The sequence below is a fragment of the Kribbella sindirgiensis genome, from assembly GCF_004331435.1.
In the GTDB taxonomy this organism is placed as follows: Bacteria; Actinomycetota; Actinomycetes; order Propionibacteriales; family Kribbellaceae; genus Kribbella; species Kribbella sindirgiensis.
Map to the genome: position 1 here is coordinate 1 of NZ_SJKA01000020.1, position 110,804 is coordinate 110,804.

Sequence of the window (110,804 nt, forward strand, 5' to 3'; positions counted from 1 at the left end):
GGGCTGTGGATCGTCCACACCGCCGACAAGATCCAGCAGATGTGGGTCACCATCCAAGCCATCGCCGCCCTCGCCAAACGCGGCACCAACCCCAACCCCACCACCAACCCCACCACCAACCCCACCACCAACCCCACCGCCGCAGGTCCCGGCGCGCACCACACCGACCCGCCCAGCCAAGACAACTCCGAGCACCACACACCCCCGGGACGGCAAGGCAGCTCCGCACCCCACGATGCTGCTGCCTCGCACGACCAGCCAACGTCCCACGACCAGGCTGTGCCCAACGACCAGCCAACGTCCCACGACCAGGCTGCGGCCAACGATCAGGCTGCGGCCCGCGACGAGTCTGCGGCCAACGATCAGGCTGCGGCCCGCGGCCAGGCTGCGGTCCGCGATGAGGCTGTGCCTCGCAATGATGGTGCGTCGCGCGGGACGGCCCAGCAAGACGGTGGTACCGGGCGCGGTGCAGCAGATGGTGTTGTGGTGACGGACTCCCTCACCACACAAGAGCCGAAGGACAATCGCACCGCCGAGCAGCGGCGCGCGGATGTGGCCGCGGACCTGTTCGAGCACATCCTGCGCAACGGGCTGGACTGGCTCGACCGCCGGCTACCCGACCAGCACCGCCGCCGCCCCCACATCGAGGTCCTCGTCCCCGCCTCGACCCTGCTCGGCCTCGACAACGACCCCGCCGAACTCACCGGCTACGGACCCATCCCCGCCGAGATGGCCCGCCGCATCGCCACCGACGGCACCTGGCGACGCCTCCTCACCGACCCCACCAACGGCACCGTCCTCGAAGCCTCCACCACCCGCCACGACCCAGGGATGCTGGTCACCGAGACCCTGCTCGCCCGCCACCCCGTCTGCGCCTGGCCCGGCTGCAATCGCACCTCCCGCGAATGCGACCGCGACCACCTCACCCCGTTCGCACATTCCGGGCGCACGAGTCTGTCCGGACTCGCGCCGTACTGCGAATACCACCACGTCATCAAAGACACCAAAACCTGGGGCTGGAAAACCACCGCTCACCCCAACGGCTCCATCACCCTCACCACCCCCACCGGCCACCGCTACACCACCGTCCCACCCGCCCGCGGACCGATCGCGCCATCAGCAACCCCACCGACGGACGACCAACCGCCTTTCTGAGCGGTCTCACGCTCCCTCGTCGACCGGCACAGCCCACGCCGAGTGCTGCGGTGAGCTCCGACACCGCAGACGGCGACGGTCCGGTCACCTGGGATCGTCACATCGAGCCGATGCGCGGACCAATGCGCGGACCAATGCGCGGACCAGTGCGCGGACCAGTGCGCGGAGGTGCAGATCACCGGCGATGCCGGCGTGCCGTCCACCCGCGGCGTGGCACGTTCACGCCGCGGGTGGCACCCGTACTAGTGCTTCACCTTGTAGATGGTGCCTGGGCCGAACAGCGGTGACGACACGTAGACGTCACCGGCCCGGCTCACCGCCGTACCACCGGGCAGGATCAGCTTGCCCGCCGCGAGCTCGCGCTTGACGCCCGCCTTGTGGTACTTGCCCGGGTACTGCAGGAACAGTGACCCGACGGTCGAACCGCCGGTCTCGGCCGCAAGCCAGCTGGCCTTGGACAGCTCCACCACGGCCAGCGTGCCCTTCGGTCCGCCTGCCAGATCCATGATCGACGTGTAGCCGTCGGCGTACCGCGTGCAGTTGCCCTTCCACGGCTTGACCGGGTCGCATACCGCGCCGACCGAGCCGGGCTTGATCCGCCAGATCTGCGACGTTCCGGGCGTGGCCGGGAAGCCACGGAGCTCACCGACGTACCAGTAGCCGTCGGAGCCGACCGTGACGGACGTCGTGACCGCCTCCGCCGGAATCCTGGAACCGGCCGGCGGTGACGGTGGCGCCTCCGGACCGGTCGGAAGGCCCGGCGGCACGGTCACCACGCGCGGCTTGAGCCGGGCAACCGTCTTGATCGTGCCGTTCGGCCAGACCCTGAGCAGGTCGTTGCCGCCGGCATCGGCGACCAGCACCGTGCCGTCCTTGAGTGCGGCCACCCCGAACGGGTTGGAGTCCGTCGGGACGTTCTCCAGGTCGTACGGATCCGGGTCCTTGACCTGGTACTTGCCGATCTCGGCGACCTTGACCGGCGACTTGCCCGGCCGCAGCCGGTAGAGCGTCGCGGCGCCCGGTGGCAGCGACTCGCCCGGACCGCCACCGCCGGTCAGCGCGTACGTCGTACCCCAGATGTTGGTATCGATCGCCGGAGCGAAGCCTTCGCCGACCTTGCCGAGAAGCCGGGTCCTGCTGCCGTACTTCGCGTACACCGAGCCGTCACCGACGCTGTAGATGATCGTCCCGCCGTGCAACGCGACGCCACGCGGCGAGTCCAGACCGGTGATCACCGGCGTCAGCGTGCCATGACTCCCACCGGCCTGTGCCTGCCCGGCGACCAGTGCCGAACCGGTCAGTGCGAGTGCCGCGATCGCGGCGATGCGTGTTCGTACGCCCATGAATCCCCCTGCTGCTACGCCTCCCCAGGCGTGGATCCCCCTCCACAGGCAGGAACCCATGGCAACATCAGATGACGATCAGGTCAACCGGGAAACTGCCGGCACGCGACCCGCGACGCTCAGTGCAGGAGCGGAGTCTCAGCGCAGGAGCGGAGTCTCAGCGCAGGAGCGGATCGATGGCCGCCGCGATGAACAGCAGCGCCAGGTAGATGTTCGAGAAGTGGAAGAGCCGCATCGGCCGCAGCGCCGCGCCGTCCGCACCGGTGTGGGCCCGGAGCAACAACCGGCGGGCCTCGCGGAGGAACACGAAACCGAGCACGACCGCGGCCAGCGGATATACGAAGCCGGTGTCGCCGATCGGCCAGAGCGCGAGCGACGTGATCACCATGACCACGGAGTACGCCATGATCTGCCGCGCGGTGGCGACGGGGGTGGCGACTACGGGGAGCATCGGCACGTCCACCGACGCGTAGTCCTCGCGGTACCGCATCGCGAGCGACCAGGTGTGCGGCGGCGTCCAGAAGAAGACCACCAGGAACAGCACGACCGGCGTCCAGGCCAGCTCGCCGGTGACCGCGGTCCAGCCGATCAGGGTCGGGAAGCAGCCCGCGATCCCGCCCCAGACGATGTTCTGCACGGTCCGGCGCTTGAGCACCATCGTGTAGCCGAAGACGTAGAACAGGTTCGCGGCCAGCGCGAGGCCGGACGACAGCCAGTTGACGTAGAAGCCGAGCTCGAGGGTGGCCAGCACGCCGAGGACGACACCGAAGATCGTCGCAGAGCGCGGGCTGACCGCGTGCCGCGGCAGCGGGCGGCGCCGGGTCCGGCGCATCTGCTCGTCGATGTCGCGGTCGAGGACGCAGTTGATCGTGTTGGCGCTGCCGGAGGCGAGGATGCCGCCGATCAGCGTGGCCACCACGACTTCCAGACCGGGCACGCCGCCGGCCGCCAGGAACATCACCGGGACGGTGGTGATCAGGAGCAGCTCGATGATGCGCGGCTTGGTCAGCCCGACGTACGCCTTCACCACGTCGCGCACCGACGGACTCACGGTTGCAGCTGATACAGCGGCAGCGTCCGGCAGCGGCGTCGGGTACGACGTCGTCGCGGCAGAACGCGGGTCGACGGCGGTCACGAACACCTCGAACAGAGTGGGTTGACGCCGGATGAGCGGCGCTGACGATTCAGCAGTCTACGACGCCCCGTAGGAGAGTTCTCGCACCCCCCTCCGATCCTTCGGGAACAGCCGGATCGGCTGAACGGTTGACAAACAGTCGAAGGGTGCACAAAGAGATGAGCGGGCCACAGTAGGCTCATCCTGAGCCAAGAGATCACCATCGAGAGGAGCGCCGCCGGCGTGACGGAGAAGACCAGCCCAAAGCTTGAATGGACCGAACTGGACCAGCGCGCGGTCGACACCGTCCGGGTGCTCGCGATGGACGCGGTCGAGAAGGTCGGCAACGGACATCCCGGGACGGCGATGAGCCTCGCACCGGCGGCGTACCTGCTGTTCCAGAAGGTGATGCGGCACAACCCGGCGGACCCGCACTGGGCCGGCCGCGACCGGTTCGTGCTGTCCGCGGGACACTCCAGCCTCACCCTCTACATCCAGCTCTACCTGGCCGGCTTCGGCCTCGAGCTGGACGACCTGAAGGCGCTGCGGACCTGGGGCAGCAAGACCCCGGGCCACCCCGAGTACCGGCACACCCCCGGCGTCGAGACCACCACCGGCCCGCTCGGCCAGGGTGTCGGCAACGCGGTCGGTATGGCGATGGCAGCCCGTCGTGAGCGCGGCCTGCTCGAGCCGGACGCGCCGAAGGGCGAGGGCCTGTTCGACCACCAGGTGTACGTGATCGCGTCCGACGGTGACATCGAGGAAGGCGTCGCGTCCGAGGCCTCGTCGCTGGCCGGCACGCAGAAGCTCGGGAACCTGACCGTCATCTACGACGCGAACAAGATCTCGATCGAGGACAACACCGACATCGCGCTGTCCGAGGACGTGGCGGCGCGCTACGCGGCGTACGGCTGGCACGTGCAGGACGTCGACTGGACCCAGGGCGGCACCGGTTACGAGGAGGACGTCCAGGCGCTGTACGACGCGCTGGAGGCGGCCCGCGCCGTAACGGACAAGCCGAGCTTCATCCGGCTGCACACGATCATCGGCTGGCCGGCCCCGAACAAGCAGAACACCGGCAAGATCCACGGTTCGGCGCTCGGCGCGGACGAGGTCGCCGCGACCAAGAAGGTCCTCGGCTGGGACCCGGAGCAGACGTTCCAGGTGGCCGACGACGTGATCGCGCACACCCGCGCGGCCCTCGACCGCGGCAAGGCGCTCGAGACCGAGTGGACCGCGAAGTTCGACGCGTGGAAGGCCGCGAACCCGGAGCGGGCCGCGCTGCTGGACCGGCTCTCGAAGCGTGAGCTTCCGGACGGCTGGAAGGACAAGCTGCCGAGCTGGGAGGCCGACGCCAAGGGTGTCGCGACCCGCGCGGCGTCCGGCGACGTGCTGACCAACCTCGCGCCGGAGCTGCCCGAGCTCTGGGGCGGTTCGGCCGACCTGGCCGGCTCCAACAACACCACTCCGAAGGGGCAGCCGTCGTTCATCCCGGCGGAGTACTCGACCAAGGAGTTCTCCGGCGACGAGTACGGCCGGGTCCTGCACTTCGGGATCCGCGAGCACGCCATGGGCTCGGTGCTGAACGGCATCGCGCTGCACGGCCTGACCCGCCCGTACGGCGGTACCTTCCTGGTCTTCTCCGACTACATGCGCCCGTCCGTGCGGCTGGCCGCACTGATGCAGCTGCCGGTGACGTACGTATGGACGCACGACTCGATCGGCCTCGGCGAGGACGGCCCGACGCACCAGCCGATCGAGCACCTCTCGGCGCTGCGGGCGATCCCGGGCCTGGACGTCGTACGGCCCGGTGACGCGAACGAGACGGCGGCCGCGTGGGCCGCCATTCTCGAGCACACCGACCGCCCGGCGGGCCTGGTGCTGACCCGGCAGAACGTGCCGACCTTCCCGCGCGGCACCGACGGGTACGCGACCACGGAGAACGTCTCGAAGGGCGCCTACGTGCTCCTCGACGCTGACGGCACGCCGGACGTGGTGCTGATCGGCACCGGCTCGGAGGTGCAGTTGGCCGTCGAGGCACGCGCCAAGCTGGCCGAGGAGGGCGTCAACGCCCGCGTCGTGTCGATGCCGTCGCGCGAGTGGTTCGACGAGCAGGACGACGCGTACCGCGAGTCGGTCATCCCGGCCGATGTCCGGGCCCGGGTCTCGGTCGAGGCCGGGATCGCCCAGAGCTGGCACGACATCGTCGGTGACTCCGGCCGCTCGGTGAGCCTGGAGCACTACGGGGCGTCCGCGGCGTACCAGACGCTGTACGACGAGTTCGGCATCACGACCGACGCGGTCGTGCAGGCCGCGAAGGACAGCATCGCCGCCGCCGCGCAGATCAGCGGTCCGGGTGTCCCGCCCGGTCGCGCCGCCGCCGGGCCGGTCGGACCGGCCGACGCCAACTGAATCAAACAACAGAAGATTCTTGGAAGAAGGCATCGGAGATATGAACGATCGCTTGAAAGCACTCGCCGACGCGGGTGTCTCCATCTGGCTGGACGACCTGTCCCGTGAGCGGCTGACCAGCGGCAGCCTGCAGGCGCTGATCGAGGACAAGCACGTCACCGGCGTGACCACCAACCCGACCATCTTCGCCAAGGCCATCTCGGACGCCGACGCGTACGCCGAGGTGATCGGCAAGCTGGCCGCGCAGGGCGTCTCCACCGACGAGGCGATCCGGGTGATCACCACCAGCGACGTCCGCGACGGCGCCGACGTGCTCAAGCCGGCGTACGACGACTCCGCGGGCCAGGACGGCCGGGTGTCGATCGAGGTCGAGCCGACGCTCGCGCACGACACCGCGAAGACGGTCGAGCAGGCCAAGCTGCTGTGGGACATCGTCGGCCGGGAGAACGTCTTCATCAAGATCCCGGCCACCAAGGCGGGGCTGCCGGCAATCACCAAAACGCTGGCCGCCGGGATCAGCGTGAACGTGACGCTGATCTTCTCGCTGGAGCGCTACAAGGCGGTCGCGGTCGCCTTCCTGGAGGGCCTCGAGCAGGCCGTCGAGAACGGCCACGACGTGACCAAGATGGCCAGCGTCGCGTCGTTCTTCGTCAGCCGCGTGGACAGCGAGATCGACAAGCGCCTCGAGGCGATCGGCACCGACGAGGCCAAGGCACTGAAGGGCAAAGCGGCGATCGCGAACGCGCGGCTCGCGTTCGAGGCGTACGAGGAGATCTTCGCCACCGACCGCTGGCGGGAGCTGGAGACCGCCGGGGCCAAGCCGCAGCGTCCGTTGTGGGCGTCCACCGGCACGAAGGACCCGTCGTACTCCCCCACGCTGTACGTCGACAACCTGGTCACCCGCGGTGTCGTCAACACGATGCCGGAGGCAACCATCAAGGCGGTCGAGGAGCACAGCGAGATCACCGGTGACACGGTCCGCGGCGACTACGCCGGCGACCGCAAGGTGATCGACGACCTGGAGCGGCTGGGCATCTCGTACGACGAGGTCGTGCAACTGCTCGAGGACGAGGGCGTCGCGAAATTCGAGGCATCCTGGTCGGAGCTGCAGGACACCGTCGCCGCGGCCCTGAAGGCGGCTGCCAAGTGACCAACGTAACCACGCAGAACGGCGACTGGACCGAGGTCGTCGAGAAGCTCGTCGCCGAGAAGATCGCCTCCCGGATCGCCGCGAAGGACGCGACGATCTGGGGCCCGGACGCCGAGGCCGAGGCCTCGATCCGGCTGGGCTGGGTCGACCTGCACGACACCTCGCGGCCGCTGCTGGCCGAGATCGAGGCACTGCAGGCCGACCTGCGGTCCGAGGGCCTGGACCGGATCGTGCTGTCCGGTATGGGCGGCTCGTCACTGGCGCCGGAGGTCATCACCCGGACGGCGGGCGTGGAGCTCGTCGTCCTCGACTCGACCGACCCGAGCGTCGTGAAGCGCGCGCTCGACGGTGACCTGTCGAAGACCGTCATCGTGGTGTCCAGCAAGTCGGGCGGCACGGTCGAGACCGACAGCCACCGCCGTACTTTCGCCAAGGCGTTCACCGACGCCGGGATCGACGCCGCCTCGCGGATCGTCGTCGTGACGGACCCGGGTTCGCCGTTCGAGAAGCTGTCGGCGGACGAGGGCTACCGCAAGACGTTCCTCGCGGACCCGAACGTCGGCGGGCGGTACAGCGCGCTGACGGCGTTCGGCCTGGTGCCGTCCGGTCTGGCCGGCGCCGACATCGCCGAGCTGCTCGACCAGGCGGCCGAGGCAGCGCCGGCACTGCAGGCCGACTCGACCGACAACCCGGCGCTCTGGCTGGGCGCGGTGCTCGCGGCGAGCGCGGGCCGGGACAAGGCGATCATCACCGCGGACGGTTCTGACATCGTCGGGTTCCCGGACTGGGCCGAGCAGCTGATCGCGGAGAGCACCGGCAAGAACGGCACCGGCGTACTGCCGGTCGCGGTCGAGGTCGGCGCACCGGAGCTGCGCAGCGAGGCCGCTGACCTCACCAACGCCCTGCTGGCGGAGAAGGCGACGAGCGGTGTGCCGACGGCGCTGACGTCCGGTTCGCTCGGCGGCCAGTTCCTCCTCTGGGAGGTTGCGACGGCGGTGGCGGGCTACCTGCTCGGCATCGACCCGTTCGACCAGCCGGACGTGGAGAGCGCGAAGAAGGCCGCGCGCGGTCTGCTCGACGCGCAGCCGGAGCCGGAGGCGGCCGCCTTCACCGACGGCGCCGTCGAGGTTCGCGGTTCCGAGGGCCTGCTCGACGGTGTGGACTCGCTGCAGGGCGCGGTCGACGCGCTGCTGGGCAAGCTCGAGCCGAAGGGGTACGTCGCGGTGATGGCGTATCTCGACTCGGAGCGCGATGCCGACCTGATCGCGATCCGCCCGGCGATCACGACCAGGACCGGCCGTCCGACGACGTTCGGGTGGGGGCCGCGCTTCCTGCACTCGACCGGTCAGTACCACAAGGGCGGCCACCCCGAGGGCGTGTACCTGCAGATCACCGGGGCGCACGCCACCGACGTGGAGATCCCCGACCGTCCGTTCACGTTCGGCACGCTGATCTCGGCGCAGGCCGCCGGTGACGCGAACGTGCTGGCGGAGCGCGGCCGTCCGGTGCTGCGGTTGCACCTCACGGACGTCGCGAACGGCGTACAGCAGCTCCTGTCCCTGTTGAAATAGGCCCTGTCCAAGTAGAGACGACACTCGGAGGGAAGCGGCTGATGACCGCTGAGCTCGGCGAAGAGCCGACAGGTCCGGTGAACCCGCTGCGCGATCCGCAGGATCGGCGGCTGCCGAGGATCGCTGGGCCGTGCGGCCTGGTGATCTTCGGGGTCACCGGCGACCTGGCCCGCAAGAAGCTGATGCCGGCGGTCTACGACCTGGCGAACCGGGGGCTGCTGCCCCCGGGTTTCGCCCTGGTCGGGTTCGCCCGCCGGGACTACACCAACCAGGACTTCGCCCAGATCGTGCACGACTCGGTGAAGGAGCACGCGCGGACGCCGTTCCGCGAGGAGGTCTGGCAGCAGCTCGCCGAGGGCTTCCGGTTCGTGCCGGGCGACCTGACCGACGACGAGGCGTTCAAACGGCTCCGGGAGACCGTCGACGAGCTCGACATCACCCGTGGTACCGGCGGCAACCACGCGTTCTACCTGTCGATCCCGCCGGGGCTGTTCCCGGAGGTCGTGCGGCAACTGTCGGAGCACGGGCTGACCGACGAGATCCCGGGCTCGTGGCGGCGGGTGGTGATCGAGAAGCCGTTCGGTCACGACCTCAAGAGCGCCCGTGAGCTGAACCAGGTGGTCGAGTCGGTGTTCCCGCCCGAGGCGGTCTTCCGGATCGACCACTACCTGGGCAAGGAGACGGTCCAGAACATCCTCGCGCTGCGGTTCGCGAACGCGATGTTCGAGCCGATCTGGAACAGCAACTACGTCGACCACGTACAGATCACGATGGCCGAGGACATCGGCATCGGCGGCCGCGCCGGGTACTACGACGGTATCGGCGCCGCCCGCGACGTGATCCAGAACCACCTGCTCCAGCTGCTCGCGCTGATCGCGATGGAGGAGCCGGTCAGCTTCGACGCCTGGTCACTGCGCCAGGAGAAGAAGAAGGTGCTGAACGCCGTCCAGCTGCCGGAGCGGCTCGACCTGCACAGCGCCCGCGGGCAGTACGCGGCGGGCTGGGCCGGCGGCACGAAGGTGAAGGGGTACCTGCAGGAGGACGGCATCCCGGCGTCGTCGGCGACGGAGACGTTCGCGGCGCTGCGGGTCGACGTCGACACCCGGCGCTGGGCGGGTGTCCCGTTCTACCTGCGCACCGGCAAGCGGCTCGGGCGGCGCGTCACCGAGGTCGCGGTGATGTTCAAGCGCGCGCCGCACCTGCCGTTCAACAAGACCGAGACCGAAGAGCTCGGCCAGAACGCCCTGGTGCTGCGGATCCAGCCGGACGAGGGCATCACGCTGCGCTTCGGCGCCAAGGTGCCCGGTACGTCGATGGAGATCCGCGACGTGAACATGGACTTCGCGTACGGCGGCTCGTTCACGGAGTCCTCCCCCGAGGCCTACGAGCGGCTGATCCTCGACGTACTGCTCGGTGATCCGCCGCTGTTCCCGCAGCACACCGAGGTCGAGCTGGGCTGGAAGATCCTCGACCCGGTGCTCGACTACTGGGCGCGGCACGGGAAGCCGGAGCAGTACGCGTCCGGCGACTGGGGCCCGGAGTCGGCGCACGAGATGCTCGCCCGCGACGGACGTGCCTGGAGGCGGCCATGATCATCGACCTGACCGACACCACGTCGAGCGAGATCGCGTCGGCGCTGCTGAAGGCCCGGCGGAACGCGGGCTCGCCGGCCATGGGCATGGTCGGCACGATCGTGGTGGTCGTCGACGAGGCGTCCCACCACGACGCGATGAAGGCCGCGAACGAGGCCGGCCGCGAACACCCGTCCCGGGTCCTGGTCGCGATCCTGCGGCCGGGGCGCGGCGCGTCCGGCCTGGACGCCGAAGTACGGGTCGGCGAGGGCATTCCCGGCGAAGCGGTGCTGCTGCGACTGCACGGTGAGCTGGCGAAGGTGCCGGAGTCCGTCGTCACGCCGCTGTTGCTGCCCGACTCCCCCGTCATCGTCTGGTGGCCGGGAGGCGGCCCGCGCGTTCCCGCCGAGGATCCGTTGGGCCGGCTGGGACGGCGCCGGGTGACCGACGCGGCTGCCACGCGGCGTGCTTCGGTGGACTACACGGCGCGGGCCGAGGGGTACGCGCCTGGTGACACCGACTTCGCGTGGACGCGGTTGACGCCGTGGCGTGCGCTGATGGCGGCCGCTCTGGATCAGTACCCGACGAAGGTGACCGGCGCCGAGGTCACGGCCGCTCGGGGCAACCCGAGTGCGGATCTGATGTCGGCGTGGTTGCAGTCGCGGCTCAAGGTGCCGGTGGAGCAGCGGAACTCTCGGGGTCCGGGCGTGACCGCCGTACGGTTGTTCACGCCGTCCGGTCCGATCGCGTTGACGCGGCCGGACGGTGCGGTGGCGACGTTCAGCGTGCCGGGGCAGCCGGATCGGCCAGTGGCGTTGAAGCGGCGTACGACGTCCGAGCTGTTGAGTGAGGAGCTGCGGCGGCTCGACCCGGACGACGTGTACGCGAAGACGCTCGCCTGCATGGTCGAGCGGGACGCGATGCCGGCGGACGCCAAGAAGGTCGCGGAAACGGCGCGGAAGTCCACCGCGGCCAAGGTGACCGCGGCCGGGAAGAAGGTCGTGGCCAAGAAGCCCGCGGCTGCCAAGAAGGCTGCTGCGAAGAAGGTTGCTGGGGGCAAGAAGGCGGCGAAGCGATGAACCAGGCCGAGCTGCTGATCCACGCCGATGCCGACGATCTGGCGTACGCCGTCGCGTCCCGGTTCATCACCCGGGTCGTCGATGCGCAGAGCACCGGTAGTGTCGCCCACGTGGTGCTGACCGGCGGCCGGGTCGCTGCCGTCGTCTACCGGGCTGTCGCGGAGTCGCCGGCCCGGAACCAGATCGATTGGCAGCGGGTCGAGTTCTGGTGGGGTGACGAGCGTTTCCTGCCCGACGGCGACCCGGACCGGAACGAGACGCAGGCCCGGGACGCCCTGCTGTCCCACCTGGACGTGGACCCGGCGCGGGTGCACCCGATGCCGGCCGACACCGGCCAGGGCGCCGAGGCCGCCGCTGCGGCGTACGCGGAGGAGCTGGCCGCCGCGGGCTCGCCGAAGTTCGACGTACTGATGCTCGGCGTCGGCCCTGACGGGCATGTGGCCTCGCTGTTCCCCGGTTATCCGCAGCTCGCGGTGACAGATGCCGCGGCGGTCGCCGTCCACGACTCCCCGAAGCCGCCCCCGATCCGGGTCTCCTTGACGTTCCCGCGGCTGGACCGGGCGCGGGAGGTCTGGTTCGTGGTGTCGGGCGAGGACAAGGCCGACGCGGTCTCCCAGGCCCTGACCGGTGGCGATGTCCCGGCGGCCCGCCCGCACGGACAGGACCGCACCCTCTGGCTGCTCGACCAGGCTGCCGCCTCGAAGCTGACCTGAGGTGGCCTGAACGCACCCTATGGTGGTCGCCGAGGGGGGCCTGCACGGCGACTGACCGGGAGCTAGGCATGCTGAAGAAGACCGTCGCGGTGGCGGCGAGCATCACGCTCGCCGCCACCGTTTTCGTTGCCACCTCAGACAATCCCGTCGAGGCGGCCGCGCCGGTGCTGATGGGCGTCCACGACGACGTCGCGCCGAAGGACCTGGGCAAGCGGTATCCCGGGGTGCGGGCGACCCGCGAGTTCGTCAACGGGGTCCAGCCGGTGAAGACCGACCTGCGGAAGAAGTACGCCGGGGTCGCGCAGGCGTCCTGGGACGCGGGGCTGATCCCGTTCGTCAGCATCAAGACCGCACCGGCGGCGACCGGCGCCGGGAAGTACGACGTACGGTTCCGGGAGCTCGCGGTGTGGTTGAAGGAGCGGCCGGACACGTACTTCATCTGGTATCACGAGCCCGAGAACGACATGGACGGGCCGGCGTTCGCGAAGGCGTTCAAGCGGGTCCGGGACGTGATGAAGGCGGCGAACCCGCAGGTGAAGGTCGGGTACTCGGCGATGGCGTTCCAGTGGGACGGCGAGCCGCGGACGAAGGACCCGAAGCCGTGGCGGGTCGAGGCGGACTTCTACGGCGCCGACACGTACAGCGGCGGCACGCAGCCCGCGACCGCGATCGTCAGCGAGCACGCGGGACACATGCGCTGGTACCGCGAGCTGGTGCAGAAGACACCTGGTGCGGCGGCGAAATGGGGACTGACCGAGCGCGGGTTCAAGCGGACGAAGAGCGATCAGGCGCGCGCGGACGAGATCGACCGCGAGACGGCGTACCTCGACCAACTGCCGGCGGGCGCGCGGCCGGCGTTCTACCTGTACTGGAACACGAAGGGCACCGAGGGTGATCCCGATCTGGTGAACGGCCCGAAGGCGCGGGCCGCGGTGGCCCGGATGGTCGGGAAGCTCGGCTGAGTTCGGTCAAGGCCGAAGCGTCGGGGTGACAGACTCGGGCGTATGACGACGTTCCGCGAGTTGCATGCCGATCGGTTCGTGATGCCGAATGCCTGGGACGCCGGGAGTGCGGTGATCCTGGCGGCGGCCGGGTTCCCGGCGATCGCGACGACCAGCGCGGGGATCGCGTTCTCGCTGGCGAAGGGCGATCACACGCTGCCCGACGGCGCGCCGGCGGTGTCGCGGGAGCAGATGTTCGACCGGGTACGCGAGATCACCGCGGCGAGCGCCGTACCGGTGAACGGGGACCTCGAGGACGGGTACGGTGCCGAGCCGGAGCGGGTCGCGGACACGATCAGGCTGGCCCGCGAGGCCGGGCTGGCCGGCGGCAACATCGAGGACTACGACGGACGGGAGCTGTACGACGTGGCGCTCGCGGTCGAGCGCATCGTGGCGGCGCGCGAGGCGGCCGGCGACGACTTCGTACTGACCGCGCGGACCGACGGGCAGCTGCTCCGTACGCCGACCTCGGTGCGCGACTCGATCGACCGGGCGAACCGTTTCCGCGCGGCGGGTGCGGACTGTCTCTACGTCCCCGGCGTCAACGACCTCGCCACGATCCGCACGCTGGTCGCCGAGATCGACGGGCCGCTGAACGTGGTCATCGGTCTGGGCACCTCCACGCTGACGGTCGCCGATCTGCAGGCGGCCGGCGTGGTCCGGATCAGCCTCGGCGGCAGTATCGCCCGCGCGGCGCTCGGCTTCGTCCGCCGCAGCGCGGAGGAGCTGGCGACGAAGGGCACCATCACCTTCGCTGCCGACCAGATCCCACAGGCTGACTTGAACGAGCTCTTTGCGCGATCATCCAAGGGTGAACACTGAGCCGAGTCTCGTGCGGCCGGTGGCCACTGTCCACGGCATCGTGGGCCTGGCCACTTGCCTGAGCCTGATCGTCTTCTACGCCGGCGCCGACTCGCTCGGTGCCGTCAACGACGTCGGGAACGCGGTGTTCGGCGTCCTGAGCTTCTGCCTGGCGTGGCTCACCCGCCCGCCGTGGCTACTGCTGTGGGTGGCCGGCGTCGGAACCATGCTCACGATCGTGGGCACCGTGCTCGTGATGAGCGAGACCACCGGCTTCTACCTAGCTGGCCTCTGGTCGGGCTTCGGGTTCGCGCTGATCGGGGGGTGGCTGGTCGGGGCCGGGAGCATCGGGCGGCTGCGGCGGGCGGGGCTGATCGCCGGCGCCGTGATGGTGCTCGGTCTGATCGGCGCGCCCGGGATCGCGATGGGCATCGACGTCATGGAAACCGCCCCGGCCTGGACCTTCGTCGCCGGATTCGGCTGGGCCGGGACGTACCTGCTGTTCCCCGCCTGGAGCCTACGGCTGGCCGGGCAGGACGTCACCGAACGCGGCAGCTAGCGGCGGGAACATCTCGCGCACGTCTCCCCCGCTGACCCAGATCCCGATCGCCAGCGCGGCGGTTGCCTCCAGCAACTTCGCGCGCCGCAGTCCGCCCGCGAGTACCGGCATACATCCCAGATCCCGCACCAGCTCCGCGACCTGGTTCACGCCGCTGTCGCCGCAGATCGGTACGCCGAGGCCGGCGGGTGGATTCCGCCACACCGCGTCGGCCGCCAGGTTGAACGCCTTCACAACGCGCACCTCCGGCACGGCCTGGCTGATCGCCTCGGCCGTGGCCGGATGCGCCAGCGTGAAGTCCCGGTGATCCAGCGCATTCGTGCAGTCGATCAACGTCGTACCGGCAGGCACCAGTCCCGCGACCTCCACCGCCACCTCGGCCGGTACTGCCAGCAGTACGACGTCGCCGTACGCCGCTGCCTCCTCCAGCGTCCCGGCCGTGGCACCGACCCGCTTGGCCACCTCGACGGCCTTGTCCGCGGAGCGCCCACCCACCATCACGTCGTGGCCCGCCTTGACCCATTGCGAGGCCAGCGCCTCGGCCATCAACCCGTTGCCCAGTGTTCCTATTCGCATGCGTCGACCGTAGACAGTTCGATGCGCACCTCCTGGTGTCCATCGGCCGACGCACAATGGACCGGTGAGATTCTTCGCCGACTGCCAAGCCCGTGTCGCGGCCGACCTGATCAGCGGGCGCTGGCCGATGGTCGTGCTGTACGCGCTCGCCGACGGGCCCGCGCGTCCCGGTGAGCTCCGCAAGCAGATCGGCGGTATCAGCCAGAAGGTCCTCACCGAGACGCTCCGCCGGCTCGAGCGCAACGGCCTCGTCGGACGCACCCGGTACGCCGAAGCGCCTCCCCGGGTCGAGTACTCGCTGACCGTCGCCGGCAAGGACCTCCTGGTCCCGATCCGCGCCCTCGGCGACTGGGCCGCCGTGTACGCCGACCGGCTCCCGACCGAAAACAAACCGTAAACGGTTCGCGGGACAGTGCTGGAGTCAGCTCGATCCCGACGGAGGTCCCCGCCATGTTCACCCTGCAGCAGATCGTCGACGCCCCACCCACCGAGGTCGTCCGGGCGTTCACCGAGCCTGAGCCGTTCGCCGCCTGGTTCGTCGCCGAAGGTTTCAGCACCCCGTCCGACCGGGTGACGATCGACGTCCGCCCCGGCGGCCTCATCTCGGCCGTGTTCGTCGCCGCGGACGGCACCGAGGTCCCGTTCACGCTCCGTTTCGGCGAGCTGGACCTCCCGCACCACCTGGCCCTGCGATTCGACCAGCCCGCCGAGGAGATCACCGTCGACCTGACCGCGCTCGCCGACGGCAGGACGCGGCTCGACTACCGCAGCGTCGGGCTGTCCGACGAGCAGCAGGTCCCGATCGAATCCGGTGTCGCCACGATGCTCGGCCACCTGGCGGCGTACTTCACCCAGTGACCTATCCGGAGGGTCCTCCGCAAAGCGATATAGGATTCCGGGTATGACAGCTTCCGATTCCACCGACCGTCCGTACGGCGCGTTCCCCGTCCGGATCGGTCTGCAGGTCCAGCCCCAGCACGCCCAGTACGCCGACATCCGGCGGACCGTGGCGGCGGCCGAAGAGATCGGCGTTGACGTTGTTTTCAACTGGGACCACTTCTACCCGCTCAGCGGTGAGCCCGAGGGTCTGCACTTCGAGTGCTGGACCATGCTGGCCGCCTGGGCCGAGGCGACCGAACGGGTCGAGTTCGGCGCCCTGGTCACCTGTAACTCCTACCGCAACCCCGACCTGCTCGCCGACATGGCGCGGACGGTCGACCACATCAGCGACGGCCGGCTGATCTTCGGCATCGGCTCCGGCTGGTTCGAGAAGGACTACGACGAGTACGGCTACGAGTTCGGTACGGCGGGCGGCCGGCTGGACGCGCTGGGCGAGGCGCTGCCGCGGATCGAGCAGCGCTGGACCAAGCTCAACCCGAAGCCGACCCGGGACATCCCGGTGCTGATCGGCGGCGGCGGCGAGAAGAAGACGCTCAAGCTCGTCGCCAAGCACGCGAACATCTGGCACGGGTTCGGCGACGCCGAGACGATCGCGCACAAGCACGCCGTACTCGACGAGCACTGCGCGACCATCGGCCGCGACCCCGGCGAGATCGAGCGTTCGGTCGCCGTCGGCGACAAGACGCCCGAGCAGGTCGGCAAGTCGCTCCTCGACGTCGGCGCCCGGCTGTTCACCGTGCACTCCTCCGGCCCCGACTACGACCTGGGCCTCCTCCGCGCCTGGGTCTCCTGGCGAGACGAGGTCAACGCCAAGTAGTCCCGGCCCCACTTTGAGCACCCACCAACCGTCCACGCGACCCAGAAACGGTTGGTGGGTGCTCAAAGACGCTGCGCGGGCGCCGGATAGGATTTCGGGCATGTCTACGTTGCCTTTGGGTGGTTCGGTGCGGCCTATTACGCGGTGGGGTACCGACGTGATGCATCGGGTCAATCAGCCTGTCACCGACTTCGGGGACGAACTGCAGACGCTCGTCGCCGACATGGTCGCGACGATGAACGCGGCCGAGGGCGTCGGCCTGGCCGCGAACCAGGTCGGCGTGGACCTGCAGCTGTTCGTGTTCGACTGCCCCGACAAGGAGGGCAAGCGCGTCCAGGGCGTCGTGTGCAATCCGACGCTCGAGCTCCCGGAGGGCAAGGACCGCAACCTGGACGAGGGTGACGAGGGCTGCCTGTCGCTGCCCGGCGCGTTCACGAAGTGCGCCCGCCCCGACTTCGCCAAGGTCACCGGCGTCGACCAGCACGGCAAGCCGGTCAGCTTCGAGGGCGACGGTCTGCTGGCCCGCTGTCTGCAGCACGAGACCGACCACACCCAGGGCATGGTCTTCGGCGACCGGCTCTCCCGCAAGTACAAGAAGCGCCTGTTCGCGGAGGCGGAGGAGTTCGCCCCCGACTACCCGACCGACTGGCCTGTCACCCCGATGGTCGAGCACGAGGACGAGCACGAGGACACCCCCGCCACGTGACCTACCAGCGAGCCTTCTCCAGGTCGATGCCGTCGACGGTTTCGGCCGCGGTCTGACCGGTCGTATCGAGCCAGAGGCCTCGGCGCGGGATCTCGTCGAGGCCGGCCTGGAGCGCCCGTACGCCGTCTTCTAGCGAGGGGCCCCAGTCGCGGTAGGAGTTCGCGCCGCCGCGGCCGATCTCCCGCTCGACGATCGACTCGACCGACGGGACGAGGACGATCAGGTACGGGTCGACGTCACGCAGCCGGGAGAACCAGCGCTCGACGTGCTCGCCCAGGACGATGTCGCTACAGACGAAGTCGAACCCGGCGTCGGCGTAGTGCTGCGCGACCAAGGCGCTGGCGTCGTACCGGAGTTCCAGCTGGCGCACGGCCTCGGCCGACGGGTCGGGCGTCATGACCTCGGCGCCCGCGACCACGCCGCGGTAGAACACGTCCCCGTCGAGCGTCGCGGCCGGCGGTCCCATCCGGGCAGCGAGGAGCGGTGCGATCGTGGACTTCCCCGCGGCCTGCATCCCGGTGACCAGGACTACTTTCGCCATTCCTCCGCCTTGAGTGAGTAGATCGTGGCGTCGAACGGTACGCCGTCGTCCTCCAGCACCGCCTCGTGGTCGAAGCTCATCCCGAGCCGGCGCATGACCGCGATGCTACGGACGTTCGGGGTGTCGGTCACCGCAATTACCCGTGACAGCCCGGCTTCACCGAACGCGTGGTCGAGCCACGACGCGGCCGCCTCGGTCGCGTACCCGTGGCCCCAGTACTCGCGCGCCAGCCGCCACCCGATCTCGAGGTCGTCCGGGTACCACTGCTCCTTGCTCAGTCCGCAAGCGCCGAGGAAGACCCCGTCGGAGCGTCGTTCGACTGCCAGGAAGCCGAATCCGTGTGCTTCGTAGAACGCGTTGATCGCCCGCGCGGTCCGGTCGGAGTCGACCCGGCTCAGCGGCGGGCCCAGGTACTGCGTGACATCGGGATCGGCATTCAGCGCGGCCCAAGGTTCCAGGTCGGACTCGCGGAACGGGCGCAGTACCAGGCGTTCCGTCGTACGCATGCTTCCCCCTCAGCGAGTGGCGTAGAACGCTACTGCTGCTGAGGATGCCACGTTGAGGGAGTCGACGCCGCCGGCCATCGGGATGCGTACGGTCAGGTCTGCCTGTTCGAGCACGTGCGGTTTGAGGCCGTGCCCTTCGGTGCCGAAGATCAGCGCGAGCTTGGGGTCCTTGCGATCCGCCAGTTCGTCGAGCGTGATCGAGTCGTCGGCGAGCGCCATCGCGGCGGCGACGTACCCGTTGTCCTGCAGGTGCCGGAGGTCGCCGGGCCAGTCCCGCAGGCGGGTCCAGGGGACCTGGAAGACGGTCCCCATCGATACCTTGATCGAGCGCCGGTACAGCGGGTCGGCGCACGTCGGCGTCACCAGGACCAGCCCGACCCCGAGCGCGGCCGCGGCGCGGAACCCGGCGCCGACGTTGGTGTGATCAACGATCTCGTCGAAGATCGCGATCCGCCGTACGTCGTCCGTGAGCAGCTCCGGCAGCGGTACGGCGGGTTGCCGCTTGTACGACGCCAGCGCGCCGCGGTGCACGTGGAACCCGGTGACCTGCTCGGCCAGCTCCTCCGAGACGACGTACACCGGCTTGTCCGGCCATTTCTCCAGCACGTCCTGCAGCGAGTCCAGCCACCGCGGAGCGAGCAGGAACGACCGCGGCTCGTACCCGGCGTCGGCCGCCCGCCGAATCACCTTGTCCCCCTCGGCGATGAACAGCCCGTGCTCTTCCTCGAGCAACCGCCGAAGACTGACCTCCCGCAACCGAACATAATCGGAAAGCCGCTCGTCCGCGGCGTCCTCGACCCGAACCAGACTCACGCCTCTCGCGCCTGCTCTGCCACGTCGACCACGTTGCCGATGACAACGATCGCCGGGGCGCCGACGCCCTCGTCCGCCATCGCCTGCGCGATCCCGGCCAGGTCCGACGTCACCATCCGCTGCCCCGGAAGGGTGCCGTCGGCAATCGCCGCCGCCGGGGTGTCAGCTGGCCGACCTGAGTCGATCAACCGCGACGCGATCGCCGGAAGGTTCTCCACCGCCATCAGCAACACCAGCGTCCCGCGCAACTGAGCCAATGCATCCCAGTTCACCAGCGAATCCGGATGCGACGGCGGAATATGTCCCGACACCACCGTGAACTCGTGCGTCACCCCACGATGCGTCACCGGGATCCCCGACACCGCCGGCACCGAGATCGAGCTCGTGATCCCCGGCACCACGGTCCACGGCACCCCGGCCGCCGCACAGGCCAGCGCTTCCTCGAACCCGCGCCCGAACACGTACGGATCCCCGCCCTTGAGCCGTACGACGACCTTCCCCTGCTGCCCGCGCTCCACCAGGATCCGGTTGATCTCCTCCTGCTGCGCGGCCCGCCCGCGCGGCAGCTTCGCCGCGTCGAACAGCTCGACATCAGGATGCAGCTCGTCCAGCAACTGCTGCGGCGCCAACCGGTCCGCGACCACCACATCCGCCTCGGCCAGCAACCGCCGCCCGCGCACGGTGATCAGGTCCGGATCGCCCGGTCCCCCACCGACCAGATACACCCCGGGCCGCCGATCCACGTCCCGCGCCGCCAGCTCCCCGGTGCGCAGCCCTTCGAGGATCGCGTCCCGTACGGCGGCCGACCGCCGGTGATCGCCGCCGCCGAGGACACCGATCGTCACGTTGTCGTGCTGCCCGGACGCCGGCGTCCACGCGGTCGCCCGGGACCGGTCGTCGGAGCGCACGCAGAAGATCCGCCGCTCCTCCGCCTCCGCCGACACCTGGTCGTTGACCGCGGCATCGTCCGTCGCGACCACGACGTACCAGGCGCCGTCGAGGTCGCCGGCGGCGTACCCGCGCTCGATCCAGGTCAGCGACGGGTTGCCGAGCAGCCCTTCGATGGTCGGCGTGATCGACGGCGAGACGAGGTCGATCCGCGCACCGGACTCGAGCAGTCGCGGCAGGCGCCGCTGGGCGACGCCGCCACCGCCGACGACGACCACGCGCCGCCCTTCGAGGACGAGACCGGACAGGTACTGGTTCGTCACGAAGTGATCCCCGCGTCCTCGAACGTGGCCATCTCGGCGAGCGCGCGGACCGCGCAGGTCAGGATCGGGTACGCGAGCACCGCGCCGGTCCCCTCACCGAGCCGCAGGTCCAGGTCGACCAGCGGCTGCAGGCCGAGCTGCTTGAGTGCGACCGCGTGCCCGGGCTCGGCGGACCGGTGACCGGCGACGCAGTAGTCGACGACGGCCGGGTGGAACGCCTGCGCCACCAGCGCGGCTGCCCCGGCGATCACGCCGTCCAGGATCACCGGTGTGCGGTTGGCCGCCGCCCCGAGGATGTACCCGGCCAGGGCGGCATGCTCCAGTCCGCCGTACGCCTGCAGAGCCTTGAGCGGCTCGGTCGCCGGTACGGCGTGCAGCGCGAGAGCATCCCGTACGACGGCGGTCTTGTGCGCCAGCGCGGCGTCGTCGATACCCGTCCCGCGACCGGTGACGGCGTCGGCGGTCGCGCCCGTGAAGGTCGCGATCAGCGCTGCCGAGGCGGTGGTGTTGGCGATCCCCATGTCGCCGGTGAGCAGGCAGCGGTACCCGTCCTTGACCAGCTGGTCGGCGAGGTCGAACCCGACCGCGATCGCCTTGTGCGCCTCGTCCTCGGTCAGCGCGTCGGTCCGCGACAGGTCGCGAGTGCCCGGGCGGACCTTCGCGTGCACGATGTCCAGCTGCTCGACCGGGGTGGCGACGCCGACGTCGACCACGCGGACGTCGACGCCGTTGTTCTTGGCGAACGCGTTCACGGCCGCGCCGCCGCCGGCGAAGTTCGCCAGCATCGCGGCGGTCACTTCCTGCGGCCACGGGGACACGTTCTGCGCGTGCACGCCGTGATCGGCCGCGAACACCGCCACCACGGCCGGGGCCGGCACGGCGTACGTTCCGGTCATGCCCGCCACCTTCACGGACAGCTCCTCGAGAACACCGAGCGACCCGGCCGGCTTCGTCAGTTGCGCGTGCCGCTCCGCCGCCGCCCGCATCGCTCCGGAATCCCCCGGGGCGATCCGCTCCAGGTACTCCTCCAGCGCGCCGTTCATCACGTCCTCCATCCGTTCCCGCCCGTTCCCGCCCGTTCCGGTCCGTTCCCGTCCTGCAGTCCGGCCGACGGTCCCGTCGTACCGCTCCGATCTTCGCATCCCCGAGTGTGTGCCCCGGGACGGACCGGCGGGATGTGGACAGTAGTGTCGGAATCACCACATCCCGCGATCTCCCGGAGGGCTCACAGATGTCGCTCGATCGTCCCGTCGCACCGGACCCGTACGAACTCCTCCCGGAGGTCGGTGCGTTCACCGTCACCAGCACCGACGTCGCCGACGGCGAGCCGCTGGCCGACGACCACGCGTTCGCGGGCGGCAACACGTCGCCGCAGCTCAGCTGGTCCGGGTTCCCGGCCGAGACCAAGGCCTTCGTCGTGACCTGCTACGACCCGGACGCCCCGATCGTCTCCGGCTTCTGGCACTGGGTCCTGGTGAACCTCCCGGCCACCGTCACCGAACTCCCCACCGGCGCCGGCACCACCGAACGCCTGGACAACGGCGCCTTCCACGTCCGCAACGACTTCGGCACCAAGTCCTTCGGCGGCGCCGCCCCGCCCGCAGGCGACCAGATCCACCGCTACTACTTCGTCGTCCACGCCATCGACGTCGAAGCCCTGGACGTCGACGCCGACGCGACCCCCGCCGTAGTCGGCTTCAACCTGGCCTTCCACACCCTCGCCCGAGCCATCCTCACCCCGACCTACCAAATCGCGGAGTAGTCCTCAGAGCGCGGTGAGGTACACCCATTCGCCGGCTTCGCGGGTGAAGGTGCTGTTTTCGGATTGGGTGCCGGGTACGCCGTTCTTGGTGTAGTGGGCGTGGAATTCGACGGTGCCTTCGGTGTGGAAGGGGCTGCCGCCGGTGGTGGCGACGATTTCCAGGCCGGTCCATTTCTGGCCTGGGGTGAAGTCGATGGTGGCGGGGCGAGTGGTGAGGGACCAGGTCCGGCGCAGGTACGCCGCGTCGCGCATCGCGAAGGCGGCGTACCTGGACCGCATCAGCTGCTCCGCCGTCGTGGCGGTCGCTTCGCCGCGGTGCAGGCGGCCGCAGCAGGCGGCGTACGGCAGGTCTTGTCCGCAGGGGCAGGTGGGAACTGACATGCCCCGATTGTTGCCCATCCGCCGTGATCTACTGCCGTGATGGTGACCGAAGCGGCGCGACGGCGGCGGGTCATGGTGCGGCCGGTGATGGACTGGTACGCCGCTGTTGACGGCGTCGACGCGGTGATGCTGGGTGGGTCGACCGCCCGCGGGGACGCCGATCGCTGGTCGGACGTCGAGGTCGGCGTGTTCTGGCAGCGACCGCCTACAGAGGCTGAGCGTCTCGCGGTGGCGGGCGCTGCTGACGTTCGGTTGGTGAACGTCGACGGGCCGCCGTGGGACGACCACCTGTACCTCGGCGAGCCGCGGCCGGACGGGCTGCTGGTCGAGGTCGCCCACACGTTGACGCAGACGGTCGAGAATGCCTTGGACGAGTTGCTCAGCGGCAAGCCCGACGGCCAGGTCATGCAGCTGGCGCAAGGGATCATCGACGGCCGCGAGGTGATCGGGCCGCGGGCGGATCTCGTCGCGCGCTGGCAGGAGCGCGTGGCGACGTACCCACGCGACCTGGCGCTCGCCGTCGTCCGGTACAACGGGAACATCGAGAAGTTCTGGCGCTGGCAGATGTTCCACGAGCGCGACAACCCGCTGCTCGTCGCGCGCGAGTTCGTGCGCATGACCAACCAGTTGCTCACCGTCCTCTACGCCCTCAACGGCAGGTACAGCGGTCACGTGCTGGCCTTCAAGCGCCTCGATGCACTCGACCTCCCGCTGGCACCACCGTCCCTCCCCACCCGCCTCCGTGCGGTCTTCGACCGGCCGGCGCCCGAAGGCGCCCAGACTCTGCACGACCTGGTCGAGGAAACCTTCGACCTCGTCGAACGGCACCTACCCGAGGTCGACGTCGCCGCCCTACGCGCCACCTTCCGCAGCGACCGCAAACCGCTGGACTGACAGCCGCGGATCGGACAACCACGCGAACACCTTCGGCGTCGTCGGCCCGAAGTGGTGAACATGCCGCCGGCACAGCTCCCGCCGCGCGTCGGCCACGTCGATGTCCGGTCGCCGCACCTCACGCGCCCACAGCGACGTCGTATCCCACCGCACCGCGATCCGCCCGCTCGCACACGCCTCACGCAGCCCGTGGATCCCGGCGCCGCGCCTCTCCTGCCCGTTGAGCGTCTCGCACACCTGCTCCGCGAGTTCGTCGACCCGCCGCGAGTCCAGCGGCATCCGGCCCAGCGTCATCACCCCGAAGTCCCGCACCGGCAACACGTACACAGCCGCCCGCGGACTGTACGTCTGGATCAGCGACGGATGCTCCCAGTCGCCCGGCGTACACCCCACCATCCGCGCGTGCAGTCCGAGCAACGCGTCCCGCGGCGCAGTGTCCTGCAACCCGACGTACGCCGCCTCCCCGTGCGACCCGACCGGTAGCCGCTCAACCAGGTGGTTCACGTGCAGGCGGTAGGCGATGGCCCGCTCCCGGGTCACAATCCGCATGACACCGACCGTAACCAGGAAACACGCCACAGACTGACCTATTTGTCAGGACACCCAGTTGGTTGCTGAGGGCACCGCTGGCGGGAAGGTCCACCGCTGGCGGGCTGCAGGGGACCAGCGGTGACATAACCCGCCAGTGGGATTACTCCTCGCGGAGCGGGAAGGCCCGGATGATCACTGCGGTGGGGGTGCCGTTCGTCGGTTCTGTGGTGGTGAAGTCGCGGAGGACTCGGTGGAGGCGGGCGCGGAGTTCGGCGAGATCGCCGTCCGTGAGGGTGACGACCTCGCTGAAGGCGAAGTCTTCGTCGTCGGAGGTCTTCGCGGCCAGCCAGCTCGCGTACGCGGTGTCCTCCAGTTCGCGGTTGAGCGTCGACTGGTCGGTCCGCACCCGGCGCCACGGCTTCACCCGGCCGGCCGCGCCCGGCTCCGGCTCGATCACGCCGAGCGCCTCCAGCCGGCGCAAATGGAACGAGCACGAGCCGGTGCTCTCCCCCAGCTCACGGGCGGCGATCGTCGAGGTCGTCGTACCGTCCCGGTCAATCAGCGTCAGCAGCGCCTCCCGCAGCGGGTGCGCGCGGACGACGTCACGTCGGTTCGGCGTACTGCTCTCCATGCCGCGCATCCTATCTCCACCTTTGCAAAGACCAGACTTTGCATAGTACGGTCTTTGTATGCTGACGGACGAGGTACGGCGGGGTACGCCGCGGCGCATCACGGAGTACGGCGAGGAGATCCTGCACCGCCCGTGCCGGCCCGTGACCGAGTACGGCGCCGCGCGCTGGGGCGAGCTGGTCGACGACCTGTTCGCGACGATGTGGATCGCCGAAGGGTGCGGGCTGGCCGCGAACCAGGTCGACGTCGACGCGCAGCTCTTCGTCTACGACCTCACCGACGAGTACGGCGACCGGCATGTCGGGCACGCGTTCAACCCGCGGATCGAGACCGCGCCCGCGCTGGTCGGCACCCAGCACGGCACCGAGGGCTGCCTGTCCGTACCCGGCGCCAACGCGCCGCTGGACCGGCCCGCCCGCGCGATCCTGCGCGCGTACGACATCGACGGCCGCCCGTTCACGGTCGAGTCCACTGGTTACTTCGCCCGCTGCCTGATCCACGAGACGCAGCACCTCGGTGGCACCGTCTACGTCGACCACCTCTCCCCCGCCGCCCGAGCGCAGGTCCTGGCCGAATCAGCCGACAGGCGTGCGGCCGTGCTGAACCATCGCAGCAACCGCCAACTGACGCTTATGGCTGGGCGGGCGCGGTGACGTCGCGGCGGAGGCCCTGGAGTACGTCGAGTTCGCGGTCGATCTCGCGGCGTTTGGCCTCGAGGCGCTGAACCTCCTGGGCGAGGAGCGTCTCCAGTACGCCGGTGCGTTCCTCGGGTGGGGCGTCGAGGCACGGTAACTGTTCGCCGATGACGGCGCTGCCCAGCCCGGCCGCGAACAGGTGCTGGATCATCACGACCCGTTCGACCATCGACTCGTCGAAGTCCCGCCAGCCGCCCGGGGTGCGGTTCGAGCGGATGAGGTCCTGTTCCTCGTAGTACCGCAATGAGCGTGTGCTCACGCCGGTGGCTTCGGCGAGTTCTCCGATCCGCATGGGTCCAGTGTTGCACCTGACACCAATGTGAAGTTCCACCCTAGGGAGGTCGCACCGTCCCTGGAAGGAACCTCATGCACTGGCTCTACCTCGCGATCGCCGTCGTGTTCGAGATCGCCGTGGCGATCTCGGCCGGCAAGGCGCAAGGCTTCAAACACCGCGGCTGGACCGCCGCAACCCTCGTCACCGGCGGGCTCGGCACGTACTTCCTGAGCCGCGCCCTTCTCACCTTCGACGTCGGCGTCGGGTACGCCCTGTGGACGTCACTCGCCGGAGTCGGCATCACGCTGCTCGGCGCACTGCTCTTCGGGCAGAAACTCACGGTGCACAAGGCCAGCGGCATCGCCCTGGTCATCGGTGGGGTCGTCGGTCTTCAGCTCTCGAGCGGGTCGTGATCGCATGAACACCAAGCCGCAGTCGTCCCGCACTGCCTGGCTCATGCTGCTGCTGGCCGGCGCCTTCGAGGTCGGCTACGCACTCTCGGTCGGAGGCAGCCACGCCTTCACCGTCTGGCAGTGGTCCGTAGCAGCCGCCGTCTTCTTCCTGCTAACCCTCTGGGCCCTGAGCCAAGCCCTACGCACCATCGAGGTAAGCATCGGCTACGCCACCTGGGCAGGCCTAGGCGCCGCCGGCGCCGCCCTACTAGGTCCGGTCTTCTTCGACGAGACCCTCACCCCCACCAAGACCTTCTGGTTGGCCGTCACCATCACCGGCGTCATCTACCTGAAACTCGCCGACCGCCAACGAAACCCACGTGACAGTTGAGATGGCGGGGAGCCTGGTGGACTCCCCGCCGGATTGGGGTCAGTCCTTGATGCCGGACTGGGTTACGCCCTGGATCAGGTAGCGCTGGAGGAAGGCGAAGATCAGGACGAGGGGCAGGATCGAGACGGCGACCGCCATGAACAACTCGTGGATGTTGATGGTTTGGGCGGTGATGAAGGTCGACATCGCCACCTGAATGGTCCACGAGGACGAGTCCTGGCCGATCACGAGTGGCCACAGGAACGAGTTCCAGTTGCCGATGAACGTGATCGCCGCGAGCGCCGCGAAGAACGGCAGCGAGTTCGGTACGACGATCCGCCAGAACACCCCGAAGTACCCGGCGCCGTCGACCCGTGCCGCCTCCTCCAGCTCCTTCGGAAATCCGAGGAAATACTGCCGGAAAAGGAATGCCGCGAACCCGCTGAACAAGGTCGGGATGATCAGGCCCCGCAGTGAGGACACCCACCCGAGCGACGACACCACGATGAACGACGGGATGAACGTCACCGCCCCCGGAATCATCAGCGTCGCCACGATCGCGTAGAAGACCTTGTCCGCGTGCCGATACGGGATACGGGCCAGCCCGTACCCCGCCATCGATGCCAGCAGCAACTGTCCCGCCGTGCCCAGGATCGCGACCACAGCGGAGTTGTACATCGCCCGGGCCATCGGCACCGTGGTGTCGTTGAACAGCTCACTGATGTTGCTCCACTGCAGATGCGAGGGGAACAACGTCCAGTCCGGCGCGGTGATGTCCTGTTCGGTGGACAACGCGTTGCGCAGGATCAGGTAGAACGGGATCAGGAACAGCACCACCGCGACGAACAGCGCGATCCAGCGCAGCACCAGGCCGACCCGGCCCCACGTGCTCCGGCTGAACCCGATCGGCTGCGGAGTTCCCGTCGTACGTTCGGAGACCGCCATCAGTCGCCCGCCTTTCCGAAGCCGAAGATCCGGTTCTGCAGCAGCGTCACGAGCATGATGATCACCGCGAGGATCAGCGCGCCGGCCGAGCCGTGACCGAGGTCCTGGATCGAGCCGAGCGAGATGCCGTACAGGTAGACCAGCGGCGGCCGCGCGTAGTTGACGTTGCCGACCAGGTTGTAGAACTCGTCGAACGCCTGGTACGCCGCGATCAGGTTCAGGATCAGTACGGCGACCGACGTCGCCCGCAACTGCGGCAACGTGATGTACCGGAACACCTGCCACCCGGGTTTGGCCCCGTCGACGTACGCCGCCTCGTACAGCGTCGGCGAGATCCGCTGCAGCCCCGCGATGAACAGGATCATGTAGAACCCGAGCTGCAGCCACAGCCGTACCGTCACCAGCGGGATCCAGTACCAGGGCGGGTCCACGGTCGACAGCCAGGCGATGTTCTCGATCCCGAACCAGCCGAGCACGGTGTTCGCGAGCCCGAACCGGACGCCGTTGAAGATCGACAGCTTCCAGATCAGCGACGCGACGACGTACGAGCACGCGGTCGGCAGGAAGAAGACCGACCGGAAGAACGCCCGCGCGATCTTCACCTGGTTGACCAGCAACGCCAGCGCGAGCGCGAGCACGAACGTCAGCGGCACGATGAACACCGCGAAGATCGTGAACGTGCCCAGGCTGGACAGGAAGTTGTGGTCGGTGAGCATGTCGACGTAGTTGTGCAACCCGACGAACTTCGACGGTGTCGCGGTGTTGTACGCCTCGAAGAAGCTGAGGACCAGGCTCCAGATGATCGGCAGGTAGGAGAAGATCAGCAGCCCGATCACGAACGGCCCGACGAAGATCCAGAACCACAGCGCGTTCCCGGCGATCCCCTTCCGACGCCGCGAACCCCGCCGCTCACCAGCTGTAGCGGGGACCGCGGACGTCTTGGCCGGAGCGCTCATCCGAACAACCGCGACAGCTCGGCGTTGACGGTCTTCTCGGCCTTGGCGATCTCGGCAGCTGGGTCTGCTCCCTTCTTGATGCAGTTGGTGAGCAGATCGGTGAACGCCGTACCCATCTTCGGCGTCCACGCCGGGTTGTCGGTGTGTCCGTAGTCCTCGTTCAGCTTGACCGTGTCGGCCGCGACGCCGCTCTGCAGCTTCGACGCCTTGGCTGCCAGGCTCTTGCGCGGCGGGATGTGGAAGCCGTAGTTGAGCGACCAGTCCTCCTGGTACTCCGACTTGTCGATCCACAGCCACTTGACGAACTTCTTCGCCGCGTCGACGTTGGCGCTCTTGGCGGACACGAACTGCGTCCACCCGCCGGAGTACACGGCCGGCTTGCCCTCCGCGTCGAGCTTCGGGAACGGGATCACGCCGATGTCGTCTCCCAGCACCTTCTGCATGCCCGGCACCGCCCACATGCCGATCCACTGCATCGCCACCAGGCCCTGGTTGATCGCGGTCGGATCCCACCAGTCCGTGGGCGCGCCGAGCAGGATGCTCTTGCTCGCGTAGAGCTCGTGCAGCTTGCCGAACGCCTTCGCCGCCCGGTCGCCGGTGAAGCCGGGCTTGTTGTCCTCGGTCAGGTAGCTCCCGCCGGACGACCAGAGCGCCGGTCCGCCCATGCCGTTGCCGCCGTCGTTGCCGACGAACATGCCCTTGACCTTGTTCGTGGTGAGTTCCTTGGACGCCGCGATCAGGTCGTCGACGGTCTCCGGCGGTTTGATGCCGGCCTTGTCGAGCATCGACTTGCGGTAGTAGATGACCTGCGGATCGATGATCATCCGGATGCCGTAGATCTTGCCGTCGATGGTGTTCGTGGCGAGGTCACCGGGCAGGAAGTCGTCCTTGACGTCGGCGATGATGTCGTCGAGCGCCACGACCTGGTTGCTCTTCACCATGCCGATGTTGAACTGGCTCTCGAACACGTCCGGGCCCTTGCTGGACAGCAGTCCGGAGGAGAGCTTGGCGCCGTAGTCGCCCGGAGTCCACTGCACGGCGACGTTCGCGTCGGTGTAGGCCTTGGCGTACTTCAGCGCCGCCTGCTGGGTCCCGGTCTCGCCGTACTGGTGGTACCACTGCGACAGGTTGACCTTCGTACCGCCGCCTCCGCCACCGGAGGACGGTCGGCCGGTATTGCCGCCACAGGCCGCGGTGAAGGCCGCGAGGGCGGCCAGTCCTCCGGTCCGCTTGAGCAGATCGCGCCGGGTCAGACCGGCGTTCGGAACATGAGCAGGCATGAATTCCACCTTCCCGCGAGAGGGAACGCCGCAGGGGTACGACGCACGGTTCCGAGTTACTTAACTGTGTTAAGCATCTCTGATGTTGGCACACGGTACTACAGGTCAATCGTTGTAGAAGTGCCTAGCACGATGACTCAAAAGTGCGCCGTGCGCAAGACCGGAATGCGACCTTCTTTGTTCGAAAGTGTGGAATGTTGTCAGGCCGTGATCACGTAAACATCTGACCAGCAGCCGACCTGCGAACCAGCGGTTCCGGCGGTTCGAAGCGTCCACCGTAGACAGCGGCCAACTCGCGCGACCGCGCGACGAAAGCCGGGAGTCCGTACGCGTTCACGTACTGCAACGCGCCACCGTGCAGCGGCGGGAAACCGATGCCGAAGATCGAGCCGATGTTGGCGTCCGGTACCGAGCGCAACACGCCCTCGTCCAGACACTTCACCGTCTCCAAAGACATCGCGAACAGCATCCGCTCCTGCAGGTCCCTCAGCGGAATCTCAGCGACAGCGGTGAAATGCTCCCGCAGCCCGGGCCACAACTTCTTCGGGCCGTCGGCCGGGTAGTCGTAGAACCCCGCACCGGCCGCCTTGCCGCGCCGGCCGAACTCGTTGACGAGCCGGTCGGTCACCGCCATCCCGGGGTGGTCGTCGAACGCTCCCGCACTGTCACCTGCCGCGCGCGCCGCGTCGCGGATCTTCTGCGGCAGCGTGAGCGTGACCTCGTCCAGCATCGCCAGCGGCGGCGCCGGGAACCCGGCCTGGGTCGCGGCGCGCTCGATCATCACCGGGTCGACACCCTCGGCGACCATCGCGGCGCCTTCCATCACGAGCGTGCCGAACACCCGCGAGGTGAAGAACCCGCGACTGTCGTTGACCACGATCGGCGTCTTCTTGATCTGCCGTACGACGTCGTACGCGCGAGCAATCGTCGCGTCGGACGTCTTCGAACCCACGATCAGCTCGACCAGCGGCATCCGGTCGACCGGCGAGAAGAAGTGCATCCCGATGAAGCGTTGGATTATGTTGGCGTCCGGCCGGTCGATGCCGTCGGCGAGCGTGGTGATCGGCAGCGTCGAGGTGTTCGAGCAGAGCAGCGCGTCCGGCTCGACCACGTCGGCGATCTCCGCGAACACCTTCTGCTTGAGGCCGCCGTCCTCGAAGACGGCCTCGATCACCAGGTCGCACCCAGCCAGGTCGTTCGGGTCCCCGGTCGGCGTGATCCGGCTCAGAAACTCCTCGACCTCGGGCGCGCCGAGACGTCCCTTGGCGACCTGTTTCGCCAGCAGCTTCTCGGAATATTCCTTTCCGCGCGCGGCCGCCTCCAACGAAACATCTTTGAGCACCACGGACATCCCGGCCTTCGCGCACACGTACGCGATCCCGGCGCCCATCATCCCGGCCCCGAGCACCCCGACCTTCCGGGCGGAGTACTTCGGTACGCCGGAGGGCCGCGACCCGCCGGCGTTGATCGATTGCAGGTCGAAGAAGAACGCCTGGATCATGTTCTTCGCGATCTGCCCGGTCGCCAGCGACACGAAGTACCGCGACTCGATCCGCGAGGCGGTCTCGAAGTCGACCTGACTGCCCTCGACCGCGGCGCTCATGATCGCCCGCGGTGCCGGGTACGGCGCGCCCTTGAGTTGCTTGCGCAGGTTCGCCGGGAACGCGGGCAGGAAGGCGGCCAGCTTCGGCGAGGACGGCGTACCGCTCGGGATCTTGTACCCGTCCCGGTCCCACGGCTGCTTGGCGTCACCGTCGTACGTCGAGATCCACCGGCGCGCCGCGTCGAGCAGGGAGTCCGCCGGTACGACGTCGTCGACGATCCCGACCGACAGCGCGTGCGCGGGCTTCATCCGCTGCCCCTGCAGCAGCACCTTCATCAGCGCGTCCTGGAGTCCGAGCATCCGGACCGTGCGGGTCACTCCCCCGCCGCCGGGGAGCAGACCGAGCGTCACCTCGGGGACGCCGAGCTCGATCCGGTTGTCGTCGGCAACGATCCGGTGGTGGCAGGCGAGCGCGATCTCCAGCCCGCCGCCGAGCGCCGATCCGTTGATCGCGGCAACGACCGGTACGCCCAGCGTCTCCACGACCCGGAGCTGCCGCTTCACCTCCTCGATCGTCGAGAACACCTGCGCGGCGTCCGACGGCTGGATCTGCGAGAGCATCTGCAGGTTGCCACCGGCGAAGAACGTGGACTTCGCGGAGGTGACGATCACGCCCTTGAGCAGCGCCTTTTCAGCCACCAGGCGGTCGACCGTGCGGCCCATCGACTCGACATAGACGTCGTTCATCGTGTTGGCGGACGCCGAAGGATCGTTGAGCGTCAGCGTCACAACCCCGGCGTCGTTCTTCCACTCGATCATGCGGCAAGCCTTTCGATGATCGTCGCGACGCCCATCCCGCCGCCGACGCACAGGGTGGCCAGTCCGTAGCGGAGCTCGCGTCGCTCCAGCTCGTCCAGCAGGGTTCCGATCAGCATCGCGCCGGTGGCGCCGAGCGGATGCCCGAGGGCGATCGCGCCGCCGTTCACGTTCACCTTCTCGTGCGGTACGCCGAGATCCTTCATGAAGTGCATCACCGCGGCCGCGAACGCCTCGTTCATCTCGAACAGATCGATGTCCGACGCGTCCAGACCGGCACGGGCCAGCGCCTTGCGGGCGGCCGGCGCCGGACCGGTCAGCATGATCGTCGGATCCGCGCCGCTGACGCCGACGGACACCACCCGCCCGCGCGGCGCCTGACCGAGCGCCTCGCCCGCCTTCTCGTTGCCGACAGCAACCAGAGCGGCGCCGTCGACGATGCCGGACGAGTTGCCCGCATGGTGCACGTGCGAGATCCGCTCGACGGTCAGGTACTTCTCCAGCGCGACCGAGTCGAACCCGCCGTGCTCCCCGATCGCCGTGAACGACAACGGCAGCCCGGCCAGCGTCTCGACCGACGTCCCGGGCCGGACGAGCTGGTCGTGGTCCAGGATCCGCAGCCCGTTCCGATCCACGACCGGTACGACGGACCGCGCGAAGTACCCGTTGGCCCAGGCTTTCGCGGCACGCGCGTGCGACTCGGCGGCGTACGCGTCGACGTCGGTGCGGGAGAAGCCGTCGAGCGTCGCGATCAGGTCAGCGCTGATGCCCTGCGGGATGAAGCCCGTCTCGAGAGCGGTTTCCGGGTCCATCGCCCAGGCGCCGCCGTCGGAGCCCATCTTCACCCGCGACATCGACTCGACACCGCCGGCCAGGATGAAGTCCTCCCACCCGGACCGCACCCGCTGCGCCGCCTGGTTGACGGCCTCGAGACCCGACGCGCAGAAGCGGTTCAGCTGCACCCCACCGGTCGTGTCGGGGTAACCGGCCATCAGTACGGCGGTCCGCGCGATGTCCATGCCCTGGTCGCCGATCGGCGTCACCACGCCGAGCACCACGTCGTCGATCGCGGCCGGATCCAGAGCGGGATGCCGGGTGCGCAGTTCCTGGAGCAGTCCGGTGATCAGCTGGATCGGCTTGACCTCGTGCAGTGCACCGGTGGGCTTGCCCTTGCCGCGCGGTGTCCGAATCGCGTCGTACAGAAAGGCTTCGCTGGTCATACGGCCGATTGTGACAGTAGTGCTGTCACGATGGCCAGGGTGACTCGTTATGATCTCCGCCATGTCGGAAGTGGCGGGGGCAGAATCACTGAGAGGCGTGACCCTGACAGTTGACGAACTGTCGACCCGGGTCGGGATGACGGTGCGCACGTTGCGGTTCTATGCGGGGCGAGGGCTGATTCCGCCGCCGATCCGGCGTGGCCGGGTCGGGTACTACGGGCCGGAGCACATCGCGCGCCTCGATCTGGTGCGGGAACTGCAGGCGCACGGGTTCACCCTGCAGGCGATCGAGGGGTACCTCGACCGGATCCCCACCGACGCGACACCGCAGGACATCGCGCTGCACCGGACCCTGCTGACGCCGTGGATGCGCGATCTCCCGGAAACACTCGATCGAGCAGCGCTGGTACGGCGTACCGGCCGGGAGCTGAGCGACGACGACATCGAGATGCTGGTGGCGCTCGGGGTGGTCGAGCCGACGCCGGACGAGGACGTGTTCCAGGTCGCGACCGCGCATCTGAGTCTCGGCGTCGAACTGCTCGACCTGGACCTCCCGGTCGAGGCGGTCCTGGACGCCGGCCGGATCTTCACCGAGCACGGCCGCGCGATCGCGGAGGAACTGACCGAGGTCTTCCGCACCAAGGTCTGGCCGCACTACCGCGACTCGGGCGGCCCTCCGGAACACATCCAGCAACTGGTCGAGCGCTTCAAGCCCGTCACCATCCAAGGTCTGGTGCTGGCGTACGAACGAGCCGTGGGCGAAACTCAGCGCGACACCATCCGCCGGACCCAGCACAAACCCCGCTAGCCCGGGGAGTTGGAGATGCGGAGGTAGGTGAGCCCGCGGAGGTCCAGGTACGTGTCATTCGTGGTGGTGACGACGCGCAGCAGCACGCCGTCGCACCCGGCGCAGCGGGCGACGAGACCGGGCGCGTCGACGTACAGACGGGCCTCCGCGAACACGCCGGTCCGGCCGCAGCCGTTGCACTGCCCGACCGCGGCGGTGATGTCGACGGCGAAGAACTCGCTCAACGCGCCTGCCGCCGCATTGCCGTCGAGGTAGTTGGCTTGAGTCATCCGAAACGCTCCGTTCTGACACGGGCCGGGTCGTGGCCGGCCGCGACCAGCAGGTCCGCCACCGTCTCCACGAACGGCGTCGGTCCGCACACGTACGTCGTCGCGCCGTCCTCGGGCTTGAACACGTACTGCTCGATCAGGTCCGCGTCGATCCGCCCGACCCGCGGCTCCCCGGCCGGGGCCTCCCGCGTGTACACGAGCCGTACGTCGACATCGTCCGACGCGGCCAGGTCCTTCAGATCGCTGACGTAGATCACCGACTCCGGCCGCCGCACGGAGTACAGCAGCCGAACCGGCGTCGTACCGGCATCGGCGTGCGCGCGCAGCATCGCCCGCAACGGCACGACCCCCGATCCCCCGCCGATCAGCTGCACCGGCCCTTCCTGCTCGGGCTTCCACACGAACCACCCGCCGACCGGCCCGCGGATCTCCAGCGGATCCCCGGCCTTCAGCACCTCGACGAGGTACGGCGACACCTCACCGCCCGGCACCTGCTCGACGGTGAGCTCGATCGTGTTCGAAGACGACACCGACCACGCGGACGCGATCGAGTAGGACCGCGACGCCCGGTACCCGTCCTCGGCGGTCAGCCGTACGTCGAGATGCTGCCCCGCGAGATGCCCCGGCCAGTCCGGTACGTCGAGCACGATCGTGCGAGCCGTCTCGGTCTCCCGCCGTACGTCGGCCACCGTGGCGACCTGCCACATCAGTCGCCGGCGTATCGCTGTTCTTTCCATGGGTCTCCGTACTCGTGATAGCCGGCGGTCTCCCAGAAGCCGAGGTCCTCGGTGTCGGACAGCACCAGGCCCCGGACCCATTTGGCGCTCTTCCAGAAGTACAGGTGCGGGACGAGCAGCCGGGCCGGTCCGCCGTGCTCCGGGTCGAGCGGCTCACCGTCGTACTCGTAGGCGATCCAGGACTGCCCGTCCAGGAGGTCGTCGAGCGGCACGTTCGTGGTGTAACCGCCGTAGCTGTGCGCCATCGCGAAGTCTGCCCCGGTCTCGACGTCCGCGAGCAGTGTGTCGAGCGAGACGCCCTTCCACGTCGTCTGCAGTTTGGACCACCGGGTCACACAATGGATGTCCTTGGTGATCTCCTCGGACGGCAACGCCATCAGCGCCGCCCAGTCCCACTTGTACTTCTCGCCGCTCTCCGTGGTGACCGTGAACTCCCAGTGGTCAGTCAGGATGTGCGGCGTCGGTCCGGCCGACAGCACCGGAAACTCGTGCGTCAGGTACTGCCCGGGCGGCAGATCCTTCCCACCCCCGCGCCGGCCCGTGAATCCTGACGACACGATCCCCATGACGACCTCCCTCGGCTCCTGGACGAAGTCAATCACGACGACTTGCCCACTGGGAGAGCCGCGCGGCACAACCAGGACTAGAATGGATCGCGAGAGCGCCGGCCCCGGACCACGGTTCGCGCACCGCGGTATGCCCGGGGAAGGACGGCGGAATGAGCATCGCGACATCGGGTACCGGTCGCTCCTAGGCGGCTGGACCGGTGGAGCTGGGGACCACATGGCGCGGCCGCGAAGAGTCTGTCGGTGACGCGCGCGCTATGAACAACATTTCGATGCTCCGGCCGCTAGGGTGGGCCATCCGCCCGATGGCGGTTCGAGTCTGGACGGATTGGGTGGATCACGACCGCAGCGCGAGGGTGTGGGGGGCAATCCGAGCCGTTTCGAACGGCGGGGCTCCTTCGTTGGCACACGCCGTGGCAGCCTGCGCACAGGCACTCTCCGCGGCAGGCGCCGGGCTCGCGATGACACGCGACGGCGGGCTGCTGGAGCCGGTGCTGGCCACCGCCTCGGAGATTGGTGAGCTGGACGAGTTGCAGTTCGAGCTCGGTGAGGGGCCGAGCGGTGACGCGGCCGCCATCAACGCGCCGGTGCTCGAGCCGGACCTTGCCGGGCTCGCAGCCGGCCGGCGGTGGCCGGCGTTCGCCGCGGGCGCCGGTGACCGGGGCATCCGCGGCGTCTTCGCGTTCCCGGTCTCCGCCGGAGCCGCGAAGGTCGGCGTGCTGACCGTTTACCGGCGGGAGCCGGGATCGCTGCAGGTCGAGCAACTGGAGGATGCGCTGACGTACGCCGATGCGCTCTTCGTGCTCGCCCTGGACGGTCGTCAGGGCATCAGCACGGATCTGGACGAGGTGATCGAGGCGGCCTTCACGGCTCGCCGGGCCGAGGTCCACCAGGCCGCGGGCAGACTCGCCTCCCAACAGCGCATCAGCGTCACCGACGCGCTGTTGCGGCTGCGCGCCCACGCGTACGGCAGTGGACTGTCGTTGTACAAGGTCGCCGTCGACGTGATGGCCGGTCGTCTGCACCTGGACGGTGACCTCGCCACCGGCGGTCATCCACCGCACCGGCCAGACCCGACAGACCCCGAACAGGACGAGAAGGAACAGGAGGAGGACTGATGAGTGCATCCGACCGTAGAGTGCGCGAGGTGTTCATCGAACTGTCGGACACGCTCGTCGACGACTTCGATGTCATCGAGTTCTTGGACCGGCTCGCCGCCCACTGCAGCGAGCTTCTGGGGGTATCGGCCTGCGGCATCCTGCTCGCCGATCATCACGGCGCGCTGAACCTGGTCGCGGCCTCCACCGAACAGGCGCGGCTGGTCGAGCTGACCCAGTTGCAGACCCGCCAGGGCCCGTGCTTCGAGGCGTTCACCACCGGCCACCCGGTGCAGCACGCGGACCTGCGGAATGCCCGCGCACGCTGGCCGCGCTTCGCCGCAGCCGCTGTCGGCGGCGGCTACCTTTCGGTGCAGGCGCTGCCGATGCGTTTGCGCGACACCGTCCTCGGGGCAGTGAATCTGTTCAGCGCGACCACCGGGGAACTTGATGCCGACACGATCACTCTGGGGCAGGCACTGGCAGACGCGGCCACGATCGGCATCGTGCACCAACGTGCGCTGGCCCGGCAGGAGGTCGTCACGGAGCAGCTCCAGAACGCACTGAACAGCCGGATCCTGATCGAGCAGGCGAAGGGATTCCTCAGCCACAGCCTCGACATCGATGTCGACGAGGCGTTCGCGTTGATGCGTTCGTACGCCCGGGCGAACAATCGCCGGCTGACCGACGTCGCCGACGACATCGTGCAGGCCAGACTCACGCTGACCCGGGCGCCAGACAGGGCCTAGTTGTCACGAGCCGTGGTGGCCTACCGCCTGACGAGTTACGCTGATCGTGCCTGTTCGGGCATGCCCAAGACCCCGGCGCCAGGTGTGTCGCGCCACGGGAGGGGTTGGGCACGACACACGGTGATACCCAGCAAAGGTCGCTCGCACCGCCTTGGCTGGTGATCAGGCGCAGGACCCGTCGCAACGGCGCCACCCGCGTGCGCACCGAGCGACGGTTCCCCTGCGTCTAGGTCCTGTCTGGTAATCCAGCGCCGTCGCGAGGAGGTGCTCGGTGCGGTGCATCGGCGCGCGGGGGCGAAGGTCTCGATGCGGAGCATCGTGGCCTTTGCACCCGTGCGGCGAGGTGCCGTGCCGAGTGCCCCGCAGTAGGCGATGGATTACCAGACAGGGCCTAGATGCCCATCGTTCTTCCGATGATTTCCTTCATGATCTCGGTGGTGCCGCCGTAGATGGTCTGGATGCGGGTGTCCAGGTAGGCCTTGGCGATCGGGTACTCGGTCATGAAGCCGTAGCCGCCGTGCAGCTGCAGGCACCGGTCGACGACCTTCTTCTGCAGCTCGGTGGTCCACCACTTCGCCATCGCGGCCTCCGCGACGGTCAGGGTGCCGGCGTTCAGCTCCTGGATGCAGCGGTCGACGAACACGCGGGCGATCTGGGTCTCGGTGGCGAGTTCCGCGAGGACGAAGCGGCTGTTCTGGAACGATCCGATCGGACGGCCGAACGCCTTGCGGTGCTGCACGTACCGCAGTGTGTCGTCGAGGATGTTCTCGCAGGCGGCGGCCGCGACCACCGCGATCGTCAACCGCTCCTGCGGCAGCTTCTCCATCAGGTAGACGAAGCCCTTGCCTTCTTCGCCGAGCAGGTTGTCCACCGGCACCCGGACGTCGTCGAAGAACAGCTCCGCGGTGTCCTGTGCCTTCAGGCCGATCTTGTCCAGGTTCCGGCCGCGTTCGAACCCGGGCATGCCGCGCTCGACCACGATCAGCGAGATCCCCTGCGCACCGGCGTCCGGGTTTGTCTTCGCCACGACGATCACCAGGTCGGCGAGAATCCCGTTCGAGATGAACGTCTTCTGCCCGTTCAGCACGTAGTGGTCGCCGTCGCGCCGCGCGGTGGTCTGGATCCCCTGCAGGTCGCTGCCGGCTCCGGGCTCGGTCATCGCGATCGCGGTGATCGTCTCCCCGGAACAGAACGCCGGCAGCCAGCGGGCCTTCTGCTCCTCGGTCGCGTAGTCCAGCAGGTACGCCGAATTGATATCGGTGTGGATGGTGAAGCCGACCCCGCTCGCGCGGACCCGGGTCAGCTCCTCGATCAGCACGGTGTTGAACCGGAAGTCGCGCGCGCCGCCCCCGCCGTACTGCTCCGGCATCATGAAGCCCAGCAGACCCGTCTGGCCGGCCGCGGTCCAGAGCTCGCGCGGGACAATCCCGGCGTCCTCCCAGCTGTCGTGGTGCGGGACGATCTCCTTGTCGCAGAACGACCGGACTGTCTCCCGGAAGGCGTCGTGATCGGCGTCGAACAATTGACGTTCCACAGGCGGGTTCCTCTCAGTTCTGCACGGCTGCGCCGGACTGCAGCAGGTCGTCGATATCGGTGATTCCCCAGTCGGTCAAGGCTTCCCGGGTGTGCTCCCCCGGCTTCGCGGGCGGCCGGTCCAGGCTGGTGGGCGTCCGGTCGAAGCGCGGTGCGGGAGCCGCCTGCCGGACGCCGTCCCGGTCCACAAAGATGCCTCGGGCAACAAGATGCGGATGGTCACCGGCGAGCGGAAGCACTGGCGCCACACACGCATCAGAGCCGTCGAAGAGTTCGGTCCACTCCTCCTGGGTCCGCTGTCGGAAGGTCTCGGCGAGCTGCTTGCGGAGGGCCGGCCAGTTCGCCGGGTCGTTCCGGTCCGGCGCGTCCAGGCCGAGTTTGCCGATCAGCTCGGCGTAGAACTGCGGCTCCAGCGCCCCGACCGCCACATGCTTCCCGTCCGCGGTCTCGTACACGTCGTAGAACGGCGCGCCGGTGTCGAGCAGGTTCGTCCCCCGCTCCTGCCGCCACGACCCGGCGGCGAGCGCACCGAGCAGCATCGTGGTCAGGTGCGCCGAGCCGTCCACGATCGCCGCGTCCACGACCTGTCCCTGCCCGCTGCGTTGCGCCTCGTGCAGCGCCGCGAGTACGCCGATCACGAGGTACAGCGATCCGCCCGCGAAGTCACCGAGCAGGTTCGCCGGCACCTGCGGCGGCCCGCCGGCGCGCCCGATGAGATGCAGCGCGCCGGACACCGCGAGGTAGTCGATGTCGTGCCCGGCCGCCTGCGCGAGCGGACCGTCCTGTCCCCACCCGGTCATCCGCCCGTACACCAGCCGCGGATTGATCCCATGACAGTCCGCGGGCCCCAGTCCGAGCCGCTCGGCCACCCCGGGCCGGAACCCTTCGACCAGTACGTCGGCCTGCGCGACCAGCCGCCGTACGACGTCGACCGCGGCCGGCTGCTTCAGGTCCAGGGCTGCACTCCGGCGCCCGCGGTTGACCAGATCGAGCTCAGGCGGGCCCATCGACATCCCGCCGCCGGGACGATCGATCCGCAGCACCTCGGCGCCGAGCTCGGCGAGCATCATGCACGCGAACGGCGCCGGACCGAGCCCGGCCAGCTCGACCACCTTCACGCCCTCCAGTGGACCCATGGGCGCTATTGTGACAGTTTTACTGTCACAGTCGTCAAGTCATCTTGCGAACTCCTAGTAGCGCACTGGCAGGCACCACGAACATCAGCGTCACGACCGTCCCGAGCACGATCGACCAGCCGACTTCGCCGTGCTGCAGATGGCTGAGGTGGAAGATCATGTGCGGCAGCGCGAACGCGACGTACGCGAGCAGGGCGACGCCCGCGAGGTAGCGTTCGGGCCGGATCGCCGCGGCGGCCAGCACGATGGCGAGACCGAGCGACGCGCTGCCGAAGTCGCGGAACGCGTGCTCGCTGAACGGCGGATCCCAGTCGACAGTCGGCACGTTGTCGTAGAAGGACTTCGGCAGGAACGTCAGCCAGGCGCCGAGGAACAGCTGGAGCGCGGCGAAGATCACGAGCACGGCGCGGACGTAGGTTCTCATCCGAGGTGCTCCGCGAACGTGATCCGCCCGTACGCCGGCCCGTCCACCATCGCCTCGCCGTTCGCGAACGCGCGGAACACCTTGCCGCCCAGACGCGCGCCGAGGATCGGGCGCCGAGAGCCCTTCGCCCGCTTCCAGAGGTGGGCCAGCTCCGGCACCGACAGGCGTTCCGGCCCGCCGATGTCCGGGGCCCGCCCCTTCACCGGGGGCTCGCCGACCAGTTCGGTCAGCCGGGCGGCAACGTCCTCGGCGGCGATCGGCTGCATCATCATCTTCGGCGCGATCACGACCGGGAGGTACCGCTGGGCGGCGAAGACGCGATCGACCAGGGCGTGGAACTGGGTGGCGCGTTGGATCGTGTACGGCACCCCCGACTCCTCGACCAGCCGCTCGACCTCGAGCTTGGCCCGGTAGTACCCGAGCGGGATCCGGTCGATCCCGGCGATCGACATCACCACGAGGTGCTTCACCCCCGCCGCGGCGGGGAGCAGGTTCCGGGTCTGCTGCGCGTCCTTGCCGCGGAGACTGGTGGCGAGATGCACGACCACGTCGGCACCTTCGAGCGCGGCTGCCAGCCCTTCGCCGGTCGTGAGGTCGGCGACCACACGGTCGGGTCCGGCCCGGCGGCTGAGCACCTTGACCTCGTGTCCAGCCGCACGTAACGCGATCACGGTGGGCCGGCCGAGGTGGCCGGTCCCACCGGTGACGAGAAGGGAAGTCATCCTGATGTCCTTTCGGTTCACCAGGAGAGATCGGACAGCCTCCCGATTTGTGACACCTGGGCGGCAGCGAAGGCGAGCTTTTCCGGATTCATCACGAACCGGAGAGCGCTGACGCCCTGCGGCCCGGCCTCCACGAAGCACACCGCCATCAGCCCGTCGGGACTCTCGGCGACCAGGACCGGCTCGCCGTTCGCCTCCGCGAACCGCAGGACGAAACCCACGCCGAACTTCTGCAGCGTCCCGATCAGGTACCGCGCCACCAGGGTCCGGCCGACGACCGGGTTCCGGGCCGCGATCACCTTGCCGCCGCCGTCCGCGGTGGAGACAACATCCTCGGCCAGCAGGCGTTCGAGCTGCTCGATCTCGCCCGACTGCGCCGCCGCCAGGAAGCGGCCGACGAACTCCCGCCAGCCGGCCCGGTCGACCGGCTGCCGGCGCGGTGAATCGGTAGTCACCCGCTTGCGTGCGCGGGACAGTAGTTGCCGGGCGTTGGCGTCCGTCGTCCCGATCAGCTCCGCCACCTCGCGATGGCTGTACCCGAACGCTTCGTGCAGGACGTACGCCGCCCGCTCCGCCGGAGTCAGCGCCTCCAGCAGCAGTAGCAGCGCGAACGACACCGAATCCCGCTGGGCGACGACCTCCAGCGGCTCGAGCGCGTCGAACTCGGACCGCCCTGTCAGCACCGGCTCCGGCAACCACTCGCCGACGTACAGCTCCCGCCGCGCTCGCGCCGACGTCAGCTGCTTGATCGACAAGTTGGTGACGACCTTCGCCAGGTAGGCATCAGGGTTCCGCACCGTCGCCCGGTCGGCATCCTGCCAACGCAGCCACGCGTCCTGCAGAATCTCTTCGGCATCGGTCGCCGTGCCGGTCATCCGGTACGCGATCCCGAACAACCGGCCCCGCAGACGTTCGAAGTCCTCCACGCGCTCAGTCTGTCAGCAGTCGCTCACGGACCTCGAGTTCGGTGAGCTCGATGAGCCGCCAGCCGCGGTGGCCCGCGTTCGCTTGACCTTGCGCAACCTTGGTCACGAGCCGGACGACGTGACCGGGGGCAGCGTCGGCGTACTCCGAGCCGAGCCGCACGGCGAGCTGCCGCAGAGCGGCCTCAGTGCGAACGATGTCCGCGAGGTTCATTGGTGCGCCACCAAGGCAAGCAGCTCCACGACCCCCGGGCCAGGTTCCCGTCCGGGAGCGGGAGCAGGCTCTGCTTCCCGCAGCCCGCTGGCGAGCAACTGGGCCGCGACCTCGGTCGGCAGACCAAGAAGGTCGGCGACGTCGTCACAGCTGTGATCTCCGAGCTGGACCAGCGCAAGCACGGCCCGCTGATGCTGCGCAAGCACTCGCAGCCCGACGATGACGATGCTCCCGACAGTGCTGTCGAAACGATCGCGCTGCGGCCTGCCGTCGATCCGGTCGCTGACGGCTCCGGCACGCAGGCAGTGCAAATAGGTCAGGCGTGCCAGCTCGTGGCGTGACGGGAGCAGCCCGCCGTCCGGCCGGGGTGGTCTCGCACAGTAGGCAGTGATCACGTCGACCACGACCGTTTGCGCAGCGGCTGCGTCGCGCAGAATCGTCGCAGCGATCCAGCGCAGTTGGTCACCGTGAGCCGACCAGATCCGCACGAAGGTATCGCCGGCATCGGACGCGCTGTTCATTTTCCCCCTGGACCACCCGCAGCGACCGATCGTCGCCAGGGGCAGGGGCGCGCTCGGTGTTCACCGTAGCACCGCCTGTGCGCAGTGACCAGGTAGTCACATCCGGCTTCAGGACTGGCGGAACGTCTCGGCCGCTCGCTGGATCTTGGCGTAGAAGTCGGACCACCCAGCCTCGTCGAGCATGTCCGCGTCCCGGCCGCCCTGGCCGTCGATCAGTTCGCGGACGATGTCCGCGTGACCGGCGTGGTGCGCGGTCTCGTCGACGACGCGGACCAGCAGCGCGCCGAACGTCGTACCGCGCTCGCCCTCGGCCCAGTGCGGCACCTCGGCCGGGTGGTCCAGGTCGAGTTCGGCGATCGAGCGGTCGCTGTGCGCGCAGGCCTCGCGGTAGAGCCCGGTGATGTACTCCGTCGACTCCTCCGGCTTCGCCCACATGTCGGCGCCCTGCCACACCGATCCGTCCGCCTCCCACGGCAGTACGTCGGCCGGCGGGCGGCCCACGCTCGTCCCGAGGTACACGTACTCGATGCCGACCAGATGCTTCACCAACCCGAGCAGGTTGGTCCCGGACGGTACGAGCGGACGCCGCCGGTCGTACTCACTGATCCCGTCGAGCTTGGCCAGCATCAACGCACGGGTGTCCTGGAGGTACTGCTGCAGGTGGGATTTCAAGGTGCTCCTGGTGGGATGAACGGGACCGGTGGTGGGCCGTGCTCGATCAGGTGCAGGAGCGCGGCGGTGTCGGCGTACTCGTCGATCATGTCGGCCAGGCGGTCCAGCCGTTCCTCGCGCAGGCCCGCGAACGAGACCGAGCCGTCGGGCGCAGGTTTGCCGGTGAGCGCGGCGACCTCGGTGAGGAACGCGTGCCGCGCGGTGTCGTCGTCGAGCAGCCCGTGCCAGATCGTGCCCCACGTGGTGCCGCTGCGGCAGCCACCCGGGAACTCCTCGGCGGCGCCGATCACGTCGACGACGCCGTGGTGAATCTCGTACGCCGTCGCCGCCGGCCGCGCCAGCGTCTTCTCCCGGGCGAAGGTGGTTGCTACCGGCAACAGCCCGAGACCGGTCGACGACCCGCCCGACTCGACGCCGTACGGGTCGGAGATCGTCGCGCCGAGCATCTGGTAGCCCCCGCAGACGCCGAGCACCGGACGCCCCGCCGCGACCCGTGCCGCGACCGCGTCGGCGAGACCGAGCGACCGCAACCACTCCAGGTCGGAGCTGGTCGCGCGCGAGCCCGGCAGGACGACCAGGTCGGCGTCGCGGACCTCCCCCGGGCTCGTGGTGAAGAACACGCTGTTCGTCGGCTCCACCGCGAGCGCGTCGAGGTCGGTGAAGTTGCTGATCCGCGGGAAGCGCACCACCGCGATCGTCAGCAGGTCGCCCGGTGCAGTACGACGTACCGGGATGTCCAGCGCGTCCTCGGAGTCCAGCCACAGCTCGGGAAGCCACGGCAGTACGCCGTACGTCGGGCGGCCGGTGACCGAGGCGAGCATGTCGATCCCGGGCTGCAGCAGCGAGACGTCGCCGCGGAACTTGTTCACCAGGAACCCGCTGATCAGGGCCTGGTCGGCGGCGCCGAGCAAGGCGACCGTCCCGAACATCGACGCGAACACTCCCCCGCGGTCGATGTCGCCGACCACGACAACCGGCGCTCGCGTGTGCTGCGCGAGTCCCATGTTCACGTAGTCCGACTGCCGCAGGTTGATCTCCGCCGGACTGCCCGCGCCCTCACTGATCACCACGTCGTAGCGAGACGCGAGATCGTCGTACGCCGCGAACGCCGCCTTCGCCAACTCCGTCCGCTCGGTCAGGAAACCGCGGGCGGACAGCTCACCCCACGGCTCGCCCATCAGGACGACGTGGCTGCGCCGGTCGCTGCCCGGTTTGAGCAGCACCGGGTTCATCGCGGCCTCGGGCTCGGCGCCGGCGGCAACGGCCTGGATCCATTGCGCGCGGCCGATCTCGGTGCCGTCCGCGCAGACCATCGAGTTGTTCGACATGTTCTGCGCCTTGTACGGCGCGACCCGCACGCCCTGCCGCGCCAGCCAGCGGCACAGCCCGGTGACGACGGTCGTCTTCCCGGCGTCGGACGTCGTCCCGGCGATCAGCAATGAACCCACGCCGTCATCTTAGGGTTCCTGGTCGCGCCGCTTCCGGTCGACGATCCGCTCGGCCTCCGCGACCCGCCCGTGCGTCATCAGCCAGCGCGGGCTCTCCGGGATGTGCCGACACGAGACTCGGTATCGCCTTGCCGTGCGCCAACGCGTGCTCGCTGCTCATCCTCGCTCCTCCCGGCCCGTGGTTGTCCTGTGGCTGCCGAAGCCTTGCGGCCGGTGCCCCCGGGGTGACGATCCGCGAACCCTGGGTGAGCGTGGCTAGAGTTGCGGACATGGAGAACGAGATCGAGGTCGTGGACGCGAAGGACCACAGCCGGTACGAGGCGCACGACGCCGACGGCACCCTGATGGGCTTCGTGGACTACCGCCTGCACGAGGGCGTCATCATCTTCCTGCACGCCGAGACGCTGCCGGACTTCCGCGGTCGCGGCGTGGCCGGGACGATCGCCGTCAAGTCCCTCGAGGACGCCCGCGACGCCGGGCTCAAGGTGCGCCCGGCCTGCCCGTTCTACCAGTCGTTCCTCGAGGAGCACACCGAATACGCCGACCTCGTCAAGGAGCCGCAGTCGTGACGGGGCCGGTGCTGGGCAAGCTCGAGTGGAAGCCCGCCGCCGAGGTGCCGGAGCTGCTCGCGGCGCCGGTACGGGACGCGCTCGGTGCGCTGCCGGCGTACGCGGCCGGGATCGACGCGGAGCTGGCCGACACCGCGGCCTTCTGCGCGCAGTACGACGTACCGATGGCCGCCTCGGCGAACTGTGTCGTCGTGCTCGGCAAGCGCGGCGGCGAAGCGTCGTACGCCGCGGTGCTGGTGCTGGCCACCGACCGGGCCGACGTGAACGGCGTGATCCGCAAGCACCTCGGCGTCCGGAAGATCTCGTTCGCCGCGCAGGACGACGCCGTCGGCTCGACCGGCATGGAGTACGGCGGGATCACGCCGATCGGACTGCCCGCGGACTGGCCGGTGCTGGTCGACGAGGCGGTCGTGCAGGCCGGGCCGGTGGTGATCGGCAGTGGGATCCGCGACTCGAAGATCCTGATCGACGGCTCCGAGCTGGCGAAGTTGCCGACCGCAACCGTGCTGGATCTCGCCCAGCCCTGAGCAGCCCTGAGCCCGGCTTCGGCCCTCTCCGGACGCTCGTTTCCTCGTCAGACATCTCGTGCGGCGGCGGACTCATCGGGCGATACCTGTGGACAGGCGGTAGCATCACCCGCTGGAATGGGTGCGTGGCTGGGCGTAGGTCGGAGTGAGTGAGCAGACGGTGAGCGGCGGCGACGGTGGGCCTACGGCGCTGCGCATCATGCTCGGTGGGCAGTTGCGGCGGATGCGTGAATCCGCCGGGATCAGTCGTGCCGACGCGGGCTGGCAGATCCGGGCGTCGGAGTCCAAGGTCAGCCGGATGGAGCTCGGCCGGGTCGGGTTCAAGGAACGCGACGTCAGCGACCTGCTCGAGCTGTACGGGATGGCCGACGAGGACGAGCGCTACCGGTTGATGGAGCTGTCCCGGGCGGCGAACAACCCGGGCTGGTGGTCCCGGTACGGCGACGTGATGCCGAGCTGGTTCGCGAACTACGTCGGGCTCGAGGTCGCCGCGACACTGATCCGGACGTACGAGGTGATGTTCGTCCCGGGCCTGCTGCAGACCGAGGAGTACGCGCGGGCCGTCGTACAGATGGGCAAGTCGTTCCTGCCGCATCAGGAGGTCGACCAGCGGGTCGAGCTGCGGGTGACCCGGCAGCAGATCCTCACCCGGCCGAACCCGGCCCGCCTGTGGGTCGTCATCGACGAGTCGGTGCTGCACCGGCCCGTCGGCGGCGAGGACGTGATGCGGGCGCAGATCGAGCACCTGCTGAAGTGGTCGGCGCAGCCGAACATCACGCTGCAGGTGATGCCGTTCAGCAGCGTCGGCTACCCGGGCGCCGGCGGCGCGTTCAGCCTGCTGCGGTTCCCGGACGGCGACCTGCCGGACATCGTGTACATCGAGCACGCGGCGAGCGCGGTCTACCTGGACAAGCTCGAGGAGGTCGACGAGTACGTCGCGATCATGGAAGGGCTGACGATCTCCGCGGCCCCGGTGTCCGCCACCGAGGGCCTCCTGGAAGAGGCCCTCGCGCGGATGTGAGCGTCAGGCGACCTTCAGGTCGACCTTGATGTTGCCGCGGGTGGCGTTGGAGTACGGGCAGACCTCGTGCGCCTTGGCGACGAGCTCCTCGGCGGCGGCGCGGTCCCCGACGCCCGGCAGGCTGACCACCAGGGCGACCTCGAGGCCGTAGCCGGCGCCGCCGTTGATCGGGCCGATGCCGACCTCGGCGGTGACGGTCGAGCCGCTCACGTCGGCGCGAGCCCGGCGGGCCACCACCTGGAGCGCGCTCTGGAAGCAGGCCGCGTAACCGGCCGCGAACAGCTGCTCGGGGTTGGTGCCGTTGCCGGTGCCACCCATCTCGGCCGGCGGCGCGACGACGACATCCAGCTTGCCGTCGTTGCTGGCGACCTTGCCGTCGCGGCCGCCGTGCGCGGTGGCGTGGGCGGTGTACAGAACCTTCTCTACTGCGACAGTCATCGTGACTTCTTCCTAGTGGGAGGGATCCAGGACGAGCTTGCCGACGGTGCGGCGGGCTCGCAGGTCTTCGTGGGCGGAGGCGACGTCGGACAGCGCGTACTCGCCGCCGACGACCGGTCGGAGCTTGCCGCTCGCGGTCAGGTCGAACAGCTCGGCCAGCGGACCGCCGAGCAGCTGCGGGTTCGCGAAGCAGTCGGCCAGCCAGAAGCCGGCGATCGTCTTCGAACCCTTCATCAACCGGCTCGAGTCGATCGGGGCGGCCGCCTGCCGGGACGCGGCACCGAACGTGACCAGGCGGCCGAAGCGGCCGAGCGCGGCGAACGACTCGTCGAACGTCTGACCGCCGACCATCTCGAGCACGATGTCGACGGGCTTGCCGCCGTTGGCTTCGAGGATGCGGTCCTTCAGGCCTTCCGGCGTACCGTCGATCGCGGCGTCGGCGCCCAGGTCGAGGACCTGCTTGCGCTTCTCCTCGGTGGAGGCGGTTGCGATCACGCGGCCGGCGCCCCAGAGCTTGGCGAGCTGAACCGCGAGCGAACCGACACCGCCGGCACCGGCGTGCACCAGGACGGACTCCCCCGGCTGCAGATGCGTCGACGTCTTGAGCAGGTGCCACGCGGTGGTGCCCTGCAGAACGAGAGCGAGCGCCTGGCCGTCGGTGACGCCTTCCGGAACATCCCAGGCGTACGGCGCGTGCGCGACGGTCTGCTCGGCGTACCCACCGGAACCCACCAGCGCGACCACGCGGCGGCCGTCCTCGGTGCGCCCGACGACCTCGCCGCCGGGGATCAGCGGGAGCTCGGTCTTGGACAGGTAACTGTTCTCGACCTGGTGGGTGTCGGCGTAGTTGATCCCCGCGCGGTCGACCGCGATCAGGACCTGCCCGTCGCCGGCGACCGGCTCCGGGACATCGCTGATCTTCAGGACCTCGGGTCCACCGAACTCGGTGATCTGAATGGCTCGCATACGCCGTACTATACACTGTACGTTAGGAGCATCGAAGGGAGCTGGGTCACATGGCCGGGTCTGATGGCTAGGACACCGCGGAACACGCTGAGCGCGGAACTGATCGTGCGCACCGCACTCGAGCTGATGGAGGCGAAGGGCACCGAGCAGTTCAGTCTGCGCGGCGTGGCCGCCGAGCTCGGCGTGGGTCCGATGGCGCTCTACACCTACTTCCGCAACAAGGACGAGCTGTACGACGCGGTCCGCGACCACCTGATGGGTCTGCTGCCGGACGTACCACGGGACGTGCCGTGGCCGGACCAGGTGCGCGCGGTGTGCGGTTCACTGCGGGTCCTGATGCTGCAACATCCTTGCCTCGCGCAACTACTGGCGAGCCGGCCGCTGGCCGGGCACGAGACCGCGCGGGTCGCCGAGGGCCTGCTCGGCGTCCTGCGTTCGGCCGGGTTCGACCCGGAGACGGCGGCGCGGACTCACACGACCCTGTTCACCTACGTGCTCGGGGCCGTGACGTGGGAGATCCAGATGGCGGCCGAGCGGCGTGACCCGGAGGCGTGGCGACGACTGCGGACGACGATGGAGTCGCTGTCGGCACGGGAGTTCCCGACCGTCGTCGAGCTCGCCCCCGAGCTCGCGCGAACGACCGGCGGCGACGAGCAGTTCGACTACGGCCTCGACCTGCTGCTCGCGGGCCTCAGAACACCATCGTGACGATGGCCAGCACGCCTATGCAGACGATGAGCGCACGGAGGGCGATCGGCGGGAGTTTGCGGCCGTAGCGGGCGCCGATGAAACCGCCGATGGTCGAGCCGACCGCGATCAGGCCGGCCGCGAGCCAGTCGATGTCGTGCACGATCACGAACAGGATCGCGGACGCGGTGTTCACCACCGTGGCGAGAACGTTCTTCAGACCGTTCATCCGCTGCAGGTTCGAGTCCAGGCCGAGGCCGAGGATCGCCATCAGCAGCACGCCTTGTGCCGCACCGAAGTACCCGCCGTACACACCGGTGGCGAAGACGGCCGGGATCACCCACCAGGCGCCGCGGTGCTGATGCGCCGGCACGCTGATCCACTTCGACAGCCACGGCTGGAAAGCGACCAGCACACAACCGAGCAGGATCAGGACCGGTACGACGGCGTGGAACGCGGAGTCGGGCAGCGTGAGCAGCAGCACTCCGCCGAGGATGCCGCCGGCCAGTGACGCCGGCACCAGACGGAACAGCCGGCCGCGCTGCCCTTCGAGCTCGCGGCGATACCCGATCGCGCCGGCCGCCGTGCCGGGGGCCAGACCGACCGTGTTGCTGACGTTCGCCAGCACCGGAGGGATGCCGACGGCAAGTAACGCGGGGAAGGTGAGCAGCGTGCCCGACCCCACCACGGCGTTGATCGTTCCCGCGCCCATCCCCGCCAGCAGGACGAACACCGCCTCGAACCATGTCATCGCTGCAGAACTCTACGCACCCGACCACACCCCCCGCCGACAAGTCCACCCGTTGAACCCCAGCCGACCCTTCGTTACGTCCGAATCGTTACGTCCGAAGAAGTGGCGGCACGTCCCTCGACATCTTCGGACGTAACGAAGCCTCCCCGAGGTTGTCGGGGAGGCTTCGGTGGGTCGGTCAGCGTTGCGGGGGTTCGGCGGCCGGCGGCTCCTGGGAAGGAGCCGGGGCCGGCGGCGGGATCGACGGCGAGCTCGGCGCGGCCTGGCTGCGGCTGCTCACGGCCGCGGACTCGGCGGCGGCGATCGCCTCGCGGACCGCGTTGTCGGCCTCGGCCACCGCGGCCGGTGCGGCGCTGTCGATCTCCGGCACCTGGCCGTTGTCGAGCTGCGGAGCCTCCCAGTTGCCCTCGGCCTGCTGGGCGATCCCGGCCACCTGGCCGACCGCGCTGCCGAGACCCTTGAGCGCGTCGCCGATCTCGCTGGGCACGATCCACAGCTTGTTCGCGTCGCCCTGGGCGATCGACGGCAGCATCTGCAGGTACTGGTACGCGAGCAGACCCTGGTCCGGCTTGCCGGCGTGGATCGCGTTGAAGACCGTGGTGATGGCCTGCGCCTCACCCTGCGCCTTCAGGATCCGGGCCTGCCGCTCGGCCTCGGCGCGGAGGATGCGGGACTGCTTGTCACCCTCGGCGGTGAGGATCGCGGACTGCTTCTGGCCCTCGGCGGACAGGACGGCCGACTGCCGCATACCTTCCGCGGTGAGGATCGCGGCGCGCTTGTCCCGGTCGGCGCGCATCTGCTTCTCCATCGAGTCCTGGATCGACGGCGGCGGGTCGATCGAGCGCAGCTCGACGCGGTTGACGCGGATCCCCCACTTGCCGGTCGCCTCGTCCAGCACGTACCGGAGCTTCTCGTTGATCTCCTCACGCGAGGTCAGCGTCTGCTCCAGGTCCATACCACCGATGATGTTTCGCAGCGTGGTCATGGTGAGCTGCTCGATGGCCTGGATGTAGTTGGAGATCTCGTACGTCGCCCGGACCGGGTCGTTGACCTGGAAGTAGATGACGGAGTCGATCGACACCATCAGGTTGTCCTCGGTGATGACACCCTGCGGCGGGAACGCGACCACCTGCTCGCGCATGTCGATGGTGTAGCGGACCTTGTCGACGAACGGGGTCAGCAGGTTCAGGCCCGGCTGCAGGCCGGTCTTGAACTTACCGAACCGTTCGACGATGCCGACGGTCTGCTGCTGCACCACCCGGACGGACTTGACCAAGGTCACGATCACCACCAGGGCGACCAGTGCCAGGACTATGAGGAACGCGGTCACTCGACCCTCCACTCGAACCCTCGGACCGGCAGTCTGCCGCCCTACCTCCGACACTACTGCGAGTAGGGGACCACTCAACGGTCAGGACTGCGGCGGGTCCTGCGGTTTCGGCGGCTCGCTGGTGCCGAGCTGGTGGTGCAGCGGATCGCTGACCGGGTACACGACCGCGGTCGCGCCGTCGATCGACATCACCTCGACGCGCGTCCCCGGGGCGATCGTCGACACCTCGTCGTACGGGCGGGCCGTCCACAGCTCGCCGCCGAGCCGGATCGAACCGCCGCCGTCGGGGTGGATCTCCTTGACCACGACGCCGGACTTGCCGATCACGTGGGCCGAGCCGGTCTTCAGCTCCTGGCCGTGATGGATCTTCCGGACGATCATCGGCCGGATCGCGACGAGCATCGCGGCGGCGGTGATCAACCCGACGACGATCTGCAGCCACAGCAGCCCGGGAAGGAACGCCGCGACACCGGCGGCGGTGAGCGCACCGGCGGCCAGCATCAGCAACGTGAAGTCCAGCGAGGCCAGTTCGGCCAGGCCGAGGACGGCCGCGATCGTCAGCCACGCCGCCCACAGATTGTCCCGCAGCCAGTCCATCATTTCCCAAGCCTATCTACCCCGGGGGCTTTCAAGCAGATGTTGGACGCGTCGACATCCTCCACCGCTCCCCCACCCAGCGCATTTGCCTGGCTAACCCACCAATTCGGGGGTTCCTGACCCGCAACCAGAGTGCAGAACCCCCAAGTTGCTGGGTCTGCCAGGCAAATTGGTGGGTGAGCCAGGCAAATTGGTGGGTGAGCCAGGCAAATTTGGTGGGGTCAGAGGGCGCGGGCGGTGTAGCGGCCGTCCTCCTGCTTGAGGGTGAGGGCCAGGTCGAACGTCTCGCTGAGGGTCTCAGCGGTCAGTGCCTCGTCCATCGGACCGGCGGCGACGATCCGGCCCTGCTTGAGCAGCAGGGCGTGGGTGAAGCCGGGCGGGATCTCCTCGACGTGGTGGGTGACCAGCACCATCGCGGGTGCGCCGACCGCGGTCGCGATCGAGCTGAGCGAGCGGACCAGTTGCTCGCGTCCGGTCAGGTCGAGACCGGCCGCGGGCTCGTCCATCAGCATCAGTTCGGGATCGGTCATCAGCGCGCGGGCGATCTGGACGCGCTTGCGCTCCCCTTCGGACAGCGTGCCGAACGTCCGGTCGGCCAGGTGCGCGATCCCGAGCTCGGCCAGCAACGCGTTGGCACGTTCGTGATCCAGTTCGTCGTACTCCTCGATCCAGCGGCCGAGAACGGCGTACGACGCCGACATCACGACGTCGGACACCCGCTCGCTCCTCGGCAGCCGGTCGGCGAGCGCGGCGCTGGTCAACCCGATCCGCGGACGCAACTCGAAGACGTCGACCGCACCGAGCACTTCACCGAGCAGTCCGGCGACCCCGGCGGTCGGGTGCAGCTGGGCGGCGAGGATCTGCAGCAGCGTCGTCTTGCCGGCGCCGTTCGGCCCGATCACGACCCACCGGTCGGCCTCGTCGACCGCCCAGTCGATCCCGTCGAGCAGCCGCGACTCACCGCGGACGATCGTCACCCCCGCCAGCTCCACCACTGCAGTCATGGTCAAAACCTAAGGGGTCGCGGTTGCCGACCTGTTGCCGGGTGGTGCGAGACTTGCGGGCGTGCTGACGACCTCTGCCTCGGTTCGGTTCACGGTGTGGACCAACGCGATGCTGACCGGTGCCTGCGACCCCGACACCGCCGCGCAGAAGATCCTCGGTGACGACGTCGGTCATCACGTCGCCGGCCTCGCCGGGCATCCCGAGCCGGCCACCCTGCCGGTCGCACTGAATCTGCTGCGCGCCGCGGGCACGACACAGGCGCACCTCGCCTTGCCGGTGCCGGGCGACCCGATCGGCCTGGCCGGACCGCCGCCGTTCAACGAGGCCGCACTGGAGACCGGCGAAGCCGTCGTCCTCACGGGGCCGGAGCTCGGCCTCGTTCCGGCGTACGTCGGTCCCGCGGTGCAGTGGACCGTGCTACCGGCTGCTTCGCCGCTGCCTGCCGACCTCGGTGAGGCGGACCGCGGGTTGCGGTTGGCGCTGATCGACGCGGCCGAGTCGTTGGCCGCTCTGGACGTGGCGCGATGGAAGCCGGAGGTCGCGGACGCGCTGATCGACATCCGGCGGATCGGCCAGGGACGCGGTGACGATCTGGCGCCGGGGTACGAGCCACGCGCTGTGAAGGCCGCGGCAACTGCCCGGCGCTGTTTGGCGATCGCGGATGCGGCACTCGAGGACGATGGTGCGGCGGTGACCGGGGCGGAGGCTGATGCCCGGCGGCGCGCGCTGCTCGGCCTCGCGGCGGCCGCCCGCCGAGCTCTGGTCGCCGCCTGCGCACCGCCGCTCCTCGCCTGATGCGCGCCTCGTTCATGCCTGAGATCTGGACCGGACACCGGACCGTCATCTCATTTAGGTAGCGTTTGGGTTCGATGACTGAGCTCAGTGAGGTTGAGACCGCGTCGGCCGACCGGCCCACGTTGCTGGTGACGTTGACGGGCAGCGACCGGCCAGGGCTGACGTCCGCCGTGCTGTCGACGCTCGCGACCCGCGGGCTCGACGTGATCGACGCCGAGCAGGTCGTGCTCCGGGGCCGGCTGGTGCTCGGCGTACTGCTGTCCGCGCCGCGGGACCACAAGAGCCTGAAGGAAGAGCTGAAGGCGCTCGCCTCCGTCCTCGACGTCGACATCTCGGTGAAGAAAGGTGTCGGCGACAACGAGCCGCGGCGCAAGGGCCGCAGCCAGGTGACCGTGATCGGCCACCCGCTGTCCGCGGCCGGACTCGCCGCGGTCGCCGGCCGGATCGCCGACACCGGCGCCAACATCGACCGGATCAGCCGGATGGCGCGGTACCCGGTGACCGCGATGGAGTTCGCCGTCTCCGGCGCCGATCCCGAGGCGCTGCGGACCGTCCTCGCGCAGGAAGGCGTCCGGCAGGGTCTCGACATCGCCGTCCAGGACGGCGGGCTGTACCGGCGCGCGAAGCGGCTGATCGTGATGGACGTCGACTCGACGCTCATCCAGGGCGAGGTGATCGAGATGCTCGCCCACCACGCCGGCCGGCTGGCCGAGGTCGCCGCCGTCACCGAACAGGCGATGCGCGGCGAACTGGACTTCGCCGACTCGCTGCGGAACCGGGTCGAGGCCCTCGAAGGACTGCCCGCGTCGGCCCTCGACGAGGTGTACGCCGCGATCGAGCTGGCGCCCGGTGCGCGCACGCTGGTCCGCACGCTCAAGCGGCTCGGGTACCAGTTCGCGATCGTCAGCGGCGGGTTCAGCCAGATCACCGACAAGCTGGCCGCCGAGCTCGGTATCGACTACGCGAAGGCCAACGAGCTGGAGATCGTCGACGGCGTCCTCACCGGCCGCGTCGTCGGCGAGATCGTCGACCGCCCCGGCAAGGCGACCGCGCTCCGCCAGTTCGCCCAGCGGTCCGGTACGCCGTTGTCCCAGACGGTCGCGATCGGCGACGGCGCGAACGACCTCGACATGCTGGCCGCCGCCGGCCTCGGTGTCGCGTTCAACGCCAAGCCGGTGGTCCGCGCGGCCGCCGACACCCACCTGAGCGTTCCGTACCTGGACACGATCCTCTACCTGCTCGGCATCACCCGCGAGGAAGTCGAAGCCGCCGACGCGGAAACCCCTGCCTGATACAGCCTGATACGGCACGATCGGGGCCATGAACTTCTCGACCCGCCCCGCCACCCTCGACGATGCACCCGCGATCCGTCAGCTGATCGCCGCGGCCGAACAGCTCTGGCACGGAGAGACCGAGCGCGCCCCGGACCAGGTGGCCGCCGACCTCCAACGGCCCCTCATCACGCTGGACCTCGACACCCGGGTGGTCGCAGCGAACGGCGAGATCGTCGCGTGGGCCTGGGTTCACGGTGGGCGGCGCGCGCAGGTCGACGTGCATCCGTCGTCCGTCGGTCGCGGCCTCGGGACCCAGCTGCTCGACTGGGCGGAGGCCCGGGCCCGCGAGCACGGCAGCGACTGGCTCGCGCAGACGGTCGACGATGCGGACGAGGCCGGTACGGCGTTGCTCCGGTCCCGCGGGTACGACGTACTCGCGACGAACTGGTTGCTCGAGCGGCCCGTCTCGGGCGCTGTGCCCACGTTGCCCGACGGCGTCACGCTGCGGCCGTTCGCGTCCGGTGACGAGCTGGCCGTGCACCAGGTTCTGCAGGACGCGTTCGACGAGTGGCAGCCGCGGCGGCACGAGTACGACGAGTGGGCCGGGATGACCATCGAGCGCTCGAGCTTCGACCCCGAGCTGTCACCGGTAGCGGTCGCCGGCGACGAGATCGTCGGCGCCGCGATCAGCCTCGATCTCCCGGACTCGCCCGACGGGTACGTCGACCAGGTCGCCGTACGGCGGGACTTCCGCGGCCGCGGCCTGGCCCGAGCACTCCTGACCAACGCGGCCCTGGGAGCAGGCCGCCGCGGTAAGCAGACGCTGACGCTCTGGACGCACTCCGGCACCGGCGCGCTGGCGATGTACCAGCGGCTGGGGATGTCGGTACGCCGCAGCACGACCGTCTACCGCACCGCGCTCTGACCACCAGCACGTCGCGAACTGTTGACACACCGCCGTGAGAGCGCTCCCATGGACTCATCCACCGCCCCTGGAGGTCGACATGCGTATCCGCCCCATCGCACTCGCCCTGGCCCTCCCGCTGCTCGCCCCGCTGATCGCCGTCGTGGCGATCGGCGGGTCGGCGGAGGCCAACGTCCCACCGCCGCCCGCCGGCTGGACCACCGTCTGGAGCGACGACTTCGACGGTGCCGGCGGCACGCTGCCGTCCGCTGCCAACTGGATCATCGACACCGGCCACGGCTACCCGGGCGGTCCCGGGAACTGGGGTACCGGCGAGATCCAGAACTACACGAACAGCCCGAACAACCTGTCCCTCGACGGCACCGGAAACCTGCGCATCACGCCGCGCCGCGACGGCGCCGGCAACTGGACCTCCGCCCGGGTCGAGACGCAACGGAGCGACTTCAAACCTCCTGCCGGCGGGGTGCTGGCGATCGAGAGCCGCATCCAGATGCCGAACGTCACCGGTGACGCCGCGCTCGGGTACTGGCCGGCGTTCTGGGCGCTCGGTGCGCCGTACCGCGGGAACTACTGGAACTGGCCGGGCATCGGCGAGTTCGACATCATGGAGAACGTCAACGGGATCAACTCCGTCTGGGGCGTGCTGCACTGCGGAGTGAACCCCGGCGGCCCGTGCAACGAGACCAGTGGGATCGCCAACAGTCAGGCCTGCCCGGGCACGACCTGCCAGGCCGGGTTCCACACGTACCGCTTCGAATGGGACACGAGCATCTCGCCGAACCAGTTGCGCTGGTACGTCGACGGACAGCAGTTCCACTCGATCAGTCAGGGCCAGCTGCCCGCGGACACGTGGACGAACATGACCTCGCACGCCGGGTACTTCGTGCTGCTGAACGTCGCGATCGGCGGAGCGTTCCCGGACGCGCTGAACGGCCCGACCCCGCGGGCCTCGACGGTGCCCGACAAGCCGATGATCGTGGACTACGTGGCCGTGTCGTCGAAGGGCGGGGGCACCACCCCGCCGACCACACCTCCGCCGGGTGGCGGCGGTAGCGCGTACAGCACGCTTCAGGCCGAAGCGTTCCAGCAGCAGGGCGGGACGGGTGTCGAGACGACCTCCGACACCGGTGGCGGCCAGAACCTGATGCAGGTCGGCAACGGCGACTGGGCCCTCTACCGCAGCATCGACTTCGGCAGCACGCCGGCAACCCAGTTCGTCGCCCGGGTAGCGTCCGGCGCCGCAGGCGGAGTCAGCGGCCTGGTCGAAGTACGTCTGGACAGCCGCACCAACGCCCCGATCGGCAGCTTCGCCATCGCCAACACCGGCGGCTGGCAGTCCTGGCGATCGGTCCCCGCCAACATCACCGCAGTCACCGGCGTCCACGACGTCTACCTGACCTTCACCAGCGGCCAGCCCGCCGACTTCGTCAACGTCAACTGGTTCACGTTCGGCCACTGAGGGTGCCAGCACCTATCCTTCGCGTATGTCTGATGTGCAGGGTGGGCCGGGGGCCCTGTTTGCGATCGGTGGCGCCGAGGACAAGCTGAAGAAGCGGACGGTGCTGCAGGAGTTCGTCGACGCGGCCGGCGGGTCCAAGGCGCGGATCGTGGTGGTTCCCACCGCGTCCGCGCTCGGGCCCGACGTCGTCGACGTGTACCGGGCGCTGTTCGCGGCGCTCGGCGCCGAGAGCGTCGTCGGCGTGCGTCCGGAGAACCGGGAGGACGCGGACGACCCGGCGTTCATCTCGCCGCTCAACGACGCCACCGGGGTGTTCATGACCGGGGGCAACCAACTGAAGCTCGCGGGCGTCGTGACCGGTACGGCGTTCGGCCGCGCGGTCACCGCCGCTCACGCGCGGGGCGCGGCCGTCGGCGGTACGTCGGCCGGCGCGAGCATCCTCGCCGAACACATGATCGCGTTCGGCCGCTCCGGCGCCACCCCGCGGCAGCGGATGAGCCAGCTGTCCGGCGGACTCGGCCTGGTGCAGGGCGCGATCGTCGACCAGCACTTCGCGCAGCGCAACCGGTACGGCCGGCTGCTGTCGCTCGTCGCCCAGTCCCCCGGCCTGCTCGGGATCGGCGTCGACGAGGACACCGCGGCGGTCGTTCGCGGCACCCACCTGGAGGTCGTCGGCCGGGGCGCGGTGACGATCTTCGACGGCACCCGGATCACGTCGAACGCCCACAACGCCAAGCGGTCCGAGCCGATTCTCGCGTCCGGCGTCGTCCTGCATGTGCTGCCGGCCACGGCGACGTTCGATCTGCAGGACCGGGTGCTGCTGTCGTACGGCCCGCAGCCGCCGGCCGAGGAGATCGCCGAGATGGCCGCCGCCGAGGCCGATCTGCGCAAGCTCGCCAAGGAGATCGCGGCCGAGGGCGTGTCGCCGAGGTACTACGAGGAGCGGAAGCGGCGCGCGGGCCGCCGTACGGCGAAGTCGGCCACGGCGGCCAGGTCCGCGATCGGGGCCGGGGAGTCCAGACCGGGGGCGACCGAGCCCCTGAGCAGATCAACACAGGCGGCCGGCGCCGACCCCGTCTCCCCCGACCCGACGCGAGCAGACAACGGAAACCCATGACCGAAACGCACGGCACCCCGGCCCCGGACCTGAAGATCATCGAGACCCGCGTCTACCGCGGCCCGAACATCTGGAGCTACGACCCCGCGATCCACCTGGTCGTCGACCTCGGCTCGCTCGAGAACTTCCCGTCGAACACGATCCCCGGCTTCACCGAGCGGCTGCTCGCGGACCTCCCCCGGCTCGACCAGCACCACTGCTCGCGCGGCCGCAAGGGCGGGTTCATCGAGCGCCTGTACGAAGGCACCTGGCTCGGCCACATCGCCGAACACGTCTCGCTGCAGCTCCAGCAGGAGGCCGGCCACGACATGCGCCGCGGCAAGACGCGCCAGGTCAAAGGCTCGCCCGGCGTCTACAACATCACCTACGCGTACGCCGACGAACCCGTCGGGCTCGCGGCGGGTGAGCTCGCCGTACGGTTCGTGAACAACCTCGTGCAGCCGGACCCTGCGTTCGACTTCACCACCGAGCTGGAGAAGTTCATCAAGCAGGCCGAGCGGACCGCGTTCGGGCCGTCCACGCAGGCGATCGTGGACGAGGCGGTGTCCCGGGACATCCCGTGGATCCGGCTCAACAAGGCCAGCCTGGTCCAGCTCGGGCAGGGCGTGCACGCGAAGCGGATCCGGGCCACGATGACGTCCGAGACCGGCTCGATCGCCGTCGACGTCGCCAGCGACAAGGACCTGACCACCCGGCTGCTCGCGTCGGCCGGTCTGCCGGTGCCGCGGTCGGAGTCGGTCCGCGCGGTCGAGGACGCCGTCTCGCTCGCCAACAAGATCGGCTACCCGGTCGTGTGCAAGCCGCTCGACGGCAACCACGGCCGCGGCGTCTGCCTGAACCTGCAGGACGCGGCCGCGGTCCGGGAGGCGTTCCCGATCGCGGCCGAGCAGTCCCGGCGCGGGTACGTGATCGTGGAGAACTTCGTCACCGGCAAGGACTACCGGTGCCTGATCATCAACGGCCGGATGGAGGCGATCGCCGAACGCGTGCCCGCGCATGTCGTCGGCGACGGCGTGCACACCGTGGCCGAGCTCGTCGACATCACCAACGCCGACCCGCGGCGCGGTGTCGGGCACGAGAAGATCCTGACCCGGATCACGATCAACAACGCGGCCCGTCAGCTGGTGCGCGACCAGGGTTTCGACCTGGACGACGTACCGCCGGAGGACGTGATGGTGAAGCTCACGCTGACCGGCAACATGTCCACCGGCGGGATCTCGATCGACCGGACCTGGGAGGCGCACCCGGAGAACGTCGAGATCGCCGAGGAGGCCGCCCGGATGATCGGGCTGGACATCGCCGGGATCGACTTCATCTGCCCCGACATCACCCAGCCGGTGCGCGAGACCGGCGGCGCGATCTGCGAGGTGAACGCGGCGCCCGGGTTCCGGATGCACACCAACCCGACGATCGGCGAACCGCAGTACATCGCGAAGCCGGTGGTCGACATGCTGTTCCCGCCCGGTGCGGTCAGCCGGATCCCGATCGTCGCGGTCACCGGGACGAACGGCAAGACGACCACGTCGCGGATGATCAGCCACGTCTTCAAGGGCATGGGCCGCAAGGTCGGAATGACGTCGACCGACGGCATCGTGATCGACGAGCGGCTGGTGATCCGGCAGGACGCGTCCGGCCCGAAGTCGGCGCGGATGGTGCTGCAGAACCCGCGCGTCGACTTCGCGGTGTTCGAGGTGGCGCGCGGCGGGATCCTGCGGGAAGGGCTCGGGTACGAGCGCAACGACGTGGCCGTCGTCCTGAACGTGCAGCCGGATCACCTGGGTCTGCGCGGGATCGACACGCTCGAACAGCTGGCCGACGTGAAGGCCGTGCTGGTTGAGGCGGTGCCGCGGACCGGGTACGCCGTACTGAACGCCGACGACCCGCTGGTACGCAAGATGCGCCGGAAGTGCTCCGGGCAGGTCGTGTGGTTCAGCATGGCCGAGCCGGGCAGCGAGGTCCGCGACTACATCGAGGGACACTGCCGCCGCGGCGGGCGGGCCGTGGTGCTGGAGCGCTCGGACCTGGGCGACATGATCGTGGTCAAGCACGGGCGCCGGTCGATGCAGCTCGCGTGGACCCATTTGCTGCCGGCAACGTTCGGCGGGCGGGCGATGATGAACGTGCAGAACGCGATGGCGGCGGCCGCGGCGGCGTTCGCGGCCGGTGCGCCGCTGCACGACATCCGGCAGGGGCTGCGGACGTTCAACACGTCGTACTACCTGTCGCCGGGCCGGCTGAACGAGATCGACGTCGACGGCCGCAGCGTGATCGTCGACTACTGCCACAACGCGCCGGCGATGCGGATGCTCGGCGACTTCGTCGACCGGCTCGGGGAGAGCCTGAGCGCATCGTCCGAGGTCGGGCGGCCGTCGCGGATCGGCGTGATCGCGACCGCGGGCGACCGGCGCGACGACGACATCCGCGAACTCGGTGAGGTCGCGGCGCAGCACTTCGACGTGGTCGTCGTCCGCGAGGACGCCCGCCTGCGCGGGCGCAAGCGCGGCGAGTCGGCAGGTCTCGTGCAGTCCGGCGTCCAGGCCGCGATGGACAGCGGTGCGCGGTGCCGCCGGGTGGACGTCGTACTGGACGAGCTCGAGGCGGTGCGGTTCGCTCTGGGGCGGTCGAACCCGGGTGATCTCGTCGTGCTGTGCGTCGACCAGCATCAGTCGGTACTCGCGGAACTCGAATCGGTGTCGCACCTCGCGCAGGCCGGGGCGCGGTCGGGTGACGAGGGCGGCGACCCCGACTTCGTGCAACCCGACGAAGAGATCACAGACGAGTCGCCGCGGGAACTTGCCTAGGGCAAGTCTCGTTGGCCGTTGCGTGAAGACGAAGTTGCTGTTGCTGCTGGTGCCGTTCCTGCTGGGCGCGTGCGGATCGAATGCGACCCAGGAGGCGGCGGTCAGCACCCCCGGCATCCTGGTCGAGGACGCGTGGGTGCGGGCGACGACCGGCGCGAAGGACACCACGATGACGGCCGCGTTCCTGTCGCTGACCAATCCCGGTGACACCGAGGTGAAGTTGACCTCGGCAACTTCACCGATCGCCGCGGTGGTGCAGTTGCACGAGATGGCGATGCAGGACGGCAAGATGGTGATGCGCGAGAAGCCCGGCGGCATCACCGTCCCCGCCGGCTCCCACACCCACCTGTCCCCCGGCGGCGACCACATCATGCTGATGTCCCTGAAACAGCCACTGAAGCCGGGCGACGAGGTCCCGCTCACGCTCAAGTTCTCCGACAACACAACCCACGACCTGAAGGTCCCGGTGAAGGCGTTCACCGAAGAGGAAGAGCACTACCACCCGACCCCCAGCACCAAGTGACTACCAGACGACAGTTCTTCGGGTACGCCGGTGCGGCCGCAGCCGGCGCCGCGGCGACCGGTGGTGCTGTCGTTGCCCTGGCCAAGGACAGCACCACACCTGAGCCCGTCTCCCGGACGATCTCGCCGTACGGGGAGCATCAGGTGGGGATTGCTCGTGGGGCGCCGGCTTCGGCTGAGTTGGTGGCGTTCCGGCTGGCCACGGATCGGGCGGGGCTCGGGCGGTTGATGCGGTTGTGGACGAGTGACATCGTCGCGCTGACCGATGGACGACCGGCGCCTGGGGACACCGCGCCGGAGCTGGCCGTGCCCAACAAGGGCGTGACGGTGACGGTCGGGTTCGGCCCGCGGGTGTTCGACCTGACCGGACAAAAGCCCCGAGGACTGGACGATCTTCCCGTCATGAAGCACGACCGGCTGCAAACCACCTGGTCGGGCGGGGACCTGCTGCTGATGGTCGGCGCCGACGACGCGGTCAGCGTGGTGCACGCCGTACGACGACTGATCGCCGACGCCAAGCCGTTCGCGACCCCGCTCTGGCGCCAGACCGGCTTCTGGGACAGCACCGGCGCGAACGGCGAACCGGTCACCGGTCGCAACCTCTTCGGCCAGGTCGACGGCACCGGCAACCCGGCCTTCGGTACGCCGGAGTTCGACGACACCGTCTGGTCCACCGAAGACGGGTTCCGCGGCGGTACGACCCTCGTCGTACGCCGGATCCGCCTGAACCTCGACACCTGGGACGAACTCACCCGCTCCGAGCAGGAACGCGCCGTCGGCCGCAAACTCTCGACCGGCGCGCCCCTCACCGGCACCGCCGAACACGACGAACTCGACCTCGAGGCCCGCGACGCCGACGGCCGGCTCGTCATCGCCCGGAACGCCCACGCCCGCCTCTCGCACCACTCCGAGAACGACGGCCGCCGCATCTTCCGCAAGGGCCTGAACTACGTTCACGACACGGGCGCGACCCGCGAGTCCGGCCTGATCTTCCTCAGCCACCAGGCCGACATCGCAGGCCAGTTCCTCCCCCTGCTGACCCGCCTGGACGCGGTCGACGCCCTCAACGAATGGACCACCACGATCGGCTCCGCGGTCTTCGCCCTCCCACCCGGGTTCCAGCCCGGCGAATGGATCGGCCAGTCACTCCTGAGCTGACTGCACGCTGGGACGCCGGGACAGCAGACGGCGGCGGGGTTCCTGCTGGTCGATCCAGTCGAGGTCGTCGGACAGTACGGCGTCGTTCGACTTGTCGGCGTACGGGTCCGGGGGCGGCGGTGGCGGCGGCAGGGCGCGGAGCTTGAGGGCCACCATCGGGATCGCGAGCAGGACGCCGACGACCATCCACGGCCAGTACTCGCGCAGCAACGGCTCGAACGACTGGAAGAAGGCCTCGGTCGACGCGTCACCGACCGCGTCCATCGGCTTCCCGGTCGACTGGCTGACCAGGCGGACGGACGCGACGATCCCGAAGCACACCAGGTAGAACCCGGTCAGCGGGATCCAGGACCCCACCGACCGCCAGCCGCGCTTCCAGCAGGCGATGTAGAGCAGGATCGCGAGACCGGCGCCGACGAGCAGGCCGTTCAGCTGCCACAGCCACTGCCAGTCGGCGAGTTGCTCGGCCGGCCGCAGCGCGGTCCAGGCCACCGGAAGGGCCAGCGCGAACGCCGCGACGACCGTACTCCTGGCGCCCAGGGCACCGAAGAACGCGCCAACAGCGCTTGCCACCAGCAACGTGATCAGCAGGTCGCGCTGCCCGAACGAGTTCCCGGTCAGCCACCACATGCCCGCGGCAACGACCAGCACGACAGGTACGGCGATCCGGATCCGTCCGATCAGCAGCCCGGCCAGCACGCCACCGGCGAACCCGCCGAGCACCACCAGGTCGATCCGCGGCGGCACGAAGTACGTCGTACCCTCCGGCAGCCCCTTCAGATACGTCGCGGAGAAGCCGCCCACGAACCAGGCGACCACCGCGGCCGGAATCGACCACAGGTAGCGCATCACACCCCGTTCCCACCCCGAGCGGGCGGGCCGACGGGGCTAGTGCTGGGCTCTCTCGACCTTGCTCTTCAAGGTCTCCGGTGTGTCGACAGTAGCTCCCTCGGACCGCAACCACTCGTCAAGACTCGCCCGATGCTGCAGAGACATGACCGCCACCACATCGCCGGGGCGTGCCTCCGCGACCAGGGCCTGGGTCGCCGCGAGCTCGGTCGGGAACGCCGGTACGTCGGTCACACCGACCGACGCGGCGCCCGCGCGGAACACCGCCTCGAGCTCCTCCGGCGGCCGACCACGCAGATAGTCGCTCTTGTGGCCGATCGCGACCCGGTCGGCCGCCCGCGCACCCATCGCCCCGAGCGCCGAGACCATGTCGTCGGCCCGGTCGCCCGGCGATCCGAGCGCCAGCATCAGCCGGCCGCCCTCCGGCCGGACGCCGTTCATGATCTCGAGCAGCGCCTCCAGCCCGGCCTCGTTGTGCGCGAGGTCGATGACGACGGTGAAGTCGCGCAGCGAGTACATGTTCATCCGGCCGGGGTTGTTCTCGTTCGGCGCGAAGGTGCTCAGGCCCTCGACCACCGCCGCCCGCGGCAGCCCGAGACCGAGCGCCGCCGACGCCGCCGCGAGGGTGTTCTCGACGTTGTAGTGCGACAGCCCGGACAGCGTCATCGGTACGTCGACGACCTTGAGCAACGGCTCCGGGTCGCGGGCGGCGTCGAGCACCGTGACGAACCCGTCGAGCACGGTCGTCGCCCGGCCGCCCTCGTCGAGCACGGTCCGGATCGACGGGGAGTCGGGGTCGCGGGAGAACACCCAGCACTTGGCCGGCGAGCCGAGCCGCATCGCGAACGTCCGCGGGTCGTCGCCGTTCACCACGCACCAGCCGCGCGGCCGGGTGATGTGCGTGATCACCGCCTTCACCTCGGCGAGTTGGTCGACGGTGTCGATCCCGCCCAGGCCGAGATGGTCCGCGCTGATGTTGGTGACCACCGAGACGTCGTTGTACGCGACTCCGATGCCGCGGCGCAGGATCCCGCCGCGGGCGGTCTCGGTCACCGCGAGCTGGATCCCTGGCTGGGACAGCACCTGCCCGGCGCCACTCGGGCCGGAGAAGTCGCCGTACTTCACCAGTTCACCGTCGAAGTACACGCCGTCGGTGCTCGACCAGCCGACGTGCAGCCCGGCGGCGCGCCCGATGTGCGCGATCATCCGCGACGTCGTGGTCTTGCCGTTCGTCCCGGTGACCGCGACCACGGGCACCTTCGGCCGTAGCGTCGGCGGCGGGTTGCCCGGCGGCTCGTCCCGCACCCGCTCGCCGACGGTGTGGATGAGTTCGGTCAGATCATCGGCGCCGAAGGCATCCAGCACCTCGACGATCGCCGCTCCGAGCGCCCGCGCGCGTCCTTCGTGCGCCCACGGGAACGCCACGACGAGCCGCCGTACGTCGGACTCCGGGCGGACCCGTACGCCGATCCGCCCGATCCCGGCCTCCCGGGCGATCCGCCGGACGACGTGACCGGCGACCCGGATCGCGAACCGCTGCCGGAACCCGGAGCCGATCCGGCCGGGGCGGGTGGCGCCGAGACCGATCGCCTGTCCGTACGCCTTCGCCGCCGGTGCGGGCGCGTCCGCGATCGCCGACACGTCCAGCGTCAGCTTGATCGCGGCGCGACTGAAGTAGAGATTGGCGCCGTCCAGAACGCGGAGCTCAACGAGCGAGGTGGCCACCTATCACGCTCCCATCGCGTGGTAACCGCCGTCGACGTGGATGATCTCGCCGGTGGTCGCGGGGAAGAAGTCACTGAGCAGGGCGACGATGGTGCGCCCGGTCGGCTCCAGGTCGGACGGGTCCCAGCCCAGCGGGGCGCGGTCCAGCCACGGCTCCTCGAACTTCTCGAAGCCCGGGATAGCCTTCGCAGCCAGGGTCTTCAGCGGGCCGGCCGAGACCAGGTTGCAGCGGATGCCCTGGGCGCCGAGGTCGCGTGCCAGGTACCGGTTCGTGGACTCCAGAGCGGCCTTGGCCACCCCCATCCAGTCGTACCCGGGCCAGGCCACTGTCGCGTCGAAGGTCATCCCGACGACGCTGCCGCCACGGCTCATCAGCGGCGCGCAGGTCACGGCCAGCGCCTTCAGGCTGTACGCCGACACGTGGACGGCCTGCGCCACGTCGTCCCACGGACCGTCCAGGAACTTGCCGCCGAGGATCGTCTCCGGGTTGCCGTACGCGATCGAGTGCACGACCCCGTCGAGGCCGTCGACGTGCTCCCGGACGGCGTCCGGCAGCGCGGCCAGGTGCTCTGCGTTCGTGACGTCGAGCTCCAGGACCGGAGGCTCGGTCGGCAGCCGTTTCGCGATCCGCTTGGTGATGCTCAGCGCGCGGCCGAAGTTCGAGATCAGCACGGTGGCGCCTTGTTCCTGCGCCACCTTGGCCGTGGCGAAACCGATCGACGAGTCGAGGGTGACTCCGGCGACCAGGATCCGCTTGCCGTCGAGGATGCCCACCGGCACGCCCTTTCTACGAGACGAGTTAGTTGCCCATGCCGATGCCGCCGTCGACCGGGATCACCGCGCCGGTGATGTAGCCGGCCTCTTCCGACGACAGCCAGCGGACCGCGTTCGCGATCTCCTCGGTCAGACCGAAGCGGCCGAGCGGGATCTGGCTCAGGTACTGCTTCTGGGTCTCCTCCGGCAGCACCGCGGTCATGTCGGTCTCGACGAAGCCGGGCGCGACCACGTTCGCGGTGATGCCGCGGCTGCCCAGCTCGCGGGCGATCGAGCGGGCCATGCCGATCAGGCCGGACTTGCTGGCCGCGTAGTTCACCTGGCCGGGTGAGCCGAGCAGGCCGACCACGGAGGAGATGAACACGATCCGGCCCTTGCGCAGCCGCAGCATGCCCTTCGCGGCCCGCCGCGCGACCCGGAACGACCCGGTCAGGTTGGTCTCGATGACCGCGTCCCAGTCGTCGTCGGACATCCGCAGCAGCAGCGTGTCGCGGGTGATGCCGGCGTTCGCCACCAGCACCTCGACCGGCCCGTGCTGCTCTGCGATCGTGTCGAAGGCGGCATCGACCTGTGCCTGGTCGGTGATGTCGCACTTCACGCCGAGGAAGCCCTCCGGCGGCGGGCTGGTGTTGTACGTGACGGCGACCTGGTCGCCCGCCTCCTTGAACGCGGTCGCGATCGCCAGCCCGATCCCCCGGCTACCGCCGGTCACCAACACAGACCTACCCACAAGCGCTCCTCACATCGTCGGACGGAGGAACGCTATCCCACCGGCGCAGCTGCTCCGGACTTAGGAGTCTTCGAGGCGGAAGCCGACCTTCATCGTCACCTGGTAGTGATCGATCTGGTTGTCCTCGATGTGGCCGCGGATCTCGCTGACCTCGAACCAGTCGAGGTGCCGCAGGGTCTCGCCGGCGCGGGTGATCCCGTTGGTGATCGCCTGGTTCAGGCCCTCTTTCGAGGTCCCGACGATCTCCGTGACCCGGTAGGTGCGATCGGTCATGACAAACCTCTCTCCATCCGGCTGCGCCAGGGCGGGCGGCGCGGCGTACCGTTGTTGTGAGGAGGATAGATGTCGAAACGCCATGAGCGGAGCGACGCGACGGTCGTCTCGGTGACGAGTGCGCAGCCGGGCCGGTCCGAGGATCTGGACAGCCGGATCGCGCGCTACGCCTGGATGATGTCGATCCGGATCGTCTGCTTCGTGCTCGCCGTCGTCACGCCGTCGCCGTGGCGCTGGCTGTTCGTCGTCGGAGCGATCGCGCTGCCGTACTTCGCGGTCGTGCTGGCGAACGCCCAGCGGTCCGCGACGACGCCCGCCGCGGACCCGTACCTGGCGCCCGCGAGGCCCGCGATCGGGGAGCGTCCGACGGTCGTCGTACCCGCTGACAACGACACTTCCCGGGACACTTCCCGGGACACTTCTGAGGACCGTCCGGCCGACACCGAAAAGTGATCTGGGCCGGGACTGGAAAACTTGGACTGATCCGTGTCAGAATCTCCCGCGTGCTCTGAAGTTCATGAGTGGAATTCAGGGACTTGATGCGGCGTCGGACGGCTCCCCCCGTGGCTGTCCGACGTCGCTTCATTTTGCCCAGGCTATTGATTATTGAGGCATCAGGAATGCAGAGGAATGGCACCCGCGGATGACTGAAGAAGGTATGCCCGCGGCCTGCTCCGCCAAGGGCTGCGGCCGGCCGGCCACCTGGGCACTGCTGTGGAACAACCCGAAGATCCACACGCCCGACCGGCGCAAGACCTGGCTGGCGTGTGACGAACACAAGGACAGCTTGTCCGACTTCCTCGGGCGCCGGTCATTCCTGCGCGAGGTCGAGCCATTCACCGGGTGAATGCCGCGGCACTGCTCAAGAGGGACTGAAAAACTACATTTCCGGATTGGGCCGGTATGAACCCGGTATGTCCTCAGCCGCCGATCGCGGACATCGGGCGGGACGGTTGCAGGAAGCTCGGGTCGTTGATGCCGTGACCCGGAAGTTTGTTGAGCATCGCGCGACGCCAGCGGTCGGCCAGTTCGGCGTCGTCGGCGCCGGCCCGGAGCGCGGTCCGCAGATCGGACTCGGTACGCGCGAACAGGCAGTCCCGGACCTGACCGTCGGCGGTCAGCCGCACCCGGTCGCAGTCGCCGCAGAACGGGCGCGTGACCGACGCGATGATGCCCACGGTCTGCGGCCCGCCGTCGACCAGGAACGACTCGGCCGGCGCACTGCCCCGCTTCGACGCGTCGTCCGGCGTCAGGTGGAACCGCTCGGTAAGCATCCCGAGAATCTCGTCGGCGGTGATCATCGTCGACCGGTCCCAGCCGTGCTGCGCGTCCAGCGGCATCTGCTCGATGAACCGCAGTTCGTACCCGCGCTCGAGACAGAACTCCAGCAATTGCGGCGCATTCGAGTCATTCACGCCGCGCATGAGGACTGCATTGACCTTCACGGGCGTCAGACCCGCGTCGTGCGCGGCCTCGAGCCCGGCGATCACGTCCTGCAGCCGGTCCCGCCGGGTGAGCTTCTCGAACATTTCCTGGTCGACGGTGTCGAGGCTCACATTCACCCGGTCCAGACCGGCCGCCTTCAGCGCGACGGCCTGCCGGGCGAGGCCGATCCCGTTGGTGGTCAGCGACACCTCGGGACGCGGCGCGAGTTGCGTCGTACGGGAGACGATGTCGACCAGGCCGCGGCGGAGCAGCGGTTCGCCGCCGGTGAAGCGGATCTCGTGCACGCCCAGGTGCGTGACCGCGACCGACACCAGGCGGACCACCTCGTCGTCCGTGAGCAGTTCCGGCTTCGCGAGCCAGTCCAGGCCCTCTTCGGGCATGCAGTACGTGCAGCGCAGGTTGCAACGGTCCGTGAGCGACACCCGCAGGTCGGTCGCGGTCCGGCCGTAGCGGTCCGCCAAACCTGTGTGAGTCGCTGCCTGGATCGTCGTCACGACCCCAGCGTACGTGCCGGGCGTCGGCCGTTTCAGGGCATGGCTTAAGTTCGAGACGTGGGTCGCCTCCTGAACATCCGTTGGATCGTCGCCGCGCTGGGCGTGCTCGTCCTCGCCGGCGTCTGCGTGCAGCTCGGTCGCTGGCAGCTGCACCGCCTCGACGAACGCAAGGCGCGCAACGAGGTGACCCGGAGCAACCTGGCCGCCCCGGCCGCCCCGATCGACCAGATCCTCGGTCCGCCGGGCGTCGTCGGAGACCAGCACGCCTGGCGCACCGTCGTCCTCTCCGGACGGTACGACGCGTCCAAGCAGGTGGTCCTGAAATACCGCAACGTCTCGGACAAGCCCGGCTTCGAGATCGTCACGCCGCTGGTCCTCGCGGACGGGAAGGCAGTGCTGGTCGACCGCGGGTTCCTGGCCCGGCAGAGCTCGGAGCTGATGCCGCTGCACGTTCCCGCCGTACCGGCCGGCGAGGTGACCGTCACCGGCCGCCTGCAACGCAGCGAACGTGGCGGCCACACCAACGGCGGTACGCCCGACGACGGTACGGCGCGACTCATCAACGGCCCGGACTACGCGAAGGTGCTCGGGCTGAACCTGTACGACGGCTACGTCACCGTGACCAAGCAGGAGCCGGCGAACGACCCGGCGTTCAGCTCGTTCCCCGGTCCGGAGATCGACGACGGGCCGCACTTCTTCTACGCGCTGCAGTGGTTCTTCTTCGCACTGCTGGCGCTCGGCGGGCTCGTCTACTTCTCCCGGCAGCAGGTGACCGCCGACAAACCCGCGGAGCAGCAGCCCGAAGCCGTCGAACGGCCCCAGGCGCACGCCGGCGCTTCCGACTGACAGCTAGCTGCCTGAGGACTCCCGTTGCCTTGCGCAACGACGGTCCTTGCCATCGGCACGAGATGCGCCGCCGGGTGTGGTGCGGCAGGATGGTGGTGTGGACCTCGGACTGCGTGATCGCACCTACATCGTCACCGGCGCGAGTGCCGGACTCGGCTTCGCCACTGCCAAGGCGCTGGCCGCCGAAGGCGCCCGGCTGGTGATCTCCAGCCGCAACGAGGAGTCGATCGCGCGGGCCGCGGCGGAGCTGAACGCGCTGCCAGGAGCCGGCGGGAGCGTCGTCGGGATCCCCGTCGACAACGCCGACCCGGACAGCGCGGAGCGGCTGGCGGCGACCGCGATCGCCAAGTGGGGCGAGTTGCACGGCGCGCTGATCAGCGTCGGCGGGCCGCGGGCCGGGACCGCGCTGGACACCGACGAGGAGGACTGGCGGTCGGCGTTCGACAGCGTGTTCCTCGGCGGGCTGCGGATCGCTCGCGCGGTCGCCCGGGCCGGCGCCGAGGACACCTCGATCGCGTTCGTGCTCTCGTCGTCGGTGAAGTCCCCGATCGCCGGCCTGGCGATCTCGAACGGGCTGCGGCCCGGTCTCGCGATGGTGGCGAAGACGCTCGCCGACGAGCTCGGACCGAACGGGATGCGGGTGAACGGCCTGATGCCGGGACGGATCGCGACCGATCGCCTGAAGGAGCTCGATGCTCGCGGCGGCGACCCCGACGCGTCCCGGCGGGCCGCGGAGAAGACGATCCCGTTGCGCCGCTACGGCACCCCCGACGAGTTCGGCCGGGTCGCGGCGTTCGTCCTCTCCCCTGCGGCGTCGTACCTCACGGGCGCCATCATCCCGATCGACGGCGGCGCCCTCCGTACCTTCTGACGGGCCGCGTCACCCCCACTGGCCGGGCACGTAGTCGCCGGCCGGCTGCTGGGTGATGACGTTGATGCGGTTCCAGGTGTTGATCCCGGCGATGGCCGCGATCAGCGCACCCAGCTGCTCCTCGTCGTAGTGCTTGGCGGCGTTCTGCCACACGTCGTCGGGCACACCGGCGGAGTCGGCGATCCGGGTGGCGGCCTCCGCCAGGGCGAGCGCAGCCCGCTCCTCCTCGGTGTAGACGGTGGCTTCGCGCCACGTCGCGACCAGGTTGATCCGGACCGTGGTCTCGCCGTGGTGCGCGAGATCCTTCGAGTGCATGTCGACGCAGTACGCGCAGCCGTTGATCTGGCTGACGCGCAGCTCGACCAGCTCGAGGGTGGCCAGCGGTACGCCGGCGTCCAGCGCGACGCGCGCCGCGGAGTTGAGGTGCTTGATGAACTTGCCGAGGACCGGGTTGGTGAACAGATCCAGACGAGCGTCCATAAGAGGTGTCTCTCCTAGCGAATGAGTACGTTGACACCCATCCGACGAGACAGCCCGGGACAGTGTGAGTTCGGCAGGGTCAGTCCGGGGCGATCCGGTTGCCCTGCTCGTCCCAGTGCTCGGCGACCTTCTTGCTCGGCTGGACCCGGGGCGGCTCCCCCGGCATCTTCGGGTAGTCCGGCGGGAAGTTCAGCTCGCCGCCGGGGAGTTCCTCCCAGAGCTGCAGCAGCGGCTCCAGCGGGTACGCCGTGTCGTCCATGTCCGCCCACGGGTCGCCGTCGGCGAGGTACTCCGGAACCGTGTGCAGGTTGAACGCCCGCGGATCGTCGACCTCGGCGAGCCGCTCCCAGGTCATCGGCGTACTCACCGGCGCTCCCGGGCGCGGGCGGAGCGACCAGGCGCCCGCGACGGTGCGGTCCCGGAGGTTCTGGTTGAAGTCCAGGAAGATCGACGCCTCGCCGCGTTCCTCTTTCCACCAGGCGGTGGTGACGCCGTCGTCGCGGCGTTCGAGCTCGCGGCCGAGGCCGATCGCGGCATGCCGGACCTCGTCGAAGCTCCACTCCGGGCGGATCCGGACATAGATGTGGATGCCGCGGTTGCCGCTGGTCTTCGGGTACCCCCGCAGGCCGAGCTCCTCGATGAGTTCGCGGGCGACGCCGGCCACCCGCCGGGCATCGGCGAAGGTCGCGCCGGGCTGCGGATCGAGGTCGATGCGCAGCTCGTCGGGGCGGTCGAGATCGCTCTTGCGCACCGCCCACGGGTGGAAGGTCAGCGTGCCCATCTGCGCCGCCCAGACCGCGGCGGCGGGCTCACTCAGGCACAGCTCGTCGATCGGGCGCCCGTTCGGCGTCAGCACACGGCAGGTCTCGAGCCAGTCGGGCGCGCCCTTCGGGAGCCGCTTCGAGTAGAAGCCGTCCCCCGTCTGACGACCGGTCGCGTCGACCGACAGCGTCATACCCTCGCGCCACCCTCCGGGCCAGCGTTCCAGCGCGACCGGGCGGTCGCCCGACGCCCGCATGAACGCGGGAGCGACCGCGGTGAAGTACTCGCAGACCTGCAGTTTGGTGACCTCCGGAGCCCAGTCGGTCGCCTCGTAGGCCACCCGATCGGGGCTGGACACCCGGACCTCCCGGTCCCCCACGGTGAGCATCACCGCTGTGCTCTTCGCCATGCCGCGACCGTATCGGAAATCTCGGAAATTCCGTGCGGCACACGGGAAAGGCAACTTTTCTCGACCTCTGGCCACGGAAGGTGACTGGGCGGTAACGTTCCTGCACCTCGTTCCTGGGGCGTGAGGCCCCCGGGACACCTGACAAGGAGCGCGAGGATGAATAGATCCGCCCTGATCGCCGCTGCCACCGCAGTGGTGACCACTACCGCCCTCGGACTGACCAGTGCCACCACAGCAACAGGTGCGCCATCGGCCTCCCCTGTCCCCACACCCGCCGCGGCCGTTGCCAAGGCCAAGGAGGCGATCAGCAGCAACCTGACCGCGCTCCGCGCCACCACGGCCGACGCGTTCGTGGTCAAGGACGTGATCGTCGACAAGGACGGCTCCAGCCACGTCCGGATGGACCGCACGATCGGCGGCCTCCCGGTCCTCGGCGGCGACGTCGTCGTCCACCAGTCGAAGGACGGTGCCTTCAAGGGCGCCAGCCTGTCACTGGGCAAGAGCGCGAACGTCGCCCGTACGCCGAAGGTCAGCAGCGCGACCGCCACCACCAAGGCGCTCGCCAAGGGCCTCAAGGCCGACGGCAAGCCCAGTCTGGTGATCGAGGCCCGCAAGGGCGCACCGCGGCTGGCCTACCTGGTCACGGCGGTCGGCACCCAGGCCGACGGTACGCCGAGCCGCATCACGACGACCGTGGACGCCCTGACCGGCGCGAAACTGGTCAGCGAGCAGCACATCGAGACCGCGACCGGTGACGGCAAGAGCCTGTACAGCGGGACCGTGCCGCTCGAGACCTCCACGGCGACCGGCGGCTACACGCTGACCGACGCCGCCCGGGGCGGTGGCTACACCGCCGACGCGAACAACAAGACCGACTCGATCCTCTGTCAGCTGTTCGGGTTCGGCTGCCCGGTCCCGACCCGGTTCACCGACGCGGACAACCACTGGGGCACCGGCGTCAACACGGACCGCGCCTCCGCCGCCGTCGACGCGCACTACGGCGCCGCGACGACGTACGACTACTACAAGACCGTGCACGGCCGGAACGGGATCTTCGGCGACGGCAAGGGCGTCCCGAGCCGCGTGCACTACGGCTCCAACTACGTGAACGCGTTCTGGGACGGCAAGCAGATGACGTACGGCGACGGCGACAACGTCGTGGCGGGTCCGCTGGTCTCGATCGACGTGGCCGGCCACGAGATGTCGCACGGCGTCACCGAGCACACCGCGAACCTCACCTACTCGGGTGAGTCCGGCGGCCTGAACGAGGCGACCAGCGACATCTTCGGAACCCTCGTCGAGTTCTACTCCAACAACGCCTCCGACCCCGGTGACTACTACATCGGCGAGGAGATCATGAAGGACCGCCCGGCGCTGAGGTTCATGGACAAGCCGAGCAAGGACGGCAACTCCGCCGACTGCTGGTCCTCCGGCGTCGGCAACCTCGACGTGCACTACTCCTCCGGCGTGGCGAACCACTTCGCCTACCTGCTGGCCGAGGGCACCGGCGCGAAGACGATCGGCGGGCTGCCGCACAACGGGTCGACCTGCAACGGCACGACGCTGAACGGCATCGGGCGTGACAAGCTCGGCAAGATCTGGTTCCGCGCGCTGTCGACGTACATGACGAGCGGTACGACGTACGCGCAGGCCCGGACCGCGACGCTGAACGCGGCCACCGACCTGTACGGCGCCAGCAGCCCGGAGCGGGCCGCCGTCGCCGCCACCTGGTCGGCTGTCAGCGTCAACTGACGTGACCGACTGAGCAGCCGGTCCTGTCCCACTGGGGCGGACAGGACCGGCTTGTTCAAACGTTTTGACCCCCTTAATGCATTGCCACGGTGTTTGTGCGGACCTACCGTCACAGGCATGGGTGGGGTACCCGGGGGTGGGCCGCGGCTGCGTTCGGCGCGGCCGGTTCTTCTCGTCGTCGACGCTGACCCGGAGCGTCTGGAACGGTGCGAGACCGAGCTGGATCGCGGCTTCGGCGCGGACTTCCGGGTCCGCGGCGAGCTGACGGCGGCGGCCGCGCTCGACTGCCTGCGGCGCGCGCACGAGTGGGAACAGCGGGTCGCGGTGGTGCTGGTCGACCATCTGCTCCCCGACGACGACCGGGCCGAGATCCTCGCGGCGTCGCGGACGCTGCACCCCGACGCGCGACGGGCGCTGCTGATCGAGTGGGGCGCCTGGGCGGAGCGTACGACGGCGTCGGCGATCCTGACCGCGATGTCGGTCGGCGACATCAACTACTACGTGCTGAAGCCGTGGATCGCGCACGACGAACTGTTCCACCGGACGGTGGCGGAGTTCGTCCAGGAGTGGTCGCGGTACGAGGTCGCCAACCTGCGCGAGGTGGTCGTGATCGCGGCCAGTACGTCGGTCCGCGGCAAGGCCGTCCGCAGCCTGCTGGCCCGCAACGGGATCCCGAGCGCCTTCCGGGACAGTGGCTCGGCGCTCGCGAACGAGGTCCTCGAGTTCGTCGGGGAGCCGGATCCCGGCGACGGGGTGCTCGTGTGGATGCCGGCCGTCGGCGGCAAGGTCCTGCACGATCCGACCGACGCGGAGATCGCCGAGGCGTGGGGCGTCCCGACCACGCTGGCTCCCGACGCGGACCGGTCGTTCGACCTGCTGGTCGTCGGGGCCGGGCCCGGTGGGCTGGCCGCGGCCGTGTACGGGTCGTCCGAGGGGTTGCGCACGCTCGTCGTGGAGCGGGAGTCGATCGGCGGGCAGGCCGGGACGAGTTCGCTGATCCGCAACTATCTCGGGTTCTCGCGCGGCATTCGCGGATCGGAGCTGGCCCAGCGCGGTTACCAGCAGGCGTGGGTCTTCGGTGCGCATTTCGTGCTGATGCGGACGGTGGAACGGCTGGAGAAACGCGGCGATCGGTTCGTCGCCCAGATCGAGGCAGTGGGCGAGGTAACGGCTCGGGCGGTCGTCCTGGCGAGCGGCGTTTCCTACCGGCGGCTCGACGTACCGTCACTGGAGAGCCTCGTGGGCGCCGGGGTGTACTACGGCGCGAGCGTGTCCGAGGCGCACGGTCTGCAGGATCGGGACGCGTGCGTGGTCGGCGGCGGGAACTCGGCCGGGCAGGCAGTGCTGCACCTCGCCCGGTACTGCCGCCGGGTGCTGCTCGTGATCCGCGGCGAGGACCTGGCGGCGAGCATGTCGCAGTACCTCATCGACGCGATCGTTGCCGCCGACAACGTCACCGTGCGGGCGTCGAGCGAGGTGGTCGACGGCGGCGGCGACGGGCGGCTGGAGTACGTCGTCCTGCGGGATCGGCGGACCGGCGACGAGGAGACGATCCCGGTCGACGGGCTCTTCGTGATGATCGGGGCGGTGCCCGGGACCGACTGGCTGCCGGCCGGGGTGGGACGCGACGCGCACGGTTTCGTGCTGACCGGATCGGACGCCGCGGCGGATCCGCGATGGCCCGAGGACCGGCCGCCGCAGCCCTACGAGACGACGATTCCGGGATTGTTCGCGGTCGGCGACGTACGGTGCGGGTCGGTGAAGCGGGTCGCGTCGGCGGTCGGCGAGGGGTCGGTCGTGGTCTCGCAGATCCACACCCACCTCAAGGTCCGCTCGGATGCCTGAGCGGAAGTTCGTCTACACGCCGGCCATGGTCGGCCTGACCGCACTGGTGCTGCTGCTACCGCTCGTCGGCCTCGCGTTGGTGCTGCAGCAGCCACGGCTCGACGTGCATTGGGAGCACCACCCCGCGCACTTCTGGCTGGTGCTGCTGACCGCCGCGCTGAGCGCCGTACTCGCCTACACAACCGGTGCCGCGGCACTGCGGCGCGGTGATGCGCGCGTTCTGTTCGTGTCGCTGGCGTTCCTGTCCGCGGCGGGGTTTCTCGGGCTGCATGCATTGGCGACGCCGAAGGTGCTGCTGGACACACCGAACGCCGGCTTCACGCTCGCAACGCCGGTTGGTGTCGCGCTGGCGTCGGTGTTCGCGTTCCTCTCGAGCCTGACCGTCTCCGGTATCGCGTGGGGACGAAGGCTGCGGATCGGTCTGCTCGTGCTGATGGCCTTGTGGGCGGCGGCTTCCCTGCTGCGGTGGTGGCCGCTGCACGCGACCTCCGTCCCGGAAGTTGCCGACGGCATCCTCACGGCGCTCGCCGTACCCACGGTGCTGCTGTACGGCGTCGCCGCCGCGCGGTACCTGCGGACGTGGTGGGCCCGGCCGTCGCTGATGCTGCTGTCGATGATCGCCGCGTTCGTCCTGCTCGGCGAGGCGATGGTCGCGCTGGTGTTCGCCCGGAACTGGGCGTTGTCGTGGTGGGAGTGGCACGTGCTGCTGCTCAGCGCGTTCGTGCTGGTCGTCGCCGGGGTGCGGATCCAGTGGTACGAGGAGCGGTTCGCGGACCTGTACCAGGAGGACACGGTGTCGGGACGGCGCGAACTGAGCGTGCTGTTCGCGGACCTGCAGGGGTTCACGTCGTTCTCGGAGCAACACGACCCGTCCGAGGTCACGGCGATGCTCAACACCTACTTCCAGGTCGTCGTACCGGAGGTCGTCCGGCGGCACGGCGGCGACGTGGACCGGATCATCGGCGACGCCCTGATGGTGACGTTCAACAAGCGCGGCGACCAGCCGGACCATGCGCATCGGGCGGCCGAGGCCGGGCTGGCCCTGCAGGAGGCGGCGGCCGTCGTCCAGGAAGCGCATCCGGGCTGGCCGCGGTTCCGGGTCGGGATCAACAGCGGGATCGCGTCCGTGACACTGCTCGGGACAGAGGGCGGGAGAACGCATACCGTCATCGGGGACACCGTGAACGTCGCGTCGCGGATCGAGGGCAAGGCGCCGGGTGGGGCGGTCGCGATCGGTCCGGCGACGAAGGCGCTGCTGCCGGAGGCCCGCACCGAGTCGCTCGGACCGGTCAGCCTGAAGGGAAAGGCCGAGCCGGTCGAGGTGTACCAGCTGCTGGCGTTGCACGGCGAATGATCACCCCTGCCTTCGGCCCTTGTTCACGTGTTGGACCTTGGAACGACCGCAGACCGGTGTGAGAATCCGGGAATGTCTGCCCTGTACCGATCACGGCGCCGCCTGGGCGCACTCGTGGTCACTTCGAGTCTCGTCTTAGCCGGCACCGCCGTCCTGATCGCACGGCCCGCCGACGCCGCGTCCACCGACGTGGTCATCACCGAGGTGTACGGCGGTGGCGGCAACAGCGGCGCGCCGTACACCAACGATTTCGTGGAGCTGACCAACAACAGCTCGGCCCCGATCGACGTGAGCGGCTGGTCGATCCAGTACGCCTCGGCGGCAGGCTCGACCTGGCAGGTCACGAAGCTGACCGGCAGCATCGCGCCCGGGGCCGCGTACCTCGTCCAGGAGAGCGGCGGCGCCAACGGGGCGCCGATGCCGACGCCGGCCGTGACCGGGACCATCCCGATGTCCGCGACCGCCGGCAAGGTCGCCCTGGTCACCAACCAGACCGCGCTGGCCTGCGGCGCCACCTGCCACGCGGACACCGGTGTCAAGGACTACGTCGGCTACGGCACCGCGGGCGACTCCGAGACCGCGCCCGCGCCGGGCCTGTCGAACACGACCTCCGCCGCGCGGACCGACCCGGCGAAGGACACCGACAACAACAGCGTCGACTTCGCCGCGGGCAACCCGTCGCCGGGCACCCTGACCGGCGGCCCTGCCGAGCCGCCGGTGGACGCGAAGATCCACGACATCCAGGGTGCAGCGCACCGGTCGCCGCTGGAGGGCAAGCTGGTCGCGAACGTGACCGGTGTGGTCACGGTCAAGGGCAGCAACGGCTTCTGGTTCCAGGACCCGCAGCCGGACGCCGACCCGGCCACCAGCGAGGGCCTGTTCGTGTTCACCAGCTCCGCGCCGACGGTCGCCGTGGGCGACGCTGTCACGGTCGCGGGCTCGGTCGCGGAGTTCCGCCCGGGTGGCTCCGGCGGTACGACGAACCTCACGACCACCGAGCTGACCAACGCGAAGATCACCGTGACCGGGACCGCCGCCGTACCCGCACCGACCATCGTCGGGCCGGGCGGGCGGGTTCCGCCGTCGACCGTGATCGAGGACGACGCCTCCGGTGACGTGGAGACAACGAGCACCGCGTTCGACCCCGCGAGTGACGGCCTCGACTTCTGGGAGTCGCTGGAGGGCATGTGGCTGGGTATCGACCAGCCGCAGGTCACCGGCCCGACGAGTTCGTTCCGCGAGCTGTCCGTCGTACCGGCCGGCGCGGGTGTGCGGACGGTACGCGGCGGGATCCTGCTGCAGAAGACCGACAGCAACCCGGAGCGGGTGCTGCTGGACGACTTACTGACGCCGATCCCGGACGCGAAGACCGGCGACAAGCTGGCCGGTCCTGATTCGACCACCGTGACGGGTGTCCTCGACTACTCGTTCGGCAACTTCAAGCTGCTGCCGACCACGACTCCGACCGTGGTCGACGGCGGGGTCAAGCGCGAGACGACCAAGGCCTCGTCGCCGGTCCAGCTGTCGGTCGCGACGTTCAACGTGGAGAACCTGGACCCGTCCGACGGTGACGCCAAGTTCGACGGGCTGGCGCAAGCGGTCGTGCACAACCTCGCGTCGCCGGACATCCTCGGTCTCGAGGAGGTCCAGGACGACGACGGTGCGGTCAACTCCGGTACGACGAGTGCGGAGAAGACGCTCGGCCTGCTGACCGCGGCGATCGTGAAGGCGGGCGGGCCGCAGTACGCCTGGAAGCAGATCGACCCGGTGAACAACGCCGAGGGCGGTGAGCCGGGCGGCAACATCCGGGTCGCGTTCCTGTACCGGACCGACAAGGCCGTGAAGTTCGTCGACACGCCCGGCGGGACCTCGACGACTCCGACCACGATCGTCACCGACCGCGCCGGCCGGCCGCACCTGAGCGCCTCGCCGGGCCGGATCGACCCGGCGAACCCGGCCTGGGCCGCCACCCGGGTCCCGCTCGCGGGTGAGTTCAAGTGGCACGGGCAGACCGTGTTCGTGGTCGTGAACCACTTCAGCTCGAAGGGCGGCGACAACCCGCTGTGGGGCCGCTTCCAGCCACCGGTGCAGGTGACCGCGGCGAAGCGCCACCAGCAGGCCGCCTCGGTACGCGGGTTCGTGGACCAGATCCTGGCCAAGGACAAGGGCGCGAACGTCGTCGTACTGGGTGACCTGAACGACTTCGACTGGTCCGAGACCGCGGACATCCTGGTCGGCTCCGGCAAGACCGCGCTGATCGACCTGCCGCGGACACTGCCGCTGAACGAGCGGTACAGCTACGTGTTCGAGGGCAACAGCCAGATCCTGGACCAGATCCTGATCTCGCAGAACCTGCGCCCGGCGTCGGCGTACGACGTCGTGCACATGAACGCGGAGTTCCCGGACCAGATCTCCGACCACGACCCGCAGGTGGTCAAGCTCATCCCCCTGCCGTCCTGGGTGCGATAACCCCAGCGGATTTCGGGAGTCTTACGTACGGCGGCCGGGCGGGGTTTTCCTTGCCCGGTCGCCGATACTGGGGTCGTGACAGATGACACCAGGCAGTACGCCGTTCAGAAGTCCGACGCGGAGTGGAAGGCCGAGCTCTCCCCCGCCGAGTTCCACGTATTGCGCCAGGCCGGCACCGAGCGGCCGTTCGTCGGTGAGTACACCGACACCAAGACGGTCGGCGTGTACAAGTGCCGGGCCTGTGACGCGGAGCTGTTCCGGAGCGAGACCAAGTTCGACTCGCACTGCGGCTGGCCGTCGTTCTTCGCGCCGCTCGCGGAGGACCGGGTCGAGTACATCGAGGACTCCACGCTCGGGATGAAGCGCGTCGAGGTCCGCTGCGCCAACTGCGGTTCGCACCTCGGTCATGTCTTCGAAGGCGAGGGCTACGGCACCCCGACCGACCTCCGTTACTGCATCAACAGCATCAGCCTCACCCTCACGCCTGCCTGACCCGCGCGTCGCCCGGTGGGGTTCTAGACTGGGTCGGCTGGTGGATCCTGGGGAAGGAATTTGGTGGCTGACGACGTCCGTAGTCCGCGGGTTCTCGATGTGCTGGCGGCGGAGGAGCCGTGGGAGGTGCCGGGCGCATGGCTGACCCGTGTCCGGGCGCAGCTCAAAGCCTGGGCCGACGATCCCGAGGCTTTGCGGCCGTTGCGCCCCGAGGCGTTCCCGGACTTCATCAAGGGCACGCCCGCCGCCGTCTGGTACACCCACCAGGTCGCTCCGCTGCTGACCGGGTGGATCCCGGTCCTGCACGGTGAGTACGCGGACCTGTCGACCGAGCTGACCCACGAGTTCTACCGGCCGTCCTCCCGCCTGGGCGGCAGCGGCCACGTCATCTACTCGGCGCCGACCGACTGGCACCTGCAGGCCATCGCCGGCGCCCGTGGCTTCCGCGAGAACGGACGCAAGCACGCCCTGCAGCTGTCCCGCAACGTCGCCGCGCTGTTCGTCGACGCTCCCCCGATGGCCGCCCGCGCCACGGCCCTGACCGCCGCGTTCGACCGCGTCCTGGCCAACCGCGACCTCACCGAACTGCACGTCACCGGCGAGTACGACGACATCGCGAAGTACTGGCGTACCGAGGCGCTCACCGACGCCGAGCGCGCCGTACTCCCCGAACTCGCCGGCCCCACCGCCGCTCTGCGCTACTCGCTGAACGCGGTCCGGGACACGCACGCGCGGATGCTGATGCTGAGCCCGGACGAGTACGCCGGCGACTTCGCCCAGGTACTGGCCGAGCTGATCCTGGCCACCGGGCTCCGCGGCATCCCGCAGCCCGTGGCGAAGATCCTCGGCGACTCCGCGATCGACGTGCACAAGGCGCTGCAGGAGATCGACCCGACGTTCTCGCTGCAGACGTGGCACGGCCACGTCAACCAGTGGATGTCCCGCGCGATCCGCAACGGCCAGGCGCCGCTCGCCCGGTCGTGGGGCGCCGCCGCCGTGCGGGTCGGCGTACACCTGTCCGGTGTGCTCAACCGGGCGCCGTGGCCGGAGCCGGAGGTGCCGGACCTGACCACGCTGTTCCGGATGCTCGACCGGGAACGCTGGAGCGCGCTGGAGAACCAGGCCGCGGCCAACCAGGAGGCCTCGCTCTCGGCCGCCTGGAAGGACGTCAAGCAGGAGGAAGCGGAGAACGCGGGCGAGGCCGAGGGCGGCACGCTCGACGAGCCGCTGCCGAAGCCGCTCGACTTCAGCGACAACCCGCTGGCCGAGCTCGACTCGCTGATCGGCCTGGAATCGGTGAAGGACGCGGTCCGCCGGATGGTCGCCGAGGTGAAGACGAACCTCCGCCGCGCCGAGCTCGGGCTGCCGAGTCACGAGCGGGCGCGGCACATGGTGTTCGTCGGCAAGCCCGGTACGGCGAAGACCACGATCGCGCGGCTGCTCAGCCGGATCTACCACCAGCTCGGCGTCCTGGAGAAGGGGCACGTGGTCGAGGTCGACCGCTCGGACCTGGTCGGCGCCGGTGTCGGTTCGACCGCGCCGATGACCGCGGCCAAGTTCCGCGAGGCGCTCGGCGGCGTGCTGTTCATCGACGAGGCGTACAGCCTGACGCCGGAGAACACGCCCGGCGACTACGGCCTGGAAGCGGTCGCGACGGTGCTGAAGCTGATGGAGGACCACCGCAACGACTGCATCGTGATCGTCGCCGGGTACCACCGCGAGATGCAGCGGTTCATGGAGTCCAACACCGGTCTGCAGTCCCGGTTCCCGAAGCTGCTGTCGTTCAGCGAGTACGACACCGACCAGCTGGTCGCGATCTTCGAGCTGCAGGCCCGGCAGAAGGGCATGATCTACGGCGAGGAAGTGCTGGACAAGGTCCGCGCCGTGATCCCGCCCGCGCCGCGTGGCCACAGCTTCGGTAACGGCCGTTTCATCCGGAACGTGCTCGAGGAGGCCGTCTCCAACCAGGCCACCCGGCTGTCGGCCAGCGACCCGGACAAGCTCACCGAGCGGGATCTGCGCGAGCTGATCCCGTCCGACGTCCGGCCCCCGACGTCGATGCGCGCCGAGGACTACCTGCTGCAGAAGCCCGGGACCTAGGGACTCCGAACCTCGGGAATCTCCGTCCCACCCGTCGACTCGCCGAACCGCACAGACTGTCCGCGGAGTCGGACGTCGTGCAGCGTACGATCTCTGAGTGCCCTCCACTCACCGCCGCGGAACTGGGCGGCTTAGGCGGCTTGTCGGCCCACCGCTAGACGGCACAACTAACCTTTTTCGGGCAATGCCCGAAGATCCCAGCGACGGCCTCCCTCTCATCGACGATCGAGGTCTGGGCATACGCGTCGGTTACGACGTCCATCCCGCTGAGGACGGTAGCCTCGAACCGATTGGTGAGGGCATGAGCGTGACGCCAGGTGATCCGCGGAGGCTGCATCCGTACGTGCGGCCCGTCAAGTACGGCGGCAACGGGAAGCACCCTGTGTGGAAGATCGAGATCCGCAAGCTCCCGGATGCGCTGAAGTTCACCCCAGACGACAGCCATCCCGACCACGGCGTTCTTGAGCCTGCGCACGAGATGAGCGTCACTGAGTTCCGCGAGCACATCGCCAGAACACGCACCGAGTGGGTGAAAGATGACTGAACAACTGTCCAACCTCCCCTCGGCTTTGCAGTATCTAAATGAGGTTTTAACCGCTGCCACACCAACACCAGTAGAACTCCATCGAGCGCTACGCGGACTTCAACTACTGGGCTTGTCCCGGTCGGAGATCGAAGTCCATGTCGAACGCGCCCGAGCAGCCAATGATGCGTCTGATATGCGTCCGGAGATTGAGAGAAATGCATTAGATGCCCTCGACATCCTCTCCGGCGTCTTGCCCAGATACCATCTCGACTGGGGAGCAGCGGAGATCGCAAGCATCAGATTGCGTCGCGTTATTACAGACGATGTCTTGAATCGTGGCGCAAAGCGAGCATACCTTTCCAACAATCTTTTACCGGGATACCTCGACCGGGACATAGATACTGATGCACTCACTCGCGCAACGACAGCTGTATATCAAAGTCTCTCGGATCTCGCTGCTAAACCACTCGCGGCGGAGTTTGTTAGGGCAGCAAAATCTGGCTTAACGAGCCGGCCAGCCGCAATGTTGCGCCCACAAGACGCGATTGTTTACGGTGCGCTCGCAGAAATTGTTGCGCGCAATCTAACTCGACATGCCCCGGACACAGTCAAACGATCCCCAGAAGGCCAGGATCCCGCCGCCTTCTTTGAGTTCAAAAAGACGCCACTCGACTGGGACGTCAACTATGTAATATCCGCCGATATCGAGAGCTTCTATGAGTGCGTCGAGCACGAACTCCTCACCTTCTTCATGCGTCGCCATCTGCGCGTCGCCGGCGACTACGCCGACGCGCTTGAAAGCTTCCTTGACGCGGTGATGGATTCACGCCAAGGACTGCCGCAGGGTCCGGCGGCGAGCGAGATATTTGCGTCCGCCTACCTGCTCCCCGTCGACCTCGAACTTAATGCCTCAGGGTGGCAGTACACGCGCTATGCGGACGACTTCCTCATCGGTGCGAGCTCCATCGGTGAAGCCCGAGCAAAGCTTCGATCACTGGAGAATTTGTTACAGGAGATTGGCCTGCGACTGAATACCGGCAAGACTTTTCTATTTCGAGCTGAAACCTATCGGAGGGCGGTCACAGATACCTCTCCAGTCCAGGAGCGAGTCCAACACGAACTCCTTCAGGTCGCGAATAGCCGAACCGAAGCAATCTCTGATGAGATTCTAAATCAGACTCTTGAGGCCATAGCCAACAGAGACTCGCTAATCTCCTCGATTAGCTATGACGATCGTGACCCGGAGCTAATTATCGACGAGCTCGAGTCCACTACCTCAGACATCCTTGTCGAAGCATACGAACGCTACTTCCTGAACGCAACCAGCGGCCTCGAAAAGCGGAGGCTCTCGGAGAGCTACGGCGAAACTGAACAGCTTATCCGAGAGAGCCTCATGATCTTAGGAGGCGCTCGGCATTTCGTTCCTCTCATTCGCCTCAGCAGGGTCATAAGCTGGTTTCCTCAACTCACCCGCCACGTTGTTGCGTATCTGGAAATCATTGCGCCGCAGCACACCAACTTAGCCTCGGCATACATCAGGGAACGCCTTCGAACATTAGAGCAGTCCGAGTGGACTCTTGCGTGGTTCTGCCGTATACCTAGGCAGGTTCCGGCACTTGTCGACTCGCAAGTTGAGTCGGCCCTTCGGGATCTACTCAGGAATTCCGATAGCTCGTTGGTTCGTGCCAGCGCCGCACGCGCACTCGCCGCAGCCGGCCGCTTGGCAGCGTCTGAGGAACGCGAGTTGCTGGATCACCTCTCCGACGTCGCCCGTGCCGACTATGAGTTTGATGCCATCCTCGGAAAGACGCGCGACCTTCCGAACGGAGTTGAGGACACGGACACCGATAGACCGTGAACGATTCGGTGCGCCTCCCTTAGACCGGGGTCGCGAGCGCCACGGGGTTGCCCTCGGGGTCGGCGAGGTACGCCTGGCGCTCGCCCCACGGCATCGTGGCCGGCTCCTGCAGGACCGGGTGGCCGGCCGCGCGGAAGCGTTCCACCTCCGCCTCGACGTCGTCGACGTACACGAACAGCTCGAAGCGCGGCGCCGTACCGACCGTGATGCCGAGCTGGGCCTCGGGCCAGTTCGCGTCGGACAGGCCGAGGGACGACTCGCCGCGCTCCAGGCCGACGTAGTGCGGGTCGCCCTCCAGCGGGAACTGGTACGTCGGTTCGTAGCCGAGGAGCGTGTAGAACTCGACGGACCGGCGTACGTCGGCGACGTAGAGCACCGGAAAGGCCTTGCGATGCATCACACCAGGTTAGCGATCAGCTCGCTGATTTCCGCTCGCTTACCGGTGTAGAACGGGATCTCCTCGCGGACGTGCCGGCGGGCCGTCGAGGCGCGCAGGTCACGCATCAGGTCGACCATCCGGTGCAGCTCGTCGGCCTCGAAGGCGAGGATCCACTCGTAGTCGCCGAGCGCGAACGACGCCACGGTGTTCGCCCGCACGTCCGGGTAGGTGCGCGCCATCTTGCCGTGCTCGGCGAGCATGAAGCGGCGCTCCTCGTCCGGCAGCAGGTACCACTCGTAGGAGCGGACGAACGGGTACACGCAGATGTACGGCCGCGGCTCCTCGTCGGCCAGGAACGCCGGGATGTGGCTCTTGTTGAACTCGGCCGGCCGGTGCAGCGCGAACTGGGACCAGACCGGCGCCAGGTGCCGCCCGAGCCGGGAACGGCGCAACTGGTGGTACGCCTCCTGCAGCGCGTCGGACGTCGGCGCGTGCCACCAGATCATGAAGTCGGCGTCCGCCCGGAAGCCTTCGACGTCGTAGAACCCGCGGATCACGACATCGTCGGCGGCGAGCTTCCCGACCAGGTCGTTCAGCTCGGCGGTCAGCTCGTCCCGGTCGGTCTGAGACTCTGGGCCACCGAGCGGCGTCTCGACCTTGAACACCGACCACAGGGTGTAGCGGATGACATCGTTGAGCTCACGGGCTTTCGGCTTACCAGTCACGATTTCATTGTCTCCAATGCGTTCAGATGCTCCCGCACCCGGGTGGCCGCCTTGCCGCCCGAGGCCACACACGCCGCGATCCCGACACCCCGGTAGGCCGCCCCGCACACCGCCAGCCCGGGTACGTCGGCGACCGCGGCCTCCACCCGGTCGACGCGGTCCAGGTGCCCGACGGCGTACTGCGGAAGACCACCGCCCCACCGCGTCACCAACGAACCGACTGGAGGCGCCTGGAGTCCGATTGCCTGCTGCAGATCGGACATCGCAAGCCGTACGAGCTCTTCGTCGGACCGCTGCAGCACGTACTCCTCGCCGAGCCGCCCGACCGAGGCCCGCAGGACCGCGAGCTCTCCCCCGGCCTCCCCGGACCACGCCCACTTCGCGTGCGAGTACGTCGACGCCTTGATCGTCCGGCCCTCCACGGACGGCACCAGGAACCCGGACCCGGCGGCTCCCGACGGCCAGTCGCGCTTCCGGACGGCGAGCGTGACGATCGCCATGCTCGCGTATTCCACCGCGGCCAGCTCGGTCGATGCCGCGGGCACCAACTGCCCCAGCATCCGACCGGCCGGAGCAGCCGGTACGGCGACCACGACCGCGTCCGCGGTGAGGTACGTCGGCGCGGGCACCGGCCCCGCCTCCAGCTCGAACCCGTCGGCGGTCCGCGAGATCCGGCGTACGGCGAGCTTGGTGCGGATCTCGACGCCGCGGGCGGTCAGGTCCTGCTCGAGTGCGCCGATCAGGCGGTTGATGCCGCCGGCGATGCCGGCGAACACCGGTTGACCGGCGCGCTTCTGACCCAGTTCGCGCAGCTCGGCCGTGGCGGCGAGCAGACTCGGCGCGGTCCGCAGCTTCGCGTACAGGTCGGGGACGGCGGCGGCGAGCGAGATCTCCTCGGCCTTCCCGGCGTACACCCCGCCGAGCAGCGGATCGATCAGCTTCTCGGTCACCGCGGACCCCATGCGCTCGGCAACGAACCGCCCGATCGCCACGTCCTCCGTCAGCGCGGGCGCCGCCAGCTCGGCCTCGTGCGCGACCTGCCCGGCGGCCGCATCTCCGAGAACGTCGGCGGTCGCGGCCGGATCGACCGGGACGCCCATCACGGTCGGCGGGATCGCGCGGATCCGGTCGCCGACCCACAGGCCGGCCGACGTCGTCGCCGGGTGCACCAGGTCGTCTCCGAGCCCGACCGCCCGGATCAGCTCGACGGCCTCGGGCCGCCGCGCCAGCACCGACTCGGCGCCCAGATCGACCGGTACCCCCTCGATCGCGTCCCCGGCGAGCTTCCCGCCGAGCCGCGGCGACCCTTCGAGGACCGTGATCCGCGGCGGGTTCGGCCCGGTCGCGAGCGCGTACGCCGCCGCCAGGCCGCTGATCCCGCCACCGACCACGACCACCTGGGTCATACCAAGCTCATTTCGTACTTCTTCCCAGGCCCCAGATCGGTGCTGCTGGGCCCGACGACCCGGAACCCGACGCGGGTCAGCACGGCCTGCGAGGCAGGGTTGTGGTCCGAGGCTCCCGCCCGGAGCGCGGTCAGTCCGTACGTCGGAGCGAGCTCGATCACCGCCCGGACAGCCGCCGTCGCGAGCCCTTTGCCGGCCCAGTTCTCCGCGATCCGGTAGCCCAGCTCGGCGGCACCGTTCTCCAGATCGATCAGATTCACCCGGCCGACGACCGCGCCGGTGTCGTCGACGAGCACGTGGAAGCGGCAGATCCCGGCCTCCTGCTCCGCCAGCAGCGCCGCGTGGCGCGTGCCGAAGTCGGCGAAGTACTCGTCGCCGCGGTCCCAGATCCACTGAGCGAAATACTCGCGGTTCTCCCGCTCGAACGCGAGTACGGCGTCCTCGTGGTCGGCGCGCATCGGCTCCAGGGTGACGTCGTGGTCAGGCAGGTACATGGGCCGACTTCGTCTGGACGTACTCCGTGATCCGGCGCAGCACCTCGGGATCCGCGTTCGGCGGGACGCCGTGGCCGAGGTTGAAGATGTGACCGGGCGCCGCCTTGCCCTCGGCGAGGATCCGGTCGATCTCCGGCTCGATCGTCTCCCACCCGGTGAACAGCAGGGCCGGGTCGAGGTTGCCCTGGACCGGCTTCGGGGCGCCCCCGGCGGCAGTGACCCGGCGGACCGCCTCGTCCAGCGGGACCCGCCAGTCGACACCGACGACATCGGCCCCGGCCTCGCTCATCAGGCCGAGCAGCTCGCCGGTGTTCACGCCGAAGTGCACCCGCGGTACGCCGTACGCCTTCATGGCCTCGAACACCTTCGCGGAGTGCGGCTGCACGAACCGCTCGTAGTCCCGCGGCGACAACCCGCCGGCCCACGAGTCGAACAGCTGGATCGCCGACGCGCCCGCCTCCACCTGCACGGCCAGATACGCGATCGCGACGTCCGCCAGCCGGTCGGCGAGCGCGTGCCACAGGTCCGGGTTGCCGTACATCATCGCCTTGGTCCTGGCGAAGTCCTTGCTGGGACCGCCCTCGACCAGGTACGACGCCACCGTGAACGGGGCGCCGGCGAACCCGATCAACGGCGTACCGCCGAGCTCGGAGACCAGCTGCCGCACGGCGTCGGTCGTGTACGGAACGTCGGCGGGGGTGACGGGACGGACGGCTGCCAGGCCGGCCGCGTCCCGGACCGGGTCCGCGACCACAGGGCCGACGCCCGGCTTGATCTCGACGCCGAATCCGGTCGCCTGCAGCGGGAAGACGATGTCGGAGAAGAAGATGGCCGCGTCGACGCCGTAACGGCGAACCGGCTGCAGCGTTATCTCGACGACGAGGTCCGGCCGCGTACAGGACTCGAGCATCGTGATGCCCTCGCGGGCGGCACGGTACTCGGGCAGCGCCCGCCCGGCCTGCCGCATGAACCACACCGGAGTGTGCGGCACCGGCTCACCCCGGGCGGCGAGCAGATAGGCGGAACGGTCCGGAGTGGAGAGTGGCGTCACTGGCACACAGCGATGATCCCACGCTGTGATCACGCGGCGATCGGCACCCGGGTGACCCGGTCGCGTGCTGTTACCGGCGCGTCTTAGCAGGCGGCGGTGAGTAATCAGTCGTAGGCTGCCGACATGGGTGCCCGCAAGCAGGTCGACGCGCCACCCGCGGAGTTCGCCGAGGCAGTCTCGCAGTTACGAGGTGCCCGGTTCCGGCCCGAGGTTTTCGTCGAGGAGATGCCCGCACCGCAGCGGATCGCACCGCATGCGGCGGCGGTCAGCGCCGACGTGACGGTCGACGGTGACGATATCGCCACCGGCCGTCTGGTCGTCCTCTACGACCCGGCCGGGAACGACGCCTGGCAGTCGACCTTCCGCTGTGTCGCATACGTGCGCGCCGCCGTCGAACCGGAGATGGTGACCGACGCGCTGCTCGGTGGCGTGGGCTGGACCTGGCTGATGGAGGCCCTGGCGGACCGCGGTGCGGACTTCCTGGCCCCGAGCGGTACCGTCACCAGGGTGGTATCGGAGAGCTTCGGCGGGATGGCCGACGACGACGCGACGGCGGAGATCGAGATCCGCGCGTCCTGGAGTCCCGTGCCTGGCCCGGGTGGTCTGGTCGACGTGACGCACCACGCCGAGGCCTGGGGCGAGGTGCTCTGTACGGCGGCTGGTCTGCCACCGGTGCCGCCGGGGGTGGTCGCGATGCCGACCCGGCGTGGACAGCGGGGCCGATGAGCCCAGCCGACACCCAGCCGTCATCCGCTCCGGACGACCCGACCGCGAACCTGCCCCTCCTGGAGCTGAGGGACGGGCTCTCCGAGGTGATCGACTCCGATCCCGCGCTCACCGACACCGTCGAGGCGTTCCGCTCCGGCACCGGTCCGGTGGCGGTCGACGCCGAGCGTGCCTCGGGCTACCGCTACTCGCACCGCGCGTACCTCGTCCAGCTGCGCCGTGAGGGCTCCGGCTCCGCGCTGGTCGACCCGATCCCGTTCGGCGACCTGTCCGCGCTCGGCGACGCGATCGTCGATGCCGAGTGGATCATCCACGCCGCGAATCAGGACCTGGCCTGCCTGGCCGAGGTCGGGATGGTGCCGCGGCAGGTGTTCGACACCGAGCTGGCCGGCCGCCTGCTCGGGTACCCGAAGGTCGGGCTCGCCTCGCTCGTCAGCGAAGTACTCGGCTACCGGATGCGCAAGGAGCACTCCGCGGCCGACTGGTCGACCCGCCCGCTCCCGGCGCCGTGGCTGGTGTACGCCGCGCTGGACGTCGAGATGCTGATCGAACTGCGGAACGCGATCGAGCAGGAGCTGCGCCGCGAAGGCAAGTGGGACTGGGCGCAGCAGGAGTTCGCCGCGATCCTGGACGCTCCCCCGCGGGAGCCGAAACCGGACCCGTGGCGCCGTACGTCGGGGATGCACCGCGTCCGGAACCGCCGCAGCCTGGCCGTCGTCCGGGCGCTGTGGGAGGCCCGGGACCAGATCGCCGAGTCCGCCGACATCTCCCCCGGCCGGGTGCTGCCGGACGCCGCGATCGTCGAGGCGGCGTCCGCGATGCCGGCCGAACGCGACACGCTGCAGAAGCTCACCGCCTTCAAGGGCCGCGGCGCGCACCGCCACATGCGGACCTGGTGGGAGGCGATCGACCACGCCCGCAAGCTCCCCGACTCCGAGCTCCCCAAGCAGGGCCCGAGGTACGACGGCCCGCCGCCGGCCCGCGCCTGGGCCGACCGCGACCCGGACGCCGCAGCCCGCCTGTCGGCCGCCCGGACCGCGGTTGCCGAGATCGCCGAGGCCCACCGCCTCCCCACCGAGAACCTGCTCGCACCGGACACGATCCGCCGCCTGGCCTGGTCACCGCCGCCGGACGTGAACCTCGAAGTGGTCAGCACCTTCCTCCGCGACCACCACGCCCGCGCCTGGCAGATCGCCCTCACCGCGGAAGTCCTCACCGACGCAATGTCCTCCGAGGCCCCGGCCAAATCCCTCGACTAAGAGTGAGAGTCCGCCGGCGGTGACCCGCGAGCCGCGTACCGTGAATTGCAGATGTCCATTCCAGGACCACTGGACTTTACGGAAGGAATGACCTGCTATGGCCAAGTTGAGCCCTGAAGAGATCAAGCGGATCCAGCAAGAACAAAATCAGGCACATGCGAAGGCCGGAGGGAAACCGAACTCCAAGCAGGTCGAGGAGAACAAGGACTGGGCAAGGGCGGGGACAACGGGGCACAAGGGGCGCAAGCTCGAGAAGTGACGAAGCCGGCGAGTCGACATGACCGCCAGGACGAGCACTCCACAACCCGCTAACGCCCCGCCGTACAATTTCTGAATTACGGCCGGTAAAGGGAGCTCTGCACGTACAGCATTACTCGATCGGGCTGAGGACTTTCGGTTTCAGGTCCTGGCGGATCTCGGTGCGGAGCGTCAGGGCGATCTGGAGGGCGCCGAGGAGGATCACGGTGGCGATGATGGCGAAGATCTGGCGGTAGCTGAGCAGGCTGACCAGGAGGCTGCCAACAGCGAGCGAGATCGCCTGGGGCGTGGACACGAGGACCTCGACCGCGGTCGACACGCGACCGATCAACTGGTTCGGTGAGCGCCGCTGCATCAGGGTTGTGAACGCCACGAACGTCCACGGCAGCCCGAGACCACAGATGCCGGCGCCCACCAGAACCACGGCGATACTCGGCGCGACCGCGCAGACGACGGTGGCGGCGGCCAGGGCAATCAGTCCGACAGTACAGGTGGCGATCTCGCCGAGGCGGCGTACGGCGCGGCTCGCGGTGAGGCCGCCGATCACCGCGCCGACGCCCTGGCACGTCACGAAGACACCCGAGAAGGTCGCCGGCTTGCCGAAGGCATCCATCAGCGCATAGATCGACGACTCGAAGAAGCCGATGACGAGGATCGAGATCGCGAGCCCGGCCAGGACATGCCGCAACACCCGGTCGCCGTACAGGAAACGGACACCACCGAGCAGGTCCGCCCGGAACGTGCTCCGGACCGGAGCCCGGGTCTCGGTGACCTTGATCGTCGCGATCAGCAGCCCGGCGACCACGAACGAGACCGCGTCGACGACAGCCACCAGCCAGCCGCCCGCGGTGGCGAAGATCGCGGCCCCGACCAGCGGCCCGAACAGCCGATAGCCCTCCTTGATCGTGGCGAGGCTGGAGTTCGCGTCGACGAGCAGCTCGTCCGGCAGCAGTTCCTTCAGCAGCCCGTTGAGCGCGGCGGGCAGGACGACGAACGAGACGCCGTACAGGAACGCGACGACCCAGATCAGCCACACGTCGCCCGCGTCCCGCACGAGCACGAGCGGGAGGACCGCGGCCGCGCTGGCGAAGTTGCCCCAGACCAGAATCCCCTTGCGGGGCAGCCGGTCCACCCAGACGCCCAGCACCGGAGCCCCGAGCGCCGGCAGCACCATGAAGAAGAACGTCAGACCTGCGAGAGCGTTGGAGCCGGTGAGGGTCTTCACCCACATGCTCAGCACCAGCAGCATCACCGAGTCCCCGAGCATCGACGTACTCAGCCCGGCGAACAGGCGCGGGAACCCGGGCTGCGCGAACAGCTTCCTCATGCCGGATCGACCCCCGGGAAGTACGTCGGCACACCCCAGGCTACGAACTCGCACAGGCGGGCGCCTGCCGGTCGCTGCGCCGGATCGGTCAACCGCTCCACATGGCGATCGAGCACCGCATTGATCGCCTCGTTCATCTCCTTGAGCTCGTCCGCGGTCAGCCAGGCGACCATCTCGGTGTTGCTATGCGCCGCGCGCCATTCCTCGGGCTCCTCGGACGCGCGCTGCTGAGCCTCCCGCAACCGGTCGATCGCGCGGCCCATCACCACCTCGGACAACGCCTCCGCGGCCCGCCGCTCGTCCATCGAGGCCGACGCGTGCTCGTCGTCCCACCGGAATCCGAGCCCCGGAACCTGCCACGGCCGCTGCCGGCCCTTCCCGCCCGCGGCCTCCTCGACGAACCCGTGCTGCGCGAGCTTGCGCAGGTGCCACGAACAGTTGGCGGGTGTCTCGTCGAGCCGGTCGGCCAGCTCGGTCGCGGTCAGCGGCCCGCTGACCGACAGCAGCTCGATGATCGCCATCCGCACGGGATGGGCCAGGGCGTTCAGTTCGCGGGGGTCGCTCAGGCGGCGATGCGGGTTCGGCATGCATCGAAAGTACTCTTTCGAAAGAGTTGTTGCAATGCCGCGCACAAAGAATCCCCGCCGCAGACCTGCGACGGGGATCCAGGGCGGCGGCTAGGCCGGGAGTTGAGCCTCGATGGCGGTGACGACCTCGTCGGATTCCGGCTCGGTGCGGGCGCGGAAGCGGGCTGCGACGGTGCCTTCGGGGGTGAGGAGGAACTTCTCGAAGTTCCACTGGACGTCGCCGGACTCGCCTTCGGCATCGGGGGTCTGGGTCAGCTCGGCGTAGAGCGGGTGCCGGCCGTCGCCGTTCACCTCGAGCTTGTCGAGCATCGGGAACGTCACGCCGTACGTCGTCGAGCAGAAGGTGTCGATCTCCTCGGCCGTGCCGGGTTCCTGGCCGCCGAACTGGTTGCACGGGGCGCCGAGCACGGTGAAGCCGCGCGACGCGTACTTCTTCTGCAGATTCTCCAGGCCCTCGTACTGCGGCGTCAGACCGCACTTCGACGCCACGTTCACGACCAGGACGGCCTTGCCCTTGTACTCACCCAGCGAGGTGGGCGCACCGGACAGAGTGGTCAGCGGAATGTCGTACAGGCTCATGCTCATCCTTGGGAGGTTGGGAGGTGACGGGCAAGAAAGTCTTCGGTACGTCGCCACGCCAGCGCGGACGCCTCGGCGTGGTGGAACATCGGGAGCGGGTTGTCGAACGCGTGACCGGCACCGTCGTACCGGTGGATCTCGACCCGATCGTCACGGCCCAACCCGGGGACGATCGCGTCGACGTCCAGGTATGCGTCGGTGTTGCCGAAGTGGTGCAGGCTGGTCGCGCGAACCTTCGGCGCGAGCTCGAGCAGCCCGGGCAGCGCAGAGCCGTAGTAGCTCACGAGAACATCCGGCGACGACACAGCAGCCACGTTGAAGCCCAGCCCGCCCCCGAAACAGAAGCCGATCACACCGGTGCCTCTACCCCGCGCCTTCAGATATTCCAGCGCGGTGACGGAGTCCTTGACCGCCTGATCCCAGTCGAGGCGTCCGACGATGCCCATGGCGCGCGGCAGCAGCTCCGGGGAGGACTCGTCCAGCTCGGTGTCGTCCAGCCGCCAGTAGATCTCCGGCGCGATCACGTAGTACCCGAGGGCGTGCAGGTCCGCCGCACGCTGCTTGATGTAGTCGGAGACCCCGAAGATCTCCTGCAACAGCAGCACTCCCGGTGCCTCGGTGTCAGCGGATCCCCACTCGTGGACCGGCAGCAGACCTGAACCTGTCTCGATCTCCGAAGTCACACGGTGAAGCGTACGACCTCGGGCGTAATCGGCTCGGGTGCGGGTGCGGGTGCGGGCACCCACGCCTTGGTCTCGGCGATGGCGTCGAGGAGGAGCTGGTACAGCCGATCGTCCGGATCCGGTACGCAGGCCTGCGAGATGCCCTCGACCGCACACGACACCGCGCGAGGCGCCGTACGCCGGGCGAAGTCCGGGGTCGCACGGCGCGCACGGGAGGTGAACGACCGCGCCCACTTGGCCGCCGACGGGACGGACTCCAGCACCGCGAGCGACTCCGGCTCGATGTCGTCGGGCGGCCGGCCGTCGAGCGACGCGAGCTGCTTCTCCCCCACCAGCAGGGCGACGGCCAGGATGTACTGGCGTTCCTGCGAGACGACCGGCAGCGCGTGCTGGATGCAGCGCGCGGTCACCCGCGGTACGACGTGCGGGTCGTCCGGGGTGAGGCCGATCACCGACGGGATCAACGGAGCCAGCCGAGATCGGCCGGAATCCGTCGTGCAGTCGTTCACGTCGCGCGCGACGCCGGCCAGCAGCGGATGCGTACACGACGGGTGGTCCGACCACGGCTCCCCGGCCAGGTAGGACGCGAACTCCATGAAGCAGGCGCCTTTACGCGGACTGCGGTGTTTCCCCCGGCTCAGGACCGGCACGGACAGATCAAGATTGTTCATGGAACAACTCCAGTAACGCGGACCTTGACCACCAGCATGCGCTCATTCCGCCCGCTTGGCCACGGGTAACGGATTTGTGAGCCGACCCACAGGCGCGGGGACTTTGGCAGTTCTGTTACCCACGGGTAGCATCGGGGTAGCTTTCCCGACCCCCAGAGGAGCGCTCGTGCCCCGTGAGATCCGCGACGTCGTGTACGTCGACGGCGTTCGCACCCCGTTCGGCAAGGCCAAGGGCCAGTACGCCGAGACCCGCGCCGACGACCTGGTGATCAAGTGCATCCGGGAGCTGCTGAGGCGCAACCCGGGTCTCCCCCCGGAGCGGGTGGACGAGGTCGCGATCGCGGCCACCACCCAGATCGGCGACCAGGGCCTGACCATCGGCCGGACCGCCGCGCTGCTGGCCGGCCTGCCGAACACGACGCCCGGCTACTCGATCGACCGGATGTGCGCCGGCGCGATGACCGCCGTGACCACCACCGCCGCCGGGATCGCCTTCGGCGCGTACGACGTGGTCGTGGCCGGCGGCGTCGAGCACATGGGCCGGCACCCGATGGGCGAAGGCGTGGACCCGAACCCGCGGATCATCTCCGAGAAGCTGGTCGACACCTCGGCCCTGGTGATGGGGTCGACCGCGGAGAACCTGCACGACCGGTTCCCGTCGATCACCAAGGAGCGCGCCGACGCGTTCGCGGTCTCCTCCCAGGAGCGCGCCGCGAAGGCCTACGCGAACGACCTGATCCAGCCCGACCTGGTGCCGATCGCCACGCGGTCGGCCGAGCTGGGCTGGGGCTACGCGACCACCGACGAGCCGATGCGCCCGGGCACCACGATGGAGGACCTGGCCAAGCTCAAGACCCCGTTCCGTCCGCACGGCCGGGTGACGGCGGGCAACTCCGCGGGCATCAACGACGGCGCGACCGCCGCGCTGATCACGTCGGCCGAGGCCGCCGAGGAGCTCGGCCTGAAGCCGAAGATGAAGCTGGTCTCGTACGGCTTCGTCGGCGTCGAGCCCGAGGTGATGGGCTTCGGGCCGGTGCCCGCGACCGAGAAGGCGCTGAAGCTGGCCGGCCTGACCATCGACGACATCCAGGCCTTCGAGGTCAACGAGGCGTTCGCGGTCCAGGTGCTGGCGTTCCTGGAGCACTACGGCATCGCCGACGACGACCCGCGGGTCAACCCGTACGGCGGTGCGATCGCCTTCGGCCACCCGCTGGCGTCGTCCGGGGTCCGGCTGATGAACCAGCTGGCCAAGCAGTTCGAGCAGCGCCCCGAGGTCCGCTACGGCCTCACCACCATGTGCGTCGGCCTCGGCATGGGCGGCACGGTCATCTGGGAGAACCCGAACTGGGAAGGTGCCGCGGCATGAGCTTGCAGGAACTGATCGACTCGGCGTCGGCGCTGTCGACCGACGAGGTCGTCACGCTGGCCCACTCGCGCGACGTCGTCCTGCCGAACAAGGCCGGCACGATGGCGCTCATCACGCTGGACAACGGGCACGACCACACCAAGCCGAACACGTTCGGGCCGAAGGGTCTGGGCGCGCTGAACGCGGCCATCGACGCCGCGCTGGCCCGGGACGAGATCGTCGCGATCGGGGTCACCGGCAAGCCGTTCATCCTGGCCGCGGGCGCGGACCTGACCGGCGTCCCGAAGCTGACCGACCGGGAGCAGGCACTGGCGCTCGGCAAGATCGGGCACGGCGTGATGCGGAAGCTCGTGGACGGCGGCAAGCCGTCGTTCGCGTTCGTGAACGGCGTCGCGCTCGGCGGCGGGCTCGAGGTCGCGCTGCACGCCACCTACCGGACCGTGTCGGTCGCCGCGGGCATGCTGTCGACGCCGGAGGTCTTCCTCGGGCTGATCCCGGGCTGGGGCGGCAACTTCCTGCTGCCGAACCTGATCGGCGCGGACAACGCCGTGAAGATCGTCGTCGAGAACGCCCTCAACCAGAACAAGATGCTCAGCGGGCCGGAGGCGGTGAAGCTCGGGATCGGCGACGTGCTGCTGGAGTCGGCGGACTTCCTCGAGCAGTCGCTGATCTGGGCCTCGAAGGTCCTGACCGGTGAGGTCACGGTGCAGCGGGCGGAGATCGACCGCGGCGAGGCGTGGGACGCGGCTGTTGCCCGAGGCAAGGGTTTCGCCGACGTCAAGGTCAGCGGTGCCGCCCCGGCGCCGTACCGGGCGCTCGATCTGATCGCGGCGGCGAAGGACAACGACCGCGATCGCGGGTTCGCGGCCGAGGACGAGGCGCTCGCCGACCTGATCATGAGCGAGGAGCTGCGCAGCGGCCTCTACGCGTTCGACCTCGTGAACAAGCGGGCCAAGCGTCCGGCCGGTGCGCCGGACAAGTCGCTGGCGCGGCCGGTGTCGAAGGTCGGCGTCGTCGGTGCCGGGCTGATGGCGGGTCAGTTGGCGCTGCTGTTCGCGCGGCGGCTCGAGGTTCCCGTCGTACTGACCGATCTCGACCAGGAGCGCGTGGACCGCGGCGTCGGGTACGTGCACGGTGAGATCGACAAGCTGCTCGGCAAGGGCCGGATCCGTGCCGACAAGGCGAACCAGCTGAAGGCGCTCGTCACCGGGTCGGTGGACAAGGGCGCGTTCGCGGACGCCGACTTCGTGATCGAGGCCGTGTTCGAGGAACTGCAGCTGAAGAAGACGATCTTCGCCGACCTGGAGAAGATCATCCGGCCGGACGCGATCCTGGCCACCAACACGTCGTCGTTGTCGGTGACCGAGATGGCCGCGGACCTGGAGCACCCGGAGCGGGTCGTCGGGTTCCACTTCTTCAACCCGGTCGCGGTGCTGCCGCTGCTGGAGATCATCCGCGCGGACCGCACCGACGACGCGTCGCTCGCGACGGCGTTCGCGGTCGGCAAGAAGCTGAAGAAGTCCTGCGTGCTCGTGAAGGACGCGCCGGCGTTCGTGGTGAACCGGCTGCTGACCCGCTTCCTCGGTGAGGTCAGCGCGGCGGTGGACGAAGGTACGCCGATCCTCGAGGCGGATCGCGCGCTCTCCGCGCTCGGTCTCCCGATGCCGCCGTTCGTGCTGCTGCAACTGGTCGGGCTGCCGGTCGCGCTGCACGTCGCGGAGACGATGAACCGGGCGTACCCGGAGCGGTTCGCCGTGTCGGAGAACCTGGCGAAGGTCGTCGCCGCGGGCAAGAGCTCGTTCTACATCTGGCCGGAGGGCAAGCCGGTCGTGGACCCGGAGGTCGAGGCGCTGGTGACGGTCGGCGACAAGCCGTCCACCGCCGACGAACTCCGTACCCGCGTCGTCACCGCCCTCGCCGAAGAGATCAAGATCATGCTCGACGAAGGCGTGGTCGCCGAGGCCCAGGACATCGACCTCTGCCTCCTCCTCGGCGCCGGCTGGCCCTTCCACCTCGGCGGCATCACCCCCTACCTCGACCGCTCCGGCATCGCCGAAAAGGTCAACGGCACCCGATTCCTCGCCAAGGGCATCGCCAGCCTCGCCTGATCCGCTGGGGGTCGGTCCGGAGCCGGAAGCCCGGTCCGGCCCCCAGCACCTTCAGCCCTTGAACTTCTTGGCGCCGGCGACGATCTGGGCTGTGGTGAGGCCGGTGTTCTTCTTCAGGACGGACTCGCCGTGTTGGGCGAGGTCTGTGTAGAGGGTGGCCAGTTTCTTTTCGCCCAGTTTGTCGGCGAGGTATTCGACGATCCACCAGCTGGTGCCGTAGGCCTGGTCGGCGTCGTCGGCGAAGACCCTTTCGCCGGGGAGTGCGGTCAGCTTCGGCAGGTACTTCGTGCGGACGCGTTTGCGGTACGGGTCGACGGACCAGTGCGGGTCGTCCTCGATCGAGCGGCAGCGGACGTACTCGGCGAGGCCCTCGACGGCCCAGATCGGGGCGTTGAGGCCGAGGGTCGCGGTGGCCACGTGCGTCATCTCGTGGACGAGCAGGTCCTTCTCGAGCTTCTTGCGCAGGGCCGGGTTGACGACGATGCGGCTCCCGATCGGGCGGCCGACCGGTTTGCCCAGCTGCTCCCCTTCGAACAGCGTCACGGCCTTCGCCGCGATCGTCCAGCCGTCGCCGCTGCCGGCCGTCCAGAGCGTCGACATCACCCGCTCCTGCGGCATCGCCACGACCAGTACCGCGCCGTTCCACGGGCGCTTCCAGTGCCTGCGGACCGACGTCACGGCCTGGTCCGCGACCTTCGCGACCTTGGCGCCGAGGCTCGCCTCGCGCTTGTCGACGACCACGACAACCTTGTCCCGCCGGACCACCTGGACCTCGTCGAAGTCCCACGCCTGGCGATGCCCTGCCTCGGACAGGAACTCGTCGGTCGCGGTGTCGTCGGCGAGCACCCAGGCCGCGTTCCGCCGGACGAACGTGTACCCGAGATCGGTCTGCACCGGCCGCGGGTCGAGCCCGGCGATCTGGTACCTCATCATGACCCGCGTCGAGTACGCCGCCGCGCCGAACTTCTCGACCATCGTCGGCACCTGCTCGAAGGTGTCGACGGTGAAGTACTGCAGTGTGCCGAAACCGAACTTCCGCAGGTTGGTGAAGAGCAGCCGCTGCCGCGCCACCAGCGCGGCCTGCTTCGGGTCGACCGTGGCCAGGAAACCTTTGAGGTCGCCCTTCTGAACAGCAACGGCCCGACGCGCGAGCACCGCGTCGACAGCCTTCTTCCGCGCGGCCTTCTCGGCCGCGCGCAACTCCCCCGGCGTCCTTCCGGCAGTGCTCGGCGTCGCCGCGACAGCGCTGCTGCCGGCCGGTCCGTCGCCGTGCAGGGCCCGGACAGCGACAACCGCGCCGGACGCGGTCAGCGCCAGCGCGGCAACGCCTGCGTACAGGCGTTTCTGGTGATTCATTGGTGTCCCCCTCGGACGGTCGGCTGATCCTAACCGCAGCCGACCGCCTCCAGGGGACCAGATCAGGCCTTCTGCTCCTCGCCGGTGCGCTCCTCCAGCCCGACGCGACTACGCCGGTAGCCGTACACGGCGTAGATGACGAAGCCGAGCGCCATCCAGATCGCGAACCGCAGCCAGGTCTCCAGCGACAGGTTCAGCATCAGGTACAGGCAGATCAGCGCCGCCAGGATCGGGATCACCGGGTTGCCCGGCACCCGGAACGAGCGCTTGATGTCCGGGCGGCTCTTGCGCAGCAGCGGCACCGCGATCGACACCAGGGTGAACGCGGCCAGCGTGCCGATGTTCACCATCTCCTCCAGCTTGCCGATCGGCGTCACCCCGGCCACGATCGCCACGACGATGCCGATACCGATCGTCAGGCGGTACGGCGTACCCCACTTCGCGTGCGTCTTGCCGAGCTGCCGGGGCATCAGGTGGTCGCGGCTCATCGCGAACACGACGCGCGCGGCGCCGATCATCAGCGTCAGGACGACGGTGGTCAGACCGGCGACCGCGCCGGCCGAGATCAGGGTCGCGAAGCCGCCGCGGCCGACCGACCGGAACGCCTCCGCGAGCGCGGCCTCACCGCTGATGTCGGTGTACTTCACCATGCCGGTGATGACGATGCAGACCAGCACGTAGAGGACCGTGCAGATGGCCAGCGAGCCGATGATGCCGCGCGGCAGGTCGCGCTGCGGGTTCTTCGCTTCCTCGGCCGTGGTCGCGACCACGTCGAACCCGATGAACGCGAAGAACACCAGCGACGCACCCGACACCAGACCCATCACGCCGAACGTCGACGGCGTGAACCCGAACAGCGCCTGGAACAACGGCGTGGTGATGGTGACCCCCGCGTCCGGGGTCTCGACACTCGGCGGGATGAACGGCGTCAGGTTCGAGCCCTTGATGTAGAACAGGCCGGCGACGATCACGAACAGCACCACGAACAGCTTGATCGCGACCAGCACCAGGTTCACCCGCAGGGACTCCTTGATGCCGATCGTCGCGAGGGTCGCCAGCACCACGACGAGCAGCATCGCCAGCACGTTGACGTTGCTGTCCGGTCCGATCGACGACGGCCAGCCCAACCCGATCTGGTCGAGGAACAAGGCGGCGTACGTCGACCAGCCCTGGGCCACGACGCTTGCCCCGAGCATCAGCTCGAGCAGCAGGTCCCAGCCGATGATCCAGGCGAAGATCTCACCGAGCGAGAAGTACGAGAACGTGTACGCCGAACCCGACACCGGCACCGTGGAGGAGAACTCGGCGTAGCACAGGGCGGCCAGCGCGCAGCAGATCGCGGCCAGCACGAAGGACAGTGCGATGCCCGGTCCGGCGTACAGCTTGGCCGCGCGGCCGGTCAGGGTGAAGATGCCGGCACCGATGATGACGCCGATGCCGAAAACGGTCAGATCGACCGCTGTGAGGCGTTTCTTCAGCTGGTACTCCGGCTCGTCGGTGTCGGCGATCGACTGCTCGATCGTCTTCTTCCGGACAAGACTCATCTGCGCCTCCTCGATGTGGACGGACCCACTCGAGATTGCTCCTCTGACAGCGCGAGGTCAAACCGCCACTCAGCGTTGTGGCCGGTATGTTGTCAGTGACGTCCAGAGGGTCGCTTCGGTGAGCCCGGTCCGGCTCAGCAGGATGCGGTCGCGGGATGCCTGGTCGGTGCCGTTGCGGGCCATGTCCTCGTAGAGCTCCTCGACCTGGCCGAGCCCGATCCGCTGGACGAGGAAGCGGACCGCGAGCCAGCTGACGCCGTACACGTCGGCGGAGTTCTGGTAGAAGCCCGCGTCGCTCGGCAGCGAGGTCAGCTGCGGTACGGCGTCGTCGACGACCTCCTGCTCCCACTTGGCGACCTCGCCCGGTCCGCTCACGGCCTCGATCCCGCGCCAGGACACGTACTCCGCCGCGCCCTCGGCCAGCCACAACGGTTCGTACCCGCCGAGGTCCGCGGTCGCGACATGGGTGATCTCGTGCGACAGCAGGATCTCGTCGACGCGGTCGCGCTCGTTCGGGTTGATCACGACGTACCCGCCGGCGACCGTGCCGTCCGCGGTGTCCTGGCCGGGCAGCGAGGAGAACGTCGTCCCGGTACTCGCCGCGGACTCGATGTCCTCGTCGGCGAACTTGGCGTCGCGGACCTCGGTCTCGTCGAGCGCGATCACGAACACCGAGCCGGTCCATTTCAGCGGCCAGTACGTCGAGACCTCGTGCAGCCCCTCGGCCGCTTCGGTGGCGATCGCCCGGCCGCGGGTCGTGTCGCCCTTCTCCACGACGACGAGGACGCGCGGTCCGCGCTGCACCTCGATCCGGCCGAGGTCCCAGGCCTCGCGATGCGCACCCGGCCCGAGGTCTTCGTCGAGTTCGTTGTCCGCGGTGAGCAGCCAGCGGCCGCCGCGGGCGATGAACGTGTAACCGAGTTCGGTCGTCACCGGCGTGAAGTCGACCTTCGGGATCTGGTACCGCATCAGGATCCGGACCAGGTACGTCGTACTGCCGTGGGCCTTGAGGACGGACGGGTTGAAGCGCTCCTCGGCCTGACTGTAGCCGAGTTCGGTGAAGCCGATCTCGACGAGGTTCGCGAACAGGATCTTCTGCGCGGCGCGGAGCTTCTTGTTCGCGGGGTCGAGGTCGGCGAGGAACAGCGCCTCGTTGCCGGTCTGGACGGCCTGGGCGCGGCGGATCAGGATGGTGTCGATCGCGACCCGCCGGGCGGCGACCGCGGCCGCGATCCGGGACGGTTTCGTGGACTTCGGTGGGGCGGGCGACACGGTCTGCGTGGCGGTGGCCCGCGCGTCGGCGTCCTGTTCGCGCTGTTCAACGGTGTAGACGACGCCGCCCGACACGAGGGCAACCGCCACCAGCAGACCCAGCCAGCGGCGGGGTCCTGGCGGACCGGAATTGGGCGTCGTCGCACTCACTTCGGGTCGTTCCCTCCGAGTACCCGGGTGGTCGCAGCCGGGCTACCCTACTCGACCCTCGCGCTTTACGCTGCCGCTGCGGCCTTGAGGGCGCGGAAAAGTCCCGCCTCGGTGATCCCGAGATGCTCGAGCATGATCCGGTCGCGTTCCTTCTGGGTGGTGCCGAGCGCGGCCAGCTCGCGGTACAGCGTGCCGACCTCGACCCCGCCGAACCGCGTGAACAGGTAGTCGAGCGCCAGCCAGGACAGCGGGTACGAGCTGTCGGCCTGGTCGAAGAACGTGGCGTCGACGGGCAGGCTCTTCGCCTTCGCGAGGTACTTCGTCCGCACGTCGAGCCGGTACTGCGGGATCGCGAGATCCTTCTGCCCGTCCATCGGCAGGAACTCGACGTACGTCGCGGCGCCTTCGACCAGCCAGCGTGGGGCGTACGGGCCGTACGGCGCGGTGGCGACGTGGGTGAACTCGTGGGCCAGCGTGCGGGCGTCGACCTTGTTCCGGTTGTGCGGGTTCACGACGACGTACGAGTCGGCGCGCTGTCCTTCGCCGGTGACCTCGCCGGGCAGCGTGCGGTACACCCAGGTCGCCATCGCGAGCGCGTCCTCGGCGTTCTTCGGCTGCGTGTAGTCGGCGCCGCGGACCATCTTGTCGTCGAGCGCGATCACCACACCGGAACCGTTCCAGCCGCCGGGCCAGTTCTTCGAGACCGCCTGCACCGCGTGGAGCGACATCGAGACGAACTTGTCCGCAAGGGCGTCCTGGCCCTTCTCGACGACCACGAGAACGCGTGCCGCGCGCTTCACGAGCACCGCGCCCATGTCCCACGCTTCCTGGTGCGAGCCGCGCGGCAGTCGCTTGTCCAGGTCGGAGTCGGAGACCAGCATCCACGTACCGTTGGGCCGCTGCGTGAATGTGTAGCCGAGCATGGCGCGCACCGGGACCAGGTCGATGCTGCGGATCTGGTAGGTCATCGCGACGGCCACGAGGTACGTCGACGGGCCGTACTTCTGGGCGATCGTGTCGTCGTACTGCTGGGCGAGCTGCTGGTAGGTGAGCTTCGCGAAACCGAACTGGCGGAGGTTCGTGAACAGGGTGCGCTGGCTCGCGACGAGCCGCTTGTTGCCGGGGTCGACGTCGGCGAGGAACGCCTGCTCGTTCCCGGCCAGGACGGCCTGCGACCGGCGCTGCAGCACCTGGTCCACGGCCGCCGACCGCGCGGCCTGGTCGACCGTCGGCGTGCTGGCGGCGGCGTCGGCGGCACGGCCGTCGGTCTGGCTCGACCGATGCAGCGCGAGGCCGCCGGCCACCGCGACCGCTACCAGGACAAGCGACAGCAGGACAGGCCAGACCCGCGATCGCCGGCGCGTGGCCGCGTGCCGGCTGTGCCGCCCTGCCTCAGCCACGGTCCCCTGCTACGTACCCGGGCGGTCGCCGGCGGTGTCCGGCTCGCTGAGAGCTGCTACGCGCTGGGTGAGCTGCTCGGTGATCTCCCGCGCCACCTCTTGGCCGGTGAGCCCGATCGCCTGCAGTACGGCGGCGCGCTTGGCGTGCTCGAGGAACTCCTGCGGTACGCCGAAGTCGCGGAACGGGGTCTCGACGCCGGCATCGCGGAGGGCCTGGGCGATCGTCGTACCGCAACCGCCGGCGCGGCCGTTGTCCTCGATCGTGGCGACCAGCTCGAAGTCCTTGGCGAGCTCGACCAGCTGCGGGTCCACCGGCTTGACCCAGCGCGGGTCGACCACGGTGACGCCGAAGCCGTGCGCGTCCAGGCGTTGCGCCACGTCCATCGCGGTCGCTGCCATCGAACCGATGCCGACCAGCAGCACGTCCTTGCCGGAGCGGTGGAGTACGTCGATCTGCCCGACGCGGTCGATCGCCTCGATGTCCGGGAACACCTCGCCCTTCGCGTACCGCAGCGCCGTCGGGCCGTCGTCGATCTCGATGGCCTCGTTCAGCAGCTCCTGGACCCGCTTGCCGTCCCGCGGCGCAGCGAGGCGCAGTCCGGGGACGAGGTTGGCCAGCGACATGTCGTAGATGCCGTTGTGGGTCGGGCCGTCATCACCAGTGACACCCGCGCGGTCGAGGACGAAGGTCACGCCGCACTTGTGCAGTGCGACGTCCAGCAGCAGCTGGTCGAAGGCCCTGTTCAGGAACGTCGAGTAGAGCCCGACGACCGGGTGCAGGCCGCCCAGCGCGAGGCCGGCGGCGCTGGTCACCGCGTGCTGCTCGGCGATGCCGACGTCGAAGATCCGGTCCGGGAACTCCTCCGCGAACGGCGCGAGACCGGTCGGGTGCAGCATCGCCGCGGTGATCGCCACCACGTCCGGGCGCCGGTGGCCGATCTTCACCAGCTCGTCGGAGAACACGTCCGTCCAGCCGCGCGGCTTGTTGACCGGGCGGATCTGGTGGAGGTTGTCCTCCTCGTCCTGCTCGGCGGCGGCGTACCCGAAGCCCTTCTTGGTCACCGCGTGCACGATCACCGGGCCGCCGAACGCCTTCGCGCTGCGCAGCGCGTCCTCGAGCGCGTGCCGGTCGTGACCGTCGACCGGGCCGACGTACTTGAGACCGAGGTCCTCGAACATGCCCTGCGGGGCGAGCATGTCCTTCAGGCCCTTCTTGACGCCGTGCAGCACCTCGTACATCGGCGGGCCGACGTACGGCGTCCGGCCGAGGTTCTTCTTGATCAGGTCGAGGACCTTCTCGTACCGCGGGTTGGTGCGCAGGCTGGTCAGGTGGGTCGCGAGGCCGCCGACGGTCGGGCTGTACGACCGGCCGTTGTCGTTGACGATGATGACCAGGTTGAGGTCCTTGGCGGCGGCGATGTTGTTCAGCGCCTCCCAGGCCATGCCGCCGGTCAGCGCGCCGTCGCCGATCACCGCGACCACGTGCCGGTCCTCGCCGCGCACCCGGTACGCCTTGGCCAGGCCGTCGGCGTACGACAGGGCGGTCGAGGCGTGGCAGTTCTCGATCACGTCGTGCTCGGACTCGGCCTGGCTCGGGTACCCGGACAGGCCGCCCTGCTGACGGAGCGTGCCGAACTCCTTCGCCCGGCCGGTGACGAGCTTGTGCACGTACGCCTGGTGGCCGATGTCGAACAGCAGCCGGTCCCGCGGGGAGTCGAACACCCGGTGCATCGCCAGGGTGATCTCGACCATGCCGAGGTTCGGGCCGAGGTGGCCCCCGGTGCGAGTCACCGTCTCGACCAGTACGTCCCGGATCTCGGTCGCCAGATCGGTCAGCTGTTGATCAGTCAGCTTCTTCAGGTCCGCCGGACCCTCCACCGTCTCCAGCACGCGCATCGAGCTCCTCCCGCAGGTCGTCCTCGAAGCCTTGAGTCTATATCTCAGACTCCAAGACGCCCGCCGGGTGTGCCTTGTTCGGAGTTGTGGCAGGTCTCACTTAGGGTGATCGGTGTGGAGATGGTGAGGACCCTGTTCCGGAAGTACGACGGGCAGCCGCATCGCCTGGTCGAGGCGGTCCGGCTCGGCGAGGACGAGCACGGCCTCTGGGTCGGCTCCGCCCCGGGGACCCGCGGGCAGCGTGCCGACGGCAGCTGGACCACGATCGACCACCACCGGGTCCGGCTGTTCCCGCACGGTCAGTGGTGGAGCGCGCTGTTCAACGACGAGCCGCACCAGACCGCGATCTACTGCGACATCACGATGCCGGCCGAGTTCGGCGTCGACTCGGTCACCACCGTCGACCTCGACCTCGACATCCGGTTGCTCCGCGACGGCACCGTGCGCGTGATGGACGAGGACGAGTTCCACGAGCACCAGGTCCGCTACAACTACCCGCCGCAGGTGATCGCGACCGCCCGGGCGACCTGCGACCACCTCGCCGCCACCATCAGCACCGAGGAGCCGTTCGTGACGGCGTACAAGCCGTACCTCGAACAGATCCGCACGCTGGGGCGGTGACCGGCTCCCGTCGGCTAGGAGCCCCCCTGAACCAACGAGAGCCGGTCCCGATGACGACCTCTGGGCCGGCACCCCACCATGCTCCGTCGCATTCCGCGATCGGTCCACTCCCCAGAGCAAAGTTGCAGGAAGTTGCAGACGCGCCGCGCCGCTGACCCGGCGGTCGATAGGTTGGGGGTCATGCGTGATGTGCGGGTGGTCTATCGCAAGTTCGACGAGAAGCTGCACTGGCATCAGTGGATGCGGTATCTGGGCGAGGACGAGTACGGCGTCTGGCTGGGCGCCCCGGCGGGGTCCGTGTCGCAGCGCGGGGACGAGCCGGTGGTGACCCAGGAGCAGGCGCATGTGCAGCTGTTCCCGCGGGACAAGTGGTTCACCGCGATCTTCAACGACGAGCCGCGGCACACCGAGATCTACGCGGACATCACCACGCCGGTCGAGTTCTCCGAGGACGTGCTGACGATGATCGACCTCGACCTGGACGTGATCAAGCGCCGCGACGGGACCGTGTTCATCGACGACGAGGACGAGTTCGCCGAGCACCAGGTGAAGTACGGCTACCCGCCCGACGTGATCGCCACCGCCCGACAGACCTGCGACTGGCTCGTCGGCGCAGTCTCCACCGACGAGCCGTTCCTCACGGTCTACAAGACCCACCTGGACAAGATCCGCTAGAGCGAGGTCCGGCCCATGGCCACGGCGATGACACCGACGACGGTCATCAGCAGCGCCGAGCCGGGGTGCATGCCGATCGAGATCCGGATGTCGCGCTTCTTCCAGGCCAGGTGCACGCCCGGGTACAGGAAGACGAGCTTGGACAGGACCGTCCACGGCGCCCAGAAGTGGTACACCGAGAAGAAGAACACGTTGAAGAACGGCGCCCATCCGCGCAGCCGCGCCAGCCGGGGCAGCAGGAACCCGCGGAAGTAGTACTCCTCGATGAGCGGCAGGAACCAGCCGGTGAAGGGGCCGCAGATCAGCAGGGTGGTCAGGAGCTTCTGCTGCGAGTAGCCGTTCAGGTACGACGTTGCGCTGTCGCCGGTGCCCTCGTAGGTGATCCAGGAGAACGCGTGGTCGTAGAGGAAGTTGTCGACCGGCAGCAGCGAGAGCGACAGGACGGTCATCCACAGCAGGCAGAAGACGATCAGCGCGGTGACCTTGCCGCGCGGGACCGGGCGGTCCAGGTACTTCAGGGCGCCGCCGCGAAGGCAGTAGCGGCCGGTGACCTGCTTACCCAGCCAGGCCAGGCCCAGCAGGAGCGGGAAGAGCACCACTGCCAGGGCGATCGCCCAGGCCAGGAACGGCGGGTAGTCGATCGCCCGGACGAGCGGCGCCGCGACGAAGGCATAGACGGCGACGATCAGTGCGCCGGGGACCAGGTGCAGCGCGATGGACAGCGGGATCGAGTGCTGGTCGGCGAGGAGGACCTCGACGAACTTCGGACGGGGCTTGGTGAGCGTCGATTCGTTCATGTCCAGAAGGTTCGCGGCCCGGCCTGACACGAACCCGCCACGACCCTGACGCGACCGCCGTTACCGCGTCAGGTGAACGTTCAGGGTCCCGTTCTTGAGCATCATGACGCCCGGGAGCGGGCCGCGCTGACCGGCGTACATGTCGGCGACCGGGGCGACCGTCAGGTACAGGTTCTGGCCGGCCGGGACATCGACCGCGATCGCGGGCAGCTCGATCGTGCGCCGGACGCCGCGGGCCGTGGACTTCTCGCGCAGCGGCATCGTGTTGTTCTGCACGACCTTCGCGGTGAGCGGGTTCTTGCCGACACTCAGCGCGAAGTACGCCGCCGACCGTGGGACGACCGTGTAGACGTCGGCGGTCAGCGTGGGCGTTCCGGCGACCGTGACCGGGCCCTTCGCGATCGGCAGGTTGACCGGCAGGCCGACGCCGGTCGGCGCGACGATCTTGCCGAGCGGGTACCGCTGGTTCGGCGTCAGGTTCCGTTGCGTGAGGCAACGGCCGTCGGCGGTCGACAGGTGGTACGTGCCGAAGCCGCTCAGCCCGGTGTCCTGGTGCAGCAGCCGCAGCCTCATGAACCGGAGCGCCAAGGCGGAGAAACTGGATGATCCGAGCGTGATCGAGCACGGGTCGCCGGCCGTCCCGTAGCCCGGCGGTACGACGCTGGGCAGCGTGTGGCCGCCGTTGTACCCGACGAAGATCGACTTGGCCCGGGCGCGGGCTGTGAGCGCCCGGTCGAAGTTCGCGAGGCCCTCGTTGAGGTTGAACAGGTTGTCGGTGATGCCCTGCCCGAACAACACCGGGATGTCGAGCTTGCGCCCCTGCCGCACGTGCCAGGCGGGGCCGTTGTGCGCGAAGAACGCGTCGAGGTCGCGGCCGGCCTTCCCGGTCGGCCACCCGCCGGTCGCGATCAGCTGGACGAACGCCGCCGACACCGCCGGCGGCAGGTGCGTACCGCCGACCGCGAACAGGCTGGTCAGCCACAGCGTCCGGGCGGCCTCCTGCGGGGCGAGGCTCTGCTTGAGGTCCCACCAGGTGATCTCCGGGGCGAGCGCGTCGAACCGGGTCCGCCCGCTGTCGCGGAGTTCGGTGAAGGCGCCGGCGAACTGGTACCCACCGCCGTACGACCCGCCGATGGCTCCGATCAGCGGATCGCCGGGGCGTTGCTGCGTCACCCAGTCCAGGCCCGCGACCAGGTCGACGAGTTTCACGACGTCGCGGCCCTCGTAGTCCGGGTTCATCACATGCGCGACGCCGGTGCTCTGCCCGAAGCTGCGCTGGTCGAAGCTGAGGACGCCGAAGCCCGCGTCGAGCCAGGCCTTGAACGCGGCCGGGTCCGTGGTCCGGCTGCCGCCCCAGCCGTGGCTGTGGAAGATCAGCGGCACGGTGTGCTGGGCCGTGGCGGTCGCCGGTTTGAACAGCGAGTAGCAGATCCGGACGGGCGTCGTCGTACCAGGCTCCGGGACCGACGCGACACATCCGTTCGTCACCGTGCTCGCGGCGGCGGCCGGAACCATCGGCGAGAGCAAGAGGGCGACTACACCGACCAGCGCAAGCACACGACGCATCTGTCACTCCAGGTGATCGACGGATCTCGCTTCGCACACGCTAGAGGACGGGCCGGGGGTTGACCAGAGCCGAGGCAGAGTACTGGGACACTGTGTGCGTGCATATCGCGATCGAGGTCGTCGCCCTCGTCGCTGTCGTCGCGGCGGTCGCCGCGCTGGCGCGACGGATAGGGATCTCGGCCCCTCTGCTGCTGGTCGTCATCGGGGTCGCCGCGTCGTACCTGCCGTTCATCCCGCGGGTCGAACTCGAGCCCGAGGTCGTGCTGGTCGGGTTCCTGCCGCCGCTGCTGTACTCGGCCGCGATCAAGACCAGCCTGGTCGACTTCACCAAGCACCGGCGGTCCATCGGGCTGCTGTCCGTCGGCCTGGTCGCGTTCACCGCGCTCGGCGTCGGCGTCGTCGCGTGGTGGCTGCTCGGTCGGGTGGCGGAGTCGATCGGTCAGGAGCCGCTGCCGTTCTGGGCCGCGTTCGCGATCGGCGCCGTCGTCGCGCCGCCCGACGCGGTCGCCGCGACCGCGATCGCCAAACGGGTCGGCCTGCCGCGCCGCGTGGTCACGATCCTCGAGGGCGAGAGCCTGATGAACGACGCCACCGCGCTGGTCTGCCTGCGGACCGCGATCGGCGCCGCAGTGGTCGCGCCGACCGTCTGGGACGTCGGGGCGGACTTCCTGCGGGCGGCCGGCGGCGGAGTGCTGGTCGGCATCGTCGTGACGTTCGTGCTCGCCAAGATCCGCCGCCGGTTCACCGATCCGGTGCTGGACACCACGCTCAGCCTGACCGCGCCGTTCATCGCGTACATCGCGGCCGAGAACCACTACATCCACGCGTCCGGCGTACTCGCCGTGGTCGTCACGGGCCTGTTGC

At 69.1% G+C, this 110,804-nt stretch carries 114 protein-coding genes (1 of these 114 running past the window's edge); 54 read left to right on the top strand and 60 right to left on the bottom strand.

Annotation, left to right across the window (positions count from 1 at the left end; translation table 11 throughout):
• Nucleotides 1-1,155: HNH endonuclease signature motif containing protein (locus tag E0H50_RS35945; protein WP_131295484.1), on the top strand; the 1,155-nt coding region annotated here is incomplete at its 5' end.
• A gap of 242 nt (nucleotides 1,156-1,397) precedes the next feature.
• Here E0H50_RS35945 and E0H50_RS35950 read toward each other — a convergent pair.
• Nucleotides 1,398-2,498, bottom strand: a complete 1,101-nt coding sequence (locus E0H50_RS35950; RefSeq protein ID WP_165547422.1) for a ScyD/ScyE family protein — start codon at nucleotides 2,496-2,498, stop codon at nucleotides 1,398-1,400.
• A 157-nt stretch (nucleotides 2,499-2,655) separates the two neighbouring features.
• A complete protein-coding gene (locus E0H50_RS35955; protein ID WP_131295593.1) occupies nucleotides 2,656-3,633 on the bottom strand; it encodes a heme o synthase in 978 nt (325 codons plus the stop codon).
• A gap of 222 nt (nucleotides 3,634-3,855) precedes the next feature.
• Between E0H50_RS35955 and tkt the strand changes: the two genes are divergently transcribed.
• The 9 genes from tkt (at nucleotide 3,856) to E0H50_RS36000 (ending at nucleotide 14,469) form a co-directional block, all read left to right on the top strand.
• On the top strand, nucleotides 3,856-6,024 hold the full coding sequence (tkt, locus tag E0H50_RS35960) for a transketolase (protein WP_131295486.1): 2,169 nt from the start codon (nucleotides 3,856-3,858) through the stop codon (nucleotides 6,022-6,024).
• A 40-nt stretch (nucleotides 6,025-6,064) separates the two neighbouring features.
• Nucleotides 6,065-7,174, top strand: coding sequence for a transaldolase (tal, locus tag E0H50_RS35965; RefSeq protein ID WP_131295487.1), 1,110 nt, complete (start codon nucleotides 6,065-6,067; stop codon nucleotides 7,172-7,174).
• Nucleotides 7,171-8,745: a glucose-6-phosphate isomerase gene (locus E0H50_RS35970; protein WP_131295488.1), complete on the top strand. Its 1,575-nt coding sequence runs from the start codon at nucleotides 7,171-7,173 to the stop codon at nucleotides 8,743-8,745. Before tal ends, E0H50_RS35970 begins: the two co-directional genes overlap by 4 nt.
• 41 nt (nucleotides 8,746-8,786) lie before the next feature.
• Nucleotides 8,787-10,337 (top strand): glucose-6-phosphate dehydrogenase, encoded by a 1,551-nt coding sequence (zwf, locus tag E0H50_RS35975; RefSeq protein ID WP_131295489.1) that lies wholly within the window; start codon nucleotides 8,787-8,789, stop codon nucleotides 10,335-10,337.
• A complete protein-coding gene (locus E0H50_RS35980; RefSeq protein ID WP_131295490.1) occupies nucleotides 10,334-11,395 on the top strand; it encodes a glucose-6-phosphate dehydrogenase assembly protein OpcA in 1,062 nt (353 codons plus the stop codon). The genes zwf and E0H50_RS35980 overlap by 4 nt, the downstream gene beginning before the upstream one ends.
• Nucleotides 11,392-12,108, top strand: coding sequence for a 6-phosphogluconolactonase (gene pgl / locus E0H50_RS35985; protein WP_131295491.1), 717 nt, complete (start codon nucleotides 11,392-11,394; stop codon nucleotides 12,106-12,108). The genes E0H50_RS35980 and pgl overlap by 4 nt, the downstream gene beginning before the upstream one ends.
• Nucleotides 12,109-12,176: 68 nt before the next feature.
• The gene (locus E0H50_RS35990; protein ID WP_131295492.1) at nucleotides 12,177-13,070 is read left to right on the top strand and encodes a hypothetical protein; all 894 of its coding nucleotides are present in this window, start codon (nucleotides 12,177-12,179) and stop codon (nucleotides 13,068-13,070) included.
• Nucleotides 13,071-13,112: 42 nt separating this feature from the next.
• Nucleotides 13,113-13,931 carry an isocitrate lyase/PEP mutase family protein gene (locus E0H50_RS35995; RefSeq protein WP_131295493.1) on the top strand — a complete coding sequence of 273 codons (819 nt, stop codon included), beginning with the start codon at nucleotides 13,113-13,115 and terminating at the stop codon, nucleotides 13,929-13,931.
• A complete protein-coding gene (locus E0H50_RS36000) occupies nucleotides 13,921-14,469 on the top strand; it encodes a hypothetical protein (RefSeq protein ID WP_131295494.1) in 549 nt (182 codons plus the stop codon). Before E0H50_RS35995 ends, E0H50_RS36000 begins: the two co-directional genes overlap by 11 nt.
• On the opposite strand, the gene E0H50_RS36005 is transcribed toward E0H50_RS36000, so the two are convergent.
• Nucleotides 14,428-15,045: an NADPH-dependent F420 reductase gene (locus E0H50_RS36005; RefSeq protein ID WP_131295495.1), complete on the bottom strand. Its 618-nt coding sequence runs from the start codon at nucleotides 15,043-15,045 to the stop codon at nucleotides 14,428-14,430. The two genes, E0H50_RS36000 and E0H50_RS36005, sit on opposite strands and share 42 nt — an antisense overlap.
• A gap of 64 nt (nucleotides 15,046-15,109) precedes the next feature.
• Here E0H50_RS36005 and E0H50_RS36010 point away from each other — a divergent pair, with 64 nt between their 5' ends.
• The 4 genes from E0H50_RS36010 to def (E0H50_RS36025) all read left to right on the top strand — a co-directional run bounded on the left by E0H50_RS36010 (nucleotide 15,110) and on the right by def (E0H50_RS36025) (nucleotide 17,468).
• Nucleotides 15,110-15,442, top strand: coding sequence for a winged helix-turn-helix transcriptional regulator (locus tag E0H50_RS36010; RefSeq protein ID WP_131295496.1), 333 nt, complete (start codon nucleotides 15,110-15,112; stop codon nucleotides 15,440-15,442).
• Nucleotides 15,443-15,495: 53 nt separating this feature from the next.
• Nucleotides 15,496-15,903: an SRPBCC family protein gene (locus E0H50_RS36015; RefSeq protein ID WP_131295497.1), complete on the top strand. Its 408-nt coding sequence runs from the start codon at nucleotides 15,496-15,498 to the stop codon at nucleotides 15,901-15,903.
• 43 nt (nucleotides 15,904-15,946) lie between these two features.
• Nucleotides 15,947-16,762, top strand: coding sequence for an LLM class F420-dependent oxidoreductase (locus E0H50_RS36020; RefSeq protein WP_131295498.1), 816 nt, complete (start codon nucleotides 15,947-15,949; stop codon nucleotides 16,760-16,762).
• A 100-nt stretch (nucleotides 16,763-16,862) separates the two neighbouring features.
• Entirely contained in the window at nucleotides 16,863-17,468 is a 606-nt protein-coding gene (gene def, locus E0H50_RS36025; protein WP_131295499.1) for a peptide deformylase, read from the top strand.
• A 1-nt stretch (nucleotide 17,469) separates the two neighbouring features.
• Here def (E0H50_RS36025) and E0H50_RS36030 read toward each other — a convergent pair whose 3' ends face one another.
• The 5 genes from E0H50_RS36030 to cobT are packed head-to-tail and all read right to left on the bottom strand — an operon-like array spanning nucleotide 17,470 to nucleotide 21,681.
• Entirely contained in the window at nucleotides 17,470-18,009 is a 540-nt protein-coding gene (locus tag E0H50_RS36030; protein WP_131295500.1) for a phosphotransferase-like protein, read from the bottom strand.
• Nucleotides 17,997-18,515: a GNAT family N-acetyltransferase gene (locus E0H50_RS36035; RefSeq protein ID WP_131295501.1), complete on the bottom strand. Its 519-nt coding sequence runs from the start codon at nucleotides 18,513-18,515 to the stop codon at nucleotides 17,997-17,999. Before E0H50_RS36035 ends, E0H50_RS36030 begins: the two co-directional genes overlap by 13 nt.
• 9 nt (nucleotides 18,516-18,524) lie before the next feature.
• Entirely contained in the window at nucleotides 18,525-19,328 is an 804-nt protein-coding gene (locus E0H50_RS36040; RefSeq protein ID WP_131295502.1) for a TrmH family RNA methyltransferase, read from the bottom strand.
• On the bottom strand, nucleotides 19,325-20,539 hold the full coding sequence (gene cobA, locus E0H50_RS36045; RefSeq protein WP_131295503.1) for a uroporphyrinogen-III C-methyltransferase: 1,215 nt from the start codon (nucleotides 20,537-20,539) through the stop codon (nucleotides 19,325-19,327). Before cobA ends, E0H50_RS36040 begins: the two co-directional genes overlap by 4 nt.
• The gene (gene cobT, locus E0H50_RS36050; RefSeq protein WP_238151594.1) at nucleotides 20,536-21,681 is read right to left on the bottom strand and encodes a nicotinate-nucleotide--dimethylbenzimidazole phosphoribosyltransferase; all 1,146 of its coding nucleotides are present in this window, start codon (nucleotides 21,679-21,681) and stop codon (nucleotides 20,536-20,538) included. Before cobT ends, cobA begins: the two co-directional genes overlap by 4 nt.
• 89 nt (nucleotides 21,682-21,770) lie before the next feature.
• Between cobT and E0H50_RS36055 the strand changes: the two genes are divergently transcribed.
• Entirely contained in the window at nucleotides 21,771-22,301 is a 531-nt protein-coding gene (locus E0H50_RS36055) for a YbhB/YbcL family Raf kinase inhibitor-like protein (RefSeq protein ID WP_131295504.1), read from the top strand.
• 3 nt (nucleotides 22,302-22,304) lie between these two features.
• Here the strand turns inward: E0H50_RS36055 and E0H50_RS36060 are convergent, their stop codons facing one another.
• The gene (locus E0H50_RS36060) at nucleotides 22,305-22,682 is read right to left on the bottom strand and encodes a YchJ family protein (protein ID WP_202868488.1); all 378 of its coding nucleotides are present in this window, start codon (nucleotides 22,680-22,682) and stop codon (nucleotides 22,305-22,307) included.
• 39 nt (nucleotides 22,683-22,721) lie between these two features.
• On the opposite strand from E0H50_RS36060, the gene E0H50_RS36065 reads away from it, so the two are divergent.
• Nucleotides 22,722-23,576: a nucleotidyltransferase domain-containing protein gene (locus E0H50_RS36065; RefSeq protein WP_131295506.1), complete on the top strand. Its 855-nt coding sequence runs from the start codon at nucleotides 22,722-22,724 to the stop codon at nucleotides 23,574-23,576.
• Here E0H50_RS36065 and E0H50_RS36070 read toward each other — a convergent pair.
• Both E0H50_RS36070 and E0H50_RS36075 read right to left on the bottom strand, forming a co-directional pair.
• On the bottom strand, nucleotides 23,535-24,125 hold the full coding sequence (locus E0H50_RS36070) for a winged helix DNA-binding domain-containing protein (protein ID WP_131295507.1): 591 nt from the start codon (nucleotides 24,123-24,125) through the stop codon (nucleotides 23,535-23,537). The two genes, E0H50_RS36065 and E0H50_RS36070, sit on opposite strands and share 42 nt — an antisense overlap.
• A 142-nt stretch (nucleotides 24,126-24,267) precedes the next feature.
• Nucleotides 24,268-24,738 (bottom strand): winged helix-turn-helix domain-containing protein, encoded by a 471-nt coding sequence (locus tag E0H50_RS36075; protein ID WP_165547423.1) that lies wholly within the window; start codon nucleotides 24,736-24,738, stop codon nucleotides 24,268-24,270.
• A 58-nt stretch (nucleotides 24,739-24,796) separates the two neighbouring features.
• Between E0H50_RS36075 and def (E0H50_RS36080) the strand changes: the two genes are divergently transcribed.
• The gene (def, locus tag E0H50_RS36080; RefSeq protein ID WP_131295509.1) at nucleotides 24,797-25,390 is read left to right on the top strand and encodes a peptide deformylase; all 594 of its coding nucleotides are present in this window, start codon (nucleotides 24,797-24,799) and stop codon (nucleotides 25,388-25,390) included.
• Here the strand turns inward: def (E0H50_RS36080) and E0H50_RS36085 are convergent.
• Nucleotides 25,368-25,724, bottom strand: coding sequence for a MerR family transcriptional regulator (locus E0H50_RS36085; RefSeq protein WP_131295510.1), 357 nt, complete (start codon nucleotides 25,722-25,724; stop codon nucleotides 25,368-25,370). The two genes, def (E0H50_RS36080) and E0H50_RS36085, sit on opposite strands and share 23 nt — an antisense overlap.
• 74 nt (nucleotides 25,725-25,798) lie before the next feature.
• On the opposite strand from E0H50_RS36085, the gene E0H50_RS36090 reads away from it, so the two are divergent.
• Nucleotides 25,799-26,119 carry a DMT family transporter gene (locus E0H50_RS36090; RefSeq protein ID WP_131295511.1) on the top strand — a complete coding sequence of 107 codons (321 nt, stop codon included), beginning with the start codon at nucleotides 25,799-25,801 and terminating at the stop codon, nucleotides 26,117-26,119.
• Between the two features lie 4 nt (nucleotides 26,120-26,123).
• Nucleotides 26,124-26,489 (top strand): DMT family transporter, encoded by a 366-nt coding sequence (locus E0H50_RS36095; RefSeq protein ID WP_131295512.1) that lies wholly within the window; start codon nucleotides 26,124-26,126, stop codon nucleotides 26,487-26,489.
• Between the two features lie 39 nt (nucleotides 26,490-26,528).
• Here the strand turns inward: E0H50_RS36095 and E0H50_RS36100 are convergent, their stop codons facing one another.
• The 5 genes from E0H50_RS36100 to E0H50_RS36120 form a co-directional block, all read right to left on the bottom strand.
• A complete protein-coding gene (locus E0H50_RS36100) occupies nucleotides 26,529-27,413 on the bottom strand; it encodes a carbohydrate ABC transporter permease (protein ID WP_131295513.1) in 885 nt (294 codons plus the stop codon).
• On the bottom strand, nucleotides 27,413-28,369 hold the full coding sequence (locus E0H50_RS36105) for a carbohydrate ABC transporter permease (RefSeq protein ID WP_131295514.1): 957 nt from the start codon (nucleotides 28,367-28,369) through the stop codon (nucleotides 27,413-27,415). The genes E0H50_RS36100 and E0H50_RS36105 overlap by 1 nt, the downstream gene beginning before the upstream one ends.
• The gene (locus tag E0H50_RS36110; protein WP_131295515.1) at nucleotides 28,366-29,649 is read right to left on the bottom strand and encodes an ABC transporter substrate-binding protein; all 1,284 of its coding nucleotides are present in this window, start codon (nucleotides 29,647-29,649) and stop codon (nucleotides 28,366-28,368) included. Before E0H50_RS36110 ends, E0H50_RS36105 begins: the two co-directional genes overlap by 4 nt.
• A 211-nt stretch (nucleotides 29,650-29,860) precedes the next feature.
• Entirely contained in the window at nucleotides 29,861-32,011 is a 2,151-nt protein-coding gene (locus E0H50_RS36115; RefSeq protein WP_131295516.1) for a 3-hydroxyacyl-CoA dehydrogenase NAD-binding domain-containing protein, read from the bottom strand.
• On the bottom strand, nucleotides 32,008-33,228 hold the full coding sequence (locus E0H50_RS36120; protein WP_131295517.1) for an acetyl-CoA C-acetyltransferase: 1,221 nt from the start codon (nucleotides 33,226-33,228) through the stop codon (nucleotides 32,008-32,010). Before E0H50_RS36120 ends, E0H50_RS36115 begins: the two co-directional genes overlap by 4 nt.
• A 97-nt stretch (nucleotides 33,229-33,325) precedes the next feature.
• Between E0H50_RS36120 and E0H50_RS36125 the strand changes: the two genes are divergently transcribed.
• Complete coding sequence (locus E0H50_RS36125; RefSeq protein WP_238151595.1) at nucleotides 33,326-34,036, top strand: MerR family transcriptional regulator; 711 nt, start codon at nucleotides 33,326-33,328, stop codon at nucleotides 34,034-34,036.
• On the opposite strand, the gene E0H50_RS36130 is transcribed toward E0H50_RS36125, so the two are convergent.
• From E0H50_RS36130 to E0H50_RS36140, 3 genes are read right to left on the bottom strand one after another with little or no spacing between them, the layout of a single operon-like run.
• Nucleotides 34,033-34,305, bottom strand: a complete 273-nt coding sequence (locus E0H50_RS36130; protein WP_131295519.1) for a DUF6510 family protein — start codon at nucleotides 34,303-34,305, stop codon at nucleotides 34,033-34,035. The genes E0H50_RS36125 and E0H50_RS36130 overlap by 4 nt on opposite strands.
• Entirely contained in the window at nucleotides 34,302-35,042 is a 741-nt protein-coding gene (locus tag E0H50_RS36135; RefSeq protein ID WP_131295520.1) for a ferredoxin reductase, read from the bottom strand. The genes E0H50_RS36130 and E0H50_RS36135 overlap by 4 nt, the downstream gene beginning before the upstream one ends.
• Nucleotides 35,012-35,608 carry a sulfite oxidase-like oxidoreductase gene (locus E0H50_RS36140; RefSeq protein ID WP_131295521.1) on the bottom strand — a complete coding sequence of 199 codons (597 nt, stop codon included), beginning with the start codon at nucleotides 35,606-35,608 and terminating at the stop codon, nucleotides 35,012-35,014. The genes E0H50_RS36135 and E0H50_RS36140 overlap by 31 nt, the downstream gene beginning before the upstream one ends.
• Nucleotides 35,609-36,069: 461 nt before the next feature.
• On the opposite strand from E0H50_RS36140, the gene E0H50_RS36145 reads away from it, so the two are divergent.
• On the top strand, nucleotides 36,070-36,726 hold the full coding sequence (locus E0H50_RS36145; protein WP_131295522.1) for a GAF and ANTAR domain-containing protein: 657 nt from the start codon (nucleotides 36,070-36,072) through the stop codon (nucleotides 36,724-36,726).
• Entirely contained in the window at nucleotides 36,726-37,454 is a 729-nt protein-coding gene (locus E0H50_RS36150; RefSeq protein WP_131295523.1) for a GAF and ANTAR domain-containing protein, read from the top strand. The genes E0H50_RS36145 and E0H50_RS36150 overlap by 1 nt, the downstream gene beginning before the upstream one ends.
• Nucleotides 37,455-37,845: 391 nt before the next feature.
• Here the strand turns inward: E0H50_RS36150 and E0H50_RS36155 are convergent, their stop codons facing one another.
• From E0H50_RS36155 to E0H50_RS36195, 9 genes are all read right to left on the bottom strand, one after another.
• The gene (locus tag E0H50_RS36155; RefSeq protein WP_131295524.1) at nucleotides 37,846-38,988 is read right to left on the bottom strand and encodes an acyl-CoA dehydrogenase family protein; all 1,143 of its coding nucleotides are present in this window, start codon (nucleotides 38,986-38,988) and stop codon (nucleotides 37,846-37,848) included.
• A 13-nt stretch (nucleotides 38,989-39,001) separates the two neighbouring features.
• On the bottom strand, nucleotides 39,002-40,123 hold the full coding sequence (locus tag E0H50_RS36160; protein ID WP_131295525.1) for a CaiB/BaiF CoA transferase family protein: 1,122 nt from the start codon (nucleotides 40,121-40,123) through the stop codon (nucleotides 39,002-39,004).
• A 34-nt stretch (nucleotides 40,124-40,157) separates the two neighbouring features.
• Nucleotides 40,158-40,547: a DUF4345 family protein gene (locus E0H50_RS36165; protein ID WP_131295526.1), complete on the bottom strand. Its 390-nt coding sequence runs from the start codon at nucleotides 40,545-40,547 to the stop codon at nucleotides 40,158-40,160.
• Nucleotides 40,544-41,269, bottom strand: a complete 726-nt coding sequence (locus tag E0H50_RS36170; protein ID WP_131295527.1) for an SDR family oxidoreductase — start codon at nucleotides 41,267-41,269, stop codon at nucleotides 40,544-40,546. The genes E0H50_RS36165 and E0H50_RS36170 overlap by 4 nt, the downstream gene beginning before the upstream one ends.
• A gap of 17 nt (nucleotides 41,270-41,286) precedes the next feature.
• Nucleotides 41,287-42,195 carry an RNA polymerase sigma-70 factor gene (locus tag E0H50_RS36175; RefSeq protein ID WP_131295528.1) on the bottom strand — a complete coding sequence of 303 codons (909 nt, stop codon included), beginning with the start codon at nucleotides 42,193-42,195 and terminating at the stop codon, nucleotides 41,287-41,289.
• A 4-nt stretch (nucleotides 42,196-42,199) separates the two neighbouring features.
• Complete coding sequence (locus tag E0H50_RS36180) at nucleotides 42,200-42,406, bottom strand: hypothetical protein (protein ID WP_131295529.1); 207 nt, start codon at nucleotides 42,404-42,406, stop codon at nucleotides 42,200-42,202.
• The gene (locus E0H50_RS36185; RefSeq protein WP_131295530.1) at nucleotides 42,403-42,927 is read right to left on the bottom strand and encodes a hypothetical protein; all 525 of its coding nucleotides are present in this window, start codon (nucleotides 42,925-42,927) and stop codon (nucleotides 42,403-42,405) included. The genes E0H50_RS36180 and E0H50_RS36185 overlap by 4 nt, the downstream gene beginning before the upstream one ends.
• A gap of 108 nt (nucleotides 42,928-43,035) precedes the next feature.
• The gene (locus E0H50_RS36190; RefSeq protein WP_238151596.1) at nucleotides 43,036-43,599 is read right to left on the bottom strand and encodes a DinB family protein; all 564 of its coding nucleotides are present in this window, start codon (nucleotides 43,597-43,599) and stop codon (nucleotides 43,036-43,038) included.
• Entirely contained in the window at nucleotides 43,596-45,047 is a 1,452-nt protein-coding gene (locus tag E0H50_RS36195; RefSeq protein WP_131295531.1) for a cobyric acid synthase, read from the bottom strand. Before E0H50_RS36195 ends, E0H50_RS36190 begins: the two co-directional genes overlap by 4 nt.
• A gap of 269 nt (nucleotides 45,048-45,316) precedes the next feature.
• Between E0H50_RS36195 and E0H50_RS36200 the strand changes: the two genes are divergently transcribed.
• The 3 genes from E0H50_RS36200 to E0H50_RS36210 all read left to right on the top strand — a co-directional run bounded on the left by E0H50_RS36200 (nucleotide 45,317) and on the right by E0H50_RS36210 (nucleotide 47,164).
• On the top strand, nucleotides 45,317-45,616 hold the full coding sequence (locus tag E0H50_RS36200) for a GNAT family N-acetyltransferase (protein ID WP_131295532.1): 300 nt from the start codon (nucleotides 45,317-45,319) through the stop codon (nucleotides 45,614-45,616).
• Complete coding sequence (locus E0H50_RS36205; protein ID WP_131295533.1) at nucleotides 45,613-46,143, top strand: YbaK/EbsC family protein; 531 nt, start codon at nucleotides 45,613-45,615, stop codon at nucleotides 46,141-46,143. Before E0H50_RS36200 ends, E0H50_RS36205 begins: the two co-directional genes overlap by 4 nt.
• A gap of 199 nt (nucleotides 46,144-46,342) precedes the next feature.
• Nucleotides 46,343-47,164: a helix-turn-helix domain-containing protein gene (locus E0H50_RS36210; protein WP_131295596.1), complete on the top strand. Its 822-nt coding sequence runs from the start codon at nucleotides 46,343-46,345 to the stop codon at nucleotides 47,162-47,164.
• Between the two features lie 3 nt (nucleotides 47,165-47,167).
• Here the strand turns inward: E0H50_RS36210 and E0H50_RS36215 are convergent, their stop codons facing one another.
• Complete coding sequence (locus E0H50_RS36215; protein WP_131295534.1) at nucleotides 47,168-47,602, bottom strand: organic hydroperoxide resistance protein; 435 nt, start codon at nucleotides 47,600-47,602, stop codon at nucleotides 47,168-47,170.
• A gap of 12 nt (nucleotides 47,603-47,614) precedes the next feature.
• Nucleotides 47,615-48,568: a quinone oxidoreductase family protein gene (locus tag E0H50_RS36220; RefSeq protein WP_131295535.1), complete on the bottom strand. Its 954-nt coding sequence runs from the start codon at nucleotides 48,566-48,568 to the stop codon at nucleotides 47,615-47,617.
• A 63-nt stretch (nucleotides 48,569-48,631) separates the two neighbouring features.
• On the opposite strand from E0H50_RS36220, the gene E0H50_RS36225 reads away from it, so the two are divergent.
• Complete coding sequence (locus E0H50_RS36225; protein WP_238151597.1) at nucleotides 48,632-49,276, top strand: TetR/AcrR family transcriptional regulator; 645 nt, start codon at nucleotides 48,632-48,634, stop codon at nucleotides 49,274-49,276.
• Here E0H50_RS36225 and E0H50_RS36230 read toward each other — a convergent pair.
• The 4 genes from E0H50_RS36230 to E0H50_RS36245 form a co-directional block, all read right to left on the bottom strand.
• Nucleotides 49,260-50,006, bottom strand: coding sequence for a sulfite exporter TauE/SafE family protein (locus E0H50_RS36230; RefSeq protein ID WP_131295536.1), 747 nt, complete (start codon nucleotides 50,004-50,006; stop codon nucleotides 49,260-49,262). The two genes, E0H50_RS36225 and E0H50_RS36230, sit on opposite strands and share 17 nt — an antisense overlap.
• Before the next feature lie 178 nt (nucleotides 50,007-50,184).
• Nucleotides 50,185-51,336 carry an SPFH domain-containing protein gene (locus tag E0H50_RS36235; protein ID WP_131295537.1) on the bottom strand — a complete coding sequence of 384 codons (1,152 nt, stop codon included), beginning with the start codon at nucleotides 51,334-51,336 and terminating at the stop codon, nucleotides 50,185-50,187.
• Between the two features lie 81 nt (nucleotides 51,337-51,417).
• Entirely contained in the window at nucleotides 51,418-51,936 is a 519-nt protein-coding gene (locus E0H50_RS36240) for an NfeD family protein (RefSeq protein ID WP_131295538.1), read from the bottom strand.
• A gap of 218 nt (nucleotides 51,937-52,154) precedes the next feature.
• On the bottom strand, nucleotides 52,155-52,937 hold the full coding sequence (locus E0H50_RS36245; protein ID WP_131295539.1) for an ABC transporter ATP-binding protein: 783 nt from the start codon (nucleotides 52,935-52,937) through the stop codon (nucleotides 52,155-52,157).
• A gap of 61 nt (nucleotides 52,938-52,998) precedes the next feature.
• Here E0H50_RS36245 and E0H50_RS36250 point away from each other — a divergent pair, with 61 nt between their 5' ends.
• The 8 genes from E0H50_RS36250 (at nucleotide 52,999) to E0H50_RS36285 (ending at nucleotide 62,989) form a co-directional block, all read left to right on the top strand.
• Nucleotides 52,999-53,733 carry a hypothetical protein gene (locus E0H50_RS36250; RefSeq protein ID WP_238151598.1) on the top strand — a complete coding sequence of 245 codons (735 nt, stop codon included), beginning with the start codon at nucleotides 52,999-53,001 and terminating at the stop codon, nucleotides 53,731-53,733.
• Between the two features lie 74 nt (nucleotides 53,734-53,807).
• Nucleotides 53,808-55,025 (top strand): phosphoserine phosphatase SerB, encoded by a 1,218-nt coding sequence (gene serB, locus E0H50_RS36255; protein ID WP_131295540.1) that lies wholly within the window; start codon nucleotides 53,808-53,810, stop codon nucleotides 55,023-55,025.
• Between the two features lie 28 nt (nucleotides 55,026-55,053).
• The gene (locus E0H50_RS36260) at nucleotides 55,054-55,932 is read left to right on the top strand and encodes a GNAT family N-acetyltransferase (protein WP_131295541.1); all 879 of its coding nucleotides are present in this window, start codon (nucleotides 55,054-55,056) and stop codon (nucleotides 55,930-55,932) included.
• 79 nt (nucleotides 55,933-56,011) lie between these two features.
• Nucleotides 56,012-57,391: a glycoside hydrolase family 16 protein gene (locus E0H50_RS36265; RefSeq protein ID WP_131295542.1), complete on the top strand. Its 1,380-nt coding sequence runs from the start codon at nucleotides 56,012-56,014 to the stop codon at nucleotides 57,389-57,391.
• 25 nt (nucleotides 57,392-57,416) lie between these two features.
• The gene (locus E0H50_RS36270; RefSeq protein WP_131295543.1) at nucleotides 57,417-58,508 is read left to right on the top strand and encodes a cyanophycinase; all 1,092 of its coding nucleotides are present in this window, start codon (nucleotides 57,417-57,419) and stop codon (nucleotides 58,506-58,508) included.
• Nucleotides 58,505-61,309 (top strand): cyanophycin synthetase, encoded by a 2,805-nt coding sequence (gene cphA / locus E0H50_RS36275; RefSeq protein WP_131295544.1) that lies wholly within the window; start codon nucleotides 58,505-58,507, stop codon nucleotides 61,307-61,309. The genes E0H50_RS36270 and cphA overlap by 4 nt, the downstream gene beginning before the upstream one ends.
• Before the next feature lie 22 nt (nucleotides 61,310-61,331).
• The gene (locus tag E0H50_RS36280; protein ID WP_238151599.1) at nucleotides 61,332-61,832 is read left to right on the top strand and encodes a copper chaperone PCu(A)C; all 501 of its coding nucleotides are present in this window, start codon (nucleotides 61,332-61,334) and stop codon (nucleotides 61,830-61,832) included.
• Nucleotides 61,829-62,989 carry a Dyp-type peroxidase gene (locus E0H50_RS36285; protein ID WP_131295545.1) on the top strand — a complete coding sequence of 387 codons (1,161 nt, stop codon included), beginning with the start codon at nucleotides 61,829-61,831 and terminating at the stop codon, nucleotides 62,987-62,989. The genes E0H50_RS36280 and E0H50_RS36285 overlap by 4 nt, the downstream gene beginning before the upstream one ends.
• Here the strand turns inward: E0H50_RS36285 and E0H50_RS36290 are convergent.
• From E0H50_RS36290 to E0H50_RS36310, 5 genes are read right to left on the bottom strand one after another with little or no spacing between them, the layout of a single operon-like run.
• The gene (locus E0H50_RS36290; RefSeq protein ID WP_131295600.1) at nucleotides 62,975-63,838 is read right to left on the bottom strand and encodes a hypothetical protein; all 864 of its coding nucleotides are present in this window, start codon (nucleotides 63,836-63,838) and stop codon (nucleotides 62,975-62,977) included. The genes E0H50_RS36285 and E0H50_RS36290 overlap by 15 nt on opposite strands.
• A 39-nt stretch (nucleotides 63,839-63,877) precedes the next feature.
• The gene (locus E0H50_RS36295; protein ID WP_131295546.1) at nucleotides 63,878-65,563 is read right to left on the bottom strand and encodes a Mur ligase family protein; all 1,686 of its coding nucleotides are present in this window, start codon (nucleotides 65,561-65,563) and stop codon (nucleotides 63,878-63,880) included.
• A gap of 3 nt (nucleotides 65,564-65,566) precedes the next feature.
• Complete coding sequence (fabI, locus tag E0H50_RS36300; RefSeq protein ID WP_131295547.1) at nucleotides 65,567-66,337, bottom strand: enoyl-ACP reductase FabI; 771 nt, start codon at nucleotides 66,335-66,337, stop codon at nucleotides 65,567-65,569.
• 25 nt (nucleotides 66,338-66,362) lie between these two features.
• Complete coding sequence (gene fabG / locus E0H50_RS36305; protein WP_131295548.1) at nucleotides 66,363-67,067, bottom strand: 3-oxoacyl-[acyl-carrier-protein] reductase; 705 nt, start codon at nucleotides 67,065-67,067, stop codon at nucleotides 66,363-66,365.
• Between the two features lie 60 nt (nucleotides 67,068-67,127).
• Nucleotides 67,128-67,340, bottom strand: a complete 213-nt coding sequence (locus E0H50_RS36310; protein WP_131295549.1) for a dodecin — start codon at nucleotides 67,338-67,340, stop codon at nucleotides 67,128-67,130.
• A 69-nt stretch (nucleotides 67,341-67,409) separates the two neighbouring features.
• Here E0H50_RS36310 and E0H50_RS36315 point away from each other — a divergent pair, with 69 nt between their 5' ends.
• Nucleotides 67,410-67,793, top strand: coding sequence for a DUF3099 domain-containing protein (locus E0H50_RS36315; RefSeq protein ID WP_131295550.1), 384 nt, complete (start codon nucleotides 67,410-67,412; stop codon nucleotides 67,791-67,793).
• 190 nt (nucleotides 67,794-67,983) lie between these two features.
• Nucleotides 67,984-68,187 (top strand): hypothetical protein, encoded by a 204-nt coding sequence (locus tag E0H50_RS36320; RefSeq protein WP_131295551.1) that lies wholly within the window; start codon nucleotides 67,984-67,986, stop codon nucleotides 68,185-68,187.
• Nucleotides 68,188-68,260: 73 nt separating this feature from the next.
• Here E0H50_RS36320 and moaA read toward each other — a convergent pair whose 3' ends face one another.
• Complete coding sequence (gene moaA / locus E0H50_RS36325) at nucleotides 68,261-69,280, bottom strand: GTP 3',8-cyclase MoaA (protein ID WP_238151600.1); 1,020 nt, start codon at nucleotides 69,278-69,280, stop codon at nucleotides 68,261-68,263.
• Nucleotides 69,281-69,337: 57 nt separating this feature from the next.
• On the opposite strand from moaA, the gene E0H50_RS36330 reads away from it, so the two are divergent.
• Together E0H50_RS36330 and E0H50_RS36335 are read left to right on the top strand one after the other, a co-directional pair.
• Entirely contained in the window at nucleotides 69,338-70,126 is a 789-nt protein-coding gene (locus E0H50_RS36330) for an SURF1 family cytochrome oxidase biogenesis protein (RefSeq protein ID WP_238151601.1), read from the top strand.
• A 97-nt stretch (nucleotides 70,127-70,223) separates the two neighbouring features.
• Nucleotides 70,224-70,997, top strand: a complete 774-nt coding sequence (locus E0H50_RS36335; protein WP_131295552.1) for an SDR family oxidoreductase — start codon at nucleotides 70,224-70,226, stop codon at nucleotides 70,995-70,997.
• A gap of 9 nt (nucleotides 70,998-71,006) precedes the next feature.
• Here E0H50_RS36335 and E0H50_RS36340 read toward each other — a convergent pair whose 3' ends face one another.
• Together E0H50_RS36340 and E0H50_RS36345 are read right to left on the bottom strand one after the other, a co-directional pair.
• Nucleotides 71,007-71,477 (bottom strand): carboxymuconolactone decarboxylase family protein, encoded by a 471-nt coding sequence (locus tag E0H50_RS36340; protein ID WP_131295553.1) that lies wholly within the window; start codon nucleotides 71,475-71,477, stop codon nucleotides 71,007-71,009.
• A 79-nt stretch (nucleotides 71,478-71,556) separates the two neighbouring features.
• Nucleotides 71,557-72,648 carry a DNA polymerase domain-containing protein gene (locus E0H50_RS36345; protein ID WP_131295554.1) on the bottom strand — a complete coding sequence of 364 codons (1,092 nt, stop codon included), beginning with the start codon at nucleotides 72,646-72,648 and terminating at the stop codon, nucleotides 71,557-71,559.
• Between the two features lie 156 nt (nucleotides 72,649-72,804).
• Here E0H50_RS36345 and E0H50_RS36350 point away from each other — a divergent pair, with 156 nt between their 5' ends.
• From E0H50_RS36350 to E0H50_RS36385, 8 genes are all read left to right on the top strand, one after another.
• Nucleotides 72,805-74,400, top strand: coding sequence for a M4 family metallopeptidase (locus E0H50_RS36350; protein ID WP_131295555.1), 1,596 nt, complete (start codon nucleotides 72,805-72,807; stop codon nucleotides 74,398-74,400).
• Between the two features lie 117 nt (nucleotides 74,401-74,517).
• Nucleotides 74,518-76,245, top strand: a complete 1,728-nt coding sequence (locus E0H50_RS36355; protein ID WP_131295556.1) for an NAD(P)/FAD-dependent oxidoreductase — start codon at nucleotides 74,518-74,520, stop codon at nucleotides 76,243-76,245.
• Nucleotides 76,238-77,599: an adenylate/guanylate cyclase domain-containing protein gene (locus tag E0H50_RS36360; protein ID WP_131295557.1), complete on the top strand. Its 1,362-nt coding sequence runs from the start codon at nucleotides 76,238-76,240 to the stop codon at nucleotides 77,597-77,599. The genes E0H50_RS36355 and E0H50_RS36360 overlap by 8 nt, the downstream gene beginning before the upstream one ends.
• A 72-nt stretch (nucleotides 77,600-77,671) precedes the next feature.
• The gene (locus E0H50_RS36365; RefSeq protein WP_131295558.1) at nucleotides 77,672-80,068 is read left to right on the top strand and encodes a lamin tail domain-containing protein; all 2,397 of its coding nucleotides are present in this window, start codon (nucleotides 77,672-77,674) and stop codon (nucleotides 80,066-80,068) included.
• 75 nt (nucleotides 80,069-80,143) lie between these two features.
• Entirely contained in the window at nucleotides 80,144-80,560 is a 417-nt protein-coding gene (msrB, locus tag E0H50_RS36370; RefSeq protein WP_131295559.1) for a peptide-methionine (R)-S-oxide reductase MsrB, read from the top strand.
• 63 nt (nucleotides 80,561-80,623) lie between these two features.
• Entirely contained in the window at nucleotides 80,624-82,660 is a 2,037-nt protein-coding gene (locus tag E0H50_RS36375; RefSeq protein ID WP_131295560.1) for an AAA family ATPase, read from the top strand.
• A 184-nt stretch (nucleotides 82,661-82,844) separates the two neighbouring features.
• Nucleotides 82,845-83,204, top strand: coding sequence for a Tse2 family ADP-ribosyltransferase toxin (locus E0H50_RS36380; protein ID WP_131295561.1), 360 nt, complete (start codon nucleotides 82,845-82,847; stop codon nucleotides 83,202-83,204).
• Nucleotides 83,197-85,044, top strand: a complete 1,848-nt coding sequence (locus E0H50_RS36385; RefSeq protein ID WP_131295562.1) for an RNA-directed DNA polymerase — start codon at nucleotides 83,197-83,199, stop codon at nucleotides 85,042-85,044. Before E0H50_RS36380 ends, E0H50_RS36385 begins: the two co-directional genes overlap by 8 nt.
• A gap of 19 nt (nucleotides 85,045-85,063) precedes the next feature.
• Here E0H50_RS36385 and E0H50_RS36390 read toward each other — a convergent pair whose 3' ends face one another.
• From E0H50_RS36390 to hemE, 5 genes are read right to left on the bottom strand one after another with little or no spacing between them, the layout of a single operon-like run.
• Nucleotides 85,064-85,441, bottom strand: a complete 378-nt coding sequence (locus E0H50_RS36390) for a VOC family protein (protein ID WP_131295563.1) — start codon at nucleotides 85,439-85,441, stop codon at nucleotides 85,064-85,066.
• Nucleotides 85,441-86,151, bottom strand: coding sequence for a hydrogen peroxide-dependent heme synthase (hemQ, locus tag E0H50_RS36395; protein ID WP_131295603.1), 711 nt, complete (start codon nucleotides 86,149-86,151; stop codon nucleotides 85,441-85,443). The genes E0H50_RS36390 and hemQ overlap by 1 nt, the downstream gene beginning before the upstream one ends.
• Nucleotides 86,145-87,554 (bottom strand): protoporphyrinogen oxidase, encoded by a 1,410-nt coding sequence (gene hemG / locus E0H50_RS36400; RefSeq protein ID WP_131295564.1) that lies wholly within the window; start codon nucleotides 87,552-87,554, stop codon nucleotides 86,145-86,147. The genes hemQ and hemG overlap by 7 nt, the downstream gene beginning before the upstream one ends.
• Complete coding sequence (locus E0H50_RS36405; protein ID WP_131295565.1) at nucleotides 87,551-88,048, bottom strand: GNAT family N-acetyltransferase; 498 nt, start codon at nucleotides 88,046-88,048, stop codon at nucleotides 87,551-87,553. The genes hemG and E0H50_RS36405 overlap by 4 nt, the downstream gene beginning before the upstream one ends.
• The gene (gene hemE / locus E0H50_RS36410) at nucleotides 88,035-89,105 is read right to left on the bottom strand and encodes a uroporphyrinogen decarboxylase (protein ID WP_238151602.1); all 1,071 of its coding nucleotides are present in this window, start codon (nucleotides 89,103-89,105) and stop codon (nucleotides 88,035-88,037) included. The genes E0H50_RS36405 and hemE overlap by 14 nt, the downstream gene beginning before the upstream one ends.
• Nucleotides 89,106-89,222: 117 nt before the next feature.
• Here hemE and E0H50_RS36415 point away from each other — a divergent pair, with 117 nt between their 5' ends.
• The 3 genes from E0H50_RS36415 to E0H50_RS43265 all read left to right on the top strand — a co-directional run bounded on the left by E0H50_RS36415 (nucleotide 89,223) and on the right by E0H50_RS43265 (nucleotide 91,343).
• Nucleotides 89,223-89,825, top strand: a complete 603-nt coding sequence (locus E0H50_RS36415; RefSeq protein WP_131295566.1) for a DUF3000 domain-containing protein — start codon at nucleotides 89,223-89,225, stop codon at nucleotides 89,823-89,825.
• Entirely contained in the window at nucleotides 89,822-91,084 is a 1,263-nt protein-coding gene (locus E0H50_RS36420; protein ID WP_131295567.1) for a ribonuclease D, read from the top strand. Before E0H50_RS36415 ends, E0H50_RS36420 begins: the two co-directional genes overlap by 4 nt.
• A gap of 97 nt (nucleotides 91,085-91,181) precedes the next feature.
• On the top strand, nucleotides 91,182-91,343 hold the full coding sequence (locus tag E0H50_RS43265; RefSeq protein WP_165547424.1) for a hypothetical protein: 162 nt from the start codon (nucleotides 91,182-91,184) through the stop codon (nucleotides 91,341-91,343).
• 111 nt (nucleotides 91,344-91,454) lie between these two features.
• On the opposite strand, the gene E0H50_RS36425 is transcribed toward E0H50_RS43265, so the two are convergent.
• The 5 genes from E0H50_RS36425 to E0H50_RS36445 form a co-directional block, all read right to left on the bottom strand.
• Complete coding sequence (locus E0H50_RS36425; protein WP_131295568.1) at nucleotides 91,455-92,669, bottom strand: MFS transporter; 1,215 nt, start codon at nucleotides 92,667-92,669, stop codon at nucleotides 91,455-91,457.
• Nucleotides 92,666-93,256, bottom strand: a complete 591-nt coding sequence (locus E0H50_RS36430) for a winged helix-turn-helix domain-containing protein (RefSeq protein ID WP_131295569.1) — start codon at nucleotides 93,254-93,256, stop codon at nucleotides 92,666-92,668. Before E0H50_RS36430 ends, E0H50_RS36425 begins: the two co-directional genes overlap by 4 nt.
• Nucleotides 93,257-93,346: 90 nt before the next feature.
• Nucleotides 93,347-93,835, bottom strand: coding sequence for a glutathione peroxidase (locus E0H50_RS36435; RefSeq protein ID WP_131295605.1), 489 nt, complete (start codon nucleotides 93,833-93,835; stop codon nucleotides 93,347-93,349).
• 2 nt (nucleotides 93,836-93,837) lie between these two features.
• Nucleotides 93,838-94,518, bottom strand: coding sequence for a dienelactone hydrolase family protein (locus tag E0H50_RS36440; protein ID WP_131295570.1), 681 nt, complete (start codon nucleotides 94,516-94,518; stop codon nucleotides 93,838-93,840).
• Nucleotides 94,515-95,189 (bottom strand): hypothetical protein, encoded by a 675-nt coding sequence (locus tag E0H50_RS36445; protein ID WP_131295571.1) that lies wholly within the window; start codon nucleotides 95,187-95,189, stop codon nucleotides 94,515-94,517. The genes E0H50_RS36440 and E0H50_RS36445 overlap by 4 nt, the downstream gene beginning before the upstream one ends.
• A 166-nt stretch (nucleotides 95,190-95,355) precedes the next feature.
• On the opposite strand from E0H50_RS36445, the gene E0H50_RS36450 reads away from it, so the two are divergent.
• Both E0H50_RS36450 and E0H50_RS36455 read left to right on the top strand, forming a co-directional pair.
• Nucleotides 95,356-96,555 carry a thiolase family protein gene (locus E0H50_RS36450; protein WP_131295572.1) on the top strand — a complete coding sequence of 400 codons (1,200 nt, stop codon included), beginning with the start codon at nucleotides 95,356-95,358 and terminating at the stop codon, nucleotides 96,553-96,555.
• A complete protein-coding gene (locus tag E0H50_RS36455) occupies nucleotides 96,552-98,663 on the top strand; it encodes a 3-hydroxyacyl-CoA dehydrogenase NAD-binding domain-containing protein (protein ID WP_131295573.1) in 2,112 nt (703 codons plus the stop codon). The genes E0H50_RS36450 and E0H50_RS36455 overlap by 4 nt, the downstream gene beginning before the upstream one ends.
• Nucleotides 98,664-98,714: 51 nt before the next feature.
• Here the strand turns inward: E0H50_RS36455 and E0H50_RS36460 are convergent, their stop codons facing one another.
• From E0H50_RS36460 to dxs, 5 genes are all read right to left on the bottom strand, one after another.
• Nucleotides 98,715-100,019, bottom strand: coding sequence for a hypothetical protein (locus E0H50_RS36460; protein ID WP_131295574.1), 1,305 nt, complete (start codon nucleotides 100,017-100,019; stop codon nucleotides 98,715-98,717).
• 62 nt (nucleotides 100,020-100,081) lie between these two features.
• A complete protein-coding gene (locus E0H50_RS36465; protein WP_131295575.1) occupies nucleotides 100,082-101,563 on the bottom strand; it encodes an APC family permease in 1,482 nt (493 codons plus the stop codon).
• Between the two features lie 69 nt (nucleotides 101,564-101,632).
• The gene (locus tag E0H50_RS36470) at nucleotides 101,633-102,985 is read right to left on the bottom strand and encodes a hypothetical protein (RefSeq protein WP_131295576.1); all 1,353 of its coding nucleotides are present in this window, start codon (nucleotides 102,983-102,985) and stop codon (nucleotides 101,633-101,635) included.
• Between the two features lie 65 nt (nucleotides 102,986-103,050).
• Nucleotides 103,051-104,385: a hypothetical protein gene (locus tag E0H50_RS36475; protein WP_131295577.1), complete on the bottom strand. Its 1,335-nt coding sequence runs from the start codon at nucleotides 104,383-104,385 to the stop codon at nucleotides 103,051-103,053.
• Between the two features lie 9 nt (nucleotides 104,386-104,394).
• Nucleotides 104,395-106,281, bottom strand: a complete 1,887-nt coding sequence (gene dxs / locus E0H50_RS36480) for a 1-deoxy-D-xylulose-5-phosphate synthase (RefSeq protein WP_131295578.1) — start codon at nucleotides 106,279-106,281, stop codon at nucleotides 104,395-104,397.
• Nucleotides 106,282-106,401: 120 nt separating this feature from the next.
• Here dxs and E0H50_RS36485 point away from each other — a divergent pair, with 120 nt between their 5' ends.
• Nucleotides 106,402-106,902: a DUF402 domain-containing protein gene (locus E0H50_RS36485; protein WP_131295606.1), complete on the top strand. Its 501-nt coding sequence runs from the start codon at nucleotides 106,402-106,404 to the stop codon at nucleotides 106,900-106,902.
• 180 nt (nucleotides 106,903-107,082) lie between these two features.
• Nucleotides 107,083-107,577 (top strand): DUF402 domain-containing protein, encoded by a 495-nt coding sequence (locus tag E0H50_RS36490; RefSeq protein WP_131295579.1) that lies wholly within the window; start codon nucleotides 107,083-107,085, stop codon nucleotides 107,575-107,577.
• Here E0H50_RS36490 and E0H50_RS36495 read toward each other — a convergent pair.
• Together E0H50_RS36495 and E0H50_RS36500 are read right to left on the bottom strand one after the other, a co-directional pair.
• Complete coding sequence (locus E0H50_RS36495) at nucleotides 107,574-108,374, bottom strand: CPBP family intramembrane glutamic endopeptidase (protein ID WP_131295580.1); 801 nt, start codon at nucleotides 108,372-108,374, stop codon at nucleotides 107,574-107,576. The two genes, E0H50_RS36490 and E0H50_RS36495, sit on opposite strands and share 4 nt — an antisense overlap.
• Before the next feature lie 60 nt (nucleotides 108,375-108,434).
• A complete protein-coding gene (locus tag E0H50_RS36500) occupies nucleotides 108,435-109,940 on the bottom strand; it encodes a CocE/NonD family hydrolase (RefSeq protein WP_131295581.1) in 1,506 nt (501 codons plus the stop codon).
• A gap of 98 nt (nucleotides 109,941-110,038) precedes the next feature.
• On the opposite strand from E0H50_RS36500, the gene E0H50_RS36505 reads away from it, so the two are divergent.
• A protein-coding gene (locus tag E0H50_RS36505) for a Na+/H+ antiporter (RefSeq protein ID WP_131295582.1) crosses the window boundary here: on the top strand, nucleotides 110,039-110,804 show its 5' portion. It continues 1,142 nt past the right edge of the window; only the first 766 of its 1,908 coding nucleotides appear in the window; the start codon lies at nucleotides 110,039-110,041; its stop codon lies off the right edge, out of view.

What these genes read in the sequence shown, in the direction of transcription:
- E0H50_RS36230 (WP_131295536.1), bottom strand. Translation starts at nt 50,006, where the DNA reads ATGACATGGTTCGAGGCGGTGTTCGTCCTGCTGGCGGGGATGGGCGCG.
- E0H50_RS36245 (WP_131295539.1), bottom strand. Translation starts at nt 52,937, where the DNA reads ATGACTGCAGTGGTGGAGCTGGCGGGGGTGACGATCGTCCGCGGTGAG.
- E0H50_RS36215 (WP_131295534.1), bottom strand. Translation starts at nt 47,602, where the DNA reads ATGACTGTCGCAGTAGAGAAGGTTCTGTACACCGCCCACGCCACCGCG.
- E0H50_RS36360 (WP_131295557.1), top strand. Translation starts at nt 76,238, where the DNA reads ATGCCTGAGCGGAAGTTCGTCTACACGCCGGCCATGGTCGGCCTGACC.
- E0H50_RS36115 (WP_131295516.1), bottom strand. Translation starts at nt 32,011, where the DNA reads ATGATCGAGTGGAAGAACGACGCCGGGGTTGTGACGCTGACGCTCAAC.
- E0H50_RS36070 (WP_131295507.1), bottom strand. Translation starts at nt 24,125, where the DNA reads ATGCGGATTGTGACCCGGGAGCGGGCCATCGCCTACCGCCTGCACGTG.
- E0H50_RS36060 (WP_202868488.1), bottom strand. Translation starts at nt 22,682, where the DNA reads ATGTCAGTTCCCACCTGCCCCTGCGGACAAGACCTGCCGTACGCCGCC.
- E0H50_RS36085 (WP_131295510.1), bottom strand. Translation starts at nt 25,724, where the DNA reads ATGCGGATCGGAGAACTCGCCGAAGCCACCGGCGTGAGCACACGCTCA.
- E0H50_RS36095 (WP_131295512.1), top strand. Translation starts at nt 26,124, where the DNA reads ATGAACACCAAGCCGCAGTCGTCCCGCACTGCCTGGCTCATGCTGCTG.
- E0H50_RS36365 (WP_131295558.1), top strand. Translation starts at nt 77,672, where the DNA reads ATGTCTGCCCTGTACCGATCACGGCGCCGCCTGGGCGCACTCGTGGTC.
- E0H50_RS35950 (WP_165547422.1), bottom strand. Translation starts at nt 2,498, where the DNA reads ATGGGCGTACGAACACGCATCGCCGCGATCGCGGCACTCGCACTGACC.
- E0H50_RS36310 (WP_131295549.1), bottom strand. Translation starts at nt 67,340, where the DNA reads ATGACCGATCGCACCTACCGGGTCACGGAGATCGTCGGGACCTCGAAA.
- E0H50_RS36495 (WP_131295580.1), bottom strand. Translation starts at nt 108,374, where the DNA reads ATGAACGAATCGACGCTCACCAAGCCCCGTCCGAAGTTCGTCGAGGTC.
- E0H50_RS36265 (WP_131295542.1), top strand. Translation starts at nt 56,012, where the DNA reads ATGCGTATCCGCCCCATCGCACTCGCCCTGGCCCTCCCGCTGCTCGCC.
- E0H50_RS36170 (WP_131295527.1), bottom strand. Translation starts at nt 41,269, where the DNA reads ATGACTTCCCTTCTCGTCACCGGTGGGACCGGCCACCTCGGCCGGCCC.
- E0H50_RS36210 (WP_131295596.1), top strand. Translation starts at nt 46,343, where the DNA reads ATGCTCGGTGGGCAGTTGCGGCGGATGCGTGAATCCGCCGGGATCAGT.
- E0H50_RS36035 (WP_131295501.1), bottom strand. Translation starts at nt 18,515, where the DNA reads ATGCGTACGACGGAACGCCTGGTACTGCGCCCGTTCCGCGAGTCCGAC.
- E0H50_RS36460 (WP_131295574.1), bottom strand. Translation starts at nt 100,019, where the DNA reads ATGAATCACCAGAAACGCCTGTACGCAGGCGTTGCCGCGCTGGCGCTG.
- E0H50_RS36145 (WP_131295522.1), top strand. Translation starts at nt 36,070, where the DNA reads ATGACACGCGACGGCGGGCTGCTGGAGCCGGTGCTGGCCACCGCCTCG.
- E0H50_RS36355 (WP_131295556.1), top strand. Translation starts at nt 74,518, where the DNA reads ATGGGTGGGGTACCCGGGGGTGGGCCGCGGCTGCGTTCGGCGCGGCCG.
- E0H50_RS36270 (WP_131295543.1), top strand. Translation starts at nt 57,417, where the DNA reads ATGTCTGATGTGCAGGGTGGGCCGGGGGCCCTGTTTGCGATCGGTGGC.
- E0H50_RS43265 (WP_165547424.1), top strand. Translation starts at nt 91,182, where the DNA reads ATGGCCAAGTTGAGCCCTGAAGAGATCAAGCGGATCCAGCAAGAACAA.
- E0H50_RS36150 (WP_131295523.1), top strand. Translation starts at nt 36,726, where the DNA reads ATGAGTGCATCCGACCGTAGAGTGCGCGAGGTGTTCATCGAACTGTCG.
- E0H50_RS36110 (WP_131295515.1), bottom strand. Translation starts at nt 29,649, where the DNA reads ATGCCTGCTCATGTTCCGAACGCCGGTCTGACCCGGCGCGATCTGCTC.
- E0H50_RS35980 (WP_131295490.1), top strand. Translation starts at nt 10,334, where the DNA reads ATGATCATCGACCTGACCGACACCACGTCGAGCGAGATCGCGTCGGCG.
- E0H50_RS36500 (WP_131295581.1), bottom strand. Translation starts at nt 109,940, where the DNA reads ATGCGTCGTGTGCTTGCGCTGGTCGGTGTAGTCGCCCTCTTGCTCTCG.
- E0H50_RS36055 (WP_131295504.1), top strand. Translation starts at nt 21,771, where the DNA reads ATGTCGCTCGATCGTCCCGTCGCACCGGACCCGTACGAACTCCTCCCG.
- E0H50_RS36090 (WP_131295511.1), top strand. Translation starts at nt 25,799, where the DNA reads ATGCACTGGCTCTACCTCGCGATCGCCGTCGTGTTCGAGATCGCCGTG.
- E0H50_RS36105 (WP_131295514.1), bottom strand. Translation starts at nt 28,369, where the DNA reads ATGAGCGCTCCGGCCAAGACGTCCGCGGTCCCCGCTACAGCTGGTGAG.
- cobT (WP_238151594.1), bottom strand. Translation starts at nt 21,681, where the DNA reads ATGCGAAGATCGGAGCGGTACGACGGGACCGTCGGCCGGACTGCAGGA.
- def (WP_131295499.1), top strand. Translation starts at nt 16,863, where the DNA reads ATGTCTACGTTGCCTTTGGGTGGTTCGGTGCGGCCTATTACGCGGTGG.
- E0H50_RS36350 (WP_131295555.1), top strand. Translation starts at nt 72,805, where the DNA reads ATGAATAGATCCGCCCTGATCGCCGCTGCCACCGCAGTGGTGACCACT.
- E0H50_RS36425 (WP_131295568.1), bottom strand. Translation starts at nt 92,669, where the DNA reads ATGAGGAAGCTGTTCGCGCAGCCCGGGTTCCCGCGCCTGTTCGCCGGG.
- E0H50_RS36135 (WP_131295520.1), bottom strand. Translation starts at nt 35,042, where the DNA reads ATGGAAAGAACAGCGATACGCCGGCGACTGATGTGGCAGGTCGCCACG.
- E0H50_RS36160 (WP_131295525.1), bottom strand. Translation starts at nt 40,123, where the DNA reads ATGGGTCCACTGGAGGGCGTGAAGGTGGTCGAGCTGGCCGGGCTCGGT.
- E0H50_RS36405 (WP_131295565.1), bottom strand. Translation starts at nt 88,048, where the DNA reads ATGTACCTGCCTGACCACGACGTCACCCTGGAGCCGATGCGCGCCGAC.
- serB (WP_131295540.1), top strand. Translation starts at nt 53,808, where the DNA reads ATGACTGAGCTCAGTGAGGTTGAGACCGCGTCGGCCGACCGGCCCACG.
- E0H50_RS36130 (WP_131295519.1), bottom strand. Translation starts at nt 34,305, where the DNA reads ATGACTCAAGCCAACTACCTCGACGGCAATGCGGCGGCAGGCGCGTTG.
- E0H50_RS36185 (WP_131295530.1), bottom strand. Translation starts at nt 42,927, where the DNA reads ATGAACAGCGCGTCCGATGCCGGCGATACCTTCGTGCGGATCTGGTCG.
- E0H50_RS36320 (WP_131295551.1), top strand. Translation starts at nt 67,984, where the DNA reads ATGACTGAAGAAGGTATGCCCGCGGCCTGCTCCGCCAAGGGCTGCGGC.
- E0H50_RS36430 (WP_131295569.1), bottom strand. Translation starts at nt 93,256, where the DNA reads ATGCCGAACCCGCATCGCCGCCTGAGCGACCCCCGCGAACTGAACGCC.
- E0H50_RS36240 (WP_131295538.1), bottom strand. Translation starts at nt 51,936, where the DNA reads ATGATGGACTGGCTGCGGGACAATCTGTGGGCGGCGTGGCTGACGATC.
- E0H50_RS36075 (WP_165547423.1), bottom strand. Translation starts at nt 24,738, where the DNA reads ATGGAGAGCAGTACGCCGAACCGACGTGACGTCGTCCGCGCGCACCCG.
- dxs (WP_131295578.1), bottom strand. Translation starts at nt 106,281, where the DNA reads ATGCGCGTGCTGGAGACGGTGGAGGGTCCGGCGGACCTGAAGAAGCTG.
- E0H50_RS35990 (WP_131295492.1), top strand. Translation starts at nt 12,177, where the DNA reads ATGCTGAAGAAGACCGTCGCGGTGGCGGCGAGCATCACGCTCGCCGCC.
- E0H50_RS36065 (WP_131295506.1), top strand. Translation starts at nt 22,722, where the DNA reads ATGGTGACCGAAGCGGCGCGACGGCGGCGGGTCATGGTGCGGCCGGTG.
- E0H50_RS36485 (WP_131295606.1), top strand. Translation starts at nt 106,402, where the DNA reads ATGGTGAGGACCCTGTTCCGGAAGTACGACGGGCAGCCGCATCGCCTG.
- cphA (WP_131295544.1), top strand. Translation starts at nt 58,505, where the DNA reads ATGACCGAAACGCACGGCACCCCGGCCCCGGACCTGAAGATCATCGAG.
- E0H50_RS36140 (WP_131295521.1), bottom strand. Translation starts at nt 35,608, where the DNA reads ATGGGGATCGTGTCGTCAGGATTCACGGGCCGGCGCGGGGGTGGGAAG.
- E0H50_RS36380 (WP_131295561.1), top strand. Translation starts at nt 82,845, where the DNA reads ATGCCCGAAGATCCCAGCGACGGCCTCCCTCTCATCGACGATCGAGGT.
- E0H50_RS36435 (WP_131295605.1), bottom strand. Translation starts at nt 93,835, where the DNA reads ATGAGCCTGTACGACATTCCGCTGACCACTCTGTCCGGTGCGCCCACC.
- E0H50_RS36385 (WP_131295562.1), top strand. Translation starts at nt 83,197, where the DNA reads ATGACTGAACAACTGTCCAACCTCCCCTCGGCTTTGCAGTATCTAAAT.
- E0H50_RS36005 (WP_131295495.1), bottom strand. Translation starts at nt 15,045, where the DNA reads ATGCGAATAGGAACACTGGGCAACGGGTTGATGGCCGAGGCGCTGGCC.
- E0H50_RS36290 (WP_131295600.1), bottom strand. Translation starts at nt 63,838, where the DNA reads ATGCGCTACCTGTGGTCGATTCCGGCCGCGGTGGTCGCCTGGTTCGTG.
- E0H50_RS36490 (WP_131295579.1), top strand. Translation starts at nt 107,083, where the DNA reads ATGCGTGATGTGCGGGTGGTCTATCGCAAGTTCGACGAGAAGCTGCAC.
- def (WP_131295509.1), top strand. Translation starts at nt 24,797, where the DNA reads ATGCTGACGGACGAGGTACGGCGGGGTACGCCGCGGCGCATCACGGAG.
- E0H50_RS36390 (WP_131295563.1), bottom strand. Translation starts at nt 85,441, where the DNA reads ATGCATCGCAAGGCCTTTCCGGTGCTCTACGTCGCCGACGTACGCCGG.
- E0H50_RS36020 (WP_131295498.1), top strand. Translation starts at nt 15,947, where the DNA reads ATGACAGCTTCCGATTCCACCGACCGTCCGTACGGCGCGTTCCCCGTC.
- E0H50_RS35995 (WP_131295493.1), top strand. Translation starts at nt 13,113, where the DNA reads ATGACGACGTTCCGCGAGTTGCATGCCGATCGGTTCGTGATGCCGAAT.
- E0H50_RS36420 (WP_131295567.1), top strand. Translation starts at nt 89,822, where the DNA reads ATGAGCCCAGCCGACACCCAGCCGTCATCCGCTCCGGACGACCCGACC.
- E0H50_RS36455 (WP_131295573.1), top strand. Translation starts at nt 96,552, where the DNA reads ATGAGCTTGCAGGAACTGATCGACTCGGCGTCGGCGCTGTCGACCGAC.
- E0H50_RS36315 (WP_131295550.1), top strand. Translation starts at nt 67,410, where the DNA reads ATGTCGAAACGCCATGAGCGGAGCGACGCGACGGTCGTCTCGGTGACG.
- E0H50_RS36340 (WP_131295553.1), bottom strand. Translation starts at nt 71,477, where the DNA reads ATGGACGCTCGTCTGGATCTGTTCACCAACCCGGTCCTCGGCAAGTTC.
- E0H50_RS36120 (WP_131295517.1), bottom strand. Translation starts at nt 33,228, where the DNA reads ATGACCAGCGAAGCCTTTCTGTACGACGCGATTCGGACACCGCGCGGC.
- E0H50_RS36415 (WP_131295566.1), top strand. Translation starts at nt 89,223, where the DNA reads ATGGGTGCCCGCAAGCAGGTCGACGCGCCACCCGCGGAGTTCGCCGAG.
- E0H50_RS36100 (WP_131295513.1), bottom strand. Translation starts at nt 27,413, where the DNA reads ATGGCGGTCTCCGAACGTACGACGGGAACTCCGCAGCCGATCGGGTTC.
- E0H50_RS36200 (WP_131295532.1), top strand. Translation starts at nt 45,317, where the DNA reads ATGGAGAACGAGATCGAGGTCGTGGACGCGAAGGACCACAGCCGGTAC.
- E0H50_RS36260 (WP_131295541.1), top strand. Translation starts at nt 55,054, where the DNA reads ATGAACTTCTCGACCCGCCCCGCCACCCTCGACGATGCACCCGCGATC.
- E0H50_RS36465 (WP_131295575.1), bottom strand. Translation starts at nt 101,563, where the DNA reads ATGAGTCTTGTCCGGAAGAAGACGATCGAGCAGTCGATCGCCGACACC.
- E0H50_RS36165 (WP_131295526.1), bottom strand. Translation starts at nt 40,547, where the DNA reads ATGAGAACCTACGTCCGCGCCGTGCTCGTGATCTTCGCCGCGCTCCAG.
- E0H50_RS36180 (WP_131295529.1), bottom strand. Translation starts at nt 42,406, where the DNA reads ATGAACCTCGCGGACATCGTTCGCACTGAGGCCGCTCTGCGGCAGCTC.
- E0H50_RS36015 (WP_131295497.1), top strand. Translation starts at nt 15,496, where the DNA reads ATGTTCACCCTGCAGCAGATCGTCGACGCCCCACCCACCGAGGTCGTC.
- E0H50_RS36225 (WP_238151597.1), top strand. Translation starts at nt 48,632, where the DNA reads ATGGCTAGGACACCGCGGAACACGCTGAGCGCGGAACTGATCGTGCGC.
- tal (WP_131295487.1), top strand. Translation starts at nt 6,065, where the DNA reads ATGAACGATCGCTTGAAAGCACTCGCCGACGCGGGTGTCTCCATCTGG.
- pgl (WP_131295491.1), top strand. Translation starts at nt 11,392, where the DNA reads ATGAACCAGGCCGAGCTGCTGATCCACGCCGATGCCGACGATCTGGCG.
- E0H50_RS36345 (WP_131295554.1), bottom strand. Translation starts at nt 72,648, where the DNA reads ATGGCGAAGAGCACAGCGGTGATGCTCACCGTGGGGGACCGGGAGGTC.
- zwf (WP_131295489.1), top strand. Translation starts at nt 8,787, where the DNA reads ATGACCGCTGAGCTCGGCGAAGAGCCGACAGGTCCGGTGAACCCGCTG.
- hemG (WP_131295564.1), bottom strand. Translation starts at nt 87,554, where the DNA reads ATGACCCAGGTGGTCGTGGTCGGTGGCGGGATCAGCGGCCTGGCGGCG.
- E0H50_RS36445 (WP_131295571.1), bottom strand. Translation starts at nt 95,189, where the DNA reads ATGAACAATCTTGATCTGTCCGTGCCGGTCCTGAGCCGGGGGAAACAC.
- E0H50_RS36220 (WP_131295535.1), bottom strand. Translation starts at nt 48,568, where the DNA reads ATGCGAGCCATTCAGATCACCGAGTTCGGTGGACCCGAGGTCCTGAAG.
- E0H50_RS36030 (WP_131295500.1), bottom strand. Translation starts at nt 18,009, where the DNA reads ATGGCGAAAGTAGTCCTGGTCACCGGGATGCAGGCCGCGGGGAAGTCC.